The following is a 90,587-nucleotide window of genomic DNA, read 5'->3' on the forward strand; positions in this document are numbered from 1 at the left end:
AACCATTCCGAATAGCTATGGGACTTTGATTTGTCTTGCAATCTCATCCATGGTCATATGCCTTGTATGAAGTTTCTGTACGTTAGGTCAGATGTTTGCCGCCAGCTTCTTTCAGATTCCACCTCGCAGTGGACACCCTTGCTATTGGCTATACGATTCCCGCTATTAGGGCTCGTTAGGGACTTGCACCCATTAGAATAAGCTCATGCCGAGCATACAAGTAAAAATCGTCCGCAAACTGCGGACGATTTCAAAGACCGATATAGACAATCCTACCATTGGCTTGCTTATCTGTAAGGACAAAGACAACGTAGTGGCTAAATATGCCTTGGAGTCATACAAGGAACCAATGGGTATATCGGAATATCAGCTCTCCAAACTCTTCCCGAAAGACTTCAAATCATCTATGCCGACTATCGAGGAATTGGAAAAGGGGTTGAAAGATAACCAAAAGTAGCGGAACTGTTTTTGCATGAACAAAGAAGAAATAAAACAAGAACCTAATGATGGACTGATAGCTCGCATATTAGGAGGATGCTTCAACTGCTTGGATTGCCATAGACTAAAATATCGCCTTTTGGTTGGAAACTTTTTATAGTATAAGTCATTATGCAGAGATACTGCGACACGTTGTCGCAGTAATTGAGCACGCACGGACGGAGATAGCCCAACATGTCAATGGCTATGTCTCTACTGCCTATTGGGAGATTGGTCAAATGCTTCATGAACGCAAGATTGAAAGTGGGTATGGTGATAGTGTAGTAAAAAGACTGTCTGCAGACCTGAAAGAACGCTATCCAAAGATGAGCGTTTCGTCACGTCAACTTTGGAACATGAAGAAATTTTATGAGCGTTACGCTGGGCATGATGAGAAAGTGCTACGGAGCGTAGCACTTTTGCCGTGGTCGCATAATCTGCTGCTGTTGAGCAAGGGACAGAATGATGAAGCTACGCTCTATTATGCGCAGGAAACCGTAACCAAAGGTTGGAATCGCGACTTGTTGCTCAATGCCATTAAACTCAAAATGTATGAGACACAGGCATTGGCACGAGTAGACAACAATTTGCCCTGCAACAAGAGTGCTTGTCATCATGCAAGTGGCTGACTCCAAGACCGCTCTGAAACAGATTTCCAGCCATGGAGACACGTTCCGTATCGGTAACTGGATCATCGAAGCCCAAATGGCTTCCTTTGGTAAAGCTTATCTGAAAGTAACAAACACGACTTTAGAAAATGTAAGTTTTGAATATTCGGAATTGAGAAATTCCACATTAAATGATACCGTCAATGGGACGGTTCATAAACAAACACAAACTGATCACGTCAATATAAAGACCAGGACCATCAGATAAAGTTAGTAATAACTAAGGCTCACCCAATAAAAACGGGATGGTTTGATTGGAACCATCCCGTTTTTATTGTTTATATGAATGCTTCAACTCCAATACCAAAAAGTAACAGCCAAATAGCTTTATCATTTAGAATTACTTACTTTGTGCTCCATATTGGTCTAATCAACATTCCATAATGTGCCAAATAATAAACACTCCAAACAGTTTTTACCTCAGTAGCTATAGGCATGAACAAACTGTAAGGTTTATCCTCCTCTTTCGCATAAAGCAAATCTTGCGTACCCGTCCAATAGCAGCAACCACCCATCCCATAAGATCTATCGCTTGCAACCAAATCAGAATAAGGCAAAAATATACTATTACCATTTGGAGCAATAATCAAAGTTCCTTTAACACCATGCCATGTTTTGTCCACCCAAGAACAATTCTTCGTTAGCCATTCCATGTCTTCCTTTGTTGGTATTTGCCAATTATCACCCCACTTCTTTGTTGCTACATCAAATTGGGTACCACTAATATTTTCTACATACTTACTCGTATAGGTATCTAAAGTATAAGTACTTTTAGTTTCTACATCCCCCCAAGCATAATAGCCACCATATTCTTCTGGAGCATCAGCGTCAACATTACAACAAGCCCATTTTTTACCACTTGGCATACCCAAATCTATCGCATGAGGATGATTAGAATCTGGGCATAAAAAGGAAAAAGTAGCTTTCGGACTCGCAAGGATGGCAATATTAAACAATTTCACCTTTGGGTAAATTGAATATTTCTTATTCAAATCTATATCATAAAAAGTATGTTTTAGCCCGTATCTTCCGTTTTTAAACTTATCCTCTACAACTATATCAGAAATCTCATTCAGCTCCTCATCATAAAGTTTATACCCAATGGTTACTGGAGACAAACAATTACCTGAAACTTCTGAATTTGCAGACAACGTAGCAAGAGAGCCATCGGTATGGCTTAGGGTTGTTTTAGAGAAAGTCGGTACTATATCCCATTTTTTCATCAATTCAGCAGATAACAACGTGGTGTTTTCTGTCCAAACACCTCCTAAAGCTGATGTCTCTAGAGAAACAGATGCAAAAGGACCTGTCTCTACACTTGATGACTTTAAACGATTATAAAGCTTTGTGTCTTTCTCTGCTATATCAACGTCTGAATTACGAAGCACAAAATTGCCTTTGACCTTCCAACCAAGTTTTCCACGTGCACAGGCTTTGAAAAAGTCTCTACTCACAAGTTTAAAACCTGTTTCTATGAAACCGCCAACAGCTAGAGAACCATCTATACACCCCGTTACATCAATAGAAGATGATACTAAACGAGGAGTTGCAATAAAAGATTTCATTATATTCTCTCCTCTATTACTATAATCAAAGGCCATACCAAATGTATAGTTATGTACATCTTTCGCCGTCTCTGCTATTGTTGCATCTGCCTGAACAAACATACCTGGCACAACATAGAAATTAACAAGTTTAGCCGTGAATGGTACGGAGAAACTTACCTCATCACTTTTTTTCTCGAAATCATGCGAATAGTTAATGCTACCATAAGCCGAGAATTCTGAGGCAATCTCAACATTACCAGTAATAGAACCATTAAAATAGACACCATGTTCCTTACCCACTAGTAAAAATGTATGGATACGAAATGTTGGTGAAATTGATACAGAAACCCCTGTAGCTCCACTAACAGCGAGATCACTATTGGGTAGTATGCTTGAGCTAAACTCCGTAGAACAATCTACAGTTAATGTACCTATACTAAGCGTCGCATCCTTAGAGGTAGAGACTGAACGTTGATTTGTGCCATTTTTTAAAGCATACATTCTTTTTGCCCCATTATCTCCAACTACCCCATATACAGTTGTTACACTACAAAAAGAGTCAAACAAATCTTCCAGACATGTCTGTTCACAATATACATTTATTTCCTTATCAACTGCTTGAACACTTGAAACCACTCCAGAAAAGCCATAAGGAAGAGCCTCGCACCCTTCAATCATCACAAGTTTATCACCTATAGACGGAATAAGCTCTGTCGGCACATTTGCCTTCAACTTCAAGGTAAGGTCATCTGCACCTATTACATAATCCGACAACTGTTCCTTCAGATTCACAACTCCTTCCTTGTAAATTGTAGGGGGTGTTACAAAACTGACACTATCTATCACTTCCAAAGGAATACGATATACAGAATCTACAGTCCAAACTTCTTGTACGACATAATCTTTATATTCTACACTATCTAAACCAATATGCGAACAACGCATACTATCTACATCCGCATTAAGAAAAGCGTTTATGGCACCATCATTTCGATATACAAACATAGCATCATTTTGTGCCATTACTCCCGATAAGTTTACGAGTAAAGACAAACAAAGAAATATGATTTTTCTCATGGCTTACCAATTTTAAAAGTTAGAGATAATGTTTTAACCAAAAATACAGAATTCGTTTTTGCCGGAATTTTCATGCGGACTTTACCATGAGAATCTACCTTTGAAGAAGCAAGCAACTTGCCATCAACAGAATAAATCATCACTTTATCTTGCAAAGGAAGATTGTAAATACTGATAAAGTTATCATCCAAAGCTATCCGAACATTTTCTTTCTCCAACGCTATAATGTTGGTGGAGTTTGCATCTACATAAGTAAACTTCAAAACCTCTGAAGCTGGGTATCTAACAACATTCATGTGAGTTTTCACAACAAGCTCATTAGCGCCAAACGTAATTACTGGTTGTTCATCCAACATAATCGTGATATTTCCAAATTTACTATGCAAAAGCAAAGCATCCACACTTTTTCTTGAAGCATGCGCATAAAGTGCCACAAACATCAAAATTAGACTTAGTACTATCTGTTTCATACGTAAAGTATTGTTGCCCAACATTTCTGTAGGACATATTTTTGACTATATATATTTATGTGAGTATTATCGTACAGGTAAAAAATCTATCACTCTATCCATACTCAAACTATCTGTTTCCTTTAGCCCGATTATGAGTCTTGCAGAGCATCTGGCAATTACTTTCGTCTGTGGCTCCGCCTTTGCTCCATGCTTGTACATGATCGGCATCCATCTCTTTTAATGCCCAGATTTTATCTTTATTGGCATCGTGACCAATAGCACAAAGGGGACAATTGCTTTCATGCTTCTCCTTGGCATCTGCCGTCTGACGATTATAAACCCTACGTTTGGTATTGTCATCGAAGACACGGACATTCAGAAGTTTTGTATCCTTACAACCGCCAAGCACATATTCAAATACGTTCTTTTTATCTTGAACGCATGGATCGTTGTAGAGTTCTTTCACTTTTTGTGAAACCTTGATATGATCGTATGGAGTAATGTGGTACTTTTCGTAGAGTTCTCCCCAATTCAATCCTTTCATTTTAGGATAGACATCATCAAAGGTCTGCTCTATCCATGAAATGACATCGTTGAAATATAGTTTGAGTTCATTGATATCGGTATCACGACGATGCTCCTGCATATAATCCTTGATATTGCCATGACTAACCCATCTCAAGGCTTCTTGCAGAATTTCTTGTCTGTTTGCGGAACCAGAGATATACCATCCCCATTTCTGTAAACGAGTATCTTCCTTATTACTGAATTCCTTTCGGGCTGCAGAAACGAAAGGTCCTGAATAAATCGCATTCAGTTTCTCTTGGTCATTGAGCTTGATACCGCCAATATTAATGATTTCAAACCACTCCTTGATTTCAGCCTCCGTACCTTCGCAAATGTAGGCAAGCAACGGAGTGTTCTCGATACGTTTTTTTTCCTCTTCATTCAAGGATTTGAATTTATAAGGGTCGCCATCTTTCATATAAGAAAATTTACCAATAAGATATCTTCCAAGGCTTGTAATACGTTGTTGTCCATCAAGAACCTCTAAACGTCCATCAGGGAGTTTGTTGAAATAGAGTAAGCCTAAAGGATATTTCTTCAAGACAGAATCAATGACAGCAGCTTCTTTTTGGCTATTGTTTTCACTATAGAGATAGTTGCGCTGATACTCAGGTTGTATGGTTAGTTTACCAGCTAAACCATACAACCCCTTTCCGTCAACATTACTATATGTAAAACCTTCACATAACTCCTTTACAGTATATATTTTCAATTTCTTTTCCATATTATGATTGTTTTCTACGGATTAATATTCGTGGATATGTATTACGAAGCACGCCTTTATCATCCTTTAGAGTTGGTGTAGCGTTCAAATCGCTATAGTTAGGGTAATCATTCTTTGTATATACCCTTGACTTCAAACCAGGATCTCCTGCTCCACGTTTTGCCATACCAACAATATCAAATTGCTCAGGGCAGTACTTATCCAAAAAGGATATTGGTACACCCATTAAATTTTCGTAATCGCAAGGAATGGCATCCGTATATGGAATTTCAATGGCATCATAATTGTCATAATGTTGATACTTTTTTCCTTGAATCTCCTTATGCTTACTATATTTAATGTTATCAGCCATAGACATCAAAGACAATGGGGCGTGACGGCTTCCATGATCAATATTGGTGTACCATCTTACCCCTTTTACACGAATGTACTTCTTTCCGTTTTCATCAATTCTGCATCCTGATGCTTCTAATGGATATTCGTCAGGAACCCCAAATTCACGGTCTCCGCTATGGATAGTGCATCCCATCCAGACCTTATTATCTTGAAGCAATGGAAATACTTCTTTATAGGTAACGCAATTTATATTTCCTATAATGATAAACTGTTTATCTGCCTCAACAATCCACGCAAGAAACTCTCTAAAAAGTGAGAAAGGTGGATTCGTTACGATAATATCCGCTTCGTCTCTTAGCTTCCGAACCTCTTCACTTCTAAAATCACCATCACCTTCAAGATAGTCCCACTCCAAGTCATCAAGATTGATTTTACCATCACCTGTATTGTCTTTTTCTAAAACAAAAATTTTACCATGGGTGTTAGTCTTAGACTTGTCAAACTTTGGAGAAGTTGTTTCTAAAAAGGAAGTTTGAATTCCTGCTTTGATAACCTTGCTATTGATAGCATAGCTCGTTGAGATGAGTTTCTTCAAACCCAGTTCTTCAAAATTTTGTGCAAAATACTTGGTGAAGTTACTCCATTCCGGGTCATCACAAGGCAGAAGAACCGTCTTGCCACAAAATACGTCAGGATTGTAATCAAGATAGGCTTCCATTTCGGTTTCTATATCATAAAACATGGTATAGAACTCGTCTTTCTTGGCCGCACGAGCATTGTTTAATGTACTATTTGCCATATATATTGATAGTTGTTACGCACCCAACTATCAATCGCTAAAACACAAAAAGGGCGTGATGCCTCTTATCGCGTTTAGCACGGGGCGGCGTAGGAATGGAGCCCCAGTCAATCCATAAGAATGCATCACGCCTATAGCGTGTTTGCATTGCTTAATCGGATTGACTGGAGGCTACATATATATACGAACCACCTATCACATATTATTTCCGTGCTTGTTATTCCAAATTGAGTTTCCTACGCTCTTGGCTAAACGCGAAATAATAGCGAATGCTTTTGTTTTTACCCACAATGTCTTGGGAATCATCTTAATATCTTAAAATGATACCCGATGCAAAGGTACAATAAAAAAATGAAAAAACAGAGAGAAGTATCATAATATCTTTGCTTAGTTTCGAAAAAATGCATTAAGAACTGATAATAATCCCATCCCCAGGCAATAAATAGGCTATCTTTGCGTTTAATAAAACAAAAAAGTTTTATTCTTAATACTTAAAGAAACATGGATGAAAAGGAACTGTTGAAACAAGCTTTTGAGTATGGAAACGTACCTAGTATCATTACCTATTGCTTCACCGAACCATGTCCGATGAAAAACAAATGCATACACTATCTATCTGCACTCTACGATAAAGACAAGAAGGATAGAGGAGAAGCCATTTTCCCAAATGCTCTGAAAGACGGAAAATGCAAGTACTTCGCACCACTGCGTGTCGTGAAAATGGCATGGGGATTCGATAAACTCTTTGCCGAAATAAAAGTGAAAGACGCGCCTGCCCTGCGAGCCAAAATGAGAGAATATCTCGGAAGCAAAGGACAATACTACCGATACAAATTGGGAAAACTCAAACTCCTGCCAGAACAACAGGAATACATCAAACAACTATTCGATAGTTACGGATATCATGATGTTGAATTCGAACACTTCTCTGATGAAATTGACTTCACCAAAAGCTAATGTAGTCAACTAAATATAGGAAACTACATCATTATTCTCTACCCCTCCAGAAGTTCCTGCTATGCTCTCCAAGCGGTCCCTCGGGGACCACGTGATGGGGAACCGGTGAACATGAGACGAGCAACCGGTGCTCACGAGGCGGGCAACAAGTGCCCAAACTAAGGACCACAATTTGGGCAATATTCTGTTATGTCAATTAGTCTGTTCTATGGCTTTTCCGTATATTTACCGAATATTGGCAAACATAGGATATATATAGCAAAGAATATCAAGATTATTTCACAACAACCTATAACTTAAACCATGCAACCAGTGGTAAATGGTCACTATACCCTCCTAAATACCTGGGACCCAGAAAGGAACGAAATGGCTTCTTGCCACCATATTTATCGTCTTCCTGCAAAAGGAAAGGCAAATCTCCCACCTCACAAGCGATTTTCTGCCCTACCAAAGACTGACTACACAACATCTGATCAAGACTGCGCCATTCTCCATGGTAACGATAAGTACCCTTGGCTCCATTCCGTCCATGCGCATCCTGACTGATGTTCACCAACTGATGATGCTCCAGGAACAGCAATGCTGGAGAATCAGAATAATCATTGAAATCACCCGTCACAATAATCTTAGCATCACTATTAAAAGAATAGATAGAATCTACAGCCTGCGATAACTGACTGGCTACCTGCAGACGATAAGGACGGGAAGCAGCCTCGCCTCCCCTGCGACTTGGGGCATGAACTACAAAAACATGAAGCGTATCTTTCCCCATCAAAATTCCCTTGGCATAAAGAATATCACGGGTAGGACGAGTTTTAGACAAACGCTTGATACGTATAGCATGATGGTGCAGCAGCCGGAATGAAAAAGGCTGATACATCAACGCTACATCTATGCCACGCTCATCAGGAGAAGAGGTCATCACATATTCATAACCAGCCTTGCGCAACAGAGAACGCTTGGTCAAAGCAATCATGGCAGAATCATTTTCTACTTCACAGAGAGCCACCAAATCCGGCAAATGCCATTGATTTTGGCGTCCCTTACCTTGCAACTGATTTTTCTTGCTCTGGTTTAGACTGCCATTATATATATAATAAGGTGTAGCCAACTCTCCTAAAGCAATAATTTCCTGGGAAAGATGATTGATTTTCTTCCAATATCGGGTTCTTGTCCAGTGATAATCACTCTCTGGCAGAAATTCCGTATCATTCTTCAGAGAATCATGTACGGTATCGAAAAGATTTTCACAATTCAACTCTACAAACGTGAAAAAAGAAGATAAAAGAAGAGATAAAAACATAATTATGAGATTTTAAAGTCGTATCCACACATGAAAATTACAAATTTTAGAAGGTTTCTCAACAAAATAGCATTGATTTTCTGCCTATTCTCTTTGTCAAGTCAGATTTTTACATTATCTTTGCAGACGGATTGCTGTTCATGCCATCTTACAAGCAATCCAAACTATCCACAAAGGGTTCCATAGTTTAATGGATAGAACGGAGGTTTCCTAAAGATAGGATCTCTGTTTCTCCCTTTGTGATATAACGGATTCAATCTGGAAATATTGCCAGGGCGATCATATATTTATAAGTCTCTATAGTTCAACGGATAGAACAGCGGTTTCCTAAACCGTAGATCTGGGTTCGATTCCCAGTAGAGATACTTAAATCATCATAAATGATTCAGTGTTTTGCTGCACTTCCAGCAAAAAATGATTATTTTTGCGGTGAAAAGTTCTACAAATATTCCACAAAAGCAAAAATAATGGTTACATTCAAAGCAGAAGTGTACGCTCACCAACGCAAGAAGGATGGAACGTACAATATTAAAATCAGAGTAACGCATCACCAGAAGAAGCGTTATCTTTCCACATCCTGGTTCGTAACGAAGGAGGATCTTACCAGATCAATGAAGATCAAGAACCAGAAATACATAGATCTTACCAGCGATCTCATTAAGGTGTATCGCTCCAGGTGCGAGATTTCGAGTGAGAGGCTTGATGAAATGGATATAGACCAGGTAGTGGATCTTATCCAGAGTAAGAAACAGGAAGCCTGGGATCTGGATATTATCCAGTTTGCCGATCAGTTTATCAATGAGCTTAGAAATACTGGGCATGAAGGCAATGCCAGAAGTTACGAGATAGCTCTCGCATCTTTGAAGAATTTCGTGGATCGTGATTCCCTATCGGTTAAGGAGATCACTGTGGGGTTCCTTAGAGACTGGATCGCCTGGATCAAGAAAGGCAAGAATATCACTACAGGTTTCGCTCCACATAACTATGTATCAAGACTGAGAGCCATCTTCAACCAGGCAAAGAAGATCTACAACGATGAAGATGCTGGCATCATCCGCATCCCTAACAGCCCTTTCCAGCACATAGACTTTCCTAAACAGCCAGTTCCAGAGAAAAGAGCAATCACGCTGGAACAACTGCAGAAGATCGCTTCTCTCCAGGACCGGAGCCAGTACCAGGTAGGAACCAACAGGTTTAATTTCTCCAGAGATCTCTTTCTTCTCTCCTTCTCTCTGATCGGCATGAATGCCGCTGATCTGTATGAGGTGGAAGCTGGAAGCCTGGTCGATGGAAGGATCACATACAACAGACGCAAGACAAGGAACAGAAGGGCAGATCAAGCTGAGATCTCAGTGAAGGTAGAGCCAGAGGCTGCTGAGCTGATTCAGAGATACAGAGATCCGTCTGGTGTGAAGCTATTTGATTTCTATCATAGATATGGAACCGTAGGATCATTCGAGGCGAACCTTAACAAGGGCTTGAAGAAGGTCGGAACTGCAATAGGTGTTGAAGGGCTGGAGTTCTATGCTGCCAGGCATACCTGGGCAACGCTGGCAGTGAACCAGGCTGGAGTTGATAAGTACACGGTTCACCAGGCTCTGAACCATGTGGATGATTCTATGCGTAACACGGATATGTACATCAAGAAGTCCTATGACGGCAACGATCTCGCTAACAGAAAGGTTCTGGATCTTTCTGGTATCGGTGTTTTGCTTAAGCAAAAGCCAGATGTATCTGGGAAACAATAAGTTACAAGCCTTATTTTGCTTAAGCAAAAATATTCCAGAGAATTTTGCTCAAGCAATTTGCTTAAGCAAAAATGTAAAACGCTGATTATTAAATACTTATGATTTTTTGCTTAAGCAAATAGATTTTTCACGATTTATTTTGCTTAAGCAAAAGTTATAATCTGCTGAAATACAAGTATTTGCAAGGCTTATATAAAAGTGTATCATCTTTTTATTTTGCTTAAGCAAAAAATATAAAGTGTTTGTTATCAGATGATTACAGAGCATATTTTGCTTAAGCAAAAGTTAGATAGGTAATATACTATATATATCATAGTATATATAAATAATATAGATAGTATGTATAGTGTATATTCTTTGCTTCTTTCTTACGCAAAAATAGGATGCCAGAGATACCAGCATCCTATGATCTCTATGTGTACATTTCTCCTGTGCCAGTAAGCAGCCAGGTAGCCGAAATGTTATATACGCTCACCAAGGGAACCAGCCAGCTCACATCAAAGATGCTTCTGGAAAGATCCTCTCTCTGTTTTGTGAGGTTACGTCTGTCTATTCCATACAGCCTACAGTACGTGTTTACACCTCGGATGATCTTCTTAGCTATGAGATCATCCAGAGCCTGGTAGAACCTGGAAAGAATGTTCCTATGAGCAAGATCCTTATCCATACACGTGATATTTAAGATGATCAACGTGTTTTTTCAGCTCCAGAAGCTGAGAAACACGATCACTGGAGCTACTTATTACCTTCTCAGATGTAATAGCAACAGAAAGAGTTTTTTCTGCCTCAAACAGCTCTTTATCACTAACACCTACTTGATCCACAGACTTTCTGTAGAGATCAAGAACCATACTTACCATTTTATCCATACCTATTCCTCATTAAATGTTTCCGTATTCAATTTTACGCAACGATGATCATCATCAAACTCCAGGGCTATGTGAAAGCCAGGTACGATCCACTGGCAAATCTCACCAGCATCCAGAGGTGATCGGCTTGAACACTCTCCCACTACCTTTGCTATCTCCTGGTATTTCATACCTTTCATATTTCCCAGGCTTGCAAACTTATTCTTAAGATCAGAGCCAGGTTTCTTCTGGCTATTCGCTACCAACATGATCAATGTTACCAAAGATCCTAATAATATGATCCACCACATATATAACTCCTTTCTTATTTTACGCTCATACAGAGCATTACACGATATATTCCATACACATCCTTAAGGCACACATCAAAAGGTGCATATTTAGGATCCTCATTAAGAGATATACACTTAACAAAGCCTTCTCCTTGATCCGATGGGGTAAGGATCTTAATCACCTTACCATTACAGGTATCAAGCACGTATGCTTTTCCCCAGTCGATGAAAGCCCTTTCATTTATCTTCTTCACGAATACATGAGATCCGTTAGGGTACTCTGGAGCCATGCTGTCACCAGATACGGTGATGGCAAAATCGGCTCCAGTGATAGGAGATACTATCATTTCACATTCTGTCTTGCGCACAGAAGCGTCAAAGTCATTAAGAGTGCCACCTTGCGCAGATATAGGAACCAGAGGCAGATAGGTGATGGTTGGCTTATCGCCTCTCTTTGCAGCCTTCTGGCTTGATGGCTGGCTCTTAACTTCCTGTGTTGATACACCAGGATCTTCCTTTTCTCCTTTCCACATAGAACCTTGACCGAAGCGCAACCAGTCCAGGTTAAGCTCTGGATAAGCCTTGCTGATCCTTCTCAGTACATCTTCACGGATATTGAAGCCTACTTTATTACACCAGCCGTTAGCCAGACCAACGGCATCCTCAAACGCTTTCTGAGTGATTTGCAGTTCCTCTAACAGAACCTTCACTCGATCTTTTGTTGTTTCCTGTTTCATACCGCTTTAGAGTTTAAATCTATCCAAAAACCTAATCAAATGTTAAAAAACACCCTATATACTGAATTTATTTCTATTTTTCCTTGTCTGTTAGGAATTAAATCTGTATATTTGCACCGTCATTATTAGAATAACGACACAAAGATAATAATATATTCTGAAATTAAGGCAAAAAATTATGGAAAATCAGAAAAAAAATCAATTTAGGCAGATTTATGATGCCTTACCGCCAAGAGCTGTAGCGGCTCCAAAGGCAAGATGGGTGGAAAGAATGGCTGAGGTTGCAATGGTATCCACCAAGACAGTACGGTGCTGGCTTGCTGGTGTACAGAAGCCAGACGCAATAAAAACAAAGGCACTCTCAGATGAACTGGGAATACCAGCAGATCAATTATTCGTTTAACCAAATGCAAGTCCGATTATGATCAAGATCAATTTTAAAAAAGTATTCGCAAAGTCCCTTATCGTGCTGGGTATCATAGGATCAACACCTGTATTTATTGGTGCATGGTGGTGTCTTATGATGGGTATTATGCTGGCATGGCTGGGTAAAGTTTTTCTGGAGGAATGCTAATATGGCTATAACACTGGAACTATATGAGCTTAAGAATATCTGTAAGGATATGGCAGAGCTGGGAGCCGCTAACTTCTATAAGAAGATGGCTCCAGGTAAGGATCTGATCTCTCAGAGAGAGGCATACAGTGAGTATGGTGAAGCACGTGTTAAGGGATGGGTAAAAATGGAACTCGTTTCTAAACAGAGGATCGGATCAGCACGAAACTCGAAGCTACTATACTCCAGGGCTGAATTAATTTCAGCCGAAAAAACAGATAAGTTGAATTATTACATAAACAAATAGATTTATTTTCAATTATGAAAGAAATTAAGCTACTTTCACTTGAACTGGTAAACTTCAAGGGTATCAGTTCCATTCACCTGGATTTCACCGATAACACTTGTGTGTGCGGTGCAAACGGAACAGGTAAGACTACAGTATTCGATGCGTTCTGCTGGCTCCTTTTCGGTAAGGATAGTCATAACAGAGCTGATTCAGCATTCAACATCAAGACACTTGATAAGGATGGTAATGTGATCTACAACCTGGAGCACTCAGTTATCGGTGTTCTTTCTGTAGATGGCAGAAGCCTCAGACTACAGCGTACCTATCGTGAGGTATGGGTGAAGCCACGTGGAACCACGGAAAAGACACTTAAGAACCATGAAACCATCTTCTACATCAATGATGTTAAGTGTGCAACCAAGAAGGAGTATGATGCTGAGATCTCTGGTATTATTCCAGAGGGTGTCTTTAAAATGATCACTAACCCAAGATGTTTTCCTACACTTCCAGCAGAGAAGCAGAAGGAAATGCTTATGCGTATGGCTGGTGATGTTACCGATGATGAGGTGGCAGCAACAAAGCCAGAGTTTGCTAAGCTCCTGGCAGAAATGGCTGGTGTACCTATGGAGAGATACCTTAAAGAGGTGGCTGCAAAGAAGAAGGCTTGCAAGGATGTTCTGGCGATCATCCCTTCACAGATCGAGACAGCCCAGAACCTCAAACCAGCCTCAGAGGATTGGGCAGATCTGGATAAGCAGATCCAGGAGAAGCGTAAGAGTGTGAGCAAACTGGATGAGAAGATCAAGGATCGTACAAAGGTGACACAAGATTCCTTTGAGGCTAAGAATGCCCTGGTGGTACAACAGAACCAGAAGAAGGCTGATCTTACAGAGCGTACCAACAAGATCCGTATAGAGGCTGACAATGCTCACCACAAGGCTGTGAAGGAGGCTGATGATGCCTATAATGCAAAGATCAATGAGTACGACAAGCAGATCACCACCATCAAGAACCAGATGAGCCAGAGAGAGGGAACGCTTACAGCTACAGCTGGATCCGCTGTTACTACAGCAGACCAGGAGATCGAAGGTGTCCGCAAGCAGATCAATGCCAAGAACCAGGAGATCAAGGCACTCCAGAGCGCAAGTAATTCCCAGAACACTACACAGATCAACCTGGCTGGTATCATCAAGAAGTACACTGCCAACATCAAGGTAATGGAAGATTCCGTACAGGCTAAGCGCAATGAGTACACAGAGAAGGCTAAGGAACAGCTTGCTTTCGATCCTAACGATTTCATTTGCCCTACCTGTAAGCGACCTCTGGATGATGATGATTGTGAGGCTAAGCGCAAGGAGCTGCAGAAGAACTTTGAGGATGAAAAGACCAAGAAACTCAAAGAGATTCAGACAGCTGGAAAGCAGATGGCTTCACAGCTTGCTCAGCTCAAACAGGAACTGGATTCCTATAATACCCAGCTGAAACAGCTTAATGATTCTATCGCTGAGACACAGAAGGAGCTACAGGATGCCCAGGGAGATCTCTTGTCTCTCCAGCAGACACTACAGGAAAAGATCGAGAACAGACCAGCTGAACCAGACTATGCGAAGGTTCTAACATCCGATAAGGCTTACCATGATCTTTCCGTCTTGCTTGCAACCGCTGTAGATAATAAGTCGAAGGTGGAGAAGGCTACCATCCCAGATCCTATCTACTCAGAGATAGAGGCAGCAGACCAGACTTGCATTGACCTTAAGAACAGCATCACAGAGCTGCAGAACAAGATTGATAACTTCAAGGATGCCGATCCTGTAGATACCTCAGACATAGAGGAACAGAAGAAGGCTATCAATGGAGAAATCGAGGATCTTGTAAAGCGCATGGCTAAGCGTGATACCATCAAGAAGGCAGACGATGAGATCAAGAAGCTGGAACAGAAACAGGATAAGAACAACCAGGAGCTGGCTGAGCTGGAAGGTATCGAATACAATGCACTCCAGTTCCAGAAGAAGAAAGATTCCTTGCTTATGGAGCGTATTAACGGAATGTTCGAGATCGTTTCCTTCTCCTTCGTATCTAACCAGTTGAACGGTGGCGAAAAGCTCACGTGTGTATGCACTGTGAACGGAACTCCTTATCCAGACGTGAACCACGCTGGCAAGATCAATGCTGGTTTGGATATTATCAATGCGATCTGTAAGAGCGAGGGTGTATGTGCTCCGATCTTCGTTGATAACGCTGAGAGTATCAACGATGTACTACCAACAGTAAGCCAGAAGGTGATGCTGTGCGTAACAAGAGATTCATCATTAATTATTAAGTAATATGGCAAACGAGGTTAAAAAGACTACACAGGCAGCTGGCAACGTGCCAGCTACTAAGCCTGTAAACGCATTCAAGAACCTTCTTGATAATGGTTCTATGCGTAAGATGTTCACTGATGCGATGGGCAAGAACGCCGGCTCCTTCATTACATCTATGATCGAAATGTACAAAGGCAATGAAGATCTACAGAAATGTGATCCTACAGCCGTGGTTATGGAATGCGTGAAGGCAGCAACGCTTCATCTTCCTATCGAGCGTTCCCTGGGATTCGCCTGGATCATCCCTTATAAGATCACCGTTAAGACTAAGGATCCTGTAACTGGATTCGATCACTACGATAAGGTTATGAAGCCAACATTCCAGCTGGGATATAGAGGTTTGATCCAGCTTGCTATGCGAACAGGTATGTATAAGTATCTTAATGCTGATGAGGTGTTTGAAGGAGAGCTGAGATCCATCAATAAGCTCACAGGTGAAATAGATCTTAATGGTGTGCGAACTGGCGATACAGTTGTAGGTTACTTTGCATATCTTGAACTTACCACTGGTTTCCGCAAGACACTATACATGACGGTGGAACAGATGGCTGCACACGCTAAGAAATACTCAAAGAGTATCAAGAATGAGGTGAAGGTTACTGATCTCATTCCTCTTGCCCAGATCCTCACTCCTACAGGTGATGGTGTCGGATGGATGGCGAACTTTAACGGAATGGCAGAAAAGACCGTCACAAGAAACCTTCTCTCTAAGTATGGTTATCTATCTACTGAGCTGTCACAGGCTATCAGCTACGATATTAATTCAGATCGTAAGGTAGAGGATGCTGATTATGTAGATGTTACAGACCAGAAAATGATCGGATTCAGCGATGATAACGGCAACACATATACAATGGTTGGAGGATCGGCTGGTAATAACACAAGCCATGGAGGTGAGGGATCAGCTACTGGTGCTGTAGATGCTGCAAGTGCTATAGCTAATAATGAACCAGATCCAGGATTCTAGGCTTATGATGCTCAAAGTATTGGGATCTTCCAGCAAGGGTAACTGTTACATCCTGGAGAACGAAAGCGAGGCTCTGATATTGGAGGCTGGCATTAAGTTCCAGGATGTGAAGAAAGCCCTTAACTGGAATATCGCTAAAGTAAAAGGATGCCTGGTAACTCACAGACATGGTGATCACTCTAAGTATATCAAGGATCTGTCTGGATGCTTCTACACCCTGGCACTACAGGATGTATTTGATTACAGAGGTGTGACTGGTAACAAGCTGGTTCCGATCACTCCTGGATCCAGATACAAGTGTGGGAATTTCAAGATCATACCTTTTGATGCGCACCACGATGTTCCCTGTGTCGGATACCTCATAGATCACCCAGATATGGGTACGCTGATGTTCCTCACAGATTCCTATGAATGTGACTACAGGTTTTCGGATCTACAGCATATACTTATCGAGTGTAACTATTCGGATAAGTACCTGGTGGAGGCGATTAATGAAGGAAGAACCTTTGCAAGGCAACGAGATCGCCTTCTTAAATCGCACCTATCGCTTCCTGGATGCCTGGAGTTCCTTAACACCTCAGATCTAAGCAAGGTTAAGGAGATCGTTCTGATCCACCTGTCAAGCGAAAACAGCAACGCTGATGAGTTTGTCAAGGCTGTTGAGGATGATGCCAGGAAACCTACTTATGTAGCTTATCCAGGTGCTGAGATTGATATAACACGTATCTATGGCTAAGGTTCTGATCGAGAAGATTCATGGGCTGTTTGATCTTAAGCCTCTTTATGAATATATCCGCACAAGAGCGGATGGAGTATTCAGAATAGAGGTTGTTCGGGTACGAAAGAAAAGATCTGGAGATCAGAACGGCTGGCTATGGGGATGTATCTATCCTCTTATGCTTGATGCGATGATTGATGCTGGCTGGGAGTTCACCAGCTGTGAACAGCTTCACGAATACTTCAAGAACCTATTCACGGCAGAACAGGTAGTGAACAAAGAGACTGGTGAGATCGTCAAGTTTCCATCTTCTACAGCTGAAATGGATACTGTGCAATTCTCCAGCTATTGTGAACAGCTCAAAAGCTATGCCAGGGAATATCTTAACTGTGAAATACCAGATCCAGATAAATTTTGGAAAGACAATGAAAAAGATTCCTAACCACATGGTAACTGAGCTACAGAGGCTGGTTCCACTGATTATTGATAACGTTTCAGATACCAAGAATACCAGGGTGCTGAATGCTATCAGAATAACAAAGAAGATTATTAAGAAGTTAGATAATTTAAAAGATATTGAAAAATGAAGGTAATAGAAGTAACAGAAAAAGAAGTAAAGGCTGCATTTGATGCGGCAAAGAGTGATGAGGTGAAGAATGTGCTGGCAGCATTATTCTGTAAGCCAGAGGATCGTGTTAAGCCATCCCTGGATGATTACAAGAGTATCAAGACATACGAAGATGCTTGTGAGGCACTTGGTGAAGAACCTGTAGAGGGATCTCTCGGAGATCATGTAGATAAGCATATTATCGCCTTGATCAAGCTGGAGACTATAAGCCGTGCTCTCTGGGGAAAGGACTGGCAACCTAAGCCAGATCCAGATGGTAGCAAGTATTTCTATTATCCTTGGTTCGCTCTCTACACTCAGTCTGAAATGGATTCTATGAGTGAGGAAGATAGGGGTGCTCTGCTCGGTGCGCATGCGAGTAATGGTGCGTGTGCTGGGTTCGGCTCTCTGAATGCGTATTATCGCTCCTCGATTTCGAATGCGCATATTGGGTTCCGCTTGTGCCAGGAAACAGAGGAAAAGGCTAAGTATTTCGGTGTTCAGTTCAAGGAAATCTGGGCTGATTATCTGGCATTCAATTTCACTGTAGAGAATAAATAAAATACAGATCATGGCAAAAAGAGATAAGATGATGTTCGATGTGGGCTGGTGGCTGACGGATCCAAAAGTTAGAAGCCTGTCTGCTGAGGATCGTGCCTTATTCGTGGATCTCTTATGCCAGATGTGGATCTCTCCAGAAAGAGGTGTGATGATCGGTGGATCCATCCAGCATCCACTAACCAAACGTGAGATCATTTTCATGGTTGGTGGTGATACTGATGATGAGTGGCTGGATCGCCTGGTGGAAGCTGATGTGGTGTATATTAGGCAAGATGGAGCTTATTGTAATAGCTTGATGATGCACGATGCCCAGGTAAGCGAAGCCAGGCGAAAGGCTGGATCGAAGGGCGGTAAGAGTACGATGAGTGCTAACCGCCAGGTGGAGAAGCCGATCATTAAGGCAACACCACCAGTGAAAGCGAAGCCAAAGGATCCAGAAGGAAATCTTTTCCAGGAAGATCAACAACCTCCAGAGGAAAAGGCTGCAAAGCCGAAGCCTCAGAAAAAGCAATATGCTCAAAGTGTGACTATGACAGAGGCAGAATATAAGAGCCTCACAGATCAGTTCACTGAGCCTGTTGCTAAGGAAATGATCGAGATCCTATCCAATTATAAAGGATCCAAAGGCAAGAAATATAAATCAGATTACAGGGCTATCCTCTCATGGGTGGTCGATGCTTACAAGGAAAGACAAAATCGTTATTATGGCAGCAATAAAGAATATAAACGAAATAATCCAGAGCCTACAGCCACAGATCCAACGAGCTACGAAAAGGATCTATAGATCTCCTTTGAGCAAGGAGGATTCTTACAGGCTGTTGTATTATTGTTATAAGGCTGAGGTCGAAAAGAGAGGGCTTGTTATGAAGAATGACGAGCATATTCTTGGAGCTATAAAAGATGCCTCTAGCTGGCTGATTGAAGGCAAGAAGCCTGGTTTGCTCCTGTATGGAGGAATAGGTAACGGAAAGACAACGCTAGCTAATGCAATATGTATGTATATTAACCAGCTCAGAGATTACAGCGAGCCAGGTGTGTACAGAACCACAGCGATCATAGTATCCAGAAAGTCTATGAGGGATGAGACAAGCAAGTATCTGGAGGAACTTAAGACCAAAGAAATGGTTTGCCTGGATGATCTTGGGATCGAGCCTCAGACTGTCAAATGTTACGGAAATGATATTTATCCCTTAACAGAATGGATCTATGCCAGGTACGAATATCCTCTATTCACGCTGGTTACGACTAACCTCAACATGGAACAGTTATCAGAGCGGTATGGTTCCAGAATAGCTGATCGTATGGAGGAATACTTCAACAAGATACCGTTCACTCATGCAACGTATAGAAAAAAGACAAAATAATGAAAAAAGAACTCATTCAGAAAATCTATGAAGATGCCTGTGCAAAGGGCTTTCATACAGAGTATAAATCAGATCAGCACTGGCTGATCATGGTAATAACAGAGGTGGCAGAAGCTATAGAAGCCGATCGCCAGAACAGATACGTAAAGTTGAACCCAACCATCAAGGCTGTGTTCAATGACGTAACTAAGAGCGATGAAGCCTTCATAGATCGCTTCCAGCAGTATATCAAGAACCACGTGGAGGATGAGCTGGCAGATATTGTGATCCGCTTGTGTGATTACGCTGGAGATAAGGGCTTCTTTGATCTTCCAGATACTACCATCAAGGCAGATAAGAAGTTCTTTGCCTCTCTCTCATTCACAGAAGTTGCTTATGATCTCACTAAACACATCATAGTGGATGAAGCATTCCTGGGAGCGATGGAGGCTTTCCTTCCTAACATCATTCAGTACGTCTATGACTGGGCTGATAGTATGGGAATAGATCTGGACTGGTTCGTGGAGCAAAAGATCAGATACAACTCTCTCAGAGAACCACTGCATAACAAGAAGTATTAACTTTAAACATAGAGAAAATGAAAAAGGAAATTAAAATGGATCCAGAGGATCTACAGACAAGACTTAACCAGGAGGTCATTACAACGTCCGATCCTCGCAAGATGCTTGGTATGTACACAGCTAAGCGAGTGCTCAGAACATGGACTGAGGATTTCATAGATCAAGACACAGGCGAAATTGTTACCATAGAGCGTAACGATATGATCATGGAACGTGGTGTTCTTCTCACTCCAGAACAGGTTTCGGAGCTTTCCTTCTATCTCCAGAGTGGAGATATTAAGGAGGTTGAGATCACAAACCAGTGTCGCAACGGTGTTGAGTATCTGGGGGGCGGCTTCACTCCTTGGATGGCAACGGTCAAGGTAAATGGCAAGAACACTAAGATGCTTCTGTTTGCCCAGGATATTAACCAGGCTCTGGAGATTTTGAAGGACTACACAGAACTTGAAACAAGTGGTAGCTTCTTCATCCTTGGTATTAAGCAAAGATCCTCTCTGATCTATATTGATAGCCAGCTTTCTTCTTATGCTATGAATGAGAAGGGAGAAGCTGTAGTGGATGAGAAGGATGATGAGAAGGTGGTGAAGCAGCGATTCTATATCGTAGATGCTTCCATCCAGAACCTGGATGCAACACAAGACCAGGTGGAGGATGGTGTGGATGTATATTGCCAGACCTTCCTTCTTAAGTCTGCCAATGCTGACAGCGCAAAGAAGCAGATCGAGCTGTATATGGCACGTAAGGCTAAGGAACGTGCTGAGACTGGCAAGGAGGCGATCATCTGTAAGTATGGCATTACTATCAATGCGGCTTCACCAGTAGGTATCGGCAGCGTGGTTCCAGAGGATTTTTCGATGGCATACAAACACGCTGAGAGTGATTTTGCTAAGGAGGTAGAGAAGAAGGATTCTAAGGAGGAAGATGAGGATGAGAACAGCGAAGAATGAGCCTAAGAAGGTGGTGGTAATGTTATCCACCACCTTCCCCGTAGGACACAAGAGAGAGAAACAGCCAACAGGTTTCCGTGAGAGCCTTCTGGCTGGAAAGAAGATACACACGATCAGAGAGGATGCCAAAGGTTTGTGGCAGAAACGCTGCAAGGAGATCAACGAGGGAAAGAAGTATATTTCCATCCGTGAGTGGACTGGCAGACCTTATAACTCTGAGCAAAGGATCATCAAGGAGGTTCACCAGGTAAGCCTACAGAAGATCACCATAGTTCGCATAGACGAACACCAGGATCCTAAGTGCTGGGTGGATGGGAAACCAGTTCCTATAGACCAGGTAGCTGCCAACGATGGGCTGGATAAGGATGATTTCATTTCTTTCATGTTCTTTGGTTTGAAAGGTATGATCTTTGATGGTGTGATCATTCAGCTAACAGATTTCAGATATTAAGATGGATCAAGAAGTATTTCGTTTATTAATGTGGTTTTTGCTCCTTACAAGCTCTATTATCGGTATTGCCTGGAGCATTAAAGATTTAGATTAAGTTATGAAAAGAATATTCAAGTATTCCCTGGAGATCCTGGATCGCCAGGAGGTTGAGCTTCCAGCTGGAGCAAAGATCCTCAGTGTGCAAGCTCAGAATGGTTTGCCTCAGATCTGGGCGATGGTAGATGATTCCCAGGTTAAGACAGACATGGTTCACATCCGAATAATCGGCACAGGGTATGAGATACCAGATGCCGATTCCCTGGAGTATATCGGAACCGTACAACTGATCAATGGTGAATGTGTTTTCCACGTGTTCAAAGAGGTAGATCATGGCAAGCAAAGTGATCAAGATTAAGATCGGAACCGATGTTCACCAGATGGTGGATAACAAGGGCGAGAAAATAGGATGCTATGAGTGCTCTCTATTCAATATGTGTTCCAGACTGGGCAACAGCCAGACACCTCTCTGTGATTCTCTGATCAAAGAGAATGCCGATTGTGACTACCAGGGTGGGCATTTCATTCTAAAGCAATAGATCATGTTTGAGATATACGTTAAAATGAAGAAGAAAAAGTGCTGGAAACTTGCTATAGAGGTTCCCAACGCTTGGGGTGGAATGCCTCACCTCTGGATGTATCTGGAAAAGAAATACCTTCCATCTTACGTACCAGTAGGAGCTGATGGAAAACCGCTGGATCTGGAATGGGTGAAGGAAAAACAGGCAAAAGGCGAATATGCAAGCCGCTGGATCTATGCTTCATCCAGAAAGGAGATCGAGGATCTACAGAAAGATTTCCGCTTAACTTATGAGGAAATGATGGTGTTCAGATCTACCTTTGATTTCGCAAAGGTTCTAGGCGAAGATATACCAGTTTACCTTGAATGCTTAAAGGTTGTCGCTGATGAGTGTGGAGGTATATATCCACAACAATACAAGGAACTGAGTGCCTTTGTTAAGGTTCACAGCATAGATGATATTGAGGCGATCGCTTTCAACCAGACAAGCGTAAACTGTGCCTGTGATTTCTTTGGCAACAGATACAATGAACCGACAGATAATTTCTGGGATTGCATTTGCCCAAAGGATTTTTATAACAACCTTAGAAAAGAAATGAAATTAAAATAACAGATAATGGCGAATTTGAAAAAGCCAAAATGCAAACAGTGTAAATTTTGGGAATATACCAAAACACTTGGATCTCCTATAGTTCCTATTTGGCACTGTAGAAGCGGTTTTACACCCTGGGCAGATGCTCTAGGCAGCTGCATAAAGAGGGCAGAACGTAATTTCAAGGCTTACCTTAAAGACAAAAAAGAACATCCAGAAAGTTATTCTGGATATTCTAAACAGTTGGAAATAGATTTCAAATAAATATGAATGCAAGAACGTTTTTCGATCTGGTGGCAAATATGAGAGCCGCACAGATCGGCTTCTTTAAAAGCCCGAAAGGATCGCAAGAGAGACAGGGCTTTTACAAACAGAGCAAGGATCTGGAGGCAGCTGTGGATGCTGAGATCCAGCGAGTGAATAACATTTTAAACAAGTAAGCATTATGAAGAAGAAGGCTAACATTACGATATATCGTGAGATCATGGAACAGATCGAAGCGTATGAGGCTGGGATCTTGAAAGATGCGCCAAAAGCAGATGTTATCTATCAGATCACAGAAGCAGATAAAGATGTGAATATACGTGAGTGCAAAGTTACACTCGTTTCCGTTTCCTTCACTGAAAACGGATATAGAGTATGGAACAACCAGGATGTAAAGAAGCGATGCACCCAGAAGGATATAGATAAGCTCCTGGAGTTCTTTGATAGAATAAAGAAGGCAGACAGAGAAATTTATTATCGCACAGAATGGGATGGAAAGTATGGAAAATGCTCACATAGCGTTAAGCTGAGCGAGATAGATAACAAGAATGTTTCCTTCAAGAAGGATCCTCTACTTAAGGAGTATGAGATCCGTAAGAAGCGATACCTGGATCTGTATGCTCCAAGAGAGGGATGCACACCGTGTGCCTATTGTGGTAAGCAAATTCCAAACGACAAACTTGTGAAGCATAGGATCATCTTCCAGGGGCTTGTAAAAGGTAAGCGTAAACTCAAAGAACAGGTTATGAACTTTTGTTCTGGAGAATGCGCAATGAATGAACAATGTAGTCGTGAAGGCTAATAAAAGAGTTTGAAATATGAAAGCAAGAATAGCAAAAAAGATCATCAAGATCTGGTGTAAAGGTTGCGATAAGCGTTTCTTTGAGAAAGATGGTGAAATAAAGGAGGATAAGGTTTCCTTCTTTGTTCACCTCTACAGAAAGGCTGTTTTGAAAAGAAATAAGATGAACTATCCTGGTTCTAACGTGAGCTTGATGTATGCGATCAGAAGAAACCACAAGTCTTGTGGATGCTGCACCAGGTTCAAGCATGAAGATGCCTATGGCAACGGATGGTGTTCTAAGCTCAATGTGGCTAAGGAATGCGGTGACTGGTGTGAAGGAAAGTTCTTCATCAAAAAGAAAAAATTACGTTTAATTTAATTGATTTATAGGTATGAAGCACAATGAGTATGGCGATGTAGCCGATATTGTAGGTATGGTATCAAGCGTTCTGGGTACGATGGAAAAGAAAATCTCAGAACAGCAGAAAAAGGTTGAAGCGTATGAGAAGGCATGGAAGAAGAAAAACCCTCTCTGGAGAAACTTCTGTAAGGTAAACAAAGGCGAACAACCTATAGAGGTGGCTGAGGATTTTGCTTGCCACGTGATCGCACAGGTTCTGGCTAAGAAGATAGCTGGTAAGTCTCACGATGAGATCAAGACTATCTACAGCGAAATGAACGACAAGATCATCAAGGAGGTTCTGGAGTTCAATGATGTGTATGCCTATATGCTGGCTATGGGAATGGCTGCATCCAGAGAGAAGGAAGGAGGCGATCAATGAACTATGATGATTTCCTGGCAGCAGAGAAGGGCAAGGCTTACACAAAGTGTATAGGCATAGATACAGGTGTGAACACTGGCATAGCGATCTGGAATAAGGTTAAGAAGAAATTCGATCTGGTCAGCAAGGTTATGATTCACCAGGCTCTGGAGATCGTGGCAGACCAGGCAAGACGTGATCATGTTTGTGTGTTTGTTGAGGATGCCAGGCAGCGCAAATGGTACAATGACGCTGGCAAAAGCAGAGATAAGCTACAGGGAGCTGGATCCATTAAGCGAGACTGTAAGATCTGGGAGGACTTTCTGAGAGATAAGGGCATTCCCTTCAAGCTGATTGCACCAAAGAATAACACTACCAAGCTCAGTGCTCCAGCCTTCAAGTCGATAACTGGATATACAGGAAGAACTTGCGAACACTCCAGGGATGCGGCTATGATGGTTTATGGCAGATAATATAATATATATTAAAAATGCGTATGTAATACGCATATATCGGATAATTTTTGTATATTTGCAACGGAATAAATACGTATAATTATGTGCTCATTTTCTATCATATTATGTTTAATAGTTGGACTTCTGGTCAGCACCTCACTCTATCTGTGGGGTGCTCTCCTGGTTGTCTGGCTCTTTCCACGATCTTACGCTAAGGAAGGCGATAAGATCCACATTTACATTAACGGCTCTTACAACCGTACAGCTACCATCAATAAGATAGCCTCTGATCGCTTCTACATCTACGAGAAGGTTAAGATCCCAGTCGGATATAGAGGAAGGTTCTTTGCTATCACCAGAGAGGACAACGTGAAGCTGGTTTACATCAAGAACCGCAAGCTATATCGTCTGATCCCCATCTATCTGTTTGCAAAGTGGATGTTTGCTATCCCAGACGATGAGCATCAGCTTCCAGAGAGTGAGAGTTTCAAGGATCCAGAAGATTCTGGTGATGATGAGGATGATAAATCTGATAAATGATGGTAACAAGTGAACTTACATACATTAAGCTGAGCGAGGTTTCCCTTCTTCCTTACAACCCACGTAAGATCAAGAAGGCAGACTTTGATCGGCTTATTGATAGCATAAAGATAAATGGTTTCTGGAAGCACCGTCCTCTGGCTATAGAGGTACAGGATGGCAAGAACTTTGTTCTGTGCGGAAACCAGAGAGTGAAGGCTGCAAAGAAGCTCAAACTTAAGGAGGTTCCAGCTGTTTTCTACTCTGAGCTAACAGATGATGAGCGAGTTGATCTTATCACCAGGGATAATATCTCAAATGGAGAATGGGATCAGACCGTTCTAGATACGGATCCACACTTCCAGGATCTTGATTTTGAATTTATGGGCTTGATCCTTCCTGGTACGGATGATGATCAACCTAAGAAAAAGAAGGGTAAGAAGAAACAGAAGGCTGAGACCGATCCAGAAGGATCTGGTGAGGATCCAGAGGAAGAAGATTTCCCAGATGAGCCTACACAGGAACAGAAGATGCTGGATGATGTTCTTTTCCCTTCTAACAATAAGTTCGAGATCCCTACTCTATTGAAGGAAATGGAGGCTGGTAGGGTGGTTCTTCCAATAACACCCTGGGGAGCGAACAGCAGACTGAGGAAAGACGTGAACACATATCACTTCTATGTGGATGATTACAGGTTCGAGAAACTTTTCAAGGATCCGACAAACCTCATTAACTCTGGAGTTCAGTCTATAGTGGAACCTAACTGTAGCTGTCACGATCAAACACCGATCGCCTATGGTATCTCTCTGATCTACAAGAAACGCTGGCTGGCTCGTTACTGCCAGGAGCTGGGTATCAAGGTTTACGCTGATCTGAATGTGGCTCACAAGTTTATCGAGTACAATATGCTAGGTATTCCCGAAGGATATAACGCATTTTTCACCAGGGGATGCGATGGATGGCTGGAAAGCCTTAAGAGCGATCTGGAGGTGGCACAGCGTATTTCTGGGCTGGAGGTTCCAAACCTGGTGGTTTATGGAGGTGGTACAGAGATCCAGGAGTTCTGCCAGAAGAAAGGCATCCTCTATCTCTCTGATTTTATCAACGCAAAGAAAATATAAACTATAAAAATTCGTTTAAATATGGGAAGAAACAGTGGCGGTGTTACCTCTGGAGGAACACCAAAAGGCAGAGGCGATGTAAACTACAAGGGAAAGATCACTGGCTTACGTGATCTTGTTACCGTTAAGGACAAAGCCGTATATAAGGAGTTGAAGGAAGGCATTTCCAGGTATCACACCATGTTAGGTGTTCGCCAGAAGGATGTTCGTGTGGGCACGATGGAAAATGGAGTTCTGGGTGTTCATGCTACAATCGGAGGCAAGAGCGGTCAGATCATCCTTAACTCTAAGTATTTCGATCTTCCAAAAGCTAAGATCGAGACAATGCAAAAGCAAGGCATGAAGGATGGCTGGCACACAAAGACCAAGAAGCCAGTTCAGCACACCGTGATCCATGAGCTTGCACACGCTACCTGGAACAATCATCTGGACAGCGCAAATGCAAAGGCTGCAACACCAGCGGTGAAGAAGCTCTACAATGCCTGGACACGTGATCGCAAGAAGAAGGGCTATGGTCAGTATGCCAAGACCAACATCAATGAGTTTTGGGCTGAAACCTCAGCTAAGGCAGTACGTGGAGACCAGGACAGATATACACGTGCTGTGCGTGGCATCATCAAGAAATACAAGCTCTAACCAAAGGGCAACGAGATAGAATATTCCAGTAACAAACAACAAAAAGCAAGAAATTATGAAAAAGATTCAATTAACAGAGGCAGAGATCAAGACGATCGAGGCTTACAAGAATGATGAGATCAACACTTATTCACCAGAAAATCCAGAGGATCAGAAGAACCTGGATAGCGTGATTAACAAGGCTGAGGAACTTCTGGATGAATATCCAGATGATGAGTTTGATGATCTGGTGCTGTGGGTATATGACAAGTACAACCAGCAACAGGAGGCAGAGGCAGCTAAATAGTGTGCCATTTTACTTTTATATAAATCCAGGAAATCTGATGTGTATTTTGCTACTATCAGATTTTCTTTTTATGGGTAATGTGTGTATTTGGTACACATTTGTCCTAAAAAACGAAACGATGGCAAAACGACATTAAAGGTTATGGGAAGAATACAGAAAGGTGAACATAGGGGAAAGGAGTTTTCATCCGATTACCAGCCTAAGAACAGGCGCAAACCAAAGATCTTCACTGTGCTCAAAAAGGAGTACGGTGTGGACGTTTCTTCTTCTGTGCTGGGTGATCTGAGCCGTGAACAGATCTGTGACGTGATCAAGCTGGTACTTACAGGAGATCCCAGAAACACGATGATCCTTAACAATAAGATGGGACAGGATCTTAAGGAGATCCAGCAGAAACTTAAGGCTGGCGAGGTTCCACCAGGGATCAAGGCAACAGATTCCGTGTGGCAGCTCTATCTTTCTCTTACCAGCGCAATAACCAAGGAGACGAATGCTGGCAAGAGCGACACGTTACGCTGGTGCATAGAATTTCTTTGGGGTAAGGCTACACAGCCTATTGATAACAACATCATCCAGGCGCAAGCATCCGATGATGATCTTTCAGATGAAGATATACAGGCAGAGATCGACAAGATCGACACCGATTTAAATAGTTAGTAATATGGATAAGAAGGCAATGTTAAAAAGAAAGCTGGAGCTTAAGAGGCTCCAGTATAGGAGGGCTGCACAGGATAGGCTGGCGATCTTCCTTAACTATACTATGCCTTCCTACCAGAGGCAGTGGTTCCATACGCTTATAGCTGATAAGTGCCAGGCACTCCTGGAAGGCAAGATCCAGAAGCTGATGATCTTTGTGCCACCTCAGCATGGAAAGAGTGAGATCGTATCACGTAGGTTTCCAGCCTGGGCATTTGGAAGGGATCCATCTTTGAAGATCGTGGAGTGTTCCTACAGCTCCACCCTGGCAGAAAGTTTCTCCAGATCCATCCAGCTAACGATGGATAGCAAGGAATACCAGGAGCTGTTTCCAGATACCCAGATCCCGAAAAGAGGTGGTGGAGGTTTGAAGCGTGATGTGGACTACTTCGATACTCTTTCACGTGGCTTCTATAAGGCTGTGGGTGTTACTGGATCTTTAACTGGTACACCAGCCGATATAGCTATTATTGACGATCCTGTAAAGGATAAGATCGAGGCTTATTCTGATACGTACAGGCAGCGTGTCTGGGACTGGTACACAGACGTTCTTTCTACTCGTTTGCATAACGGATCCAAGCAGCTCCTTATTATGACCAGATGGCATGAAGATGATCTGGCTGGCAAGATCCTTAAGAAGGAACCTGGCGAATGGGAGGTTTTATCCATCCCAGCGATCAAGGAGGATGAGCCAAGCCAAGAGGATCCACGTAAGCCTGGTGAAGCACTCTGGGAGGAAAGGCACTCTCTGGAGCGACTGAGGGCGATGGAAAGGAAATCACTAAGAACCTTCACAGCTCTCTATCAGCAGCATCCTTCTGTGGCTGGAGGTACTATCTGGAAGCGTGACTGGTTCCGTAAGATCTCAGTTCCAGAGTTCCTGGGCATCAAGAATAAGGATGTGATCATCCACTTCTTCATGGATACAGCATACACAAAGAATAGTGGGAATGACCCTTCTGGTCAGATTGCAGCGTGCCGCATAGGAAACTATATGTATATCACGGATGCTATTTCCGTATATAAGAACTTTCCAGAGCTGATACGCTGGATCCCAGAATATGAGAAGGCACATGGATACACGAAATCATCCACGATCAGAATAGAGCCTAAAGCAAATGGTATCTCTGTAGTGGATCAGCTCCAGGATCAAACAGATCTGAATGTGGTGAAAACTCCTTCACCGGTTGATTCCAAGGAGGTGAGAGCGCAAGCGAACAGCGCAAAGATCGAGTGTGGACGTGTGTTCCTGGTAGAAGGTGAATGGAACGAGAACTATCTGGAGCAAGTCACCAAGTTCCCAGCTGTGGCACATGATGAGTGGGTCGATGTTACTAATTACGCTATAGACTATCTCATTAATGATGAGGTGGAGATACCAGATGATATAGAGGATCGTCTGCCAGTCTTAGATATATAATCAAAATTACATAACTATGGGTATTTTTTCAAGCATAACAAACAACATCAAGGCGGCTGTAGGCTACAAGCAGTCTTTCGATGAACTCCTGGAGGCTGGTGATATAACCAGAGCCGTAGGCTTAATGACCGACTGGAGCGAGGTAGCGGCAAAGAACCTCAAAGATTACAAGATCGGATCACACAAGATCATGGATCGCAAGGATAAAGCCGTATTTGACAAGAAGGGTAATTTCCTCAGATGGAGAAAACGCTGGAAGATCCCCCAGCCATACCAGGAGTATATCAACGAGGTATCCCTGGTTTTCCTCTATGGTAAGCCTGTGCTCTGGGCGCAATACACAGAGAACACAGATTTTGCCTTTGATGCTTATACCAAGCTGAATGAGGAATGCCGTTTTGATTCCATCATCCGAGAGGCGAAACGTGCCGCTGGTGCTGAGGGAACTTCTGCCATCCTCTATCATGTGTATAAGGATCGTGAAGGTAAGCCAAGGCTCCTTCTTAAGTGCCTGTGCAAGGATGAGGATGATGAGATCTACACCATCAAGGATCAGTATGGAAGGCTTACGGCTTTTGCCTGGGGCTATTACGTTACTGAGGCTGGAGGGCACACCGTACATCATATAGACATCTACACAGACGATACGATCTATGAGTGCCAGAGAGGTTCAGTAGGCTGGAATGTGAACAAAAGAAACAACCAGATCGGCAAGATCCCTGTGCTTCTTCTGGAGCAGAAACCAGAGGCAGCTTCAGTGCAGCCGATGATCGAGCGTGTCGAGAACATGGAGAGTGTTGATGCTGATGTTGTGGATCGTTTTGCGAACCCAGCCCTGGTAGCAACAGCAGACATTCTGAATAACCTTCCAAAGGAAGAAGAAGAAGCGAAGCTCTTTGTGCTTAAGAACGGTGGTGAACTGAAATACTTATCCTGGGATCAAAGCTCTGATGCTAAGGAAAAGCAGTACCAGAGGCTTGATAACAAGATTATGAACTTCTCCTTCACACCTCAGATCAACCTGGATTCTATGAAGAACCTGGGCAACCTGTCAGCTAAGGCGATCGTGAAGGTGTTCCTCCTGGCAGAGGTGAAGGCAGAACGACACAAGGAGAAGCACGATGGCTACATGAACCGTCACGCACACCTTATGCTAGCTATTCTCGCTAATGTGCTAGATTATGCTCATGCTGAGGAATACAAGAAGCTGGTGGTTACACATACCTTCCAGCAACCATTTGGCGAGGATTCAAGCGATGTGCTTACAGATGTGCTTAAGATGTTCGGTGCTGGTGCTCTGTCACTCCAGACAACCCTGGAACTTTCCTACCTGGTTAAGAATGCCAAGAAGGAGCTGGGCTTGATCAAGGATGAGAGAGAGGAAAGTTTGAAGCAGCAAGCAGAAATGAACAGGCAAGACGTTTTCCAACCAGCAGACTAAGGGATGGCAAAGAAGAAACCAGATGTGATCTTTAGCGATGTGCATTGCATAGACTGTGCTCATTGCTATGATCACCACGAAATGAGCGTTAAGGGAGTGCTCTTTATGGGTCGCTGTCCTTATAGTGAGTGGGCTGTTTTCCTTTTCCACGATTATTGCAATCACTTCAAAATGAAAAAGGCATGAAAATAGATTATGAACTTCTACATAGATCTATGATCGAGCGCACGAATACGTATGCCTCCAGGATCAAGACTATCTACCGGGGAGCCTTTGATCGGATCATAGAGATCATCAAGGAGTGTGATCTGGAAGATGATAAGCCTTTCAACTTCACAGATTACGGATACAGCGAAGATGTTACTCCAGTGTTCCGAAATATGTATTCCCAGCTATACCAGGAATACCGCAAGGATATTACCTTTGAGTTTAATAAGGCGAATAAGGATAATGACAACCTGGTTAAGGCGATCTTTGGAGCCAGATCTATAGAGGATAACCATTACGCTAAGTTCTTCCACCGAAACATGGAAGCTCTGGATGCCTTCTTCACCAGGAAGAATAACGGAATGAACCTGTCACAGCGAGTGTGGATGTATGTGGGCTTATTCAAACAGGAACTCCAGGACACTATAGACCTGGCTCTGGGAGAAGGAACAGCAGCCAACAGTCTTGCAGCCAGGATCAAGCATCTTCTGAATGAGCCAGATCGGTTCTACAGGAGATTCCGAGTTAAGACTGGTGAGGATGAGAACGGAAACCCGATCTATGGAAGGATCTGGAAAAGGCGCATCTATGACCGCAAGACTGGCTTGTATCAGTGGGTGAATGAGGATCCCAGGAAGTACCATCCTGGTATGGGTGTGTACAGATCATCTGCCAGGAATGCCCAGAGACTAGCCAGAACAGAAACGAATATCGCCTACAGAACGGCTGATTACAACCGATGGCAGACGTTTGATTTTGTTGTGGGCTGTGAGATCAAGGTGAGCAATAACCATCCATACCCAGATATATGTGATGATCTCGCTGGCTTCTATCCCAAAGATTTCAAGTGGACTGGATGGCATCCTAACTGTAGGTGTTACATGGTTCCAGTACTGGCGGCTGAATATGAGATCCAGGATATGATCGGTAAGCTCATGGAAAACAAGAGTAGTAAGCTGGTCGATTCCGACAACGAGATCAAGAAAATGCCTCAGTGCTTCACTACCTGGCTTGATCAGAACTGGGAACGCTACCAGGCTTCAAAGAAGAAGGGAACGCTACCATACTGGATCAAGGATAATGAGCGATATTTCAAAAAGGCTTCTTAGTTTTTTCGTACATAAAATTTAGTTAAACGTTATTTTGTTGCTCTGTTGTGAAACATGGAAACAGAGAAAGGGATCTCATTTCTGGGATCCCTTTTATCATTTATGTAGCTCAGAGGATGGCTAAAACCTTCCTCTCTTAGATTTCTTAGTGTGCAAGGTTCCACGCTTGATCGTGGCGAACCTGGATCTGTAGGTATTGCCTTTGAACCTTCCCCAGGTGCTCTTTGCCTTCACTCCGATCACCTCTGTAGGGATCGTGTCGTAGATCGCTGATACCGATCCGAAATACCAGTCAGTTTCACCCAGGTATGGCTTATCCAGGTGAACGTGGATGATGCTTCTTTCCTTTGCCATATTTAATCACAATTAAAATTCATATTGTCGATCTTGATACCGATCACCTTAACAGCTGTGTTGATGATCCTTGTGTGGATGGAGATCTTATAGTTACCAGCGATCTCCTGGAGTGCCTTGCATACAGCCAGGGCATCCTTATTGACGGTGCTGTGGTAAGGAGCGGACAAACGCATTCTGATAAGCTGATCATAGTGCATTTCCTTTTCTCTCACATAGGTACACAGAGCCTGGCAGATATAGATGTTCGTGAGCAAGTTATATTCTTTCAAGTATGGATACTCCTTTTTCAGCTCAGTATTGATGCAGAAGTACAGCGTTTGAACATCATTGCCAGCCTTACCCAGAAAGGCGCACACCTGGCTTTCCAGGCTGTTGATAAGATCTGCCTTATCGCCACCTATGATGTTACGGATGTATTCCTTAGTGTGTGCTCTGATCTCTCTCACAGGCTTCTTATAGTCAAGCTGTCTCTGGGCACATTCATTTGCTACAGCTGTGGCGAAACGGAATGCAGCCTGTGTCAGTACTATTGGAAGGTATGCGATTTTCAGAGCTTCCTCTGGTGTGAACTTACTGAGCATTTCACTCAGTGTGAACTCTCTGGCTGGTAAAACCTCCTTCTGGAGCTTCTTGTTTACCAGGTTTGGCATCATGTAGCCGTTTGTGTTATTGTCTTGCATAACTCTATTTATTTAATTCTATTACTTTAATTCTGGATCATCCCAAAAGATCGTAGTCAGGTTCACGACCTTCAAACTCTCGTAACTTGGAACAGCCAAAGGCACAGCTGCCATATTCGTTATCGTAAAAGTCACGACAGTTGTCGCATGGTGATTTTCGTCCAGCACCCTTCTCTAAGAAAGAGGCTAAGGCTTTCTCCACCTGTGAAACGCTGATCTTCTCATCTATGATCGCTTGATTCACTTCCTCTACAGAAACATCCGTATTCAGAGAGATCTCGCTGAAAACAGGAAAACCTAAACTTGCATACTGTCTTGCAACCTTCTTGGAAAGAAAGCCTTTCTTTCCTACTTCCAGATAGAGATCAAATATCTTTCTGGTGGAAACTCCCAGGCTTCTTGCGATCTTTGTTATCATGGAGAGTGTGGCATCCACATGATCAAAGATAGCTCTCTGGCTGGTATTCATTCCAGACATATAGGCTTCTTTAACGATATTGCCGAGCTGATCATTATCCTTCTCGCTAAGGGCTTTGAGGTTCATTCTTTCGATATAACCTTCTGCCTCTGTCATTGCTTGTTGTCTATCCATCATTTTATCTATGAATTAAGTTACACATTACTTCTTGAAGGTGATATAGGGTGTTCCAAAAAAGAGACCCAGGAGATACTTGAACTTTGCCAGAGACATATTCTTCACTCTGGTAACTTTGCGATCTCTGATCTCCTGGAACTTGTATGTATAAGGAGCCTTCTTGTAGTTACCGATCACCAACAGGACACAGGAAGCATCTGGATAAAACATAGCACTCTTGATCTCTCTGGCATCCTTATCACGCATGGTAACAGCCACCAGATAATCGTTCTTTCTCTCCAGGGCTAACTTGCTTAAGCTACATCTGTAGTCTTTAGGCTCAACCATAAAAGAACCCTTTCTATTTCTGATCTTCTTCTTTTTCATTTTCTTTGTTGTATATGGATATTAATACTAACACCAGGAACACACATAGGATCCCAGCACGAAACGACTTATTAAAACAGGCTATGATCGCTATCATGGTGGATAGCTGGAAAGCCTTACCTGGTAGGCTCCATCTTCCTCTGATCATCCAGCACCTCCTTTCTTCTTTCTGCCTCCAGGCTTTGCAGCCTTCTTCTTTCTGGCGGCTGATCGTGCCGATTTCTTAAGGATGGATTCGGCTTTCACACCATACTCCTGTAGCTCCTTCACAGACTTTCTGAGATCGGCAGCATCGAAAACGTTTTTCTCCTGGTGCTCTTGCTTCTCCTGGTAGTTACAGGTCAAGACTGAATTAAACTGATCATCCTTCACGAAGTGAGGGCAATCCTTACACATACGGCTGGCAACCTCATACACCTGGAGTGCATAGCGATCACGCATACCAAAGGGACACGGTGTTTTATACTCTGTGATCCCAAAGCGAAACTCATTTTTGATATACCTAATTTTTGGCATGGCTCAAATATTTATTAATGAATGATTTTATCTTGCTTAACTCAGAGCTGGCATACAGCCATTCACGAAGGATCCTCTTATTCTCCTTATACTCTCTGAATACCTGGTAGTAAGCAGGGCGCATGGTAAGATCCTCAGAGATCACCAGAGTGGTAAGATCCACCTCAGTATAGTACTCATTCCTAAACTCGTTGCTGTGATCCTCATCTGGAGCGAACACAGCTCTATCTGTAATTATAAACATGGCTGTAGCTTTTTAGTTCTTCATGTGTTCCACAAAAGCAACGTGGTACACGTCATACACCTTCTTGATGATGGCAAACTTGAAACGATCTCCTGTGCCTTTCAAGCTGGGCACAAGAAAAACCTGGTAAGATCGTTCACCTGGTAAGGAACCAGACACAGAAACATCCTCATGGTTCCTGGCATAGTCTTTCAAGCTATCTAAAAGAAGCTGGTGCGCTTCTATGCCAAAAGCATTCACCAGCTTGTCTTTATTTCTCAGAGCAAACCTCATAGGATAACTGTTTCTGTAGTTCCTTGATGTGGTATATGGCAGCTTCCAGTTTCCCAGCAAGCTCTGGAACATATCCCCACAGAGCCATAACAAACGACTTGTATGTGGTATCTCCTACCTGGATGGTGCTATACTTGCTTGCTTGCAGCAGAGCCTCTGTATAGCCCATAACCTTGATGATCTCCAGACCAGGAACAGGAAGAACATCCTGGATGTCTGAACTGATCTTGTTAAGAGGCTTCTTTGTCACACCGTACAGATCGCCTTCACCCTTAACTGGCTTGAATAGTACCACATACTGATTTTGCTTGAAATCAAGAGAACTGAGCTTCTTCTTGCGAAGCTCCAGTTCTTCCAGCATCTTCTGTAATTCGTTCTTAAGATCTCCCATAACTAACTAGATTAAACTTGTTATTAGATCACGATCCTCATCTGTAATAGCATATTTCTTCTCTAGTACATAAAGAAGATAATTGCGTGCTCCCAGAAGTTCCACAGCCTTATTACGGAGTTCCATAGTACCCAGTTTCTGGAACTGATCTGCCATAAAGTAGCCTAACTGGATCTTTTCCTCTCTGAGCTGTTTTTTCTCACGTGCAACGTATGCCACCTTCTGGGTGATAACCTTAGAGGTTTTATAGAGCAAACAGAAATCATCCTTATCCAGATCTGTATCCATATACATTTCATTGATGGACTTAAATTCTTCTTCTGTCACCTTGTAATTAACTCTTTGTTCAAATTCTGATCTTAACATGATGTAATAATTTAAAAATTAAACTTGCATTTGATGTGTGTATCTGAAACACAGGTGCAAAGATAGTGTTTTTTATTGAATACACCAAACATCTTTAGATTTATTTTCTATTTATTTTTGATCTGTTTTCTATCAAGTGTGCATAAAACGCTGAATATCTTAATGTTATAAAAATAAAAATATTATGCGTATGTTATACGCATATTAGAAAATTTTCCTATCTTTGCGGTGTTTAAACAAATTAAAGTATCAATATGAACAAGTTACTCTTTTCAAAAGTTAAAGATCAGTGCAAAGACACTGGCTTGTCAGAGGAGTGTCTTAAGGCTTTAACCGAAGCTATCGGTGGAAGTATTGAAGATGATTCGACTGATGAGGAGGCGATCGGCAAAGTAGCAAACCAGATTAAGCAAGTGGCTGTTAGTACTCAGTCAGAGGCTGCAAGGTGGGCGAACAACAAGAAGGATCCAAAGAACAAAAAGGATCAGAAGAAGCAGAAGCCAGCCAACAAGGATGGTGAAGGTGATGATGATGATCCAGACGGTGACCAAGATCCACCACAAAATACCGATAACCAGGTTTTGGAGCTTCTTAAGAAACTTGAAAAGCGTATGGATCAATTCGAGGTCGATGGCAAGACCAAGGATCGCCAGAAACTTATCAAGGAAGCGATGGAGAACCACAAGATCCCAGCTAAGTTCCGTGATCGACTTGCAAAGTCTATCGGGGATGATGAGGATATTGAGGAGACCGTTAAGGCTTTCAAACAGGATTTCATTACTGAGGGACTTACTTCTGAGGGAGAACAGAAAAACAAGACAGCAACGGAACAGCAAGTAGATGAAGCTGCTGATGCCTTGCTCAAAAGTATCACTGTTGAATAAAAAAAGGTTATTATGAAAGGAACAAAAGCATCTTTCGTAGGTTCAAGACCGATTTTTACAGGCTCTCCTACTATCGTGCCTGGTGGCTTCAATCTGGATAAGACAAGCCAGAATTTCCGTGTTGGTGACGTGATCCCAGCTGGAACACTGGCTATCTATGATGAACAGAAGCGCACAGTTAAGGTAGTAAAGACTGCAAAGGTTTTGGCTGTCAAGGGTACAACCGTTACCCTGTATGTTGATGAGTTCTATGAGCCTATCTTCTGTGAAGGCGATCGTGTTGCTAAGGCTGGAGCTATCTCTGGAACCTGGGCGAGTGCGGTTACTATCACTAAGGTAGTGAAAACTCCAAACTCATGTGAGATCACTCTTTCTGCTGCTATCAGTGGTTTGGCTGCTGATAACATCATCCAGGAGGTTGTTAAGTCTGGTGATAATGCCGCTGAGATCGGCACAGCTAACGCTGTCCTTATCGCTGACACAGATGTTCGCCAGGATGAATCACAGGTAGATGTATGTGATCATACACTTAATTACAGAATGTTTGAGAGACGTGTGCCACCTATCCCAGCTTCCCAGAAGTCTGCTGATGGTAGAGCATTGAAGGGTAATGCCAACGTTCTTCTCACACAGAGTTATTAACATTTAAAATTTAAGTACGACTTATTATGAGATCAATATTTAATGATTTTACGGATCTTGTGAAAGACGGTAAGCCTCTGGATCTCCTGGCTACCTGGAGGAAAACCTTCGATAAGGCTAGCCAGAACGAGGCTACAATCTTCCAGAAGATGTACTGTGACACATGGTGCGAATGGAACACACCTCAGCTGTCACTCACAGCCGAGGGTGTGATCGGAAAGTACCACATCCGTTTCATGGCTACACTGCTTGGTGATGAATCTCCTACACCTCTCAGACGTGCCGATGGCTTCGACACATGGACTAAGGAGATCCCACGTGTGGGACACAAGTTCCCTATGACTGCTAAGGAGTATCGTAAGATGATGGAGGTGTATGAGAATCCTCATATCTCTGATACGGCTAAGGTTAAGGCTATCGAAAAGACACTTCACGCATCTATGGAGGATGCTTATCTTGGTGTCAAGGATGTTATGGACTTCATCTTGCTCCAGGCATTCAGTAACGATGGTGTGGCTCAGTTTGAGCCAGAGGTAAACAACCCAGGCGGTCGTAAGTTTGAGATCGACTATTGCATGGATGAGGAAAACAAACTTATTTCAGTCTATAATTGGACTGATGAGAATGTTAAGGCTGGCAAGGTATCGCCTATCCTCACACTCGCTGCAATTTGTTCAAGTCTCCGAAATCGTGGTATCGAGCCAGGCGAGATCTTGATGAGCCAGGATCTTTATTACTGGTTGCGCATGAACCCAGCAACACGTTTGCTTGTTCACGGATCAGACAAGAAGGATCAGACTGTTACAAAGTCTGAGCTTGAAACAGAGCTGACAGAAAACGAGATCCCTAACATTACTGTGGTTAAGCGCAGAATGGGAATTGATAAGGATGGTAAGCGCAAGACACTTGATCCTTGGGATCATAACTTCATCTGTATCAAGCCAGAGGGCAAGGTGGCTGAGATCCAGCCAGCGATCGAGGATAACCAGCTGATGGAGGAAAAGGATGTGGACTACATCAACGCTGGTAATGGTATCCGTATCGCTAAGTGGCGCACAGGAGAATCTACAGGACAAACAGCAGCTGAGTACACACAGGGATCTGGTCGTTTGCTTCCGTTGATCACTCGTATTGGTGAGATCGTTTGCGTACAGGTTCGTGGTTTCAAGGAGCAGACGATCGAGGGCGCAAACCTTGATACTAAATCGTTCGTCACACGATCTGAGTATGGCACAATCGAAACTCTCTAACATATTTATATATGGGAAAGATTAAATTCGTAACTAAGGTAAAGAAGGTTTTCCGTGACAAGATCACTGGGAACCTTCTCAATCCTGGTGACACTCTCATTATTGAGAATGATACTGCCAGGTTGAATTTGTGTATCAGCAAGGGTGCTGTAGAGCTTGTTTCTGTTGAGACAGAATCCGACAACAAGGGAGGCAACCCTACTACTGTGTGTGTAAATGGTACAGAGTATGATCTGAATAAGGTCAAGGAAGCCCTTTCTGTTATTGGAGCCGCTGTAAATGCTAACGCTGGTTTCAACGGTGTAAATAACAAGGTCGCTTCTCTCGCTTCTGATCAGATCGAGGCTCTGGAAGCAGAACTTAATAAGTAATCTCTCATGGGCGCATTAACAAACAAACAGGCTCTCTCTGGTGAACTGGAGCCTTATTCTGTTTCACAGCCCACGATGATAAAAGCCCTACTGGATGCTGGTTTTTCCTCAGAGGATGTAGATGGTGACTACAAGCCAGAGGAAAAGAGCAAGATCGCAATAGCTGCAATCTATGTATTGAAGAAGCTGATCGTGCTAACCAGCGACAGTTTGGGCAAATCATCCCAGGGCTATTCAGTGGATAAGCTGGAGGATCGTATCAAAGGGCTGTGCTCTGAGAATGATCTGGATGCTGATGAGTACCTGGATGTGCCCACAGTGGAGGATGGATCAAACCTTTGGTAAATTATGAGGTGTAACGGAACATTCAGATGCACAGCCCTGGCTGGTGGTGAGAAGGATGAGGATACTGGCTTCATTACTGGCTCAGAACCTATCTGGGAGGAAGGTATGGAATGCCAGATAGATAAATCTATTCCAGCATCCAGCTACAGATCGGCTGATGGTCAAGCCTTCTTCTACACCTATGATGTATTCATAGATAAGAGCTTTGAGGGGAACATTACGATAGGCTCTGAGGTAGAGGTAACGTTTGAGGATGGAAGCACCGAATCTTTTACCGTACAAGGCATAGATAACGCTAACAGAAAATATCTGGAGATATGGGGATAAAATACGTTTCTGGTTACAACCTAATACCAGAAGCTGTAAGAGAGTTCCAGGAGCGTGTTGAAAACGCTACAGTGTACTATTTCTCATACATGGGAGAGAAACTTGCAAAGTACGCTAAGGAAATGCACAGCTACACTGATCGGACTGGCAACCTTACAAACTCCATAGGGTATGCGGTTGTTAAGGGTGGTAAGATCATCAACACAGGCGGCATGATGGGATCCAGCGAGGCAAAAGCTGCCTCACTCCAGGTGCTCCAGGAAATGATGGATCGGATAAACCACCAGTTTGCTCTGATCATTATCGCTGGTATGGAATACGCTTCCTATGTGGAGGCGAAAGGCTATAACGTCATTATGCCAGCGGAATTGAAGGCAAAGGCAGAAATGCCAGCCGTTATCCAGAGGATCAAGCTGGAGGCATCTATGAAGGCAAAGGAACAATTTGGAATTTCTTTATGATTACAGTTGAAGATATTCAGATCAAGGTTTACCAGTTACTCAAAGAGAAACTGAAAGCCGTGAAGCTAACAGGCTCGGTGGGCTACACCAGGCACGACTTCACAAAAGAGGATGTGATCATCCTTTCTAAAGGTAGCGAGGGATCCAGTGATCTTTGTGCCGGTTCTATAGTTGTAAATATCCACGTTCCCGACATCAAGCGCAAGAAGAAAGATGGATCCATCCTGTATGATATTAATTTCCCCAGGTTGATGGAGATAAGGACTGCAACGATCGAGGCTCTGAACAGCTACTATAATGCTGAGGAAGGATATAACTGGGTGATCTCACACCTGGATCCAGCCACTAAGGAGCAAGATAAAGATGAGCACTTCTTTCCTGTTTACCTGGAGATCTATATTAGACATAACAAGTAATTTAAAATTATAGAACTATGATTTTATCAACAATGGGTATTAAGGCACTCTATTATGCGCCTATCAATAAGGCAGACCCAACCCAAATGCCTACTACAGGCTTCAAGCCAGTGGATGTGTACCAGGACACTTGTTCCTTCAAGGATAAGGATCCTACCACAACCACACACAAGAGCGAGACTTCTAACAAGAAGATCAACCAGGTATCCAAGGAAGGAAACGAGCTTGTTTTCTCTATCATGGATCCATCCAAGGCGATCCGTGCGGACTTCGAGGGTGGTAAGTATGATGAATCAAAGAAAACATATACTGAGCCAGAGGTGGCACAGAATATCGAAATGGCTCTGATCGTCCTTCCTACTGCTGGTGATGCGCTTCACATTTCCTGTGCAAGCATTTCTGCACTTAAGAATACCACTTATTCCTCTAAGGGTATCTCTCTGGAAGATGTGACAGCCACACCTACCTACCCTATTGTTTATTCTGAGGATCTTACTATCCCTGGTGCTAAATAAGGGATGTAAGAAAAGATGTTTCATGACTACACGGTGTAAAGCCTCCTATCCCCAGGATGGGGGGCTTTCTCTATTTTATTAACACAGTTTTAACAGAATGCGTTTCTGTTTTAGCATATATAAACACAAAAAGCTATGAGTGAAGAAAACAAGAAGAAAGAGCTTACCAGGGAGCAAAAGCTAGCGATCGAGGAAAAGGCGATCCAGGCACTCCTTGATATGGGTGTTAAGTTCAGCGTTCCTTTGAAGATGGAGATCAAGACACAGCCAAAGAGGATCAGCTGGTGGAATCGCCACTTCCCTAACCACCAGATCATCTGGCATGATGATCGTTTCCCGAAAGACTGGGATGTTAGTATAGAGGATATTCCAGAAGCCGATCGCCAGAATATGCAAACGGTGTACCTCAGAAGGTTCTATGTTAAGCCTCTCTATCTGGGTACGATCGACAGGATCAGAGCCGAATATCTTAACATAGAGTTTGATGAGGAAAAGATCCAGGTCGCTCCAGGAGCTGAGAGCAAGAAGCTGTTTAAGTATATCCCGACAATGGCTAAGATCGCTGCAATGGCTGTGATCAACGACAAGAGGGTGACGGATCCAGAGAATGAGGATGTGAAGGAACTCCAGGCATTCTTTATCGAGCACCTTACTGTAAACACCCTGTCACGACTTGTTTCTATCATTTCCCAGATGATGAACACCGTGGGTTTTACGAACTCTATTCGATCAATCGTGGAACTTCCACAACCAACAAAGCCAAAGCAAAATCGAGTAGAGTAATCGGTTTAAATTCTGCCTGGGGAAACAGAGGTGAGATCTGTAAAAACTATGGTTGGACTTTAGACTATTTGCAATGGCAAATATCCTGGGTGAACGTTCAGATGATCCTGGCAGATGCCCCAAGGTGTCTGGATGAGGATGAGGTGAAAGAACAGAATGTTACCACTAACGAGCTGAAATCCAAGGATGATATTAAGAATTTCATTAAAAACTTCATGTAAGTTATAAGTTATGGATAATATTAACGGTGGTTTAGCGTTTGCGGCAACGCTTGATATAAAGGACTTCAATGTGTCGGCTGACGCAATGAACGCAAGAGTTAAGCAGCTCTCTGATACTACAGCGGCTAAGGCGGCTGAAATGGATCAGTCACTCTTAACCTTTGCTAAGAATGGTGCTGCCTATATTACTTCTTACCTGGTAGGTCAAGGCATGACGAACTTGCTTACGTCTATCGTACAGGTAAGAGGTCAGTTTCAACAGCTGGAGATCGCTTTTGAAACTATGCTGGGTTCCAAGAGCAAGGCACATGAACTGATGCGACAGATGGAGGAAACAGCCGCTAAGACACCGTTTGATCTGGATGGTGTTGCTAACGGTGCTAAACAGCTCCTGGCATACGGTGAGAGTGCTGATAAGGTAAATGATACCCTGGTGAGACTGGGTAACATAGCCTCTGGTTTGTCTTTGCCTCTTAATGATATTGTGTACCTGTATGGTACTACGATGGTTCAAGGTCGCTTGTATGCTGCGGATGTAAGGCAGTTCACTGGTCGAGGCATTCCGCTTGTGAAGGAGCTGGCAAAGATGTATGGTGTTACAGCGGATGAGATTAACAATATGGTATCTGCCGGTAAGATCGGCTTCCCAGACGTTCAGAAGGTTCTTAACAAGCTCACGGATGAGGGTGGTCAGTTCTATAATCTGATGGAGAAGCAATCGAAATCCCTTACTGGTATGATCTCCAACCTGGGAGATACCTGGGATCAAGTACAGGATCACCTGGGAGAACAGAACCAGGATCTTTTTGCTGGAGCCATCAATGCGGCTGGGTACTTCCTGGAGCACCTGGAAGATATATTGAAGATGGTGAAGGCTGTAGCGATCGCCTATGGATCGTACAGGGCTGCACTCGTCTTGAATACTATCGCCACAAAGGGCTTCACTGGTGTTGCACTTATCAACAATACTGTAGAACAGAGCAAGATCGCCCTTCTTAAGGTCAGAGCTACACTAACAGGTGAGGTAGCAGCACAGACAGCGGCAATGACAGCGGCAGAGAAGGCACACGTGGCTTCTCTCCAGGCAGAGCTTACGGCTGAGGAACAGGCGAACCTTAAGAAAACTCTGAGGATCCAGGCTATTACGGCTCTCCTTACTACAGAACAGAAGCAATACTTATCTAACTTGAACCTCACTACATCCAGCCAGAGGTATGAGGCAGCAGCTATGGGAGTGCTCTCTGTAGAACAGAAGATGTCACTCCAGAAAACAGAGCTGAATGCCAAGAGTGCCACATATCGTGCGGCTCTGGAGAAAGAGGTACTGGCTAAGCGCAAGGCAACGGAGGCAACGCTGGAACAGCAGAGAGCCGAAGTAAAAGCATCCTATGCCAAGCTGGAAGCAGCCAAGAATGCGGCTATAGCATCCGCTCAGAGTGTGGAGGCGGCTAAGTACGAAGTTTACTGGGCTGAGAAAAGTGGGGATGCTACCAAGATCGAAACCGCACAGAAACGTCTGGCTACAGCGCAAGACCAGGCAGCAGCCAGCAGAAAGGCAGCTCTGGCAGCACAGACCCAGTTCTATACAGAGAAGAAGAACCTGGAGACAACAGCCAGCAAAGCATCTACAGCGGCAACAGCGGCAGACAATGCGGCTAAGGAAGCCCAGGTAGTGGTCACTGGTACAGCTACAGCGGCTACAAATACCTTCACTCTCGCTGTGAAGAACCTCTGGAAGGCATTTAAGGCGAATCCTCTGGGATGGATCATCACTCTGGCTGGTATCGCTTATTCAGCTTTTGAAATGCTCAAAGGATCTGAGGAAGAAACGGACACTGTAACCCAGCAGCTCACTGAGCACACCAGAAAAGCATCTGATGAGTTCAATGCCCAGGCTGCAAAGATTGATGCCCTGGAAGCACAGATCCATGATGAGAACCTATCAAACTCCAAGAAGATAGAACTGATCGGACAGCTGAAAGCGATCATCCCTGGATATAACGCTGAGCTATCCAAGGAAGGTAAGATCATCAATGAGAATACGGCAGCTATCACAGCCTATCTTACACAGCTTGAAAAGCAGATCAAACTTAAGGCGGCACAAGAGGATCTGGAGGCAGCATACAAAAAGAAAAGACAGCTTGAAAAGCAGCAGAAGAAGCAAGAAAAGGATGCTAAGAATGCTGATACATCAAGAACGACACTATATAACAACGCTGGTGCTTTCATTCCTACACCTATCGTGGGAGCCAAGGAATCTGGTGATGCACATAGCAAATTGAACCAGACAAAAAAGGATCTGGCAGAAACAAACGCTACGATCGAAGAACTAAAGACTGAGATCAGAACCACTACTGTTGCTACAGATAATGGTACTAAGAAGATCCAGACTTACGGACAGCAAGTAGCCAGTGTTCGATCACAGATCGCCAGATTAAACCAGGAAATCAAGAATGCCAGATCTGGAAAGGTCAAGCAGAATAACCTGGCAGAATATATCGCAAATAAGCAGAAGGAGCTACAGGAAGCCCAGTCAAGGCTCACAGCACTCACTGGAGACAAAGGCGGCTCTGGTGGAGGTGGAGGCGGTCACACTGGCGGTGGCAGCAACACTACAGAGAAGAAAACCTTTGATGAGATCATGGCTTACAAGCGTAAGCAGTATGAACTATACTACCAGTGGCAGCAGAACCTGGGCAAGGATGTAGCTGATAAGAAATTCGCTGATCTGATCAAGTCTGGTACATCCTTCCTGGCATGGGTGAACGGACACATCAATGCTCTTAAGGAAGCAAAGGCTAAGCGTGGTTTATCGGATGAGGAAAACAGCGATCTTAATTCCCTTATGGTTCAGAGGGATGAGCTGATGGGAGTTAAGTCTGCTATGGATGCCTTCAAGGATAGTGTGGAGGCTGCAATCTCCAAGGCTTCAAGCCTGGATGAAAAACTCCAGGCCATAGCTGATGCCAAGGATAAGCTGAGTAATGGAGGCTACGGCTTGAACCCAGAAGATAAGCTCCAGGGTGCAATATTCCTGGAGGATAAGCAGAAGGCAGCAGATCAAGAGGTGGCTAAAATGGTAGAGCAATACCAGGACTACACCCAGAAGCGACTGGCTATCGAAAAGGAGTTTGATGCGGATATTTCACTCCTGGAGAAGAAGCGAACCAAGGCAAAGGCTACAGGCAACACCGATGAGGTGGATAAGCTAACTGGAGCCATAGCACAGGCTACAGCGGCTAAGGGAAAATCTATTATGGCTGTAGATCTTGAACAGCTTAAGGCAGATCCAGACTACATCAAGGCATTTGAGAACTTGAATGATGTTTCAACAGAAACCCTGGAGAAGTTGAAGCAAGAGTTTGAGAGTGCCAAGCAAACAGCGGCTGAGAGCTTGAACCCAGAAGATCTGAGGGAGTACACAAGCACCATCCAGGAACTTACTGATGAGATCAACAACAGAAACCCTTTCTCTGCCCTTAAGAAGGCTAAGGAGGATCTTAAAACAGCCGATGAGGAACTGAGACAGGCAGAGCTGCGAGTTACCCAGGCACAGACTAAATTCGGTAAGGGATCCAAAGAGGAAAAGGCTGCACTTGAAAACCTCAGACAGGCAAAGGATAAGCAGATCAAGAAGAACAGACAGTACCAGGCAGCTGAGAAAAGCGTTACTGGTTCCATCAAGGAGCTGTGTGACAACCTGGATCAAGTTGGTTCTACGATCGGTGGCACTGTTGGTGAGGTTGTTTCTCTGATCGGTCAGATCGGATCTGTAACGATGGCTTCCATCCAGGGCTTCGAGACTGCGGCAAACGCTTCATCCAAGGCGATCAGCACTCTGGAGAAAGCATCCGTGATCCTCACTATCATTTCGTCAGCTTACCAGATAGCCGGCAAGATCATTTCCATCTTCTCAGATGATGATGGTGAAGCGGCTTATCAGAAGGCAAAGGAAATGTATAAGAGCTATATCCAGGTTCTGAATGATGTGATCGACAAGCAAAAGGAACTTGTTTCCACTCTGGATGTCAAGAACGCACAGAACTCATACGAGTATGCAAAGAGCCTGTATGACAAGCAAGCCGATGCTGCAAGACAGATGGGTAAGGACTACCTTAACTCTGGAGCCAGCAAAGGATTCCTGGGTATTGGATCAAAAGCCTCTCATGGTGTTAAGCAGCGAGAGAATATGAGTTCAGAAGCCTGGGGACAGCTGGATGAATGGGCTAAGGAGAACAACATCACACAGCAGATCTTGAACAGCATTAAAAGTGGTCGTATGACTGGCTTGTTTGATCTCACTATCGAACAGATAATGACTTTGAAGGAGCAAGCACCTCTTTTCTTCGCTAAACTGGATTCGGACACACAAGACTACTTGAATGATCTTGTAGGTGTCAAGGATGCCCAGGATGAGCTTCTTAAAACTCTGAATGAAGGCATTACTGGTGTGGACTTTGATTCTGTTGGCGATGATTTCCTGGATATGCTTACGGATATGGATTCAGATGCAAAGACTATGCTACAGAACCTATCTAATAATTTCTCTGATATGATGCGCAAATCTTTGATCAAGCAGATGTATAAAGCCCAGTATAAAGATCAACTGCAGAAGTGGTACAATATGTGGGCTGATGCCATGAAGGATGGTTCTGATGGTGGCACTACGATCACAGACAAGGAACAGGGGGCACTTGATTCCCTTAAGAACAGCATCATCCAGGGCGCAACGGATGCGGCTCAGAAGATCAATGAGCAATTTAAAACAGCAGATGATGTTCTGAATAAGAGTTCCCTGGAGGGAGCCGTGGCTTCACTCTCTGAGGAAACAGGCTCAAAGATCGCTGGTGCAATGAATGCAACCAACATCAATCTGGCAGATCTTACAGAGGTAGCCAGAAACCAGCTGATCTACCAGGCTCAGACAGCTCACAATACAGAACTGATCCACCAGGAAATGGTAGGCTTAAGAAACGATTTTAAAAAACTTCAAAATAACGGCTCTCTCCTATCACAGGGGATCGCCTAAAACATCAAGATTATGGATACAAATATGGTTCTTTATCTGCCTTTCGATGATCCAGAAGGATCAAAGGCTTATGATTTCTCTCAGTACAGGAACGATGCTGAGCTTTCTAACGGTGCTGGATTCACTAAGGATTCAGCACACGGCAAGGCTCTGGCTCTCAATCTTACAGGAGAGTGTTCTACAGTGACAGCGATTCCGCTCTCTGGAAACTTCACTCTCATGTGCTATGTCAAGAGTACCACAGATCTTGTATGGCTCATTAATTACAGCGGACTGGAGAACTACAGACAGGGCTTCATCAAACAATCTCTGGCGAACAGAACGACTGGATACATCCAGTTAGTTTTCGTGAAGGAAGGCAAAACCCTTAAGGTCTATGCAGAAAACCAGCTCCTGGATGTGGTAAGCCTTCCAGACGGATCTCCTACAGGCTTCACACTGAATGATTTCAACCTGGCTGGCAGTGAGGCACAGGTGGATGATCTTAAGGTGTTTAACAAGGCTATGTCTTTCACGGAGATCAGAGCAGCCTCTAACTACCAGACGGATGTAGAATATTACATCAACGGAAAGAACTTCAAGGACTTTGCCGTGGAGGTGTCTAAATCTGCTGGTCTGGTTGGTGGTCTTGCTAAAAAGTCAAGTCTGGAAGTGGACTGGGACGATTACCACGGCACAGTCAAGGATACCTCTAACCCAAGATACAAGGATAGGACTATCACGCTGCAATGCTTCATCCAGGCTTCCAGCAGATCCCAGTTTGTCACCAGGGTAAGAGAGTTCTTCAACGAGTTTGAGGGAGGTGGTACTAAGCGTTTCGTATGTGAGTATGATGGTGATGCCAAGCCTCTTGTGTATGAGGTCACACGTGAGGATGAAGCCGATCCAGATAAAACCTGGGGCAAGTATAACGATGGCTTGATGGTTGGAACCTTCACTTTGAAGCTGGTAGAGTACAACCCTGTTAAGCGAGTGCTCAGACACATAGGTTCAATAGCCAACACTGAATGTGTTATCGACTTCACAAGTTATAAGATGGTTGATATTTACTGGGGCGATGGCAGCATGACACCTAACGTGTCTGGCTCCAAACAGCATCTGGTACACAATTATCCACAGCCAGGACAGTACGATGTGATCATGGCTGGTGTGATCGAGGATATAACTGATTTCAGTACTAACGATATTGTTATATGGGACAATTTACATTAATCAAACGCAATGGCACAAGGATTCCTCTGAATAAGAGGATTCCTTTCTGTGCCGTCAAGACAGCTCAGCAAAGCCGATCACTTATGGCAGATGATACCGTCACACTGGAGGTGGTATCCACCTTTCTGATCGACTTTGAGAAGGGCGATAAGATCAAGATAGATTCCGACTGGTACACCATCCGTACAACGGTGGATCGCACCAAAAATTCAGAGGATCAGTATAACTATTCTATCACTCTGTATGGCTGCATCTATGATCTTATGAAGGTGATGTTCCGTGATACAGACGTAAACGGAAGATCCACCTCTCTAACCTTCGATCTTACCTATTCCATAAAGGATTTCGTGAAGGTGATCATCTACAACATGAACAGAGACTACCCTGGCGAATGGGTGTTTGATGATAAGGACTGCCCAGAAACCGAGCCTAAGACGGTAAGTTTCTCATGCCAGAACTGCCTACAGACACTACAGAACGAATGCAAGGACTTTGATGTGGACTTCCAGATCACTACAGATAAGGATGGTATCCACCATATCAAGATCGGTAAGTTCGGATCTGTAGTAACTCCACCGAATGGTGAGAAATACTTCCAGTGGGGACGTGGGCACGGTCTTTTCACTCTGGTGGAAGGTAAGGTGGATGATAAGGCGATCATTACCAGAATGTATGGTGAAGGTGGAACCAATAACATTCCAACAGCCTACAGAGATTATTCTGAAAGGCTCCAGCTTCCTTATCCTCAGAGACTGAATAAGCATGATCATAAATTATCTGATGGTACGGTCGTAAAAGCTAAAACGATGCAGATAGGCTGCACAGATGATAATAAGCGATACATAGAAGATGCGGCTCTGAGCAAGAAGATCGGTGTGGAGGAAGATGCCATCCAGAACGATGAGATTTATCCTAAGCGAACAGGAACAGTAACAGCTCTGGGTGATGATGTCTATACCTTCATGGATGATACAATGGACTTCGATCTGAAAGCATCCAACAGCAATGGAACCACATACCTCATAGATGGAACCTCTGCCAAGATCACGTTTATCACTGGTCGTTTGGCTGGTCGTGAGTTTGAGCTACATGATTACGATCACAGCACTAAGAAATTCATCCTTAAGCCATATAAGGATGCACGTGGGCTTGTGTTCCCTACAAGCAACACCACAGCCTTCCAGATCAGAGAAGGAGATCAGTATAAGATCACGGATATAATCATGCCAGATTCTTACATAGAGGATGCTGAAGAAGATCTTTGGTTCTACGTATATGACAAGTTCTTACAGGCTAAACAAGCCAGGGCACAGTATGCGCTTACCTTCTCCAGAAGCTATTTTATTGAGAATATGCCAAAGGATAGCGATAGCTGCCTTTTCACTCCTGGTGATTACGTTCCTATCAAGGATGAGCGTTTCAACCTGGAGAAGAATATCCGTATCCAGAAGGTTGAGAGGAACCTGTTACTGAGACACGATTACACTCTCACTATTTCAGATACAGCAACGATCAGCATCATAAACCAGGCTGTTATCAACGTACAGAAGCACGACACGATCCTGGAGGCTAACAGACTGAAAGATCTTACCAGGGCAAAGTATGGCTGGAGAACAACAGAGGAACTGAGAAACATGATCTACGATCCAGACGGATATTTCGATACAGACAACATCAAGCCAAACAGTATAGACACAAATATGCTCACTGTAGGCTCCAAGAGCCAGCAGTTTGTTCTGGCAGACGTGATCATGCAAGCGAACCTGGGTGGTGATCCTAACCTTTTCAAGGCTACATCTGGAACACTGTGCCATCTTTCGATCTCAGACACAGATATTAGATACTGGAAGATAGCTGCACTGGAGGCTACCTTATCAGAGGCTGGAGGTTATTATCTCTTTGCCAAGTGCTCCAAGAAAGGAGATACAGGATCCTGGTATTTAACCCAGGAACAGCTTAAGTTTGAGCCTACTTCCGATCCGAATAACTACTACTTCCAGGTGGGAGTTCTTTCTTCTGTGTATGATTCAAGTTGGAGAGACTTTGTAACTACATACGGCTTCACACGTATCAATGGCAACACGATCACTACAGGTAAGATCGTCACTTCTGATGGATATTGCTACCTGGATCTGGATGGAAACAAGTTCAGAATGGGAGATAAGCAGTCTTACATAGATTACAACGTTCAGCAACGAGGACAGATCACGCTTCATAACGTAAGGCTCCTATCCACCTCTGGAGATTCTTCTGAAATCGGTGTGTACCGTGGCGAATACAACGCATCCTATGTGTACTATAAGGGCGATGAGGTGACTTACACTAACAATGGTGTGACAGCCACATACAGATACATCTACAGCGAACCTACTAAGGGCTATGCTCCTACTGTTGGAACCTACTGGCAGTGTATTGCCAAGGGTAAGGATGGAGAAGCTGGCGAAACTCCAAAGATCGGAGATAACGGAAACTGGTGGATCGGATCAGTAGATACTGGTATCAAGGCAGAAGGTGTGGATGGCAAGGGTGTTAATATCCTGGGATCCTATGACAGCGAGGCTGAGCTTAAGGCTGCACATCCTAAAGGCTCACCTGGTGATGCTTATATCGTGGCTGGAGATCTATACAGCTGGGATGATGTTCACAAGGTGTGGAAGAATGGCGGTCGTATCAAGGGTGATGCTGGCGATACTCCTTATATTATGAATGGTTACTGGTGGATCGGAGCCACTAACACAGGTGTCAAGGCTAAGGGTGAGGATGCTGTGATGTATGAGATCCTTCCTAGTGTTCGCATCTATTCAGATACGATGGTGGCGGCTGGCGATTCTCTGAGAGTGTCGCTTAACAAGATCACTGGTTCAAACACAGAGAACTTAACATCCCTTCCAAAGGGATTCTCCTTAACCCTGTTTGGATATGGAACCGATCACATAGGTAAGCCTACATCAAAGGCGATCTCTCTTGATACCTCATATAAGCTGAGTGATCTGAAAATATCCCTTAAGGCGAATATGAGCCTGGAGGTGGTTCTGGCTGGCACAAACCAGGTGATCGTAACTAAGATCTCAATGCCATACGTCAAGGATGGAGAGAAGGGAACACCAGGCGCACCTGGTGAGGATGGAAGAACCAGCTACACCCACTTCAAGTATTCTAACGATGGCGGTTTGTCGTTCACAGGCAACAATGGAGAAGAACCAGGATCATACCTGGGACAGTACACAGACTTCGAGGAAATGGATAGCAGCGATCCTACCAGATACACCTGGGCACTGATCCAGGGTGAAGCTGGAAACAGCGGTGTTGATGCTGCTGCAAGTTCTTATTTTGAGTGTCGGTACGCTAAGAACGGATCTACTGTTGAGCCTCCTACTCTCGATGCTACAGCCCTGGAGCCTACAGGATGGAGCCTCCAGATGCCAAGTGTTGGCAAACTGGAATATCTCTGGATGAGTATGGCACAGAAAAGTAAGCTGGTAGAGCAAACCTATTGCCATATACCTTTCACAGCTAAGGATGGATGTAAGGATATAACTGGTAACTATGCCACAGAGCTAGGTTCTGGCGGCTCCATAGTTACAGAAGGAGATCGCCAATTTCTGAGCCTTCCAGATGATTCAGATCTGAGAATTAAGTATGATCTTCCTTTCGGGGAGAATTTCACGCTATTCTTCTGGTTCAAGACGGATCAGAAGAAGATCGGATGGGCTATCCAGGATGCTGCCTTCACTCTCAATATGAAGGAAATGGATGTGAAGCCTGGAACATGGATGCACCTGGCATTCAGATTCAGTGATCGCACCGTATCATGTTTCTTGAACGGTGTAAGACAGGCAACGGCTTCTCTTAACAAGAAGCTGATCGGTTTCACGGTCTATGATAGCAATATGTATGCAAGCGCAAACTGCTATGATGAGTTTAGGATGGTCAATGGTGCTCTGGCTGATGTTGATATTGTCAAGGTGTACCAGGATAAGGCAGATAAGCTGCTATCTAACTGGAGTGTGCCTACACGTATTTCACCTTACGATGGCAAGGATGGAGTTTCGGTTATGGCACGTTATTCATCCGACAAGCAGAACTGGCATACATCATTCCAGACTGGAGATCAATGGATGCAAACATCATCCGATTCTGGCAACACCTGGGGAGAGGCTTGCAAGATCGTGGGCGAAGCTGGTGCAAACGGAAAGTACACAGATTATTCATTCGCCACTTCCAAGGATCTCACGACTAAGGATGTGTTCACTTCACCAAGGATCTACACAACGTGGTCGGATGCGCCTGTAGCTACTACCAAAGATTATCCTTATCTCTGGATGAAGGTGGTAGAGGTAGATTCCAACGGAAAGAAATCACAGGCACGTTACACCAGGCTTACAGGCGATCCTGGCAAGGATGGTGTTGATGGTGTTGATTCCAAGTATATCTATCTGAGGGGTACAGGCATGAACAGGACAGCAGACGGACAGGTTACGATCTACAACGGAACCAAGACTGAGACGATCACTTGTGCCACCAGAGGCTTAACCCTGGTAAGGGTGGATCGTTCTTCTCTGGCTGTGCTGGAAACATACAAATGTGACACATACAGCAATGTAGATTCCACGCTGACTGCATTCGCCAAAAAGATCAAGGCATATAACTCTGAATGTTTCATTTGCCTGGTAAGCTATGATGCTGTAGCCTGGAATGATAGCTTGATAGATGCGCTTAAGTATTGTGGAGGAACTGATCTCCACAATAGGGCACAGGGTCGTTATCCATTTGCATTCCTGGGAATACCTGGCATGGCACAGGGTTACGCACAGATGATCCAAAGCTCTGATTCTTCCAGTGCTCCCTATGCTGAGATCTCTGCTTATATCGCTAACAGGATGTTCTCTACTGCCAAAGCTGTAGAAGAAACCTGTAGGCTTGATCTCTCTAACGAGAATGAAACCGTTACTTGCGATTCAAGCGGTAAGGTGATCGGTTCCATCCAGGGAACCCAGGCTACTCTCTATAAGGGATCCTCTGTAGTATCTGGTATATACTATTCATGTTCAGCAAGCGGATGTAGCTGTAGTTTCAGTACCACTACAGGAAAGGCTACTAACATAGATATGAGTAGCAATAAGGCAACACTTAAGATCTCATGCACTTATGATGGTGTTACCTATTCGGCTGTATATACTATCTCTAAGGTATATCCTGGAAAGGATGGATCGGATGCCGTATCACGATACCTGGAGCTATCATGTACCAGTGTTAAGGTTGATAAGAGCGGAAATGTATCTCCTTCCAAGATCACTGCAAAGCAGATGAAACAGGTTGGTGGTAAGGCTCCAGAAAACACTACCGACTTGTATCTGGTAGGTCTTGCATCATCCAAGAGTACAGCGACACAGCTTAAGGCGAAGTCTATCACGATCAACGTATCAAGCTCTGATTCATTTGTGGATTTCACACTTAAGGATGGATCTGGCAACGTTTATGACACAGAACGTGTTCCAGTGATCAAGGATGGAAAGGATGGTATTAATGGTACAAACGGTAAGGATGGAACCAACGGAAAAGATGGTACTAATGGTACAGATGGTAAGAATGGAAGGGATGGTATTGATGGAAAAGATGGTAGAGACGGAACAGATGGCTATAGCCTGGCTCCTATCTATCGTGGAGAATATTCAGCATCCAAGACTTACTACGGAACCCAGTACCGTGTTGATATTGTCAAGTACAATGGTATCTATTACGTGGCACGTGTCGATGCAGGAACCTTCTCTAACGTGGCTCCTACGAACACATCCAAGTGGAACCCTTTCGGTGCTCAGTTTGAGAGCATAGCAACAAACTTGCTTCTGGCTGAGGGTGCTAATATCGGAGACTGGTTCCTGTCTGGAGGTAAGATCGTATCTACACTGAGTACAACATCCAGCGGAAAGATCACTCTTGATGCTAAGGGAGGTTTGATCCAGGTAGAGAGTGCTACATCTGGTGGAGATCACTCACTATACACAACCATGGGTGCAAAGATCACTCTTGATGCAAACAGAGGTGTAATACAGGCTACTGCAAAGAATGCACCAAGCTATTCGACTGGTACAGCTTATATGTCACCATCTGGAATATTCGCTAACATGGCTGGAACCGATTCCATATCAGCATCAACAGGAAGAACGCACAGAAGTGCTATTGTTGGTCTCGGATTCGCTAATGTATCTAAGTCTGCTTATGAGTTTAATGCTGATGAAACGCTTGTAGCTGGTGTATATGGTAGAGCTGATAACCAGGGCACAGCTCCAGCATACGGTGGATATTTCTGGGATCTCAAAGCGTGTGGACTGATCCTTAATACCAAGTTCATATCTGATAATTCATCATATAGTGAACGCTGTCTATCTAAAAGCGTATCATTTGTGATCGGATTGTGTAATAAGAATGTAGTTAAGGATGTATATCTTCCTAACGACACTAAGAACGGAAGAATAATCAAGTTCAAGCAGATGGGAGCTGGAGCAATGCGTGTTCGAGCACAGTCTGGGCAGCATATCTACGATAATACGAGTGAAAATGATTACTATTATTGTAGAGAAGGTGAGTGCCTGGAGTTCGTCTTTGGTATATGGGTGAAAGGTTCTACCACCACTAATGTATGGACTGTAAGTATGTATAAATATTAAAGTTATGAAGTTACTAGGTCAGATTAATGAGTTCGGTTTCCTGGAAGGAAAGGAAGTATCAGACTACTGCCAGAGCTACCAGGGAACTGATGGGAAGATCCACCAGAAGATCATTACTGCAGAAGATCAGACTAAGGATCTCCTTATCCAGGGCTGGAAGCCTGTGGATGATATTGATGAGAGCAAGCTGGAGTGTGAAGAAGGCTATGTAGTTAGAACCATCCCTTATGATGCTGGTGATCATATCGCATTCAAGTATGAGAAGGTTCCAGATGCTCAGATGTACAAACGCAAGATCCAGGATCTCAAAGATGAACTTTCGGGATCGGACTACAAGATCACGAAGTGTTATGAAGCATCCCTTATGGGGTACGAATTGCCTTACGATCTCCAGGAGCTTCACAAGGTTCGCCAGGGGCTGAGGGATCGGATCAATGGTCTGGAGAATGTTTTATCAAACATACAAAATCAATGAGCTGGATAACTGAGAGCAACAGGCAGAAGCATTTCTGGTATGCCATACCATGTGGCTTCTTGATTACTATTTTGTTCGTGGCTGGTTTGGCTGCTGGTATGGAGTTCAAGGATAAGTCTTACGGAGACAAGTGGGACTGGCTTGATTTCCTGGCTACGATCCTGGGTGGTCTGGTAGGACAGATCATCCAGGTCATAGCCCTACTTTTAATGTGGAAAGGAGGTGTAATATAAGATTTTTGGTAGATATTTGTATAATTAATCTTAATTGATGCGTATCTCATACGCATTTTTTTGTATATTTGCAGCAGAATAAGAATTATAAACATCAAACACGTTTAATCGTATGGATGAAGTAAAGAGTATCCGCATCCTTTCACACGGAAAGGTAGAGGATCTGAAAAAAGGCTTCAAGTTAGAGGATGGAAGCAGTTTCAGTGTGTTTGTTCGCCAGAAGAAGATCAACACAATGGATTCAAACGTTCTTCTCACTTGCAAGCTGATCGGTGATAAAGGCGCAAGCCCTTTGCCAGTTCCTATTGGTGACTGGTCTCCAGCTATGATAACAGAGATTTCCCCAGGTGCTATCTCGCTGGATGAATATGAAGTTTACTGGGGATCTGGTAAGGTATTCTAAATTATAATAACATGGGTTTAATTTTAGGTAGTGGTAGCGGAACAAAACCACAGTTCCCTTATGATATGTGGTATGGTGTTCAGCACGACAACACAAGCAAGGACTACAAGTTAAAGAGAGTGGGCAACCTGGAACTGCATAAAACTTTGCCGCTCCAGAACCGTATGAAGCGTTTCGTGGAAAATGAGGATGGTACAGTTAAGTACTACCTTCATCCTAACGATTCTCGCTTAACAGAAGGTGGAGCTAAGGCGATCCTGGATGGATCAGATGGTAATGTGATGCTGGAGCTTCCAGAGCACTATTTCCGTCTGGAGATCAATGGTACATCATGGATCTATGCTATCAGTGAGTATCCGCTTCCAGGTTTCACTAAGGTAGAACGACAAACGATCTCTCCTTGGTTTGCTACTTATGACAACGTTAAAAAGAAGCCTGTATCGGCTTCCTTCCTTACATGGGATGGCGATAATGTGAAGCGAGATTCAGACGGTCTGCCAGTTTTCTCGGCTAATGCCGCTAATTGTCGTGGTGGTAGCAATAACTCTTCCTGGGATGGAACATACAGAAGTCTGATCGGTATGGGTCGTACCTCGGTAAACAAGAACACTGTGCGTGGATGGTGTAACGCTGTAGGTAATGGTATCCATCATGGAGCTGGTAGAGCTTACAACACGATCAAGTGGTTCCAGCGTATCGAATACGCTTCAATGTACAACCAGGATGCTTACACGGCTCAGCTTACAGATGAGGGCTATCACCAGGGAGGTCTTGGATCTGGATGCTCTTGTGATGGTAATCAGTGGAACACCCACAACGGATACAATCCTTTTATCCCTTGCGGTGTTACGCTTCCACTTGGTAACAACACAGGAAAGGTTTCCTATACTGTTAAGAACTGGGCTGGTGGTGGCACAGATAAGGTATTCCAGGTAACATCATACCGTGGTTTCGGTGTTCCTTTTGAATATCTCTGGATGCTGGCAGATGATTTCCTTGTATATTATGGCGAAAGCGAAAGCACGCTGTATGTATGCAAGGATCCTTCTAAGTTCACTTCTCACTCTGATTCTGCCACTACAGTTCCAGAAGGATATGAAGCGGCTGTATCACTGCCACGTGATGATGGTTGGGGACTTGTAGAGGGTATCACCAGTTACGGCTTATCAGCTGTTAGCAAGGTAGGTGGTTCACCTACTACAGGTAATACAGATTATTTCTGGAAGAATGCCACAGTAGGCTGGTGGGGTGCTCTGCTCGGTGCGGATGCGGCTAATGGTGCGGATGCTGGGTTCGGCTGTCTGTATGCGTTTCATCGCTCCTCGCTTTCGTCTGCGTATTTTGGGTTCCGCTTGTGCCGAAATTAAAAAATAAGGTACGGAAAGTTCGGTGTGCGGTTCGGCACGGCTTCGACCTGGTTGCAAAGTACACTGAACTTTCAAAGCATTTCAGAAAATCAGAATTGAGAAAATAAAGTAAAAATATACACGGTGGCGATCTCCAGGGGTGCTCTGCTCGGTGCGAATGCGAATAATGGTGCGAATGCTGGGTTCGGCTATCTGAATGCGAATAATCGCTCCTCGAATTCGAATGCGAATATTGGGTTCCGCTTTTACCGTGATTTCTAATTTAATAAAGATATTGTAGGAGTTTCGCCACCCTACCACACAGGATCCACTGGCACGTCTGGTGGATGGTAAAATAATATATGATGGATAATAAAGCTGTGCAAGTAAGACAATGGGGTCACAAAGCTCAGAACAACGTCCACGGCACTAAGGATAATAATAAGGTGATCATCCCTTATGTGTATCAAGATTTCGATGATGTAGGCTATTACATAGGTAATACTGGTAAGCTGCTTATATCTCCTACTGCAAAGATAAGAAACGTATATCCTCTGATATATTCAACAGAGAATTTGATCTTATCTCAGTACACAGCACAGAAGGGTAAGAAGGATCGCACAGAGATAGATGAGTTCAATGAGAACATCAATGAAAATCTACAGATTCTGTATGAGATCCTATCTGATAAGACTTACGTTCCTGGTGAATATAAGGTGAAGGAGATACACGATCCAAAAGATCGTATCATTATGATAGCACCTTTCTTTCCAGATCGTATCATTCACCACTGCGTGATCAACGTGTTAAGCCCTTTTTGGACGCACATTTTCATAGCCAACACCTATGCTTGCATCAAGGGTAGAGGCATCCAGAAATGTGCTGATGATGTAGGCAAGGCTCTCATGCTTGATTTCGCTGGTACACAGTTCTGTCTGAAAACGGACAATACGAAGTACTATGACCACATAGATCATGCTGTATTGAAGGCTATCCTAAGATACACCATAGATGATGAGGATCTCCTGGAACTGCTGTTTAAGATAATTGATAGTAACGGTAAGAATGTAGGTTTGCCTATTGGCAATTTCACAAGTCAGTATCTGGCTAACATCTACCTGGCATACTTTGACCACTGGGTTAAGGAAGAACTTGCCAGGATGGTAAAGCAGAAGTTCGGCTGCAAGATATACTATTTCCGATATATGGATGATATGGTATTCCTGGCAGAAACAAAAGAAGCACTCCAGTTCGTTCTGGATATGGCTGGTTTGTATCTGGGAGCTGAGCTTCATGTGGAATTTAAGCAAACATGGCAGATCTTTCCTGTAGATGATCGCTCTATCGACTTTGTGGGATTCAAGCAGAACCACTATAATATTCTGCTGAGAAAGACGATCCTTCTTAAGTTCTATAAGAAACTGGAGGAAACTCAGAAGCACTATCTCATTAAGAACGAAGAGGACATCAAGCACCTATTTCCATCCGAATATGGCTGGATCATTAAGTGCTCGGAACAACACAAGAATTTCATATTTAATAAATGTATAAATTATGGAAACATTAAGATTGAAAACAGGGCTGATCTCTGTAGATAAGCCACAGGTGATTGATGATCTGAAAAATGGTCAGAGTACGTTCAACTATAACCACAACATCAAAGAGGTTGAGGTGGAACAGAACGCTGGTAACACAGAGGCTGGCGAAGGTGAAGGCTCAGAGCCTAAGAAGGTAAAGAGCTGGCAGTATGACAGCTTGCGTGTTGAGTATCCTCGCACAGGTAACAACATCCTCGAAACGCTTCTTACTGAGAAGTACCCACAGGATCAGCAGCAGAAGCTGGTGAATGACTACCAGGCTGCACAGCTTGGTATCCTGGAGGATGAGGAAGCCGATAATGCTGTTGCATCCTACAAGGCATTCTTGCAAGATCGCAAGGCTATCAAGGCGATGGTTAAGGCTGATTGTGTAACTTATGGTATTCCAGACAGCATCTAATTAGGATATGGAGATAGAAGATTTTGTCGATGAGGAAGGAGGAAACCAGGCAGATCTTTTCTGCTGTGAGTTCACCTCAATAGATGTAGTGATAAACAAGGTTAAGGTTTTCACTGGTGCGATTAACAAGAGCACTGAGAATGGAGATCGCTGCCTGGTAGCCTATGCTCCAGATTCAAACAACCCAAACGATATGGAACCAGCATCCGCTTTCTTCACTGAGAGCAAGAAGCTAAAGGAACTATTCCTTAACCCTAACAGGAAGTTTCCGTTCCGTGGAGTGATCAAGGTTGTTAGATATGGAGAGAACGCTGGCTTTAAAATGTTTTCTCCTTCCAGTCCTATCACCAGGGATGATGAAGATAATCTCAGATTCTATCAACGCTGCAAATTCAAAAAGAACAGATAGAGCCTATGTATTCATTATTAATTGGTGTGAGAATGGAGCTTATCATTATAGTGATAGCCTGTTTTATCGTATTGCTTGCTATGGCTATAGATCTTGCCTCTGGTCTGGCTAAAGCTAAGGTCAGAGGTGAGATAAGATCCTCCTGGGGATTGAAGCGGTCGCTGATCAAGTTCATCACCTACGAAGGTGGTATGCTCATAGCGGCCGGTATAGACTTGCTGATCTACTTATGTAAGGTCATGGCACTAGTCCACCTGGAGATCCTGGAAGGCATTCCTATAGTTACTTGCATGGTTGGAATATTCCTTCTGGTTGTGGAGTGGCTATCGGTGCGAGAGAAGGCAGACGAGAAAACTAAAACAGAGTTTTCTCGTGTTGAGAAGCTGGCTAAAACAATGGTAAGCAGACAGGAGCTTGTGGATGCTCTTACAGATGCGCTTTCACAGGCAAGTAAAAACAGATCTAAAGATTAAGGTTATGAAGATACTTATAGACAATGGTCATGGTGAAGAAACACCAGGTAAAAGATCACCAGATGGTCTTTTCCGAGAATACAAGTATGCCCGACAAATAGCTGAGGAAGTTGTGAAGCAGCTCCAGGCTAAGGGCTATGATGCACAGCGTATCGTCACAGAGGATAACGATGTATCTCTGGCTGAGAGGTGCAAGCGTGTGAATGCCATCTGTGATAAGGTTGGAGCTGGCAATGTGATCCTGGTATCGGTTCACGTGGATGCCGCTGGCAATGGTCAGTGGATGAATGCCTCTGGCTGGAGTGCTTTCACGTCACGTGGTCAGACTAAGGCAGACGTTCTGGCTGATAGCCTCTATGATGCTGCAAAGAAGATCCTGGCTGGCAAGAAGATCCGCACAGATTTCTCTGATAAGGATCCAGACTTTGAGGCTGGCTTCTACATCTTGAAACATACCAAGTGCCCAGCTGTGCTAACAGAGAACTTCTTCCAGGATAACAAGGATGATGTGTCCTGGCTGTTGTCACTGGAAGGCAAAAATGCTATCGTGAAGGTTCACGTGGAAGGTATCATTAATTATATCAAGGAGCATGGAAAATAAGATCAGAAGATTACTCGATAAGTGCTTTCCCTTACTTATTATAGCCCTTATTGTTGCCTGTACGTATGTGTATAGGCATACGAGGGAAACCAGGAAAGAAAATGCCAGGCTCGAAAAGAACCAGGCAGCACTTGTGGATTCAGTCAGACACAGACAGACTGAGACAGGTAAGGAAGTGGCATCCGTCCAGAGTGTGACGGTGAACAATACTGAGCTGAAAGAACAGTTCCAGGATCTGAATGCTATCGTGAAGGATCTGGGTCTTAAGTTGAAACGTGTTCAACAGATCAACAAGGCATCCAGCGAGACGAAGATCAAGGCTGCAGCAGATCTGAAAGACAGTATCATCTATGTGGATAGTTCGGCATATAAGATACAGGCGATCAGATATTCTGATCCCTGGGTGAACGTGGAGGGGATTCTTGATAGGAAGAAGGTATCCCTGGATATTGTATCAAGAGATACCCTATACACTGTTTTACACAGAGTACCGAAAAAATTCTTATTCTTTAAATTCGGAACGAAGTGTATAAGACAGGAGATCGTATCAAGCAATCCTCATACACGTATAACATTCGCCAGGACAGTGCTCCTGGAGAAATGAACGCTTTTTGTGGAATAAATCTATTCGTGGATCCGTTTGCCTGGGAAGGTGGACGGATTTCTTCTTGAAAATTTGGCTGTTTGAAAATAAATATGTAACTTTGCACCACCGATGTAATAATCGGAACTTGCATTTGAGATCCGTACCTACATTTGGGTGCGGATTTCTTCATTTATAGACAGAAGTTCTACGAATATTCCACAAAAAGTGAAGGAAATAATGTAACTCTCTGATATTCATATATCAAGATAGATCTTTCCTAAACCTTTGATCCGAGTTCGATTCTCGGTGGAATCACATGGAGATAGTTGTCAGCATTCAAGCTGAATCGATAAAAGGTCGCTTCCTTTCTGGAATGCGACCTTTTATTATATCTTTCAGTTCCTCAAATCATTGAAATGTCCTTCATTCAAAATATTCACTTCATAGAATATCCTCTTTAGAACATTCACATTCTCTTTGGAACATTTTCTCCATCTGGTTTTCACCAGACGGAGAAATTATTCATGTTAATTCGCTTCTATATGGTTATTGATCTGCCCAGTATTACTTAACAGCAACAACCTCTGCCTCAGCAGGCTCTTCCTTAATCTTACGACCAAGAACGATATAAGCCATTGGAGAAGCAATGAAGATAGAAGACAAAGTACCGAATACAACACCCAAAATCATAGCGAATGCGAAGCTGCGGATACTGTCACCACCGAGGATGAAGATACAGAGCAACACAATCAAGGTAGAAGTTGAAGTATTGATAGTACGTGCCAATGTCTCATTGATAGAAGCATTGAAAAGCTGCTGGCGATCACCCTTAGGATGAAGCTTCATGTTCTCACGGATACGGTCGAACACAACCACCTTATCATTGATAGAGTAACCAACCACGGTCAGGATAGCACCGATGAAGGTCTGGTCAATCTCCAATGAGAATGGTACAAGACCCCACAAGAGTGAGTAGAAACCGACAACAGTCAAAGCATCAAATGCAAGAGCGATAGTAGAACCTACAGAGAATGCTACGTTGCGGAAACGGAGCAAAATGTAGAGGAAGATTGCTATCAATGCGAAAAGCACACTGTAGATAGCACCCATTGTAATATCCTTAGCTACAGAAGGACCTACCTTTGTACTACTGATGATAGAACCGCCCTGACGTACATCTGGATTCTTGAAAGCCTCAACATTCTGCTGAGAAACCAAACCAGCCTTCTTCAATGAGTTATAGAGGATTGTTTCAGCCTCATCATCTACTGTAGGACTGTTGCTCTCAATCATATAGTTGGTAGATACACGGATGGTTCTTCCATCTGTACCGATAGCAATAGCACTTGTGTTGGCCTTGGTTCCATCTGCATTGACAAATGCATCACCAAGAACGGTACGGATCTGCTCTGGTTCTACGGCATTCTCAAACTGAACTACATAGTTGCGACCACCGGTGAAGTCAATACTCTTGCTCAAGCCACGAACTACAAAGCTACCAATAAATACGACAGCTGCTACAATTGCTACAGTAAAGGTAGTCTTGTACATAGACATGAACTTGTACTTCTTGCCCTGCATCAAGTTGTGAGAAACTGGAGTATCAAACTTGCAATGCATCCACTTGTCGTGATTCAACTTATAATCGTAAACCAAACGAGTCAAGAATACAGCAGTAAAGAATGATACAACAATACCGATAATCCAGGTTGTAGCGAAACCACGAACAGGACCAGTACCAGTAACAAGCAGGATAACACCTGTAATCAAAGATGTCAAGTTAGAGTCGAAGATAGCAGAGAAAGCATTACCATAACCGGCAGCCACAGCCTGCTTCATACCCTTGCCAGAACGGAGTTCTTCCTTGATACGCTCGTAAATAAGCACGTTAGCATCCACGGCCGTACCCAAAGACAAGACCATACCGGCAAGACCCGGCAACGTCAAGGCTGCTTGGAATGACGTCAAGATACCTAATGTGAAGAATACATTGACAAGCAATGCAAGGTTAGCCATCATACCAGGAATGATGTTGTACATCATCACCATGTAAACCATCAAGAGTACGAAAGCCACAACGAATGAGATGATACCCATCTGGATAGACTGTGCACCGAGAGTAGGACCAACAACCTCTTCCTGAACAATACGGGCAGGAGCTGGCATACGACCAGACTTCAAAGTGTTAGCCAAATCCTTCGTATCCTCGATAGTGAAGTTACCAGTAATCTGAGAACTACCGCCGGCAATCTCACCGTTTACACGAGGAGCAGAATAAACTACACCATCCAAAACAATGGCAATAGCCTTACCTACGTTAGCCTTAGTCATCTGAGCCCACTTACGAGCACCCTCGGTATTCATCTTCATGCTTACACATGGAGCACCAGTAGTAGGTTCAAACTCGTCCTTAGCATCAGTAATCACATCACCCTCTAATGGAGCGCGACCTGTACTGGTAGTAACCTTCAAGGCATGGAGTTCATAGATGTTCTTCGCATTCAAATGGTCAGCTGGTTTAGCACTCCAGAGCAACTTCAAGTCTGAAGGCAACACCTGCTTAGCCAAAGCAGAATAGATCAACTTATTGATAGCTGCAGTATCGCGAACACTTGCATAACCCACAGTGCTCAGACCCTGTCCAGGAACCAACTGCAAACGAGCCAGCAATGGATGAGCCTTGATGGCAGCAGCACTCTGCTTTTCAGCATTGATCTTAGACTTAGCCTCATCACCCTTCTTGAGGTTCAACTTAGGAGCAGCCTTAGCAGGTTCTGTCTTTGCAACTTCATTCTTAGCAGAATCAGCAGCAACAGAATCCTTAGCCTCTACCTCATGGTCGCCATTAGCAAGACGAGTGTCAAGCTGCTGGAGATAAGGAGCAATTTCCTCAGAGTTATATGTCTCCCAGAATTCAAGGTTAGCACTACCCTGAAGCATCTTACGCATACGCTCAGGCTGGCTGATACCAGGCATTTCTACCATGATACGGCCCTGCTGACCTTCCAACTTCTGGATGTTAGGCTGTACAACACCAAACTTATCAATACGAGTACGTACAACATTGAAAGAGTTGTCGATAGCATCCTGTACAGAACTGCGGATAGCTTTTTCTACCTCTGCATCGCTGCTCTGAGGAGAAACCTTACCCTGCAACTGCTGGGTAGCAAAAACCTCTGCGAGTTTATGACCTGGTGCGCTCTTGTGATAAGCGTTAATGAAAAGTGACACAAAGTCACCACCGTTAGCTTCCTCTTGAGCTCTGGCTTCCTTCATGGCATTGGTAAAACCAGCGTCTGTCTTGTGGTCAGCGAGGTTTTCAATTACATCAGGTACAGAAATCTCAAGAATTACATTCATACCGCCCTTGAGGTCAAGTCCAAGACCAATCTGAGTTTCCAAGCAATTCTGATAAGAATAAACACCCAAGTACTTCACAGAATCCTTGTAGTCCTGCTGTGCAATAGGGTCTTTGATCTTTGCAGCCTCACTGTCATAGTAGCTTGTTGCTACTGAGAATGACAGATAGAAGATGCTTGCAAGCGTCAATAAGACGGCAACACAAATTACAATTCCTTTGTTTTGCATTTCTATTATTTATTATTAATTATTTATTTATCTTCATCTAATTTCTTTATTATCAACATAATGACGTGCAAAAATAATCATTTTTTTTCTTTTATAAGAATAATTTGAGGCTTTTTTGCTATTTATCCCGCTTTTTTAGGTAACAAACGATAGGATAATGGTCTGATGACGATATTTTGCGGTCTATTTTGCATTCGTAGGGTTCCCAGTCATCTGAACACATCATGTTGTCAATCCTTACAAAAAATCCCCCATGATGATAACTGATACCCGGTCCGTTGCCACTTGCTACATAGCAATCTGTAAGTCCTTTGGCAATGGTTCGATGGGAATAAGAAATCGGCCCATCATTGAAATCACCACAGAGAATAATACTCATATCCCGATGCTGACGGATGTAATCTGCGACTGCTTCTGCCTGTGATGCTCGCTTACGGGTGGCCTCTCCCAATTTCACTACCAGCAACTTGGAAGTGATTTCAGCAGTATCAGTCTCCAGTTTTCCTTTGATAAGTTGCTTAAACTGTGCCCGTTCTTCCAAGGTCAACCCCGTCGTTTCCAGATGATTATTAATCAAGAGCACCTTTTCATGGTTGATTTCCAACTGATAAGCCACACTGAGATTTCCCGCTGACTCATATGGGATACGTTCCTTAGAAAGAATCGGATATTTGCTCAATATGCCTACCACATTACCGCCTCCCAAATGCCAGGTTGTATCCCGATAAGCATACATCGGATAGAGAAGAGAATCCAGCTGATTCTCCACATCCCCATTATGCCCCGCTTCCTGAAGGCATACAATGTCTGCATTCTGTTCCTTGATATACTTCACAATAGGATTAATGCCGTCTTCCCCCATTTCTCCCTCTGCAAAAGCCCAGGTATTATATGAAAGGATCTTGATGGAACCCTCCGGAGCCTCTTGAGGAATATTGAAGGGAATATATTCTCGCACAGGTACATAACAGATAATGAACCCCATGAAAGGAATCAGCGCATAACGCGCCTTAAATATCAGCCAAAAGACAAGAAACCCTAAGTTGATGAAGAGAAAAACAGGGAAAAGCAAACCAACATTAGACAACATGGCAAATTTTTCCGGATGAAGATGATCTGAAAAACCTATAAGAAACAGGATGATTATGGTAGCAATATTTGCTCCCGCAATCATCCTGATAGAAAACTGCCTCAATTGTTTAAACATAATCTTGCCGCTTATTTCTTTATATCATACATCCATTCAATATCATACATGGCACCCAGAAGGACCAGCTTATTTTTTACTCTGGTCAAAAAGAGTCTGCTTCTCATCTTTTGTCAAGCTATCATAGCCACTTTTGCGAATCTTGTCCAGGATTCGATCTATCTCCTCCTGGGTGGCACGCTTGTGGGCATTATAATCCCAATCCTGCTGATGAGACTGATAAGAGTTATTATCAGACTGAGGATTATGATTGCGGGTATAGTTAAAATGCTGACGGTTACGCTTTCCACCTAAAGAATCACGAAGTTTCTCAAAAGCATCACGAGCACTGCTGCCACTATATCCATTAACTTGTTTTCTCCAATAACGAATCATAAAGAATCCAACAACCATACCACCAAGGTGAGCAATATGTGCCACACCATCACCTGTTGTAGCGATGGCAGAAACCAATTCGATAGCAGCATATCCTATTACAAAATACTTAGCCTTGATAGGAATAGGCAATGGGAAAATGAAAATACGTTCCTCTGGAAATATCATACCAAAAGCCAACAAAATACCATAAATGGCACCAGAAGCTCCAACGGTAGTCCAATTATTCAAAACATCAGCACTATTATGTCCTATGGTCCATAATTGGGATATTGTCAATTCCGGAAACTGTTCAGACGCTGTAAAATAAAACTGAATAGTCTGAGCCAACTCCTGAAACAATCCTGCACCTAACCCACAAGCTATGTAATAAAAAAGGAATTTCTTAGGTCCCCACACCCTTTCCACGACACAACCGAACATCCAAAGTGCGAACATATTGAAGATAATATGCTCGAAACCACCATGCATAAACATGTAAGTAATCAGTTGATAGACCTGAAAATCAGATGCCATAAAGAAATGGAGTCCCAAGAGATCATTTAGAACATAACCACCTGAAGCATCCTTTCCCAATATATATGTAATCAGGAAAGCCACGATATTCACTATCAGCAAGTTCTTTGTAACTATAGGTATATTACGCATAATCTAAAACTTTATCTTTTTACGAAATTTGGGGCAAAATTACGAAAAATATCCGTTATAGCGCCATAAAATAAGCATATTACACTTAAATTTCAATAAAATCTACATTTTTCTTCTCTTTTTGTTGTTTTTTTAAAAGGAATAACCTATATTTGTAAGCAAAATTGGATAAGGAACGATAATATTAATCATTTAATAAAGAAAAATTATGAACAAGACAGAATTGATCGACAAGATTGCAGCTGGTGCTGGTATTAGCAAGGCTGATGCAAAGAAGGCTCTTGACGCTACAACTAACGCTCTCAAAGAGGCTCTCGTTGCTGGTGATAAAATCCAGTTGGTAGGTTTCGGCACATTCAGTGTCAGCGAGCGCCCTGCTCGTGAGGGTATCAACCCTGCCACTAAGGAGAAGATCCAAATCGCAGCTAAGAAGGTAGCTAAATTCAAGGCCGGTGCAGAACTTGCTGATGCTATCAACGAATAATTTGTAAAGATTATTTAAGACAAATAAAGGGCAGCCCATATCGGGCTGCCCTATTTCATTTATATAAGTCTCTCTTTGGAAAGACGAAAGCTTCTTTATTTAGGCTGCTTGCCAATGTATGCCAAAATACCACCATCTACATAGAGGATGTGACCATTTACAGCATTTGAAGCCTCAGAAGCCAAGAATACTGCAGGACCCATCAATTCCTCTGGCTCCAACCAACGACCAGCTGGAGTCTTTGCACAAATGAAGCTATCGAATGGATGACGGCTACCGTCTGCCTGACGCTCACGAAGAGGTGCTGTCTGTGGAGTAGCAATATAACCAGGGCCCAAGCCGTTACACTGGATATTATACTCACCGAACTCAGAGCAGATGTTACGGGTCAACATCTTCAAACCACCCTTAGCTGCAGCATATGCAGAAACTGTCTCACGGCCCAACTCACTCATCATAGAGCAGATGTTGATAATCTTACCGTGACCCTTCTTGATCATACCAGGGAGAACTGCCTTAGAAACGATGAAAGGAGCATTGAGGTCTATGTCGATAACCTGCTTGAAGTCCTCTACAGACATTTCTGTCATAGGAATACGCTTGATGATACCAGCATTGTTAACCAAGATATCGATCACACCGAGTTCCTTCTCAATATCAGCTACCATATTCTTAACCTGCTCTTCATCTGTTACATCACAGATATAACCCTTAGCATCAATACCCTTAGCCTTATAGTCAGCCAAAGCCTGATCCATGTGATGCTGGCTACGGCAGTTGAAAGCGATTTTTGCACCTGCCTTAGCATAAGCCTCAGCAATTGAGAAACCAATGCCGTAAGCGGCACCTGTTACGAGGGCTACCTTACCCTCAAGAGAGAATAACTTAGAAAAATCCATGTTTTTGTTCGATTTATAGTTGTTTATGATTGTCTTTCATACGCTGGTCTTCCGAAACACTCCTTCAGACCATACGTATTTTATTATTTTAAGTCTGTAATCTCGTAAAAGTCCTGATCACCATAGTCAAGATTTTCACCTCCCATACCCCAGATAAAGGTATAATTGTGAGTGGCAGCAGCACTATGTATGCTCCATTCTGGTGAAAGAACCGCCTGATTGCCCTTCATCCAGATATGGCGTGTTTCCTGCGGTTCACCCATCAGATGGCACACAGCCTGACTCTCAGGAACCTCAAAATAGAAATAAGCTTCCATACGACGACTGTGAACATGGGCTGGCATCGTATTCCAAACAGAACCGGTAGCAAGTTCTGTCATACCCATCTGCAACTGGCAAGTAGGCAATACCTGATTAACCAACATCTTATTGATAGTACGCTCATTGCTCATTTCCAGTGATCCCATGTGTACACCGATTGCATCAGCCTTCGTCACCTTCTTGCATGGATAACTCTGATGAGCCGTTGTACTATTGAAATAAAATTTGGCTGGACAGGCTGGGTCTTTGCTTTCAAAGAATACATCACGCTCACCACTACCAATGTAAAGAGCCTCTTTAAACCCCAACTCAAAGACCTCTTCTCCTACCTGAACGACACCTACACCTTCGCCTACATTAAAGATTCCGATTTCACGACGGGTCGTAAAATATGGAGCTTTCAGAGGATCTATGGCCTCCAACTTCAGTTTTTCATTGACAGGCATAGCACCACCCACGATCATTCTGTCATACATGGAATACACCATATTGACTTCATCTGCCACAAAAAGAGTCTCGATCAAGAAATCTTTTCTCAATCGGGAGGTATCATACGTCTTTGCATCAACAGGATTGGATGCGTATCTCAATTCATAATTCGTCTTCATTACTTCTTTCGATTTGTTTGTTCTGAGGGCAAAGATACAAAATATTTTTGAATCTCACTATTAAATATGTACGAAAGAATATCACTTTTTACTTATTTCTTAATTTATTTTCTATTTTTCTCAAATTGGTTCCTTTTTACGATGCTTTATTCAACTCTTATCGTATCTGAACACCCAATGTTTCTTCTATCACTTGGATGACCTGCGGAATGGAATCCGCATCAAAATCACCCGTCAGACGCTTGCTCTCATCAGAAGCCGTATATCTTGTGCCTGATAAGTTAGAAAGTTCATCCAATACTTCAGATAATGGAGTGTTGTCGAAATGCAGGCGATGCGTAGCCCATGCCACATCGTTGATATCATAATCCGCCAACAGCTCAGGCTGGACAGCCCCTTTCAACAGACGTGCCCGCTTGCCTTTAATCAGGAAGACACCTTCAGCAGAACTGCGAGCCGTGAAAAGCACCTTTCCACTGGTTACCATTACTTCGGGAACATCCGTTCTTTCATCCACCATAAACTGGGTACCGAGCACTCTTACGTGTCCATGTTCTCCTACTACATCGAAAGGATGCTGTTCATCATGCTTCACCTGATAATAGATGCAGCCCTTCATCTCCACCTTTCTGCAATCATCTTCCTGATAGGAAAGAGAAGAATGAGGCATCAACGATACCTTCGTTCCATCAGGCAGATGATACGCCACTACTTCTGATTCGGCAGAAAGCGTCACCGTCTTAGGCTGCAAAAGCGTATAGGCGCCTATAGTGAAGAGCACCAGAATAGATGCAGCCACAGCTATCCAACGGATGCGACGCATTCGTAAAGATACAGTTGCAGTATGCGAAACCTCTTCATCAGCAATGCCAACGCGAGCCTTCACTTTCTGCAAAGCCTTCCGGGTATCCAGCTTGCCCGGCTGAAAATACTTCAGCACAAATTCCTGTTCGTTCTTGTTGATCTTCATCATAGAATCCCTTTCTTCCTTTAAATTTCTCCATTATCTTCGGAATCAAAAGAGCTGAAGAACTTCGAAACAGAACTAATATTGTAGCCTGCCACCACTCCGAAGCCTCCTTTTACATTAGAATAGGTAGGCGTAACCTGCATCAAGCCCACATCTGCCCAACTGTTGCTTTGCGCATCGTTGATACTCTTGAGAAACCGATAATATTCAGGAGTTACCTTGTATAAATCTACTACATAAGAAAAACTATAAAATGACTGACGATATGAATAAGAGTAGGTATCCAGATGAAGTGTATAGGTTTTGCCATTTATCGTACGGTCATTGAAGATGTAGGCATTACCAAAATACTCATAATCATCCATACCGAAATCATCATCCAGCTTCGACTTCTTGTTCAACAAGGGTTCATTGTTTGTCAGTAGCCCCAGATCACGGTCCATTTCTCGATTCAGTAATCTGAGCTTCACCGAATAATAATCTTCCGAAGAAGGATTATCATGGAAAATGGCTTCTACCCTATCAATCGTTATCGAGTTATAACCATCCGATGATTGCATTTCCAATTTAACATCACCCAACTCCACTCCAACCTTCTCTGGGATATAAGTAGAAGCTGAAACAGATGAGAAATCCGGTGCAGAAACCTGAAGACTGATTTTGTCTCCAGCTTTCTGCTTGCCTACCACATAATACTGACCTACCAGTTGCGAAAGCACATCGGATTTTGTGCTTCGGGTAAAGAGTTGAGCCTCTTCCTCGTTTGCGATGCGTTTCACCGTTTGCTCCACCCCATTCACCTTATATATAATATGTGCATCTACCTTTTCGCGGGATAAGATGTCAACATTCCCCTTCACGGATGCTACAGGCAGGCTCTTAGCAACACTGACGAGCGTGGTATCACCTTCGGTAGGAAAGCAATAAACCACCAGTCGGGAATGATCCTGCAGCTTTTGAATATCAAAATCATCTTTGCAGGAAACCAACGTCAGGCAAAAAAGTATGAGGCGAAATGCCCAATATATCATTGTTTTCATTTTTATCTCTTTTTATCTTTACATAAATCTACATCTACTATTCACCATGCAATTCCTTAGAACTTAATGGTATAGCTGAACGAAGGAATGATTGGGACAAATCCCTTGTTCTTTGCCGTAAACCGCTTTGTTTTCTCATCGTAATCCACCTTGACATACATTGAGTTCAGGTGACAATATGCATTGTAGATGCTCAAATTCCAGATGCGCTCATGGCCATGCTTGGTAACATGGTGGAAATCAAAGCCCAAGTCCAGACGATGATAAGCCGGCAAGGTCAGGTTGTTGGGGGTGGCATAGACAAAAGATGCCGAATTCCACCAACCGCCAGGATATCGATTACCACCATCCGGTAAACCAGGCAGTGCTGCTATCTGAGTCGGAACGGTGGCATGATTGCCGGAATGATAACTCCACACCGCATAGCAGCTCACCTTCCTGTTGAAATCATATCTCAAGGAAAGATTCAACTTATGGCGATTGTCATACTTGTCGTAATACCAGTCCTGATAGAACTCATCATACTTCCGCTTGTTCCAGGAAAGCGTATAGGAACCGCTCAAGGTCAGATGATTGGTACGATATGTGGCATCTGCCTCCAAACCATAGAACAATCCCTTGCCATCCATCACCTGACTATCCCAATTCTCTGCCGGAGGTTCGATTCCCAACCAGCTGCTGTATTGCAGAAGATGCTTCGAGAACTTGTAATAGCCTTCGAGCGATAAGATCCAGTGGCGATTCGGCTGCGCATAGATGCCAGCCGCTATCTGATAAGAACGCATCGGTTTCAAATCCTTGGTGGTTGGCACCCAATAATCTGTAGGCAAATCCAGATAACTGTTGGATATCTTATGCACATACTGAGTCATCTGCGTGAAAGAAGCCTTCAGCGATACCGCATGGCTCCACTGGTATTTCAGGGCGAAACGAGGGTCGATATTGAAAAAGTTCTTATTGCTAATATGAAACAATCCTAAATGAAAACCTGCATCCAGGCTCCATTTATCACTGAGATAGATTTCATCCTCCGCATACGCCGACCATTCATGAGACACATGCCTATTGGTACTATTCACACGGAGGGTATCTATCTCAGCATCACTTCCACTGCCCACATAGTCAAGTTGCATCACTGTCTGCGGTCGAAAGAGATGCATCGTGTAGTCATGACCGAAGCGGATATGATGACGGGGATTCGGACGATAATCGAAAGCCGTGCGATAACCGGCATCATAGATAGTAGAAGTATAGCCATGCTCTAAATGGCTATACAACATTTCTTTCTGGGTTTGTGGATATATCTCTCTATCATCATCCAGAGAATAAAGCTTGGAACGGTTATGGGAATATACAGCAGTGAAGTTGGCAAAGAGCTTCGGCGAGAATAGATAGTTCCAATTCAAAGCCACATTGAAGTTTCCCCAGTTGAGCTGCGCCTTCGTTAATTCCTTATTATATGAATCGCCTTCATGATACCAATCTCCTTTGCTTTCGTCCAGATCATCCTTCACGTCCCAACTGTCTTTTCCATGATAGAGGCTCAAGTCTATCTTCGAACGGTCGCTGAACCGATGGGTTACCTTGGCATTCAAGTCCATGAAGTAATAACCTATCGAAAGTTTCTCGTCTGGCTCAGAGAAAGCCTTGGTCAAGGGACGGGACAGCAGATCCTGCCAGGAACAGCGCATACCTATATTATAAGAGGTCTTGCCTTTCTGGATAGGTCCCTCAAACTGTACACTGGCATCGAGCAGTCCGATGCGATAGGCGCCATGAAACTGATTCATGTTTCCATCGGCAGTACGCACATCCACCACCGATGACAATCTTCCACCATATCGTGCAGGAAAGCCACTCTTGTAGAAATCCACGTTTTTCACCACATCGGCATTGAAACTGGAGAAAAGACCCAGCGCATGATTCGTATTATAAAGCGGAGTACCATCAATCAGAAAAAGATTCTCATCGCCATTGCCGCCATGCACATAGAGTCCGCTTGCCAACTCCTGTCCTTCTGCCACACCACTCACACGCTGCAGGGTCTTCACCACATCCGGCGAAGACATCAGGGCAAACTCTGTCTTGATATCCTTGTTCGAAAAGGAGCGCTTGCCGGTTTGTGTGGTCAGAAGAGGAGAGTTCAAGTCGCCATCTACCACCACCTCAGGCAATTTACCATCAACACGGAGTGCCATATTATGATGCATATCTTTCGAGAGATTCAGCTTCTCCACCTTGTCGGCATAGCCCACATACGAAAAGCGAAGCTGATGCTCGCCTTCGGGCAGGGTAAGCGAAAAGAAACCATATTCATTGGTGGTTGTACCGATGCCATCCGTCAGATCATAGATGGTGGCATTAATCAGCGATTCGCCACTCTCGTCACGGACGTATCCGCTGAGAGTGTGGCGACGCTGAACCTGCTGAACTTTGTGATTGATATTCGTGTAAGATGTTGATATTTGTTGTACGGGTTTTCGCTTCAATATCACATAGTTCGCATTGATATTATATAGAATATGAGTTTTCTCGAAAAGTGCCTTCAGTGCCTTTTTCACCGAAAGATGCTGGATGTTGGGTCCATGATACTTGATGTTCAATTCCCCATCAAGCGATGAATCATAAACGAAGTTGATTTTCCTGATGCGGTGCAGCCAATCCATCTGCTGACGGATTGTGGTAGAAGTCTCTGCCTCCACCATCATCTTCGGCGTGCCTGCCAACGTTGGAGCTGGCAAGGTTAGAATTGAGAGCACAAAAATAATCTCTTTACCTTTCATAACTGTACTTTTATTCATTCTTTTATTGCTATAACGCAAGAATTACAGAATACCCCCATGGATGAAAGGTAAAATATAGAAAAAATCTGCAAGAAAATCATCTTTCTTGCCTCGTAAGGTCTTTAAAGCCTTGGAAATCTGATGTTCCACGGTCTTTTCCGACAGGTTCAGTTCTTCGGCAATCTCCCGATAAGTCATACCGTCACGCTTGCTCATCAGGAAGATTTCCCTGCATCGTTCGGGCAATAGCTCGATAGCCGTCCACAGTTCTGCCTCCCGGAAAGAACTTTCCTGTGCCTGGTCATCAGAAATTGTGCCGCTCAAGTCAGAAGGAGAAATCTCCGTATCTATCGGAGACTGGCGGCGCAATCGGTCGATGCAGGCATTGCGCACAGAGGTATATAAGAAAGCCTTGATGTTTTCTGGCATAATGTTCCTACTTATCAATTTCACAAAACAATCCTGCACCACGTCTTCAGCCTCATCGATATCATGCAGATAATGAGTGGCATAAAGACATAGCGGACGATAATACTGCTGAAATATCAAGTCTATCTCTTGCATAAACCTTCTCTACCTAAACTAAACTCTTATATAACAAAATAACCCTCCAAATCCGTGAAGACTTGAAGGGTTATTTGCGAGATGTTGTCCCAGGCGGATTCGAACCACCACTGACAGAACCAAAAACTGTAGTGCTACCATTACACCATAGGACAATAAATCGGGTGCAAAGGTAGTGGATTTTTTCTCCACTACCAAATATTTTCAATACTTTTAACGATTATTTCACGGTAATCAAGAAGTAATTCTTCTTGCCCTTTTGTACCAAGAGATACTTACCATCAATAAGGTCGTCTGCAGTTACTATCTGATCGAAAGCTGCAAGCTTCTCCTTGTTGAGTGAAACACCACCGCCCTTGACGAGCTTACGCATCTCGCTCTTACTTGGGAAGATCTGCATACCTTCCTGATTGAAAAGGTCAACTGCTGCTCCGCCAAGCAAGTTCTTGTCGAGATCATAATGAGGTACATTAGCGAATACATCATTCAAGGTAGCCTCATCAAGCTGTGCAAGATTCTCCTTGGTTGCCTTACCGAAAAGGATGTTGCTGGCTGCAATAGCCATATCCAAGTCTTCCTGAGAGTGAACCATTACAGTAACCTCCTCTGCCAAACGCTTCTGGAGAACACGGCGACCTGGATCCTGCTTATGCTCTTCTACGAGAGCATCAATAGTTTCCTTGTCGAGGTCGGTGAAGATCTTGATGTATTTCTCAGCATCGTCATCGCTTACGTTCAACCAGAACTGGTAGAAAGCGTAAGGAGTAGTACGATTACGGTCCAACCAAATGTTACCGCTCTCTGTCTTACCAAACTTCTTGCCATCTGCCTTGGTAATCAAAGGACAAGTGAGGCAGAAGCACTCTGCATCATTGCCGAGAGTACGATGAATCAACTCAGTACCAGTAGTCATGTTACCCCACTGGTCGTTACCACCCAACTGAAGGCGCACACCATACTTCTCATACTGATAAAGGAAATCGTAACCCTGAAGCAACTGATAAGTAAACTCAGTGAAAGACAAGCCGTCACGAGCCTCACCATTCAAACGCTTCTGTACACTATCCTTTGCCATCATATAGTTAACGGTAATGTGCTTACCTACCACACGAGCGAAATCGAGGAAAGTAAAGTCCTTCATCCAGTCGTAGTTGTTTACCAACTCAGCCTTATTTGGCTCATTGCCATCGAAGTCAAGGAACTTAGATACCTGCTTCTTGATAGCCTCCTGGTTATGATAGAGAGTCTCTGCGTCGAGAAGATTACGCTCCTGGCTCTTGCCAGAAGGGTCGCCAATCATACCTGTAGCACCGCCAACAAGCAGATAAGGCTTGTGACCACAACGCTGCAAGTGACGCAACATCATGATTCCACAAAGGTGACCGATATGAAGAGAGTCTGCGGTAGGGTCAGTACCAAGATAAGCAGACACCATGTGGGTGTTGAGGTATTCCTCTGTACCTGGCATAATCTGAGCCAGCATACCACGCCATTTCAATTCTTCAACAAAGTTTTTTGCCATCGAATGAGATTGTTATATATTATATAAAATATGTGTAAGGGGCCCGAATCACCTTCGGAAACTTACGGCACGGGGTCATAACCCGAACCACCCCATGGATTGCATCTTAATATTCGCCAGATAGCCAAAGCGAGCCCTTTAAACGGTCCATGCTTCAGAATCGCCTGACGAGCATACTCAGAACAAGTGGGCGTAAAGCGACAAGACGGCGGAGTAAATGGCGTGATACATCTTTGATAAAAGAGTATCGGCATCACCAGCAGGTAAGTTAGCAGCTTTTTCATTGTTCCAAACTATCTACTATTTTTTCCAATGCCGCCTTAACAGCTTTCTCAACCTTCACAGAATCATAGGTTTGTCCAGAAAGCCAAATAAAGGCAATGAGGATTTTAGTATCCGGATGCAAAGCAAGTACATCTGTCAAAATTGCCTTATGAAGACGATAGCTTTCTCGAAGTTGGCGTTTCACCAAGTTGCGCTTAACAGCTCTCTTGAAATAGCGCTTAGACACACTCATCAATACTTCCGCTTGCGCATCATCCTCATCCTTCCTTTTCACGACTTGATACACTACCCTCACCGGCCATTCTTTCTTATGTTGGGAATGACCCAAAAAGAGTTGTTCTATGAGCGTCCTGCTACACAACCTCTCTTGTTTCGGTAATGTAAAAGTCTTCTGTTCTGACATTCCTATCAATTAGGCTATATTAATATACAGTTCTATAGAAATCTTAGGACCATAGAAATCACTCTGGATTTATTAGAGATCCCTCAGTACTTCTCCCAGAACTTAATTATTCGTTATTTCTCTCGAGATAATCTTTCAAGGCACCTGTCATAGAAGGGAATTTCTTGGAAGGAGCCTCCAGATCGAGTCTGAGATTCTCATCCTCTACAGTTTTGGCTGTAGCAGGACCAAAAGCAGCAACAGCGATATCACCTTGCTTGAAATCAGGGAAATTCTTCTTTAAAGCCTTCACACCAGTTGGGCTGAAGAAAATCATCATATCATAATCGAAGCTCTTGATTTCCTCTTCTGTGAAATCATTGCTTACTGTACGATACATCACACATTCTGTATGCTTCAGGTTTTTCTCGTCGAGAGCATTCTTGATATCATCATTATGAACACAACTCAGTGGCACGAGATACTTCTCTGTCTTGTGTCGTGACATTTGTGCGAGGAGACCATCAATCTTACCTGTTTCACCAAAGAACACCTTTCGTTTACGATACTGCACATATTTCTGGATATAAAGTGCAATCGTCTCAATCACGCAGAAGTACTTCATATCTTCTGGAATAGTAATACGCATCTCCTTGGCCAACTTGAAATAGTTATCCACTGCATGACGAGAGGTGAAAACTACTGCAGTATAGTCGAGCAGATTGATTTTCTGCTGACGAAACTCCTTCGCTGTAAGTCCCTCAACCTTGAAGAATGGGCGGAACACGCATTCTACGCCATAATCCTTCTCTAATTCATAATACGGAGATTTATCACTCGCTGGTTTTGGCTGAGAAACTAAAATCTTCTTTATCATTTTTGTCCTAAAAGTTTATTTTCAAATAATGACTAATCAATACCAATCCGCCTGACAAAGCGAAAAGAGGTACCACTTCGAGGGCACAAAAGTACAAAATTATTTGCAAAAAAGCGCCTTTTCTTCGAAAAAAGATGATGAAACACTTATAAAAAGACAATATTTTGATGATTCCGACTACAATAAGTGTATAAATCACAGCCGCTTGTATGGAAAAACCAAAGTATGTCATCAGCATGATAGCAGGGAAAAGTAGTACACCTTCACACGACACTAAGAAGAGATATGCCTTCATCCATTGTTCGTTTTTTTTCTTATCAAAGAACACCCACCCTGTTATCGAATAGAGCAATGCCTTCAACAGGAAGTAAGCTGCAGCATACCCTGCATAGATGCTAATCACCTGATATTGGTCTATTGTAAATGTATCACTGATAGAAGCCCTGGAATACATAAAATAGCCGATGGCTATCAGTAAGCAAGTCTGTAATCCTAAAAACAACTGGAAGCGCAACTCATTGGACGTCTCGGTTATCACCGTGGTACCAAATCGTGGTACACGGAAGAAAGTCTTTGCCTGACGAATGATAAGCTGACGAGACTTGGTGAAGGCCACACATGCTATCAGAAAGCAGAACAAAAGCAAAATCGTGACAAAATCATCGGCTGCTACAGTATAAGGCACCGGGTCACCTGCCACACCCAATCTTCCGCCCTTCAATTCTGGATGAAAGAGCGAATCTTTCGAGAAGAAAGACTCACGATAATACTGCGGTAAGCTGACGTCCCTAAAACTCTTGCCTGGCTGATGCCCTGGAAGATGCAAGGTATCGGGCATTTCGCTCCAATGAATCTCACATGGTTTGATATGCGCTCGCACCATGGAATCTTGCTGAGCAGGTGTCGCATTCTTGGGCAACCAACTCAGCACTTGCTTCGGAGTCAATACTCCTGTATGCTTTAAAGGCTCCTGTGCCACATCTGACTCAGGAGTTTCTATGATTGTTGAATCTGCTTGTTGCGCCATCCTTCTACTATAAATAATAAGTTATCCCTAGAAAGCCAGGCTCTCTAGGGAATAAATTCTATTTTCTTGAGTCTAATCCCATTTAAAGGGCAAACTCTTTCTTAATTTCCTCTACTTTATCGAGTTTTTCCCAAGTAAACAACTCTACCTGCATAGTCTTGGTATCATGATAACGGCTGGTGAAAGTCTTTTCCACTACCTCATTCTTTCGACCCATGTGACCATACGCAGCAGTCTCCAGATACATTGGCTGACGGAGCTTCAACTGACGCTCGATAGCCTTTGGACGGAGATCAAACATCTGAGAAATCTTCTGGGCAATTTCACCATCATTCATATTCACATGGCTACGTCCATAAGTATTCACATAGATGCTGACAGGCTCAGCCACACCAATAGCATAACTTACCTGCACCAACATTTCATCAGCCACACCTGCAGCTACCATGTTCTTGGCAATATAGCGAGCAGCGTAAGCAGCAGAACGGTCCACCTTACTTGAATCCTTTCCAGAGAAAGCGCCACCGCCATGTGCACCCTTACCACCATAAGTATCCACGATGATCTTACGACCTGTCAGACCGGTATCTCCATGAGGACCACCGATAACAAACTTACCTGTAGGATTGACGAAATACTTGATGTCATCATTGAAAAGAGACAATACCTTGTCGCCCAACTGTGCTTTCACGCGTGGAATGAGAATGTTGATAACATCCTCACGAATTTTTGCCAGCATAGCATCGTCATCATCATTACCCATTGCATCCTTGATAAAATCATCATGCTGAGTAGAAACAACGATTGTATCAATACGCTGAGGAATATTGTCATCAGAGTATTCTACCGTTACCTGACTCTTGGAATCCGGACGGAGATAAGTCATCACCTTACCTTCCTTACGGATAGCAGCGAGTTCCTTCATGATGAGCTGTGCCAAGTCAAGAGAGACTGGCATATAATTATCTGTCTCATTGGTAGCATAGCCGAACATCATACCCTGGTCACCAGCACCCTGGTCTTCATCTTCCTCACGGCTCACACCACGGTTGATATCATCACTCTGCTCATGAATGGCAGTAAGAATACCACAAGAGTCACCATCAAACTGGTATTCTGATTTGGTATAACCGATTTTCTTAATTGTTTTGCGGGCGATAGTCTGCAAATCTACGTATTCATTAGAGCGAACCTCGCCCATGATAACCACCTGACCAGTAGTACAGAAAGATTCGATAGCACAATGAGCATGCTCATCGTAAGCCAGGAACTGGTCTAACAATGCATCGGATATCTGGTCTGCAACTTTATCAGGATGTCCTTCAGAAACTGATTCTGACGTAAACAAATATGCCATATTTATTCCTTTTCTTCTTTTAAAAATTGATATATCATTTATTTGCGGCTGCAAAGTTACACATTTATTTTCATATTCAGTCACATTAGAATGAAAAATATTCCAGTTTTAAATGTTTATCAGTCAAGATGGTCATCAGAAGCACTTTCCGGCTTCATCTTCTCGCGATACATGATATTTCTCGGATGATGTTCCAAGATTTCCCGCCTCAAGTCGGAAGTTTCCAAATGTGTATAGATTTCTGTCGTTCCCAGATCTTCATGCCCCAACAAGGCCTGGATAACACGCAAATCGGCACCACCCTTGAGCAAGGCTGTTGCAAAACTATGCCGAAGGGTATGAGGCGAGATGGTTTTCTTGATTCCTGCATCCTTTGCCGCATTCTTAATCATGATAAGAATCATCGTTCTGGTAAGATGAGCACCCCGTCGATTGAGGAAAACATAATCCTCCTCTCCCGGTTTGATTTTCATCTGATTGCGGTCCATATACCAATAATGCAACTGTTTGATGGCAGTTTCAGAAATCGGAACAAGTCTTTCCTTGCTTCCCTTTCCCAAAACACGGATGAATTTTTCCTCCTCGAAGATGTCGCTTAATTTGAGATTTACCAATTCCGACACTCGTAACCCACAGGAGAACAGGACTTCTATGATTGTCTTGTTACGCTGTCCTTCCCATTTCGTCAGATTAATAGCCTGTTCCAACAGATCCACCTCCTCCACTGTCAGATATTCCGGCAAATGCTGTCCAATCTGCGGGAAAGGAAGCAGCTCCGTAGGATCATTTTTCAAATAATCCTCAATCATCAAGAAACGATAGAAAGAACGCACTCCACTTAAGATACGCGATTGGGAACGAGCACCAACATTCTTATCATGCAAACCCGCAGAAAACTCCTCTAAATCCTCCAGTTTGACATCCAAGAGGGAAATCTCCTTGGATTTGACAAATTCAAGGAGATAACGCAAGTCGCGCTGGTAAGCTTCCAACGTATTGGGTGAGTAATTACGCTCCAATTTGAGGTATCTCACATAATCCTTAACAATATTCGTACTTGATTTCTTGCTTGTTTCCATTTTTATTATTACCTTTGCAGTTAGAAGTAAAAGAGACAGTCTCAATCTTCCATGATGGAAGAACACTCTAACTTCTGCAAAATTACAAAAAAATATTCATAAACGGATAAAATAATAAGGGATTATGAAAATACAAATTATCAATGGTCCAAACTTGAACCTCCTCGGTGTCCGTGAACCGGGCATTTATGGCAGCAACTCCTTCGAAAGTTATTTGCCAAAATTGAAGGAAAAATTTCCTGATGTAGAAATTGAATATTACCAGAGCAATATCGAAGGTGAGCTGATCAACAAGTTGCAGGAAGTGGGTTTTTCATACGATGGTGTAGTCCTCAATGCAGGAGCCTATACCCACACGAGCATTGCCTTGCAAGATTGCATCCGCAGTTTGAAGTGCCCATGTGTGGAGGTTCATATCTCCAATGTCCATAAGCGTGAGGAGTTCCGCCACCACTCTTATATCTCTTGCGCCTGCCTCGGAGTCATCTGTGGCTTCGGTCTGGCATCCTACGACCTTGCCATAGCTGGCATCATTGCAAACAAATAGGAATATGACTGAGACAGAAAGCATCGACAAGTACATCTGCGACCACATGGAGCCAGAAGGCGATTACCTCTACCGTCTTTACCGCGCCACTAATATCCATACGATTCACGGTCGCATGGCAAGCGGTCACATCCAAGGCAGACTGCTCAAAATGCTGGTAGAAATGATTCGTCCCCAAAACATCCTGGAAGTAGGAACCTTCAGCGGTTACAGCGCCATCTGTCTGGCCGAGGGTTTGCAGGAAGGCAGCAAACTCTATACCTTTGAAATCAATGACGAGATGGAAGATTTCACCCGACCATGGATAGAGGGATCCAGTGTAGCCGACAAGATAGATTTCCGCATAGGTGATGCCAACGTGGAAGCGCCCAAATTGGGAGTTATGTTCGACATGGCTTTTGTCGATGGCGACAAGCGCACCTACATCGAGACCTATGAGATGGTGATGAGTGTCTTGAAACCCGGCGGTTATATCCTTGCCGACAATACCTTGTGGGATGGGCACGTCATCGATCCTGCCTATGACCGCGATCACCAGACCAAAGGTATTCGTGCCTTCAACGATTTGATTGCCTCCGACCCTCGTGTCGAGGTGGTTATCTTGCCATTGAGAGATGGTCTGACACTGATAAGGAAAAAATAAGAAATGGCAGTACCTTTCCGAAGGTCAACTGCCATTTCTTATTTTCATCCTACGCTTATTTCACGATGATTGCACGTCCATCGTCAGATACTCCCTCGCCAGAGATATGCAACTTCTTGCAAGTTCCATTGTTATAGAATTGTATCGTTGCTTCCCCATTCTCATCCAACTGCAAGTCAGGATTCCAATAGAGCGTGCGACGATAGTCATGCTCTGGATGTGACTTCGAGTAGTTTGGCAGACGGTAAGGAAGAAGTGAGGAGAAACCCGAAACTTTTAGATAGCGAGTATGCGGTATTTGATTATACTTCAAATACTTTTCCCATTCATGATCTGTATCAAGAATCATGCAAGCCACCAAAGAAGGATACATCGACATACTTGAATAATCACTACGTTTAGGTAGAGGATTCTCCAAAGCCAAACCAGAATTCATAACACTCCATTCACCTGCAGAAGCAGGACTTCCAGAGTCAAGATAAGAGTAATATCTACAAGCAGGATTGTCTGAGCGCAGTATCACCTTTTTATATTTAGTGATACTCGTAAAATTACTATTCACTATTTTGCCAGCAGGAATGTCTGTTTCATTATCCCAATAGGAGTTTCCCACTTCAATCGCCCCCATCTTACCCATCTCTTTGCAAAGATATGGGTGTACCAACAGACCACAAGAGATTTTCAAGTTAGAAAATGTTGATGCCACAGCATTCTCATCCTCATTGGCAAGCCTATCCATCTCCTTGATTAAATCCAAACATACAGAACTGAACTGAGACTTCGATTGTTTCAAATGCTTGACACTCACATTGCGTCTGCCCATTTGAACAGTATTCTGCCATTTCAGTTCATCTTTGGTATATTTTCGTAGAACAGGGCTCATGTCTTCGTTTACCACAAACTTCGTCTGAATAGAGCTATCGGCAAGTTGGGCAAACTTCAACTGCAAGTAGGCATCACCCATAAACTTACCAAGACAAGTAGCAAATATACCTTGCTGGTCGGTCGTGGTCTTTGTTTGGGAATATCCATTGGACAAAAACAAAGTTGGCACCAACTCCTGTTGAGCCATCGCTTCAAAAGAACTTTCTTGTTGAGAATTTCTGATAAGCCGTCCTGCCTTTCCATAAACTGTAATGCCTTGCTCCGGCAGATACTTCTTGCCAGCATTTGGAGCAGAATAAGAAAATGCTGAGGACACAAAGTCAACCATCCCCTTGTTGCTATCTTTCATGAAGTTGTCGCCATTCAAGACTGATAGAGACACATGTTCTCCAGGTTGTCCCTTCAACTTGACTGTCACTACACCATAAGGCATCATTGTAGAAGCATTATAGGAAGCTGTGACGATTTGTTCTTTGTCTTGGGAATTGCTCATTATTGACGAAGCACCATCCACACACTCTATCCCCTTATGGATGGGACATTTGCGACCACCCATGTTTCTAACCTCTCGCTTGCGAATGGCTAAGTCCGAATATTGTCCATTCTTCACTTGCTCATAGACAGGAATCACCTGAGAGAAATAGTTGGTTTGTCCATCATTCTGCATATAGCGAGTATAAGCACGGATTTCATACAAGCCCGACAGGAGAAACGGTCGAAGATAAACGTCACCCGCACAACGCCCGTTCACCAAAGGATAAATACGCTTTTCGACGACATATCCCTCAGGAGCAACCACATCTACATATAGCACCTTGCTCTTATCAGTCAGTCGCTTGGTATCTGTATCCATGACGTATGCCGAGAGCCTCAGCGTATCGCCCAAGAAGTAAGCCGAGTTGTCTAAGTGTAAATACGCTTTTTCTCCTGCTCGCAAGCAAGTGGAACTTGCCAACAAGAGCATAACTGTTAATAGATTCTTCTTATTCATAGTCATTTGTTTTATTTTAATTACGAACAACGTCACAATCCTACTTATTCTCTCACGATGATTGCCCGTCCATCGTCAGATACTCCCTCACCAGAGATACGCAACTTTTTGCAAGTTCCATTGTTATAGAATTGTATCGTTGCTTCCCCATTCTCATCCAACTGCAAGTCAGGATTCCAATAGAGCGTGCGACGATAGTCATGCTCTGGGTGTGACTTCGAGTAGTTTGGCAGGCGGTAAGGAAGAAGTGAGGAGAAACCCGAAACTTTTAGATAGCGATAACCAGGAATACGATTGTATCGAAGGTAATTGTCCCATTCATGATTCATATCAGGTACCATGCAAGAAATCAGGGAAGGCTTTCCTTTTTCTATATCATTGGCTTGAATGCTTCCTGCACCAGGACTGAAGCCATGAACTTGTGCACCATAAGCTGGAACATAGCAGTCGTGCAATTTTCCGTTAGAAAAATCATAGTGAGAGCGAATCGCTTTATCTGTGCGCAAAACTATCTCAGAATATTTTCTAATATCCATTGCAACATCTATGTCTTTTGTCTCAGGCACAATTGTATCTCCAGAATATGATCCATGCAAGTCTATCGCTCTACTCGTTTTAAGATTATATTGATAATTATTTCTATCGCTCAAGAAATAACTCACTAACGCATCATTTTGCATCAACAGATCATTATCAATATGATTCAAATCATCTAAACGATTGATTGGCTCCCAATAGCTGAAGTTATTGAATATTCTATCAGTCTCTTTTAGTACATCTATATTGAAAACATCTTGCAACTTATCTTTTCCTTTCTGAGTTTTTACAGAAACACATTTTCCTCCAAACAATACAGAACGACATAATTGCTTTTCTTTCTTTGTATAAATTTTGCATGGTGGATCTAAGTCATAGTTTATTTGAAACATATCCCTACCATATTGGGGTACTTGCTTATATTTTAATAAAAGGAAATGATTCCCCACAAACTTTCCAATAGGAATACCAAAATAGCCCAAAGAATCTGAAGCAATGTCAATTCCCTGATTTCCTTCAAGTGCCCCCATTATTTTATAATCAAACTGGCAATAAGGAATGGCTCTAAAAGAGTTTTGCCCGACACGTTTTTGTATCACTTCTCCCGTCTTTCCATAAACCATAAGTTCCTGCTCTGGCTTATAAAAGTACTTTCCGTTTTCACCTACTGAGGAAATATTTCCGTTTACAAAATCTGTGATATTTTCATGATTTATGCTGATATAATTATCTGCGTCTATAATCGATAATGTCAAATGTGCATTAGGAGTACCCTTCACTTTGACCGTTGTAACCTGAAATGGTTGCATGGAAGCACTATCATAAGAGGCCTCAAATACCAAAGGCTTGCACGTTGTCGAAGTAGGCAAATAATTACTTTTCCATGGTAAAGGCTTTCTTCCTCTGTCGTTTTTTACTTTTTGAACATTGCGCAGCTTTCTACTTTGGAAGACAAGAGTTTGGTATTGTCCATTCCTTACTTGTTCATAAACAGGAACTACTTGAGAATAATAGTTTGTCTGTCCATCATTCTGCATATAGCGAGTATAAGCACGGATTTCAAGCAGACCTGACAGGAGAAGCGGACGTAGATAGATATCGCCAGCACATCGACCATTCACCAAAGGATAGGTTCTACTTTCTATAACATAACCTTCTGGAGCCAATAAGTCCACATACAGCACCTCGCTCTTTTCAGTCAGTCGCTTGGAATCTGTATCCATGACGTATGCCGAAAGCCTCAGCGTATCGCCCAAGAAGTAAGCCGAGTTGTCTAAGTGCAGATACGCTTTTTCTCCTGCTCGCAAGCAAGTGGAACTTGCGAGTAGGAGAAATAATATAAAATACTTCTTAACTTTTTTCATATTTGGTTCTAACTATTTGTTGGTTACAAAGGTATAAAAAAAGAAACAAACATATATAAAGAAAACTGATTATTTTATCAGTGTTGCAAAAGAACAAATATCTATAAGCTCCTATTAATCAATAAAATACAAATCAAATAAGCCGAATATAGAATAGGAATTGTAACACAAATATTAATCATAAAAGCAAATAATATAGAAAGTTTGGCTTTATTAAAAGAGATTTTATTATCTTTGTACACTAATCATATATCACATATCTGACATGAAAAAAATATTATTTATACTCACAATCTTCTCACTTATTGTATGTGGATGTCAATACAGAAAGGATAATTACAATGAGAGACTAACTCAAATAGACTCTCTCTTAGATAACTATCAAATAGAGACTGCCCAAATATTGTTTGCTCAATTAAATAAGAAAAAAATTCATGAAGAAGAACTTCTGGCTTATCACAACCTAATATCCACCGAATTAGCCTATATGCAATATCGGCATAATCTAACCAACGACCCAATCAATCAAAGTATAGCATTTTATGAAAAAAATAAAATGTTAGATAAATTAGCGAAATGCTACTATTATAAAAGTACTATTCTATATGATTCCGGCAGTCGAAAAGAAGCTATTTGTAATATTAAAAAGGCAGAGCAGATAGCAGGACTAATAAAGAATCTTAGGATTGAAACCAAAATATATAGCTTTTTGTCACAAATCAATTTAAACAATGAAGACTATGCTTTAGCTATGCAATATGCTCGTAAGTACAGAACTAGTGCAGAACAATATAACTGTCCAATTGACAAAATTGACAGTTACAACAGAATCGCTATTTTGCATTATTATCTCATGCAAGATGATAGTGCAAGTTATTATATAAATAAATGTATTCCTTTATTAAAATATGCACCTGATAGCGCAAAAATTATATATCTCGACAATATTGGGTATCTAAATATGAATAGGAATCCAAAACTTGCACTAAAATACTTAAATGTTGCCATGAAATTAGGACCAAGTGTTGATACATATGACAACCTTGCACAAATTTATATTAAACAAGGGGAAAAGGAAAAAGCTGATAGCCTTTGGAGAAAAGCTTTACAGACTCAAGACCTTGCAAAGAAAATAGAAATATTATCTACCATACTTAGACAAAAACAAGAAGAAAAAGATTATAAAAAAGTTGCGCATTTCGCCTCATGGTTAGTGGAATTGAAAGATAGTTTAGCCGACCAGCGAAAAAGCGAGCAAATTTTAGTACAACAGATTAAATTTGACAATGACTTGGCACAGGCTAAACAGCAAAAGACGATTTTGACTTTAACCTATGCTATTTGCATTGCCGTACTTCTACTTGTTTTGATTTGTCTCAGCATCAGATACCACCACATGAAGACTATAAATGAGAAGTTAGAAAATGAGAAGAAGATAAAAGAGTATCAAATAACCATCGATAAATTAGCATCTATTGGACAAACAGACCATAAAACTATTAAAAATTTACAAAAAAGGATTGATAAACTTCAATATTTTAAAGACAACCATACTCAACAAGGACATATATTATATGAGACAGCACTATTTGGAAAAAGCATCAAAGACTGGAACAAGCCTGAAATGATAACCTTCCTGGACTATTATGTCTCTAAAGATATTGAGTATTCCCTGTCACTGGAAGAAATTGATCAACTTACTGCCAGAGAAAAAATCTTTCTTATCCTCCAGCATGAAGGAAAAACGGAAGCAAAAGTCGCAGAAATGATGGCTCTCAGCAACTCTGCACTACGCACAATGAAAAGCCGAATCAAAAAGAAAAAAGAATCAAAATGAAAAGAAATATACTATACTTAATAAGTCTTTGCTTCCTCTTATCAACAATTTGTTGTAAGCATAAGGATCAAACTCTCCAAGAAAAGTTGGTGAATATTGATTCCCTATTAGAAAATGAGCACATAGACTCTGCCAAGTTAAGGATAAAGCAACTTAATATTAGCCATATCAAGGATTCTAACATTCTTGCGTACTATAACCTTATAGCAACAAGATTGAGTTATATGCAATATAAGCCGGCTAATTCTCTTTCATTAATAAATCAAAGTATAGCTATCTATACAAGATTAAACGATGAAGAAAAGTTAGCTAGATGTTATTACTATAAGGCTGCAATTTTATATAACTTAGGCAAAAGAAAAGAAGCAATAGAAAATGCAAAAAGAGCAGAAGCAAAATCATTGAATCTCCCTTTATTAAAAGGAAAAATATATAACTTTCTATCTTTAATAAATTCCGAAAATGGCAATTATAATCTTGCTATGAAATATGCTCGCCAGTATTTCTATTATACAGAAGCCACTTCAAATAACTCAGATAAAATAGACAGTTATAATCGGATGGCTATATCCTATTATTATCTTTCTCAAATTGATAGTGCTATATTTTATATTAACAAATGTATTCCATTGCTCAATTATTCAACAGATAGCGCAAAAATTATATATCTCGACAATATTGGGTATCTAAATATGAATAGGAATCCAAAACTCGCACTAAAATACTTAAATGTTGCCATGAAATTAGGACCAAGTGTTGATACGTATGACAACCTTGCACAAATTTATATTAAACAAGGGGAAAAGGAAAAAGCTGATAGCCTTTGGAGAAAAGCTTTACAGACTCAAGACCTTGCAAAGAAAATAGAAATATTATCTACCATACTTAGACAAAAACAAGAAGAAAAAGATTATAAAAAAGTTGCGCATTTCGCCTCATGGTTAGTGGAATTGAAAGATAGTTTAGCCGACCAGCGAAAAAGCGAGCAAATTTTAGTACAACAGATTAAATTTGACAATGACTTGGCACAGGCTAAACAGCAAAAGACGATTTTGACTTTAACCTATGCTATTTGCATTGCCGTACTTCTACTTGTTTTGATTTGTCTCAGCATCAGATACCACCACATGAAGACTATAAATGAGAAGTTAGAAAATGAGAAGAAGATAAAAGAGTATCAAATAACCATCGATAAATTAGCATCTATTGGACAAACAGACCATAAAACTATTAAAAATTTACAAAAAAGGATTGATAAACTTCAATATTTTAAAGACAACCATACTCAACAAGGACATATATTATATGAGACAGCACTATTTGGAAAAAGCATCAAAGACTGGAACAAGCCTGAAATGATAACCTTCCTGGACTATTATGTCTCTAAAGATATTGAGTATTCCCTGTCACTGGAAGAAATTGATCAACTTACTGCCAGAGAAAAAATCTTTCTTATCCTCCAGCATGAAGGAAAAACGGAAGCAAAAGTCGCAGAAATGATGGCTCTCAGCAACTCTGCACTACGCACAATGAAAAGCCGAATCAAAAAGAAAAAAGAATCAAAATGAAAA

General features: G+C 42.8%; 102 protein-coding genes and 2 tRNA genes. 68 read left to right on the plus strand and 36 right to left on the minus strand.

The window, feature by feature from the left end:
* The first annotated feature begins 205 nt into the window (after window positions 1-205).
* The 3 genes from EXN75_RS05230 to EXN75_RS05240 all read left to right on the plus strand — a co-directional run bounded on the left by EXN75_RS05230 (window position 206) and on the right by EXN75_RS05240 (window position 1,353).
* On the plus strand, window positions 206-457 hold the full coding sequence (locus tag EXN75_RS05230) for a PDDEXK nuclease domain-containing protein (protein ID WP_134843021.1): 252 nt from the start codon (window positions 206-208) through the stop codon (window positions 455-457).
* 124 nt (window positions 458-581) lie between these two features.
* Window positions 582-1,106, plus strand: coding sequence for a DUF1016 N-terminal domain-containing protein (locus EXN75_RS05235; RefSeq protein ID WP_246031296.1), 525 nt, complete (start codon window positions 582-584; stop codon window positions 1,104-1,106).
* Window positions 1,081-1,353 (plus strand): hypothetical protein, encoded by a 273-nt coding sequence (locus tag EXN75_RS05240; protein ID WP_134843023.1) that lies wholly within the window; start codon window positions 1,081-1,083, stop codon window positions 1,351-1,353. The genes EXN75_RS05235 and EXN75_RS05240 overlap by 26 nt, the downstream gene beginning before the upstream one ends.
* Before the next feature lie 136 nt (window positions 1,354-1,489).
* Here EXN75_RS05240 and EXN75_RS05245 read toward each other — a convergent pair whose 3' ends face one another.
* From EXN75_RS05245 to EXN75_RS05260, 4 genes are all read right to left on the minus strand, one after another.
* Complete coding sequence (locus EXN75_RS05245) at window positions 1,490-3,769, minus strand: hypothetical protein (RefSeq protein ID WP_134843024.1); 2,280 nt, start codon at window positions 3,767-3,769, stop codon at window positions 1,490-1,492.
* A complete protein-coding gene (locus EXN75_RS05250; protein WP_134843025.1) occupies window positions 3,766-4,239 on the minus strand; it encodes a hypothetical protein in 474 nt (157 codons plus the stop codon). Before EXN75_RS05250 ends, EXN75_RS05245 begins: the two co-directional genes overlap by 4 nt.
* A gap of 109 nt (window positions 4,240-4,348) precedes the next feature.
* Complete coding sequence (locus tag EXN75_RS05255) at window positions 4,349-5,512, minus strand: HNH endonuclease family protein (protein WP_134843026.1); 1,164 nt, start codon at window positions 5,510-5,512, stop codon at window positions 4,349-4,351.
* A 1-nt stretch (window position 5,513) separates the two neighbouring features.
* Window positions 5,514-6,647 (minus strand): adenine-specific methyltransferase EcoRI family protein, encoded by a 1,134-nt coding sequence (locus EXN75_RS05260; protein WP_134843027.1) that lies wholly within the window; start codon window positions 6,645-6,647, stop codon window positions 5,514-5,516.
* A gap of 501 nt (window positions 6,648-7,148) precedes the next feature.
* On the opposite strand from EXN75_RS05260, the gene EXN75_RS05265 reads away from it, so the two are divergent.
* Window positions 7,149-7,604 (plus strand): DUF6078 family protein, encoded by a 456-nt coding sequence (locus tag EXN75_RS05265; RefSeq protein WP_134843028.1) that lies wholly within the window; start codon window positions 7,149-7,151, stop codon window positions 7,602-7,604.
* 289 nt (window positions 7,605-7,893) lie between these two features.
* Here EXN75_RS05265 and EXN75_RS05270 read toward each other — a convergent pair whose 3' ends face one another.
* Window positions 7,894-8,907 (minus strand): endonuclease/exonuclease/phosphatase family protein, encoded by a 1,014-nt coding sequence (locus tag EXN75_RS05270; RefSeq protein ID WP_134843029.1) that lies wholly within the window; start codon window positions 8,905-8,907, stop codon window positions 7,894-7,896.
* Between the two features lie 293 nt (window positions 8,908-9,200).
* Between EXN75_RS05270 and EXN75_RS05275 the strand changes: the two genes are divergently transcribed.
* The 3 genes from EXN75_RS05275 to EXN75_RS17600 all read left to right on the plus strand — a co-directional run bounded on the left by EXN75_RS05275 (window position 9,201) and on the right by EXN75_RS17600 (window position 11,281).
* Window positions 9,201-9,272: transfer RNA gene (locus EXN75_RS05275), tRNA-Arg, on the plus strand.
* A 102-nt stretch (window positions 9,273-9,374) separates the two neighbouring features.
* The gene (locus EXN75_RS05280; RefSeq protein ID WP_246031297.1) at window positions 9,375-10,655 is read left to right on the plus strand and encodes a tyrosine-type recombinase/integrase; all 1,281 of its coding nucleotides are present in this window, start codon (window positions 9,375-9,377) and stop codon (window positions 10,653-10,655) included.
* A 383-nt stretch (window positions 10,656-11,038) separates the two neighbouring features.
* Window positions 11,039-11,281, plus strand: coding sequence for a hypothetical protein (locus tag EXN75_RS17600; RefSeq protein ID WP_167639456.1), 243 nt, complete (start codon window positions 11,039-11,041; stop codon window positions 11,279-11,281).
* 33 nt (window positions 11,282-11,314) lie between these two features.
* Here EXN75_RS17600 and EXN75_RS05290 read toward each other — a convergent pair whose 3' ends face one another.
* From EXN75_RS05290 to EXN75_RS05300, 3 genes are read right to left on the minus strand one after another with little or no spacing between them, the layout of a single operon-like run.
* On the minus strand, window positions 11,315-11,524 hold the full coding sequence (locus tag EXN75_RS05290) for a hypothetical protein (protein WP_134843031.1): 210 nt from the start codon (window positions 11,522-11,524) through the stop codon (window positions 11,315-11,317).
* A 2-nt stretch (window positions 11,525-11,526) separates the two neighbouring features.
* The gene (locus tag EXN75_RS05295) at window positions 11,527-11,814 is read right to left on the minus strand and encodes a hypothetical protein (protein ID WP_134843032.1); all 288 of its coding nucleotides are present in this window, start codon (window positions 11,812-11,814) and stop codon (window positions 11,527-11,529) included.
* 14 nt (window positions 11,815-11,828) lie between these two features.
* A complete protein-coding gene (locus tag EXN75_RS05300) occupies window positions 11,829-12,533 on the minus strand; it encodes a S24 family peptidase (RefSeq protein WP_134843033.1) in 705 nt (234 codons plus the stop codon).
* Window positions 12,534-12,711: 178 nt separating this feature from the next.
* Here EXN75_RS05300 and EXN75_RS05305 point away from each other — a divergent pair, with 178 nt between their 5' ends.
* From EXN75_RS05305 to EXN75_RS05445, 32 genes are all read left to right on the plus strand, one after another.
* Complete coding sequence (locus EXN75_RS05305) at window positions 12,712-12,936, plus strand: XRE family transcriptional regulator (protein WP_134843034.1); 225 nt, start codon at window positions 12,712-12,714, stop codon at window positions 12,934-12,936.
* Window positions 12,937-12,954: 18 nt separating this feature from the next.
* Entirely contained in the window at window positions 12,955-13,107 is a 153-nt protein-coding gene (locus EXN75_RS17995) for a hypothetical protein (RefSeq protein WP_223176147.1), read from the plus strand.
* Between the two features lies 1 nt (window position 13,108).
* A complete protein-coding gene (locus EXN75_RS05310) occupies window positions 13,109-13,393 on the plus strand; it encodes a hypothetical protein (protein WP_134843035.1) in 285 nt (94 codons plus the stop codon).
* 14 nt (window positions 13,394-13,407) lie between these two features.
* On the plus strand, window positions 13,408-15,699 hold the full coding sequence (locus EXN75_RS05315) for an AAA family ATPase (RefSeq protein WP_134843036.1): 2,292 nt from the start codon (window positions 13,408-13,410) through the stop codon (window positions 15,697-15,699).
* A 1-nt stretch (window position 15,700) separates the two neighbouring features.
* Window positions 15,701-16,705, plus strand: coding sequence for a recombinase RecT (locus EXN75_RS05320; protein ID WP_134843037.1), 1,005 nt, complete (start codon window positions 15,701-15,703; stop codon window positions 16,703-16,705).
* 19 nt (window positions 16,706-16,724) lie between these two features.
* Window positions 16,725-17,441: an MBL fold metallo-hydrolase gene (locus EXN75_RS05325; protein ID WP_246031298.1), complete on the plus strand. Its 717-nt coding sequence runs from the start codon at window positions 16,725-16,727 to the stop codon at window positions 17,439-17,441.
* Window positions 17,434-17,865, plus strand: coding sequence for a hypothetical protein (locus EXN75_RS05330; protein WP_134843039.1), 432 nt, complete (start codon window positions 17,434-17,436; stop codon window positions 17,863-17,865). The genes EXN75_RS05325 and EXN75_RS05330 overlap by 8 nt, the downstream gene beginning before the upstream one ends.
* Window positions 17,849-18,010 carry a hypothetical protein gene (locus tag EXN75_RS18000; protein WP_223176148.1) on the plus strand — a complete coding sequence of 54 codons (162 nt, stop codon included), beginning with the start codon at window positions 17,849-17,851 and terminating at the stop codon, window positions 18,008-18,010. The genes EXN75_RS05330 and EXN75_RS18000 overlap by 17 nt, the downstream gene beginning before the upstream one ends.
* Window positions 18,007-18,591, plus strand: coding sequence for a hypothetical protein (locus tag EXN75_RS05335; RefSeq protein WP_134843040.1), 585 nt, complete (start codon window positions 18,007-18,009; stop codon window positions 18,589-18,591). Before EXN75_RS18000 ends, EXN75_RS05335 begins: the two co-directional genes overlap by 4 nt.
* Before the next feature lie 10 nt (window positions 18,592-18,601).
* Window positions 18,602-19,375: a hypothetical protein gene (locus EXN75_RS05340; protein WP_134843041.1), complete on the plus strand. Its 774-nt coding sequence runs from the start codon at window positions 18,602-18,604 to the stop codon at window positions 19,373-19,375.
* Between the two features lie 79 nt (window positions 19,376-19,454).
* Window positions 19,455-19,955: a P-loop NTPase family protein gene (locus EXN75_RS05345; RefSeq protein ID WP_167639457.1), complete on the plus strand. Its 501-nt coding sequence runs from the start codon at window positions 19,455-19,457 to the stop codon at window positions 19,953-19,955.
* Window positions 19,955-20,515 carry a nucleoside triphosphate pyrophosphohydrolase family protein gene (locus tag EXN75_RS05350; RefSeq protein WP_134843043.1) on the plus strand — a complete coding sequence of 187 codons (561 nt, stop codon included), beginning with the start codon at window positions 19,955-19,957 and terminating at the stop codon, window positions 20,513-20,515. The genes EXN75_RS05345 and EXN75_RS05350 overlap by 1 nt, the downstream gene beginning before the upstream one ends.
* Before the next feature lie 17 nt (window positions 20,516-20,532).
* Window positions 20,533-21,462, plus strand: a complete 930-nt coding sequence (locus EXN75_RS05355) for a hypothetical protein (protein WP_134843044.1) — start codon at window positions 20,533-20,535, stop codon at window positions 21,460-21,462.
* Entirely contained in the window at window positions 21,443-21,913 is a 471-nt protein-coding gene (locus tag EXN75_RS05360) for a hypothetical protein (RefSeq protein WP_134843045.1), read from the plus strand. Before EXN75_RS05355 ends, EXN75_RS05360 begins: the two co-directional genes overlap by 20 nt.
* A gap of 97 nt (window positions 21,914-22,010) precedes the next feature.
* Window positions 22,011-22,307 (plus strand): DUF7352 domain-containing protein, encoded by a 297-nt coding sequence (locus tag EXN75_RS05365; RefSeq protein ID WP_134843046.1) that lies wholly within the window; start codon window positions 22,011-22,013, stop codon window positions 22,305-22,307.
* Complete coding sequence (locus EXN75_RS05370) at window positions 22,282-22,488, plus strand: hypothetical protein (protein WP_134843047.1); 207 nt, start codon at window positions 22,282-22,284, stop codon at window positions 22,486-22,488. The genes EXN75_RS05365 and EXN75_RS05370 overlap by 26 nt, the downstream gene beginning before the upstream one ends.
* Before the next feature lie 24 nt (window positions 22,489-22,512).
* Window positions 22,513-23,079: a hypothetical protein gene (locus EXN75_RS05375; RefSeq protein ID WP_134843048.1), complete on the plus strand. Its 567-nt coding sequence runs from the start codon at window positions 22,513-22,515 to the stop codon at window positions 23,077-23,079.
* A 6-nt stretch (window positions 23,080-23,085) separates the two neighbouring features.
* Entirely contained in the window at window positions 23,086-23,325 is a 240-nt protein-coding gene (locus EXN75_RS05380) for a hypothetical protein (RefSeq protein WP_134843049.1), read from the plus strand.
* 2 nt (window positions 23,326-23,327) lie between these two features.
* Complete coding sequence (locus EXN75_RS17605; protein WP_167639458.1) at window positions 23,328-23,501, plus strand: hypothetical protein; 174 nt, start codon at window positions 23,328-23,330, stop codon at window positions 23,499-23,501.
* A 5-nt stretch (window positions 23,502-23,506) separates the two neighbouring features.
* Window positions 23,507-24,127: a hypothetical protein gene (locus EXN75_RS05385; protein ID WP_134843050.1), complete on the plus strand. Its 621-nt coding sequence runs from the start codon at window positions 23,507-23,509 to the stop codon at window positions 24,125-24,127.
* A 16-nt stretch (window positions 24,128-24,143) separates the two neighbouring features.
* The gene (locus tag EXN75_RS05390; RefSeq protein WP_134843051.1) at window positions 24,144-24,488 is read left to right on the plus strand and encodes a hypothetical protein; all 345 of its coding nucleotides are present in this window, start codon (window positions 24,144-24,146) and stop codon (window positions 24,486-24,488) included.
* Between the two features lie 13 nt (window positions 24,489-24,501).
* A complete protein-coding gene (locus EXN75_RS05395) occupies window positions 24,502-24,891 on the plus strand; it encodes a hypothetical protein (RefSeq protein WP_134843052.1) in 390 nt (129 codons plus the stop codon).
* Complete coding sequence (locus tag EXN75_RS05400; RefSeq protein WP_134843053.1) at window positions 24,888-25,343, plus strand: hypothetical protein; 456 nt, start codon at window positions 24,888-24,890, stop codon at window positions 25,341-25,343. The genes EXN75_RS05395 and EXN75_RS05400 overlap by 4 nt, the downstream gene beginning before the upstream one ends.
* An 84-nt stretch (window positions 25,344-25,427) precedes the next feature.
* Window positions 25,428-25,865 carry a hypothetical protein gene (locus EXN75_RS05405; protein WP_134843054.1) on the plus strand — a complete coding sequence of 146 codons (438 nt, stop codon included), beginning with the start codon at window positions 25,428-25,430 and terminating at the stop codon, window positions 25,863-25,865.
* The gene (locus EXN75_RS05410; protein ID WP_246031299.1) at window positions 25,862-26,965 is read left to right on the plus strand and encodes a DUF4417 domain-containing protein; all 1,104 of its coding nucleotides are present in this window, start codon (window positions 25,862-25,864) and stop codon (window positions 26,963-26,965) included. The genes EXN75_RS05405 and EXN75_RS05410 overlap by 4 nt, the downstream gene beginning before the upstream one ends.
* 21 nt (window positions 26,966-26,986) lie before the next feature.
* Window positions 26,987-27,601: a hypothetical protein gene (locus tag EXN75_RS05415; protein ID WP_134843055.1), complete on the plus strand. Its 615-nt coding sequence runs from the start codon at window positions 26,987-26,989 to the stop codon at window positions 27,599-27,601.
* Between the two features lie 55 nt (window positions 27,602-27,656).
* A complete protein-coding gene (locus EXN75_RS05420) occupies window positions 27,657-27,887 on the plus strand; it encodes a hypothetical protein (RefSeq protein WP_134843056.1) in 231 nt (76 codons plus the stop codon).
* Between the two features lie 141 nt (window positions 27,888-28,028).
* Complete coding sequence (locus EXN75_RS05425; RefSeq protein WP_134843057.1) at window positions 28,029-28,544, plus strand: hypothetical protein; 516 nt, start codon at window positions 28,029-28,031, stop codon at window positions 28,542-28,544.
* A gap of 19 nt (window positions 28,545-28,563) precedes the next feature.
* Window positions 28,564-30,003 carry a phage terminase large subunit gene (gene terL, locus EXN75_RS05430; RefSeq protein ID WP_246031300.1) on the plus strand — a complete coding sequence of 480 codons (1,440 nt, stop codon included), beginning with the start codon at window positions 28,564-28,566 and terminating at the stop codon, window positions 30,001-30,003.
* Between the two features lie 16 nt (window positions 30,004-30,019).
* Entirely contained in the window at window positions 30,020-31,444 is a 1,425-nt protein-coding gene (locus EXN75_RS05435) for a phage portal protein (RefSeq protein ID WP_134843059.1), read from the plus strand.
* Window positions 31,445-31,447: 3 nt separating this feature from the next.
* The gene (locus EXN75_RS05440) at window positions 31,448-31,630 is read left to right on the plus strand and encodes a hypothetical protein (protein WP_134843060.1); all 183 of its coding nucleotides are present in this window, start codon (window positions 31,448-31,450) and stop codon (window positions 31,628-31,630) included.
* Window positions 31,627-32,760 (plus strand): structural protein, encoded by a 1,134-nt coding sequence (locus EXN75_RS05445; protein WP_134843061.1) that lies wholly within the window; start codon window positions 31,627-31,629, stop codon window positions 32,758-32,760. The genes EXN75_RS05440 and EXN75_RS05445 overlap by 4 nt, the downstream gene beginning before the upstream one ends.
* Before the next feature lie 120 nt (window positions 32,761-32,880).
* On the opposite strand, the gene EXN75_RS05450 is transcribed toward EXN75_RS05445, so the two are convergent.
* The 9 genes from EXN75_RS05450 to EXN75_RS05490 form a co-directional block, all read right to left on the minus strand.
* Window positions 32,881-33,114, minus strand: a complete 234-nt coding sequence (locus EXN75_RS05450) for a hypothetical protein (protein ID WP_134843062.1) — start codon at window positions 33,112-33,114, stop codon at window positions 32,881-32,883.
* A gap of 2 nt (window positions 33,115-33,116) precedes the next feature.
* A complete protein-coding gene (locus tag EXN75_RS05455) occupies window positions 33,117-33,797 on the minus strand; it encodes a hypothetical protein (RefSeq protein ID WP_134843063.1) in 681 nt (226 codons plus the stop codon).
* Window positions 33,798-33,834: 37 nt separating this feature from the next.
* A complete protein-coding gene (locus EXN75_RS05460; RefSeq protein ID WP_134843064.1) occupies window positions 33,835-34,389 on the minus strand; it encodes a hypothetical protein in 555 nt (184 codons plus the stop codon).
* Window positions 34,390-34,416: 27 nt separating this feature from the next.
* Window positions 34,417-34,758, minus strand: coding sequence for a hypothetical protein (locus EXN75_RS05465; protein ID WP_134843065.1), 342 nt, complete (start codon window positions 34,756-34,758; stop codon window positions 34,417-34,419).
* A gap of 144 nt (window positions 34,759-34,902) precedes the next feature.
* Window positions 34,903-35,199, minus strand: coding sequence for a hypothetical protein (locus EXN75_RS05470; protein ID WP_134843066.1), 297 nt, complete (start codon window positions 35,197-35,199; stop codon window positions 34,903-34,905).
* 61 nt (window positions 35,200-35,260) lie between these two features.
* Window positions 35,261-35,518, minus strand: coding sequence for a hypothetical protein (locus tag EXN75_RS05475; RefSeq protein WP_134843067.1), 258 nt, complete (start codon window positions 35,516-35,518; stop codon window positions 35,261-35,263).
* Between the two features lie 12 nt (window positions 35,519-35,530).
* On the minus strand, window positions 35,531-35,791 hold the full coding sequence (locus EXN75_RS05480; RefSeq protein ID WP_134843068.1) for a hypothetical protein: 261 nt from the start codon (window positions 35,789-35,791) through the stop codon (window positions 35,531-35,533).
* Window positions 35,769-36,182 (minus strand): hypothetical protein, encoded by a 414-nt coding sequence (locus EXN75_RS05485; protein ID WP_134843069.1) that lies wholly within the window; start codon window positions 36,180-36,182, stop codon window positions 35,769-35,771. Before EXN75_RS05485 ends, EXN75_RS05480 begins: the two co-directional genes overlap by 23 nt.
* Before the next feature lie 6 nt (window positions 36,183-36,188).
* On the minus strand, window positions 36,189-36,548 hold the full coding sequence (locus tag EXN75_RS05490; RefSeq protein WP_134843070.1) for a hypothetical protein: 360 nt from the start codon (window positions 36,546-36,548) through the stop codon (window positions 36,189-36,191).
* 254 nt (window positions 36,549-36,802) lie between these two features.
* Here EXN75_RS05490 and EXN75_RS05495 point away from each other — a divergent pair, with 254 nt between their 5' ends.
* The 24 genes from EXN75_RS05495 (at window position 36,803) to EXN75_RS05605 (ending at window position 62,214) form a co-directional block, all read left to right on the plus strand.
* On the plus strand, window positions 36,803-37,432 hold the full coding sequence (locus EXN75_RS05495) for a hypothetical protein (RefSeq protein ID WP_134843071.1): 630 nt from the start codon (window positions 36,803-36,805) through the stop codon (window positions 37,430-37,432).
* Between the two features lie 12 nt (window positions 37,433-37,444).
* Window positions 37,445-38,074, plus strand: a complete 630-nt coding sequence (locus tag EXN75_RS05500; protein ID WP_134843072.1) for a hypothetical protein — start codon at window positions 37,445-37,447, stop codon at window positions 38,072-38,074.
* A 26-nt stretch (window positions 38,075-38,100) separates the two neighbouring features.
* A complete protein-coding gene (locus EXN75_RS05505; RefSeq protein WP_134843073.1) occupies window positions 38,101-39,324 on the plus strand; it encodes a hypothetical protein in 1,224 nt (407 codons plus the stop codon).
* 11 nt (window positions 39,325-39,335) lie between these two features.
* Complete coding sequence (locus EXN75_RS05510) at window positions 39,336-39,695, plus strand: hypothetical protein (RefSeq protein WP_134843074.1); 360 nt, start codon at window positions 39,336-39,338, stop codon at window positions 39,693-39,695.
* A 6-nt stretch (window positions 39,696-39,701) separates the two neighbouring features.
* Entirely contained in the window at window positions 39,702-40,040 is a 339-nt protein-coding gene (locus EXN75_RS05515; protein WP_134843075.1) for a DUF6706 family protein, read from the plus strand.
* Window positions 40,041-40,043: 3 nt separating this feature from the next.
* A complete protein-coding gene (locus EXN75_RS05520; protein ID WP_246031301.1) occupies window positions 40,044-40,367 on the plus strand; it encodes a hypothetical protein in 324 nt (107 codons plus the stop codon).
* A gap of 89 nt (window positions 40,368-40,456) precedes the next feature.
* Complete coding sequence (locus tag EXN75_RS05525) at window positions 40,457-40,828, plus strand: hypothetical protein (RefSeq protein WP_246031302.1); 372 nt, start codon at window positions 40,457-40,459, stop codon at window positions 40,826-40,828.
* Complete coding sequence (locus tag EXN75_RS05530) at window positions 40,825-41,244, plus strand: hypothetical protein (protein WP_134843078.1); 420 nt, start codon at window positions 40,825-40,827, stop codon at window positions 41,242-41,244. The genes EXN75_RS05525 and EXN75_RS05530 overlap by 4 nt, the downstream gene beginning before the upstream one ends.
* Before the next feature lie 17 nt (window positions 41,245-41,261).
* Window positions 41,262-41,759, plus strand: a complete 498-nt coding sequence (locus tag EXN75_RS05535) for a hypothetical protein (RefSeq protein ID WP_134843079.1) — start codon at window positions 41,262-41,264, stop codon at window positions 41,757-41,759.
* 249 nt (window positions 41,760-42,008) lie between these two features.
* Window positions 42,009-42,542: a hypothetical protein gene (locus tag EXN75_RS05540; RefSeq protein WP_246031303.1), complete on the plus strand. Its 534-nt coding sequence runs from the start codon at window positions 42,009-42,011 to the stop codon at window positions 42,540-42,542.
* 68 nt (window positions 42,543-42,610) lie between these two features.
* Entirely contained in the window at window positions 42,611-42,763 is a 153-nt protein-coding gene (locus EXN75_RS17610; protein ID WP_167639460.1) for a hypothetical protein, read from the plus strand.
* 10 nt (window positions 42,764-42,773) lie between these two features.
* Entirely contained in the window at window positions 42,774-47,792 is a 5,019-nt protein-coding gene (locus tag EXN75_RS05545; protein WP_134843081.1) for a tape measure protein, read from the plus strand.
* A 12-nt stretch (window positions 47,793-47,804) separates the two neighbouring features.
* Window positions 47,805-49,004: a phage tail family protein gene (locus EXN75_RS05550; RefSeq protein ID WP_134843082.1), complete on the plus strand. Its 1,200-nt coding sequence runs from the start codon at window positions 47,805-47,807 to the stop codon at window positions 49,002-49,004.
* Window positions 48,986-55,672: a LamG-like jellyroll fold domain-containing protein gene (locus EXN75_RS18475; protein WP_134843083.1), complete on the plus strand. Its 6,687-nt coding sequence runs from the start codon at window positions 48,986-48,988 to the stop codon at window positions 55,670-55,672. The genes EXN75_RS05550 and EXN75_RS18475 overlap by 19 nt, the downstream gene beginning before the upstream one ends.
* 4 nt (window positions 55,673-55,676) lie before the next feature.
* Complete coding sequence (locus EXN75_RS18005) at window positions 55,677-56,147, plus strand: hypothetical protein (RefSeq protein WP_223176149.1); 471 nt, start codon at window positions 55,677-55,679, stop codon at window positions 56,145-56,147.
* Window positions 56,144-56,380, plus strand: a complete 237-nt coding sequence (locus EXN75_RS05565; RefSeq protein WP_134843084.1) for a hypothetical protein — start codon at window positions 56,144-56,146, stop codon at window positions 56,378-56,380. The genes EXN75_RS18005 and EXN75_RS05565 overlap by 4 nt, the downstream gene beginning before the upstream one ends.
* Window positions 56,381-56,492: 112 nt before the next feature.
* Window positions 56,493-56,783, plus strand: coding sequence for a hypothetical protein (locus tag EXN75_RS05570; RefSeq protein WP_134843085.1), 291 nt, complete (start codon window positions 56,493-56,495; stop codon window positions 56,781-56,783).
* Between the two features lie 11 nt (window positions 56,784-56,794).
* Window positions 56,795-58,150, plus strand: coding sequence for a hypothetical protein (locus tag EXN75_RS05575; RefSeq protein ID WP_134843086.1), 1,356 nt, complete (start codon window positions 56,795-56,797; stop codon window positions 58,148-58,150).
* Window positions 58,151-58,491: 341 nt separating this feature from the next.
* Entirely contained in the window at window positions 58,492-59,727 is a 1,236-nt protein-coding gene (locus EXN75_RS05580) for a reverse transcriptase domain-containing protein (RefSeq protein WP_246031304.1), read from the plus strand.
* Window positions 59,684-60,127: a hypothetical protein gene (locus tag EXN75_RS05585; RefSeq protein WP_134843087.1), complete on the plus strand. Its 444-nt coding sequence runs from the start codon at window positions 59,684-59,686 to the stop codon at window positions 60,125-60,127. The genes EXN75_RS05580 and EXN75_RS05585 overlap by 44 nt, the downstream gene beginning before the upstream one ends.
* 7 nt (window positions 60,128-60,134) lie before the next feature.
* Entirely contained in the window at window positions 60,135-60,536 is a 402-nt protein-coding gene (locus EXN75_RS05590; RefSeq protein WP_134843088.1) for a hypothetical protein, read from the plus strand.
* A 5-nt stretch (window positions 60,537-60,541) separates the two neighbouring features.
* On the plus strand, window positions 60,542-61,009 hold the full coding sequence (locus EXN75_RS05595) for a phage holin family protein (protein WP_134843089.1): 468 nt from the start codon (window positions 60,542-60,544) through the stop codon (window positions 61,007-61,009).
* A 4-nt stretch (window positions 61,010-61,013) separates the two neighbouring features.
* The gene (locus EXN75_RS05600) at window positions 61,014-61,610 is read left to right on the plus strand and encodes an N-acetylmuramoyl-L-alanine amidase (protein WP_134843090.1); all 597 of its coding nucleotides are present in this window, start codon (window positions 61,014-61,016) and stop codon (window positions 61,608-61,610) included.
* Window positions 61,600-62,214 carry a DUF6549 family protein gene (locus EXN75_RS05605; RefSeq protein WP_342776599.1) on the plus strand — a complete coding sequence of 205 codons (615 nt, stop codon included), beginning with the start codon at window positions 61,600-61,602 and terminating at the stop codon, window positions 62,212-62,214. The genes EXN75_RS05600 and EXN75_RS05605 overlap by 11 nt, the downstream gene beginning before the upstream one ends.
* 546 nt (window positions 62,215-62,760) lie before the next feature.
* Here the strand turns inward: EXN75_RS05605 and secDF are convergent.
* The 3 genes from secDF to EXN75_RS05620 all read right to left on the minus strand — a co-directional run bounded on the left by secDF (window position 62,761) and on the right by EXN75_RS05620 (window position 68,014).
* Complete coding sequence (gene secDF / locus EXN75_RS05610; protein ID WP_134843092.1) at window positions 62,761-65,784, minus strand: protein translocase subunit SecDF; 3,024 nt, start codon at window positions 65,782-65,784, stop codon at window positions 62,761-62,763.
* A 118-nt stretch (window positions 65,785-65,902) separates the two neighbouring features.
* The gene (locus EXN75_RS05615; protein ID WP_134843093.1) at window positions 65,903-66,991 is read right to left on the minus strand and encodes an endonuclease/exonuclease/phosphatase family protein; all 1,089 of its coding nucleotides are present in this window, start codon (window positions 66,989-66,991) and stop codon (window positions 65,903-65,905) included.
* Between the two features lie 69 nt (window positions 66,992-67,060).
* Window positions 67,061-68,014, minus strand: coding sequence for a rhomboid family intramembrane serine protease (locus EXN75_RS05620; RefSeq protein ID WP_134843094.1), 954 nt, complete (start codon window positions 68,012-68,014; stop codon window positions 67,061-67,063).
* A gap of 208 nt (window positions 68,015-68,222) precedes the next feature.
* Between EXN75_RS05620 and EXN75_RS05625 the strand changes: the two genes are divergently transcribed.
* Complete coding sequence (locus EXN75_RS05625; RefSeq protein ID WP_022110103.1) at window positions 68,223-68,498, plus strand: HU family DNA-binding protein; 276 nt, start codon at window positions 68,223-68,225, stop codon at window positions 68,496-68,498.
* Between the two features lie 95 nt (window positions 68,499-68,593).
* Here EXN75_RS05625 and EXN75_RS05630 read toward each other — a convergent pair whose 3' ends face one another.
* From EXN75_RS05630 to xerA, 14 genes are all read right to left on the minus strand, one after another.
* A complete protein-coding gene (locus EXN75_RS05630; protein ID WP_118115942.1) occupies window positions 68,594-69,397 on the minus strand; it encodes a gluconate 5-dehydrogenase in 804 nt (267 codons plus the stop codon).
* A gap of 83 nt (window positions 69,398-69,480) precedes the next feature.
* Window positions 69,481-70,326 carry a 5-dehydro-4-deoxy-D-glucuronate isomerase gene (gene kduI / locus EXN75_RS05635; protein ID WP_134843095.1) on the minus strand — a complete coding sequence of 282 codons (846 nt, stop codon included), beginning with the start codon at window positions 70,324-70,326 and terminating at the stop codon, window positions 69,481-69,483.
* Between the two features lie 157 nt (window positions 70,327-70,483).
* A complete protein-coding gene (locus EXN75_RS05640) occupies window positions 70,484-71,299 on the minus strand; it encodes a FecR family protein (protein WP_134843096.1) in 816 nt (271 codons plus the stop codon).
* Between the two features lie 17 nt (window positions 71,300-71,316).
* Window positions 71,317-72,336 carry a DUF4249 domain-containing protein gene (locus EXN75_RS05645; RefSeq protein ID WP_134843097.1) on the minus strand — a complete coding sequence of 340 codons (1,020 nt, stop codon included), beginning with the start codon at window positions 72,334-72,336 and terminating at the stop codon, window positions 71,317-71,319.
* Window positions 72,337-72,392: 56 nt separating this feature from the next.
* Entirely contained in the window at window positions 72,393-75,137 is a 2,745-nt protein-coding gene (locus EXN75_RS05650; RefSeq protein WP_246031305.1) for a TonB-dependent receptor, read from the minus strand.
* A 24-nt stretch (window positions 75,138-75,161) separates the two neighbouring features.
* Window positions 75,162-75,683, minus strand: coding sequence for an RNA polymerase sigma-70 factor (locus tag EXN75_RS05655; protein ID WP_134843098.1), 522 nt, complete (start codon window positions 75,681-75,683; stop codon window positions 75,162-75,164).
* Window positions 75,684-75,767: 84 nt separating this feature from the next.
* A tRNA-Gln gene (locus tag EXN75_RS05660) sits at window positions 75,768-75,838 on the minus strand.
* Window positions 75,839-75,903: 65 nt separating this feature from the next.
* The gene (tyrS, locus tag EXN75_RS05665) at window positions 75,904-77,205 is read right to left on the minus strand and encodes a tyrosine--tRNA ligase (RefSeq protein ID WP_118115946.1); all 1,302 of its coding nucleotides are present in this window, start codon (window positions 77,203-77,205) and stop codon (window positions 75,904-75,906) included.
* Window positions 77,206-77,267: 62 nt separating this feature from the next.
* Window positions 77,268-77,489: a membrane protein insertion efficiency factor YidD gene (gene yidD, locus EXN75_RS05670; RefSeq protein WP_118115948.1), complete on the minus strand. Its 222-nt coding sequence runs from the start codon at window positions 77,487-77,489 to the stop codon at window positions 77,268-77,270.
* A complete protein-coding gene (locus tag EXN75_RS05675) occupies window positions 77,486-77,893 on the minus strand; it encodes a ribonuclease P protein component (protein WP_022110591.1) in 408 nt (135 codons plus the stop codon). Before EXN75_RS05675 ends, yidD begins: the two co-directional genes overlap by 4 nt.
* Before the next feature lie 106 nt (window positions 77,894-77,999).
* Window positions 78,000-78,749: a uroporphyrinogen-III synthase gene (locus EXN75_RS05680; protein WP_022110592.1), complete on the minus strand. Its 750-nt coding sequence runs from the start codon at window positions 78,747-78,749 to the stop codon at window positions 78,000-78,002.
* A gap of 7 nt (window positions 78,750-78,756) precedes the next feature.
* The gene (locus EXN75_RS05685) at window positions 78,757-79,776 is read right to left on the minus strand and encodes a DUF4271 domain-containing protein (protein ID WP_134843099.1); all 1,020 of its coding nucleotides are present in this window, start codon (window positions 79,774-79,776) and stop codon (window positions 78,757-78,759) included.
* A gap of 82 nt (window positions 79,777-79,858) precedes the next feature.
* Window positions 79,859-81,133, minus strand: a complete 1,275-nt coding sequence (gene metK / locus EXN75_RS05690; protein ID WP_118115952.1) for a methionine adenosyltransferase — start codon at window positions 81,131-81,133, stop codon at window positions 79,859-79,861.
* Window positions 81,134-81,252: 119 nt separating this feature from the next.
* On the minus strand, window positions 81,253-82,212 hold the full coding sequence (xerA, locus tag EXN75_RS05695; RefSeq protein WP_134843100.1) for a site-specific tyrosine recombinase/integron integrase: 960 nt from the start codon (window positions 82,210-82,212) through the stop codon (window positions 81,253-81,255).
* A gap of 124 nt (window positions 82,213-82,336) precedes the next feature.
* Here xerA and aroQ point away from each other — a divergent pair, with 124 nt between their 5' ends.
* A complete protein-coding gene (gene aroQ, locus EXN75_RS05700; RefSeq protein ID WP_022110596.1) occupies window positions 82,337-82,759 on the plus strand; it encodes a type II 3-dehydroquinate dehydratase in 423 nt (140 codons plus the stop codon).
* Between the two features lie 4 nt (window positions 82,760-82,763).
* Complete coding sequence (locus EXN75_RS05705) at window positions 82,764-83,402, plus strand: O-methyltransferase (RefSeq protein WP_134843101.1); 639 nt, start codon at window positions 82,764-82,766, stop codon at window positions 83,400-83,402.
* Window positions 83,403-83,457: 55 nt separating this feature from the next.
* Here the strand turns inward: EXN75_RS05705 and EXN75_RS05710 are convergent, their stop codons facing one another.
* Window positions 83,458-85,278, minus strand: coding sequence for a hypothetical protein (locus EXN75_RS05710; protein WP_134843102.1), 1,821 nt, complete (start codon window positions 85,276-85,278; stop codon window positions 83,458-83,460).
* A 44-nt stretch (window positions 85,279-85,322) separates the two neighbouring features.
* A complete protein-coding gene (locus tag EXN75_RS05715) occupies window positions 85,323-87,038 on the minus strand; it encodes a hypothetical protein (protein ID WP_134843103.1) in 1,716 nt (571 codons plus the stop codon).
* Between the two features lie 406 nt (window positions 87,039-87,444).
* Between EXN75_RS05715 and EXN75_RS05720 the strand changes: the two genes are divergently transcribed.
* Together EXN75_RS05720 and EXN75_RS05725 are read left to right on the plus strand one after the other, a co-directional pair.
* A complete protein-coding gene (locus tag EXN75_RS05720) occupies window positions 87,445-89,016 on the plus strand; it encodes a tetratricopeptide repeat protein (RefSeq protein WP_134843104.1) in 1,572 nt (523 codons plus the stop codon).
* The gene (locus EXN75_RS05725; protein WP_134843105.1) at window positions 89,013-90,584 is read left to right on the plus strand and encodes a tetratricopeptide repeat protein; all 1,572 of its coding nucleotides are present in this window, start codon (window positions 89,013-89,015) and stop codon (window positions 90,582-90,584) included. The genes EXN75_RS05720 and EXN75_RS05725 overlap by 4 nt, the downstream gene beginning before the upstream one ends.
* Window positions 90,585-90,587 lie beyond the last annotated feature (3 nt).

Origin of the sequence: Segatella hominis (assembly GCF_004535825.1) — a bacterium.
GTDB lineage: Bacteria > Bacteroidota > Bacteroidia > Bacteroidales > Bacteroidaceae > Prevotella > Prevotella hominis.

Bases quoted from the DNA above. Each gene is read 5' to 3' on its own strand.
- EXN75_RS05310 (WP_134843035.1), top strand. From the start codon at position 13,109: ATGGCTATAACACTGGAACTATATGAGCTTAAGAATATCTGTAAGGAT.
- EXN75_RS05465 (WP_134843065.1), bottom strand. From the start codon at position 34,758: ATGAAAAAGAAGAAGATCAGAAATAGAAAGGGTTCTTTTATGGTTGAG.
- EXN75_RS05260 (WP_134843027.1), bottom strand. From the start codon at position 6,647: ATGGCAAATAGTACATTAAACAATGCTCGTGCGGCCAAGAAAGACGAG.
- EXN75_RS05505 (WP_134843073.1), top strand. From the start codon at position 38,101: ATGAGATCAATATTTAATGATTTTACGGATCTTGTGAAAGACGGTAAG.
- EXN75_RS05580 (WP_246031304.1), top strand. From the start codon at position 58,492: ATGATGGATAATAAAGCTGTGCAAGTAAGACAATGGGGTCACAAAGCT.
- EXN75_RS05475 (WP_134843067.1), bottom strand. From the start codon at position 35,518: ATGTTTATAATTACAGATAGAGCTGTGTTCGCTCCAGATGAGGATCAC.
- EXN75_RS18000 (WP_223176148.1), top strand. From the start codon at position 17,849: ATGAAAAAGATTCCTAACCACATGGTAACTGAGCTACAGAGGCTGGTT.
- EXN75_RS05720 (WP_134843104.1), top strand. From the start codon at position 87,445: ATGAAAAAAATATTATTTATACTCACAATCTTCTCACTTATTGTATGT.
- EXN75_RS05705 (WP_134843101.1), top strand. From the start codon at position 82,764: ATGACTGAGACAGAAAGCATCGACAAGTACATCTGCGACCACATGGAG.
- EXN75_RS05340 (WP_134843041.1), top strand. From the start codon at position 18,602: ATGGCAAAAAGAGATAAGATGATGTTCGATGTGGGCTGGTGGCTGACG.
- EXN75_RS17600 (WP_167639456.1), top strand. From the start codon at position 11,039: ATGCCAGAGATACCAGCATCCTATGATCTCTATGTGTACATTTCTCCT.
- EXN75_RS05315 (WP_134843036.1), top strand. From the start codon at position 13,408: ATGAAAGAAATTAAGCTACTTTCACTTGAACTGGTAAACTTCAAGGGT.
- EXN75_RS05605 (WP_342776599.1), top strand. From the start codon at position 61,600: ATGGAAAATAAGATCAGAAGATTACTCGATAAGTGCTTTCCCTTACTT.
- EXN75_RS05250 (WP_134843025.1), bottom strand. From the start codon at position 4,239: ATGAAACAGATAGTACTAAGTCTAATTTTGATGTTTGTGGCACTTTAT.
- EXN75_RS05350 (WP_134843043.1), top strand. From the start codon at position 19,955: ATGAAAAAAGAACTCATTCAGAAAATCTATGAAGATGCCTGTGCAAAG.
- EXN75_RS05385 (WP_134843050.1), top strand. From the start codon at position 23,507: ATGAAGAAGAAGGCTAACATTACGATATATCGTGAGATCATGGAACAG.
- EXN75_RS05515 (WP_134843075.1), top strand. From the start codon at position 39,702: ATGGGCGCATTAACAAACAAACAGGCTCTCTCTGGTGAACTGGAGCCT.
- EXN75_RS05500 (WP_134843072.1), top strand. From the start codon at position 37,445: ATGAAAGGAACAAAAGCATCTTTCGTAGGTTCAAGACCGATTTTTACA.
- EXN75_RS05640 (WP_134843096.1), bottom strand. From the start codon at position 71,299: ATGATGAAGATCAACAAGAACGAACAGGAATTTGTGCTGAAGTATTTT.
- EXN75_RS05575 (WP_134843086.1), top strand. From the start codon at position 56,795: ATGGGTTTAATTTTAGGTAGTGGTAGCGGAACAAAACCACAGTTCCCT.
- EXN75_RS18005 (WP_223176149.1), top strand. From the start codon at position 55,677: ATGAAGTTACTAGGTCAGATTAATGAGTTCGGTTTCCTGGAAGGAAAG.
- EXN75_RS05300 (WP_134843033.1), bottom strand. From the start codon at position 12,533: ATGAAACAGGAAACAACAAAAGATCGAGTGAAGGTTCTGTTAGAGGAA.
- EXN75_RS05710 (WP_134843102.1), bottom strand. From the start codon at position 85,278: ATGAATAAGAAGAATCTATTAACAGTTATGCTCTTGTTGGCAAGTTCC.
- EXN75_RS05655 (WP_134843098.1), bottom strand. From the start codon at position 75,683: ATGCAAGAGATAGACTTGATATTTCAGCAGTATTATCGTCCGCTATGT.
- EXN75_RS05570 (WP_134843085.1), top strand. From the start codon at position 56,493: ATGGATGAAGTAAAGAGTATCCGCATCCTTTCACACGGAAAGGTAGAG.
- EXN75_RS05685 (WP_134843099.1), bottom strand. From the start codon at position 79,776: ATGGCGCAACAAGCAGATTCAACAATCATAGAAACTCCTGAGTCAGAT.
- EXN75_RS05510 (WP_134843074.1), top strand. From the start codon at position 39,336: ATGGGAAAGATTAAATTCGTAACTAAGGTAAAGAAGGTTTTCCGTGAC.
- EXN75_RS05645 (WP_134843097.1), bottom strand. From the start codon at position 72,336: ATGAAAACAATGATATATTGGGCATTTCGCCTCATACTTTTTTGCCTG.
- EXN75_RS05335 (WP_134843040.1), top strand. From the start codon at position 18,007: ATGAAGGTAATAGAAGTAACAGAAAAAGAAGTAAAGGCTGCATTTGAT.
- EXN75_RS05725 (WP_134843105.1), top strand. From the start codon at position 89,013: ATGAAAAGAAATATACTATACTTAATAAGTCTTTGCTTCCTCTTATCA.
- EXN75_RS05565 (WP_134843084.1), top strand. From the start codon at position 56,144: ATGAGCTGGATAACTGAGAGCAACAGGCAGAAGCATTTCTGGTATGCC.
- EXN75_RS05365 (WP_134843046.1), top strand. From the start codon at position 22,011: ATGAAAAGAATATTCAAGTATTCCCTGGAGATCCTGGATCGCCAGGAG.
- EXN75_RS05590 (WP_134843088.1), top strand. From the start codon at position 60,135: ATGGAGATAGAAGATTTTGTCGATGAGGAAGGAGGAAACCAGGCAGAT.
- EXN75_RS05415 (WP_134843055.1), top strand. From the start codon at position 26,987: ATGGGAAGAAACAGTGGCGGTGTTACCTCTGGAGGAACACCAAAAGGC.
- EXN75_RS05675 (WP_022110591.1), bottom strand. From the start codon at position 77,893: ATGTCAGAACAGAAGACTTTTACATTACCGAAACAAGAGAGGTTGTGT.
- EXN75_RS05490 (WP_134843070.1), bottom strand. From the start codon at position 36,548: ATGTTAAGATCAGAATTTGAACAAAGAGTTAATTACAAGGTGACAGAA.
- EXN75_RS05355 (WP_134843044.1), top strand. From the start codon at position 20,533: ATGAAAAAGGAAATTAAAATGGATCCAGAGGATCTACAGACAAGACTT.
- EXN75_RS05630 (WP_118115942.1), bottom strand. From the start codon at position 69,397: ATGGATTTTTCTAAGTTATTCTCTCTTGAGGGTAAGGTAGCCCTCGTA.
- EXN75_RS05450 (WP_134843062.1), bottom strand. From the start codon at position 33,114: ATGGCAAAGGAAAGAAGCATCATCCACGTTCACCTGGATAAGCCATAC.
- EXN75_RS05370 (WP_134843047.1), top strand. From the start codon at position 22,282: ATGGCAAGCAAAGTGATCAAGATTAAGATCGGAACCGATGTTCACCAG.
- EXN75_RS05245 (WP_134843024.1), bottom strand. From the start codon at position 3,769: ATGAGAAAAATCATATTTCTTTGTTTGTCTTTACTCGTAAACTTATCG.
- EXN75_RS05600 (WP_134843090.1), top strand. From the start codon at position 61,014: ATGAAGATACTTATAGACAATGGTCATGGTGAAGAAACACCAGGTAAA.
- EXN75_RS05715 (WP_134843103.1), bottom strand. From the start codon at position 87,038: ATGGATACAGATTCCAAGCGACTGACTGAAAAGAGCGAGGTGCTGTAT.
- EXN75_RS05520 (WP_246031301.1), top strand. From the start codon at position 40,044: ATGAGGTGTAACGGAACATTCAGATGCACAGCCCTGGCTGGTGGTGAG.
- EXN75_RS05280 (WP_246031297.1), top strand. From the start codon at position 9,375: ATGGTTACATTCAAAGCAGAAGTGTACGCTCACCAACGCAAGAAGGAT.
- kduI (WP_134843095.1), bottom strand. From the start codon at position 70,326: ATGAAGACGAATTATGAATTGAGATACGCATCCAATCCTGTTGATGCA.
- EXN75_RS05495 (WP_134843071.1), top strand. From the start codon at position 36,803: ATGAACAAGTTACTCTTTTCAAAAGTTAAAGATCAGTGCAAAGACACT.
- EXN75_RS05305 (WP_134843034.1), top strand. From the start codon at position 12,712: ATGGAAAATCAGAAAAAAAATCAATTTAGGCAGATTTATGATGCCTTA.
- aroQ (WP_022110596.1), top strand. From the start codon at position 82,337: ATGAAAATACAAATTATCAATGGTCCAAACTTGAACCTCCTCGGTGTC.
- EXN75_RS05455 (WP_134843063.1), bottom strand. From the start codon at position 33,797: ATGCAAGACAATAACACAAACGGCTACATGATGCCAAACCTGGTAAAC.
- EXN75_RS05290 (WP_134843031.1), bottom strand. From the start codon at position 11,524: ATGGATAAAATGGTAAGTATGGTTCTTGATCTCTACAGAAAGTCTGTG.
- secDF (WP_134843092.1), bottom strand. From the start codon at position 65,784: ATGCAAAACAAAGGAATTGTAATTTGTGTTGCCGTCTTATTGACGCTT.
- EXN75_RS05330 (WP_134843039.1), top strand. From the start codon at position 17,434: ATGGCTAAGGTTCTGATCGAGAAGATTCATGGGCTGTTTGATCTTAAG.
- EXN75_RS05530 (WP_134843078.1), top strand. From the start codon at position 40,825: ATGATTACAGTTGAAGATATTCAGATCAAGGTTTACCAGTTACTCAAA.
- EXN75_RS05345 (WP_167639457.1), top strand. From the start codon at position 19,455: ATGAAGAATGACGAGCATATTCTTGGAGCTATAAAAGATGCCTCTAGC.
- EXN75_RS05375 (WP_134843048.1), top strand. From the start codon at position 22,513: ATGAAGAAGAAAAAGTGCTGGAAACTTGCTATAGAGGTTCCCAACGCT.
- EXN75_RS05425 (WP_134843057.1), top strand. From the start codon at position 28,029: ATGGGAAGAATACAGAAAGGTGAACATAGGGGAAAGGAGTTTTCATCC.
- EXN75_RS05410 (WP_246031299.1), top strand. From the start codon at position 25,862: ATGATGGTAACAAGTGAACTTACATACATTAAGCTGAGCGAGGTTTCC.
- EXN75_RS18475 (WP_134843083.1), top strand. From the start codon at position 48,986: ATGGGACAATTTACATTAATCAAACGCAATGGCACAAGGATTCCTCTG.
- EXN75_RS05595 (WP_134843089.1), top strand. From the start codon at position 60,542: ATGTATTCATTATTAATTGGTGTGAGAATGGAGCTTATCATTATAGTG.
- xerA (WP_134843100.1), bottom strand. From the start codon at position 82,212: ATGGAAACAAGCAAGAAATCAAGTACGAATATTGTTAAGGATTATGTG.
- EXN75_RS05360 (WP_134843045.1), top strand. From the start codon at position 21,443: ATGAGAACAGCGAAGAATGAGCCTAAGAAGGTGGTGGTAATGTTATCC.
- EXN75_RS05255 (WP_134843026.1), bottom strand. From the start codon at position 5,512: ATGGAAAAGAAATTGAAAATATATACTGTAAAGGAGTTATGTGAAGGT.
- EXN75_RS05395 (WP_134843052.1), top strand. From the start codon at position 24,502: ATGAAGCACAATGAGTATGGCGATGTAGCCGATATTGTAGGTATGGTA.
- EXN75_RS05440 (WP_134843060.1), top strand. From the start codon at position 31,448: ATGGCAAAGAAGAAACCAGATGTGATCTTTAGCGATGTGCATTGCATA.
- EXN75_RS05540 (WP_246031303.1), top strand. From the start codon at position 42,009: ATGGAGATCAAGACACAGCCAAAGAGGATCAGCTGGTGGAATCGCCAC.
- EXN75_RS05535 (WP_134843079.1), top strand. From the start codon at position 41,262: ATGATTTTATCAACAATGGGTATTAAGGCACTCTATTATGCGCCTATC.
- EXN75_RS05420 (WP_134843056.1), top strand. From the start codon at position 27,657: ATGAAAAAGATTCAATTAACAGAGGCAGAGATCAAGACGATCGAGGCT.
- EXN75_RS05380 (WP_134843049.1), top strand. From the start codon at position 23,086: ATGGCGAATTTGAAAAAGCCAAAATGCAAACAGTGTAAATTTTGGGAA.
- EXN75_RS17995 (WP_223176147.1), top strand. From the start codon at position 12,955: ATGATCAAGATCAATTTTAAAAAAGTATTCGCAAAGTCCCTTATCGTG.
- EXN75_RS05585 (WP_134843087.1), top strand. From the start codon at position 59,684: ATGGAAACATTAAGATTGAAAACAGGGCTGATCTCTGTAGATAAGCCA.
- EXN75_RS05620 (WP_134843094.1), bottom strand. From the start codon at position 68,014: ATGCGTAATATACCTATAGTTACAAAGAACTTGCTGATAGTGAATATC.
- EXN75_RS05295 (WP_134843032.1), bottom strand. From the start codon at position 11,814: ATGTGGTGGATCATATTATTAGGATCTTTGGTAACATTGATCATGTTG.
- EXN75_RS05270 (WP_134843029.1), bottom strand. From the start codon at position 8,907: ATGTTTTTATCTCTTCTTTTATCTTCTTTTTTCACGTTTGTAGAGTTG.
- yidD (WP_118115948.1), bottom strand. From the start codon at position 77,489: ATGAAAAAGCTGCTAACTTACCTGCTGGTGATGCCGATACTCTTTTAT.
- EXN75_RS05390 (WP_134843051.1), top strand. From the start codon at position 24,144: ATGAAAGCAAGAATAGCAAAAAAGATCATCAAGATCTGGTGTAAAGGT.
- EXN75_RS05320 (WP_134843037.1), top strand. From the start codon at position 15,701: ATGGCAAACGAGGTTAAAAAGACTACACAGGCAGCTGGCAACGTGCCA.
- EXN75_RS05625 (WP_022110103.1), top strand. From the start codon at position 68,223: ATGAACAAGACAGAATTGATCGACAAGATTGCAGCTGGTGCTGGTATT.
- EXN75_RS05435 (WP_134843059.1), top strand. From the start codon at position 30,020: ATGGGTATTTTTTCAAGCATAACAAACAACATCAAGGCGGCTGTAGGC.
- EXN75_RS05680 (WP_022110592.1), bottom strand. From the start codon at position 78,749: ATGATAAAGAAGATTTTAGTTTCTCAGCCAAAACCAGCGAGTGATAAA.
- metK (WP_118115952.1), bottom strand. From the start codon at position 81,133: ATGGCATATTTGTTTACGTCAGAATCAGTTTCTGAAGGACATCCTGAT.
- EXN75_RS05550 (WP_134843082.1), top strand. From the start codon at position 47,805: ATGGATACAAATATGGTTCTTTATCTGCCTTTCGATGATCCAGAAGGA.
- EXN75_RS05405 (WP_134843054.1), top strand. From the start codon at position 25,428: ATGTGCTCATTTTCTATCATATTATGTTTAATAGTTGGACTTCTGGTC.
- EXN75_RS05525 (WP_246031302.1), top strand. From the start codon at position 40,457: ATGGGAGAGAAACTTGCAAAGTACGCTAAGGAAATGCACAGCTACACT.
- EXN75_RS05545 (WP_134843081.1), top strand. From the start codon at position 42,774: ATGGATAATATTAACGGTGGTTTAGCGTTTGCGGCAACGCTTGATATA.
- terL (WP_246031300.1), top strand. From the start codon at position 28,564: ATGTTAAAAAGAAAGCTGGAGCTTAAGAGGCTCCAGTATAGGAGGGCT.
- tyrS (WP_118115946.1), bottom strand. From the start codon at position 77,205: ATGGCAAAAAACTTTGTTGAAGAATTGAAATGGCGTGGTATGCTGGCT.
- EXN75_RS05480 (WP_134843068.1), bottom strand. From the start codon at position 35,791: ATGAGGTTTGCTCTGAGAAATAAAGACAAGCTGGTGAATGCTTTTGGC.
- EXN75_RS05485 (WP_134843069.1), bottom strand. From the start codon at position 36,182: ATGGGAGATCTTAAGAACGAATTACAGAAGATGCTGGAAGAACTGGAG.
- EXN75_RS05650 (WP_246031305.1), bottom strand. From the start codon at position 75,137: ATGAATAAAAGTACAGTTATGAAAGGTAAAGAGATTATTTTTGTGCTC.
- EXN75_RS05400 (WP_134843053.1), top strand. From the start codon at position 24,888: ATGAACTATGATGATTTCCTGGCAGCAGAGAAGGGCAAGGCTTACACA.
- EXN75_RS05460 (WP_134843064.1), bottom strand. From the start codon at position 34,389: ATGGATAGACAACAAGCAATGACAGAGGCAGAAGGTTATATCGAAAGA.
- EXN75_RS17605 (WP_167639458.1), top strand. From the start codon at position 23,328: ATGAATGCAAGAACGTTTTTCGATCTGGTGGCAAATATGAGAGCCGCA.
- EXN75_RS05230 (WP_134843021.1), top strand. From the start codon at position 206: ATGCCGAGCATACAAGTAAAAATCGTCCGCAAACTGCGGACGATTTCA.
- EXN75_RS05615 (WP_134843093.1), bottom strand. From the start codon at position 66,991: ATGTTTAAACAATTGAGGCAGTTTTCTATCAGGATGATTGCGGGAGCA.
- EXN75_RS05470 (WP_134843066.1), bottom strand. From the start codon at position 35,199: ATGCGTGATCGCTATGCACTCCAGGTGTATGAGGTTGCCAGCCGTATG.
- EXN75_RS05265 (WP_134843028.1), top strand. From the start codon at position 7,149: ATGGATGAAAAGGAACTGTTGAAACAAGCTTTTGAGTATGGAAACGTA.
- EXN75_RS05445 (WP_134843061.1), top strand. From the start codon at position 31,627: ATGAAAATAGATTATGAACTTCTACATAGATCTATGATCGAGCGCACG.